Consider the following 115343-nt stretch of genomic DNA (forward strand, 5'->3'; position numbering starts at 1 on the left):
TACCCGGGGGGGGGGGGGGGGGCGGCGGGGGGGGGGGGGGGGGGGGCGCGCCCCCGCCCCCCCCCCCCCCCCCGACGGCCGGTCAGGCCACGGACGGCCGGGCCGACGACGGATCGGGGCCCTCCGACGCGTCCGGGCCCCCCGATGAACGACGAACGGAGTGCCGACGTGTTGCTGCGCGTGCTGGGCTCGGCGGCGGGGGGCGGCTCCCCGCAGTGGAACTGCGGCTGCCCGGTGTGCGCCGCGGTCCGCTCCCGGGCCGGCCCCGCGCGCACCCAGTCGTCGGTCGCGGTCAGCGCCGACCGCCGCCGGTGGTTCCTCGTCAACGCCTCGCCCGACGTCCGCACCCAGATCGAGGACTTCCCCGGCCTGCACCCGCGCGACGACCGGACCACGCCGCTGGAGGCGGTGCTGCTCACCGACGCCGAGCTGGACCACACGCTGGGCCTGCTCCTGCTGCGCGAGGCCCGCGCCCTGCGGCTGTACGCCACACCTGCGGTGCGCAAGACGCTGTCCGACGGATCGGGGATCCTGGGCACGCTCGAACGCTACTGCCCGGTCGAATGGCGGGCGGTGATCCCCGGCACCGGCCTCGCCCTGGCGGACGGGCTGACCTGCCGGGCGTTCGACGTACCCACCACCAAGCGCGACCGGTTCGGAGCCGGGGTGGACCACGGCCGCGTCGTGGGCTACCGGCTGACCGACGAGCGCAGCGGGGGAAGCCTGGTGTACCTGCCGGGGGTGCAGTCGCTCACCGCGGCAGTGCGCGGGGAGATCGAGGGCTGCGCGTGCCTGCTGATCGACGGGACCTGCTGGCGCGACGACGAACTCGTACGGCTCGGCCTGGCCGCCAAGACCTCCCGGGAGATGGGCCACCTGCCCGTCGACGGCCCGGACGGCAGCCTGGCGCAGCTCCCGTCGCTGGGCGTGGGGCGGACGATCTTCGTGCACATGAACAACACCAATCCGATCCTCCTTCAGGACACACCCGAGCGGCGTACCGTGGAGGAGAGCGGCATGGAAGTGGCCGTGGACGGCCTCGAGGTCCAGGTGTAGAGCCGTGACGACGACAACCACCACGACCGGCGCCGACGAGTTCGTCGAGACGCTGCGGGCCCACTCGCGGCGCTATCACGACCAGCACCCGTTCCACGTGCGGATGAACGCCGGCCGGCTGAGCCGCCGGCAGATCCGGGGCTGGGTGGCCAACCGCTTCTACTACCAGGAGAACATCCCCCGCAAGGACGCCGCGATCCTCTCCAACTGCCCCGACATCGAGGTCCGTCGCCGCTGGATCCGGCGGATCGCCGAACACGACGGCACCGCCGCCGGCGAGGGCGGCATCGAGGCGTGGCTGCGCCTCGGCGAGGCGGCCGGGCTGACCCGTGAGGAGATCCGGGACCACCGGCACCTGGTCCCCGGGGTGCGGTTCGCCGTCGACGCCTACGTGAACTTCGCCCGGACCCGCCCGTGGGTGGAGGCGGTGGCGTCCTCGCTCACCGAGTTGTTCGCGCCCGACCTGATGGCGGCGCGGCTCGCCGCGTTCGAGCGGTGGTACCCGTGGATCGCCCCCGAGGGCCTCGCCTACTTCCGCGCCCGCCTGGAGCAGGCCCCCCGCGACTGCGAGCACGCCCTCGAGGTGGTCACCGCGCACTGTCTCACCGCCGAGTCCCGGACGCGCGCCGTCGACGCGCTGTCCTTCAAGTGCGACGTCCTGTGGAGCCTCATGGACGCCATCGACCAGGCCTACCCGGAGTGACCACCATGGACCCGACCCACGCGGCGACGACCCGGACCAGCGGCAGCACCCGGCCCGGCGCCGGGGTGGACGGCTCGGACCGGCCCCGGCTGGCGGCCCACGTACGGCTCACCTTCTGCCGCACCCGGCAGCGCAAGGTCCTGCTGCACCCCGAGACGGTGGTGGTCCTGAACGGCAGCGGCGCGGCCATCCTCGAACTGTGCGACGGGCGGCGCACCGTGGCCGAGATCGTGGCCGAACTGGGAGCGCGCTACGAGACCGTCCCCGACGACGAGGTCCGCCGGTTCCTGGCCCGGCTCGTCGCCCGGCGCTGGGTGGTGCTCAGCGATGGATAGCCCCCTCGGGCTGCTCGCCGAGCTCACCTACCGCTGCCCGCTGGCCTGCCCGTACTGCTCCAACCCGCTGAACCTGGCCGGCTACCGGGACGAGCTGAGCACCGACGACTGGCTGCGGGTGTTCACCGAGGCCGAGGAACTGGGAGTCCTGCAGTGCCACCTGTCCGGCGGGGAACCGCTGCTGCGGCGCGACCTGGTGGAACTCGTGGCGCACGCCCACGACCTGGGCCTCTACACCAACCTCATCACCAGCGCCCTCGGGTTCTCGCGGCCGAGGGCCGAACAGCTGCGGGCCGCCGGACTGGACCACGTGCAGATCAGCATCCAGGCCGACGAACCGGCCGTGTCCGACCGGATCGCCGGTATCCCCTCCTTCCGGCGCAAGATCGAGGCGATGGGCCTGGTCAAGGAACTGGGCTGGCCGCTCACCATGAACGTGGTGCTGCACCGGCACAACATCGACCGCGTCGCCGACGTGCTCGCCCTGGCCGAGGAGGTGGGCGCGGACCGGGTGGAGCTGGCCAACACCCAGTACTACGGCTGGGCCTGGCGAAACCGTGCCGCGCTGCTGCCGAGCCGGGCCCAGCTCGAAGCGGCGGAAAGCGTCGTTCGGGCCGCCGGCGAGCGGTTGCGGGACCGCATGGACATCGTCTACGTCCTCCCCGACTACTACAGCCGCTACCCGAAGCCCTGCATGGGCGGCTGGGCGTCCCGGCAGTTGACCGTGACGCCGAACGGCGACGTCCTGCCCTGCCCGGCCGCCCAGCCCCTGCCGCTGCCGCGGGCCAGCGTGCGGGAGGCCCCGCTGGAGCGGATCTGGGCCGAGGCCCCCGTGATGACCGCGTTCCGCGGGACCGGCTGGATGCCGGAGCCCTGCCGGAGCTGCCCCCGGCGGGAGGTGGACTTCGGCGGGTGCCGCTGCCAGGCGTTCCTGCTCACCGGCGACGCCGCCCGCACCGACCCGGTCTGTCACCTGTCGCCCGACCACGACGTGGTCGCCCGGGCGGTCGAAGCGGCCAACTCCGGTTCGCGGGACGACGATCCTTTGCTGGTTCCCCGCCCGCACCGGCCCGGTCCGGCACCTGTCGCCCGGTCACGATCCGGCCGTCCGGGCTGACTCGGGGGTCAGTCGCCGAACCACAACGGCAGCGCCGCGGCCGCGATGATCAGCGTCACCCCGCTCAGCAGGTCCGGGCGGATCCGGATGAGGCGCGCCGCGGCCCGCCCGAGCCGCAGCCCGGCCAGCGACATCACTGCCGTGATGACGCCGAAGACGCCGGCCGAGAACCACGGCGAGAGCCCGAGAACCCCCAGACTCGCCCCGGCGAACAGGTTGTCCAGGCTCAGCGTCAGCGGGATGCCGAACAACGCCCACGGGTAGTCCAGCTCCTCCGGCTCGGGGTTGCGGAGAGAGGAGATGACGAGGTAGAGACCGTACCCGCCGAGCGCGGCCGCACCCACCACATCGGCGACGTCCCCGACGGACTCCCCGATCTGGTGACCGATCAACAGCCCGACCAGCGGCATGACCGTGTCCCACAGCCCGAAGGTCAGCGCGACCTGCACCGCGCGCTTCCAGCCGAAGGGGACCGTGCCGAGCGCGATCGATACCCGGAAATTGTCCAGACTGAGTACAAAACCCAGGCCCAGTATTTCCCAGATCACAATTCTACAGAATATCTCGGACGGTCCGCGCGATAAACCTGGCAAGCGATTTCCAGCGAATTTTCCGCTGACGAAATGCTCACCGATCGAACCTGGGCGCCTCATTCGGACCGTCCGGGGGGAGCAGGCGGTCCACGGCCGCCGCGACCGCCTCGGGGCTGGAGATCAGCGTCAGGTGCCGGGCGCCCGGGATGAGCGTCGCGGGCGGTGCGCCGATGCGCCGGGCGGTCTCCTGCGGAGTCCGCCGGGTGAACACGTCGTCCTGGGCACCGAACACCACCGACTTGGGCAGGCGCACCCCGGCGAGCCGGGCGACCCGGTCCGCGGGCAGCCCCGGCACGCCCGCGGCCAGCATGCTCCAGAGAGCCTTCTCCGCGCCCGGCACCCGGAGCGGGCGCCGCCACTGATCCAGACCGGCGGCGTCCAGCCGCGGACAGGCGGGGCCGCACTGAGCGTCGTACACCCTGCGGATCACCGCGTCGATGCCGAGCCCGAGCCGCAGCAGGCTGGTCCGGTACGGGTCGATCAGCACGTACCGGACGAACGGCGGCGGCCCGGCACCCGTGTCCAGCGCGTCGCCGTCGAGGAGCATCACACCGCCCAGCCGGCCGGGGGCCCGCAACGCCGCCTCGGTGACCACGGCGGCTCCGCTGGAATGCCCCACCAGCAGCGGGCGCTCGCCCGGACCGCCGAGGCGCATGGCGTCCAGGAAGCCCAGCAACTGCCGGGTGAAATGGTCGACGGTGTACGGGCCGTGGCGCTCGCTGTATCCGTCGCCCGTCAGGTCGAGCGCGTACACGCGGTGGCCGCGGGCGAGCAGCGGGGCGAGGCGCGACCAGGTGTCCACGGATTCGAAGGCGCCGTGCACCAGGACGACCGGCGGGCCCGCCGTGCCCCAGGTCTGGTACCGCGTGCGGATGTCGGCGGCCTGCACGTACCTGAGCCCGCGCGGCGGCGCGGCGCGCCCGGCCGTGACGCCGTTGTAGACGAACGAGGCCGTCGTGACGGTCACCAGTACGACGGCACAGCCCAGCGCGGCGCGCCGCAGCCACCGCCGCAGCCGGGAGCGGCCCGGCCGGTGCGCGCGCCCGGCGGGGAGCGGCGGGGGAGCGGACGCCGTACGGGCGCCCCCGTCGACGTCACCGTCTCCTTCTCCGTCCCCGGGTCCGGCGCCGGCTCGGCGCAGATCACCTCTCACAGCCCACAGCATCGCCCACGCACACCCGCGGTCGACCTGCGGGGGGCCACCGGCACCCGGCCCCGCACCGCCGAGGGCCGGGCTCCGCCACGTCCCGGTCGGCCGGTGAGGGCCGACCGGGACGTCGGACTCAGGCGAGGTCGAACCGGTCGAGGTTCATCACCTTGTCCCACGCCGCCACGAAGTCACGTACGAACTTCTCTCCCGCGTCCCGGGCCGCGTAGACCTCCGACACCGCCCGGAGCTGGGAGTGCGCACCGAAGATCAGGTCGACGGGGGTGGCGGTCCACTTGACCTCGCCGGTGGCGCGATCCCGGCCCTCGAACACGTTCTCGTCCGTGGCCGACGCCTTCCACTCCGTGCCCATGTCGAGCAGATGGACGAAGAAGTCGTTGGTCAGGCTTCCCGGCCGGTGGGTGAGGACGCCGTGGGGGGCTCCCTTGAAGCCGGTGTTCATGGCCCGCATGCCGCCGATCAGCACCGTCATCTCGGGAGCGGTCAGCGTCAGCAGGTTGGCGCGGTCCAGCATGAGGGTCTCCGGCGACAGCTTCTCACCCGCCGGAAGGTAGTTGCGGAAGGCGTCCGCCTTGGGCTCCAGCACGGCGAACGACTCCGCGTCGGTCTGCTCCTGCGAGGCGTCCGTACGCCCGGGGGCGAACGGAACCGTGATGTCGTGCCCGGCGTCCCTCGCGGCCCGCTCGACGGCCGCGCACCCGCCGAGGACGATCAGGTCGGCGAGGGAGACCCGCGTGCCGCCGGTCTGGGAGCGGTTGAAGTCCTGCTGGATCCGCTCGAGCGTGCGCAGGACCTCGGTCACCTCGGGGAGGTCGTTGAGCTCCCAGTCCTTCTGCGGCGCGAGCCGGATGCGTGCCCCGTTCGCCCCGCCGCGCTTGTCCGTGCCGCGGAAGCTCGCCGCCGACGCCCAGGCGGTGGTGACCAGCTGGGAGCCGGTAAGGCCCGAGGCGAGGATCTGCTCCTTGAGGGCGGCGATGTCCTCGTCCCCGACCAGGTCGTGATCGACGGCGGGAACGGGGTCCTGCCACAGCTGCGGCTCGGGAATCCACGGGCCGAGGTAACGCGAGACGGGGCCCATGTCGCGGTGCAGCAGCTTGTACCAGGCCTTGGCGAACGCCACCGCCAGTTCGTCCGGGTTCTCGTGGAACCTCTTCGTGATCGGACCGTAGACCGGGTCCACCTTCAGGGCGAGGTCCGTCGTCAGCATCATGGGGGCGTGCCGCTTCGACGGATCATGGGCGTCGCGCACGGTGTCCCTGGCCGCGGGATCCGAGGGAGTCCACTGGTGGGCGCCGGCGGGGCTGCTCGTCAGCTCCCACTCGTACCCGTAGAGATTGTCCAGGTACCCGTTGTCCCACCGGGTCGGCTCTGTGGTCCATGCGCCCTCCAGACCGCTGGTGAGCGCGTGGGGGCCGACGCCGCTGCCGTAGGTGTTCCGCCAGCCGAGGCCCTGCTGCTCGATGGCGGCGGCCTCGGGTTCCGGGCCGATGTAACTGGCGTCGACCGCACCGTGGCACTTGCCGAAGGTGTGACCGCCGACGATGAGTGCGACCGTCTCCTCGTCGTTCATCGCCATGCGTCCGAACGTCTCCCGGACGTCCCGGGCGGCGGCCAACGGGTCAGGGTTTCCGTTGGGCCCCTCCGGATTGACGTAGATCAGTCCCATCTGTACGGCGGCGAAGGGACCGGTGAGTTCCCTGTCGCCGCTGTAGCGCTCGTCTCCGAGCCAGGTGTCCTCGGGTCCCCAGAAGATCTCCTCGGGTTCCCAGATGTCCTGTCGCCCGAAACCGAACCCGAACGTCTTGAACCCCATGGATTCCATGGCGCAATTTCCCGCGAATACCAGGAGATCGGCCCAGGAGATCTTCCGGCCGTACTTCTGTTTGACCGGCCAGAGCAGCCGGCGCGCCTTGTCCAGGCTCGCGTTGTCCGGCCAGCTGTTGAGAGGGGCGAAGCGCTGTGCGCCGCTGCCGCCACCGCCGCGGCCGTCCTCGATGCGGTACGTTCCCGCGGCGTGCCAGCTCATCCGGATGAAGAGCGGCCCGTAGTGACCGTAGTCGGCAGGCCACCACTCCTGGGACGTCGTCATCACCTCGAAGACGTCACGCTTCAGCGCGTCGACGTCGAGGGTCGCGAATTCCCGCGCGTAGTCGTAGTCCTCGTCCATCGGGTTGGATCGGGGAGAATGCTGGTGGAGAACCTGAAGGTCCAGCTGATTCGGCCACCAGTCACGGTTCGTCCTGGGCCGCCGAGTCGGTGTGGGCGTCGGTGAAGGGATTGCCGGATTCTCGCTTTCACTGCCGGACATGCCCGTCCTTCTTCCTGTCTCGGTGTTCCTTTCCCGTATGGTCGCGCACCGCAGGCCACACCTCCATGAAACACGCAGAGCACCCCGTACGACAGACGTGAGAGAAAGGACGTCCTTTCCGCTCCCGTGCCGATTTCCTCGGCCGGGCGAAGGAGGCCGGTGGCTGCAGGACTCAGGAAGGGCCCCTGGGAACCGGCTCCGCGTCGGAGCCGGGTCGACGGCGGCCTTCGAGGGGGCGAGCCGGGGTGTGCGGCCGGTGGAGGTGGTGGGCGCCGTAGCGTTCGAGGGCCAGGAGAGCGGCGTCGTCTCCGGGGTCGTGGCCGACGTGGTCCAGCAGGTCGTGGTGGAGGTGCCGGATCAGGGCCTCGGGCCCGGACCTGGGGGCGGAGGCGGCGCGCTCGGCGAGGGGATAGAAGGCTCCCTTGGGCGAGCGGGCTTCGATGACACCGTCGGTGTAGAGCAGCAGCATGTCGCCGTCCTCGAAGGTGAAAGGGTCGGCGCGGTGGCTGGGGGCGGGCAGTTCGCACATGCCCAGCGGGGGCACGGGGCGGCGTGCGTGCAGGACGGTGACCTGGCCGTCATGCAGCAGCAGGGGCGGGGGGTGGCCCAGGTTGACCATCTCGACCTGTGTGCCGTGGTCGGGCACGTCGAGCAGCAGGGCGGTGATGAAGTGCTCGCCCACATCGTGCTCGGTGTCCGCGACGTCCTCCAGGCCTCTGCAGACGCTCACCTCCAGGCCCGCGGCAAGATCGGGCAGGGTGTCGTAGCGGTGCGCGCCCTCACGGAACGCGCCCAGCACCATGGACGCCTCACCGATGGCGGCCAGTCCCTTGCCCCGGACGTCGCCGATGATCAACCGGGTGCCGCGGTCGGAGCGGGCGAGCGCGAACAGGTCGCCGCCGATGCGGGTCTCGTCCTCGGCCGCCAGGTACAGCCAGGCCACCCGCAGCGGCCCGATCCGGCGCCGTGGTGGCCGCAGCAGTACGAGCTGAGCCGTCTCGGCCACCGACCGTGCCCGCTTCAGTTCCCTGCTGCGCCGCTCGCGCACGTGGCAGACGAAGACGACCAGAGCGGACAACACGGTCAGGGCGGCGATCTGCGAGAGGTGGTTGGGCGTGGTCAGTCCGCCGTGGAACACGGCGATGAGCACCTGCGCGGCCACAGCCAGTGCCCCGACCAGGGCGGTCAGCCGCGGCCCGGCCAGGGACGCGGTGAGGGCCGGCGCGATCACCAGCAAGGGGCCCAGATGGACGTCCGGCGGGGAATGGATGTCCACCAGGGTGATCACGACGATCAGCGCAAGAGGGATCGCCACCAGCCTGCGGCCCAACTGCTGCTCCGGGAGGCGGTCCACCGGCACACGCCCCGCACCCATACATGCAGGTATACACGAGGCATGCCCACGGTGCCGAGCGTTCAGCGGCTGCTGAGAGCTGCGATCCCCGCCAGTGGGCTCGCCCGGCGCTCCCGCTCCCGCTGCCGCTGCCGGGAGCGCGGCTCGGTTGAGCGTGTTCCCTCCCGGTGGCGCGCCGCGGTCGGTCCAGTGGAGCCAGTCGCGGCTCAGGCGGTCGCCTCGTCGAGGAGTTCCAGCACGTGCCGGTAGGGGCGGCCGGTGGCGCGGGTCATGCCCATCTCGCAGGTCCGGTTGCAGGAGGCGTACACGTCGTAGGTGCCCGCGGTGATCTCGGCGGCCTGGGCGGCGGTGGCGCTCGCGGTGATCTCCGGGTGCAGCAGGCCGCGGTCGCCGGCGAACGCGCAGCAGCCCCAGCTGTCGGGCACGGTGACCTCGTCGCTCACCGCCGCGGCCACGGTGCGCAGGGCGCCGTCGAGGCCCAGGTGCACGGTGGAGCAGGTGGGGTGCAGGGCGAGGCTGCCCAGGCGGCGTGGCTCGGGCAGCGCGGGAAGCAGGTGCTCGGCCGTGAAGGCGACGCTGTCGACGAAGCGCAGGGCGGCGAAGCGGGCACGGTCGGACTCCGGCAGGGCGCCGGGCAGTTGCCCCAGACCGTGGGTGCAGGAGGACGCGTCGCAGACCACGGGCAGCCGGCCGTGGTCGCTCGCCTCCCACAGCGCCTGAAGCGTGCGGGCGGCCATGGTGCGGTGCCCGGCGGTGTAGCCCTTGGACTGCCAGGGGGTGCCGCAGCACAGGCCGGACAGCCCCTCCGGCACCACGACGGGTACGCCCGCGCGGTCGCACAGCCTCAGGAAGGCCGCCGCCGCCCCGTCGGAGGCGCCCTCCGCGGCGAAGACGCTGCCGATGCAGGCGGCGAAGAACACCGCCCGTGCCCCGGCGGGCCGCCGCGGGCCGGGCCGGGCCGGGCCGCCGCGCGGGATGTCGTCGGCCCAGGCGGGCACCAGTTCCCCAGCTCCCAGCCGGCGCAGGGCGCCGGTCGCGGCGCGTACGGCCGGGGCGGGCGCGGCGTGCGCCGTGCCGAGCGCGACGCGCACACCCTTGACCGCGGCCTGCCAGTGCCGGGCCGTCGCGCTGCCGGCGCGCTGTGCGGTGGCGCCGTGGCGTTCGGCGCGCAGGCGCTTCATCACCGCGCCTGTGTCGATGGTGACCGGGCACGCGGTCACGCAGAGGCTGTCGGCGGCGCAGCTGTCGACGGCCGCGTAGGCGTAGTCGGCTTCCAGGGCACGGCGGCGTTCGTCGTCGCCGGCGGCGGTGGCGAGCGCGATCTCGCGCTGGAGGGCGATGCGCTGACGCGGTGTGGTGGTGGCGTCCGCCGTGGGGCAGACGGGCTCGCAGTAGCCGCACTCGACGCACGCGTCGACGGCGGGGTCGATCTCGGGCACGCTCTTGAGGCTGCGCAGGTGCGCGGCCGGGTCGTCCTCCAGGAGGACACCCGGGTTGAGCACGCCGTGAGGGTCGCACAGCCGCTTCAACTCCCGCATGACGTCGTACAGTTCGTCGCCGTACTGGCGGCGGACGAAGGGGGCCATCGCCCGGCCGGTGCCGTGTTCGGCCTTCAGCGTGCCGCCGGCGTCCAGGACGAGGCCGACCATGGCGTCGGTGAACCGGGCGTAGCGCTCGATCTCCGGGGCGGAGTCGAAGTCCTGGGTGAGCATGAAGTGCAGGTTGCCGTCGCGGGCGTGGCCGAAGATCACCGCGTCCTGGTAGCCGTGCCGGCCGAAGAGGCCGATCAGGCCCTCGCAGGTGCGGGTGAGCCGCTCCATGGGCACCGCGATGTCCTCGAGGAGCGCGGTGGTGCCGGGCCGGCGTGCTCCCGCGACCGCCGTGTACAGGCCCTTGCGCAGGTGCCAGAGGCGGGCCCGGACGCGCGGGTCGCGGACGAGCGCGGTCCCGGTGACGGCGGGCAGGCGGTCCAGGGCCGGCCGGGCCGCGGCCACCGTCGCCTCCAGCTCCTCGGCGCTGTCCTCGGCGAACTCCACCAGCAGGGCCGCGTGTCGCTCGACACGCAGACCTCGAAGTTCGTCCACGGGGTCCGGGGACCGCTGCGCCACCCGCAGCGAGGCCGCGTCGAGGAGTTCGGCGGTGCGGGCGCCGGCCGCCAGCAGCGCGGGCAGGGCGTCGGTGGCCTCGGCGAGGCCGGGCAGCACCAGCAGACCGGTGGCGGTGTGCGGCAGGACGGGCACGGTGCGGAACACGGCCTCGCCGACGAAGCCGAGGGTGCCCTCACTGCCGATCATGAGGTGGGCGAGGATGTCGGCGGGCTCGGTGTGGTCCAGGAACGAGTTGAGGCCGTAGCCCATGGTGTTCTTCATCGAGAACAGCCGCTCGACGGTGGCCCGGGAGCCGGCCGAGGCGCGGACGCGATCGCGCAACGCGAGGAGCCCCGCGTGCAGTTCGGGCTCACGGGCACGCAGCGCCTCGTCCGCGTCGGGTGCCGCGGTGTCGACCACGGTGCCCGACGGCAGCACGAACTGCAGGGACTCCATGGTCCGGTAGGCGTTGTCCCGCGTGCCGCAGTTCATGCCGCTGGAGTTGTTGGCGACCAGACCGCCGATGGTGCACGCGGACTCGCTGGCCGGGTCGGGGCCGAGCCTGCGCCCGTACCGGGCAAGCCGCGCGTTGGCCTGACGTACCGTCAGTCCGGGCTGGAGGCGGATGCGCAGTCCGTCGTCGAGGACCTCGGCGGCGCGCCAGTGGCTGCGGACGTCCACGAGGATGCCGTCGCCGCCCGCCTGCCCGGACAGGCTGGTGCCGCCCGACCGCAGCGTGAGCGGCACCCCGGCCGCACGGGCCCCGGCCATCAGCGCGCCCACCTCGGCGGCGGACGCGGCGCGCACGACGGCCCGCGGCGTGAAGAGGTACGGCGACGCGTCGTGCGCGGCGGCGACCCTGCGGGGCACGTCGGTGGTCACCCGGGCCGGGTCGCCGACGCACGAGGACAGCAGCTCGCCCAGGTCGGCGGCCCGCTCGGCGGTGGCCGGTGCCGGTGCGGCGGGAGGGGTGGCGGCGGTGGGGGTCATGGATCCTCGCTGCTGGACTGGTTCAGTGGGGGTGGCGGTCGACGCGCAGCAGGCGGGGCGCCTGCGCGGCGGGTTCGGGCAGGCGCAGCGGCGCCGAACCGGGGGTGATGCTGCCGAGCAGCGTGGCCCGTCGGGCGCCGGTGCCCGACGGCAGGGTGCCGGGCAGCCCGTGCACCGTGAGGAAGCCGAGGACGGCGAAGGCCAGGGCCTCCTTGGCGTCGGAGGGCAGGCCCAGGTCGTCACTGGGGCGCAGCCGCACGCCGGGCAGTTCCTCCGCGATCATGCGCATGAGCACCGGGTTGCGGGTGCCGCCACCGGAGACGACCAGTTCGGTGACCCCGTGCCCGCGGCAGGCGTCCGCGACGGTGACGGCGGTGAGCCGGGTGAGCGTGGCCACGACGTCGTCGGGGTCCGGGGTGGGTTCGGCCTCCAGCGCCCGTTGCAGGTAGGGCAGGTGGAAGTGCTCCTTGCCGGTGGTCTTCGGCGCGGGCCTGCGGTAGTAGGGGTCGTCCAGGAGGGCGCGCAGCAGGCGGGGGCTGGTCCGGCCGGCGGCGGCCCTGCGTCCGTCCTCGTCGTAGCCGGCGGTGCCGCCGGTGAAGTGCCGTACGGCCGCGTCCAGCAGGGCGTTGGCGGGGCCCGTGTCGAAGGCCAGCGGTTCGGCGCCGGGGGCGAGGACGGTGACGTTGGCGATGCCGCCGAGGTTCAGCGCGGCGGGCGTGCCGGGCAGGGCGCGCAGCAGCAGGGTGTCGGTCATGCCGACCAGCGGGGCGCCCTGCCCGCCCGCCGCCACGTCCCGGCTGCGCAGGTCGGACACGACCGGGAGCCCGGTGGCCTCGGCGATCCAGGCCGGCTGGCCGAGCTGGAGCGTGCCGCGGACGGTGCCGTCCTCGACCCAGTGGTGCATGGTCTGCCCGTGCGAGACCACGAGGTCGGCGGCGCCGTCGCACACCTCGCGCAGCGCGCGTCCGGCGGCGTCGGCGAAGGCCCGGCCGACGCCGGTGTCCAGGGCGCAGACGGCCTGTGTGGTGGTGGCGGCCGGCGGCAGGGTGGCGCCGATCAGGTCCCTCAGATCGTCCGGATAGGGGACGGACAGGTGTCCGAGGGGCCGCAGGAGCAGGGTGTCGCCGTCCAGGGCGAGGTCCGCGGCGGCCGCCTCGATGGCGTCGTAGGAGGTGCCCGACATCAGGCCGATCACGCGCACGGAGCCCCCCGGTGCCTCTTGCGCCGGGCGGGCGGGGCCGGTCGATGCTGCGGCATGGCTTCTCCCTGGGAGTGTCGGGGCGGGCGGGGCGGGGGCCGGGGGGGGGGGGGGGCGCCGGGGGCGCCCCCCCCCCAGGGGGGGGGGGCGGGGGGCGGGGGGGCGCCCGCGGGGGGGGGGGGGGGGGGGGGCGGCGCCCCCCCCCCCGGGTGCGGCGCCGCCGAGGCGACTCCGCACCCGAATGGGGCTGTGCGCCGTCAGTCGAGGCCCGCGGCCGTGGCGACGGGCTCGGAGCCGGAGCCCTTCTCGTCGTCGGCGACGGGGATCACGGCGGTCTCGGGGGCGCGGTGGAACAGGCTCATCAGGCCGCCGACGGCCAGGGTGATCACGACACCGATCGGGACGAGCCACTGCGCGGCGATGGCGGTCGGCACGGTGGCACCGGCCACGGTGACGTCGATCTTGACGGAGCGCACGATGTACGTCATCACGCCGACCGTCACCAGGAACGCCACGACGGAGTCGATCTCGCCTGCGCGCCGCACGATGCGCCCGAGCAGGAACGCGCCGAGCAGGGCGCCGTAGGTGTAGCCCGCGATCGTCAGACCCGTCAGATACACGTTGCCGGTGCTCGTGCTGAAGGCGCAGGCGAAGACCGCCATCAGCACCGCCCACACCAGCGTCATCACCCGGGCGAGCTTCAGCAGCGACTCCTCGGACGGCGTGCTGCGGAAGAAGCTGTGGATGATGTCGGAGACCGCCGAGTTCGACATGGAGTTCAGCGCCGAGGACAGGGAGCCCATCGCGGCGCCCAGGATGCCCGCGACGAGCAGACCGGAGATCACCACCGGCAGTCCGTGCAGGATGAAGTCCGGGTAGAGGTTGTCGGAGCTGCTCAGGCCCAGTGCCTTGAAGTCCTTGCCCTGGTTGTACGACCACAGCAGGGCGCCGACGAGGGAGAACGCGGCGAACTGGAGGATGACGAAGACGCCGGAGGCGATGATGGCCTTCTGGCCGTCGCGCAGCGAGCGGGTGGCCAGGACCCGCTGGACGATCAGCTGGTCGGAGCCGTGGCTGGCCATGGCGAAGATGGCGCCGCCGACGATCGCGGTGGGCAGGGCGAACGGGCTGGTCAGTACGTGCGCCAGGGAGAAGTCGGTGTCGAACAGCTTGAAGTGACCGCTGTGCAGCGCCTGCGAGAAGCCGGAGCCGCCGACGTGGCCGGACAGCACGGCGATGGCGAGGATCGCGCCGCCCAGGTACAGGCCCATCTGGATGGCGTCGGTCCAGATGACGGCCTTGATGCCGCCGAGGTAGGTGTAGACGACGGTGATCAGGGTGAGCACGATGATGATGGCGCGGTAGCTCGCGTGCACACCGAACTCGTCGAGCAGCAGTTTGATCGGGATGGCGGAGGCGAACAGCCGGACGCCCTCCGCGAGGAGCCGGGTGAAGACGAACGTCACCGAGGCGAGCCCCTGCAGCTTCCGCCCGAATCGGCTGCCCAGGTACTGGTAGGCGCTGACGAAGCCACCGCGCTTGTACAGGGGGATCAGCACGGTGGCCACGACGACGCGGCCGATGACGTAGCCGAGGGCCAGTTCGACGTTCCCGAAGCCCTGCCCGCTGTACGCGCCGCCGGGCACGCTGATGACGGTGAGCACGCTGGTCTCGGTGGCCACCACGGAGAACGAGACCGTCCACCACGGCATGCTGCCTTCGCCGACGAAGTAGTCCTTCGAGGTGCTCTGCCGGCCGGCCAGACGTAGTCCGATCACGGCGATCGCCACCAGATAGGCGACGATCACCACGAGGTCGAGTTGACGCACGGTCACTCCTAGGCAAGGGCCGGCGGGGGAACCGGCGAGGTGGGGACAGGGGAGAAGGGTGCCGCCCGTCGCACGCGGACGACGTGGGGCTCGTGCGGCGCGCGGGCCTGAAGCGCCAGCAGGCGCGCACCGTCCAGCGGTTGACCGAGCGGGGAGCGCAGACGGAGCGGACGCGGGGAGCGGGCCAGTGCCGAGCGCAACGGCCCGAGGAGCGGCTCGCCCAGGCCCGTGAGCCCGCCCGTGACGGTGACGGACGGGGCGTCGCCGCCGATCCGCCGGGCGGCGGCGAGCACGGCCTCGCCGAGAGCGGCTGCGGCGTCCCGGACGATCGCCGACGCGGCGGTGTCGCCCGCGGCGGCCAGGCGCGCGACGTCCGGCGCGAAGGACGCGGCGGCGCGGGCCGGGTTGCCGCCCTGGCCGACGGCCACAGGCAGCTGGTCCGGGTCGCCGAAGCGTTCGACGGCGGCGGCCAGGAGCGCGGTGTCCGGCCCGCGACCGTCGTGGGCCCGCAGTGCGGCCCGCAGCCCGGCCGCGCCGATCCAGGCGCCACTGCCCTCGTCGCCGAGCCAGGGCCCCCACCCGTCGACGCGGGCGTACGACCCGTCGTCCCCGATGCCGATCGCGACGGACCCGGTGCCGATCGCGAGCACCACGCCGGTGCGGCCGCCGAGGGCGCCCGCGTGGGCGGTGACGGCGTCGCTGGTGACGGCCACCTCGTCCGCGGGCAGGTCCGCGAGGAGCAGGCCGGCCAGCGCGCGGGCCGCCTCGGGTGCGGCCGCCGCTCCCGCGGCGCCGACACAGACCGCGGCAGGCCGTGGCTCCCGTTCGAGGAGGGGGCATACGGCGGCGAGGACGGCGGCGCGGGCGGCCGCCACTCCGTTCTCCGCGGCGAGCCCGGGGGCGCCGGGCACTTCGTGAACCTGCGGGGGAGGGCCGTCACCGCCGTTCCACAACGCGGCACGGCAGCCGGTCTTGCCCAGGTCCACCGCGACTACTGCTGTCATACGGCACGCCTTCGTGTCATCGGGGATGTGTCGCGCGGGCCCGCCACGGGGACGGCCCGAAGCCGGAGACCGGCACGGAGCACGATTCAGCGAGTATCAGAACGACGGACTCCGGATGTCAATAAGTAACGTTGCATGATTCGGGCCGTAACTTTTTGACGCACGGCCGAGGGCGTGGTTACGGTGGCACCACCCACTCAGGAGGAACGGCCCATGGCCCGCACCGAAACACCTCGCATACCGGACCGCCCCATGGAGGACACCTCCGCCACCGGGACCCTGGCGCGCATCCGGACGGCCCTGCCGTCCCTGGCGCCGTCGGAGCGGCGGGTGGCCGAGGCCGTCCTGGCCGACCCGGCGCAGGCGGCGGAACTGTCCATCGGCGCACTCGCCAAGCGGGCCGAGACCTCGGGGGCGACGGTGATGCGCTTCTGTCGGGCCATCGAGATCACCAACTACCCGCAACTGCGCCTCGCGTTGGCCGCCGCGGCCGCCCGCGAGCACGCTCTCAGCGGCGATCGCCCGGCACCGGGCACCGACATCAGTGCCACCGACACCCTGGGCGAGATCATCAGCAAGATCATCTACAACGAGGTGCGCGCCCTGGAGGACACCGGGGCGGGGGTGGACGTCGAGGTGCTGGACCGGGCCGTGGAGGCCGTGTCCGGAGCGTGCAGGATCGACATCTTCGGCGTCGGCGCCAGCGCGTTCGTCGGCCAGGACCTGCACCAGAAGCTCCACCGCATCGGCCGCATGGCGTTCATCTGGACCGACCGGCACGCCGCGCTCACCGCCGCCGCCCTCCTCGGCCCCGGCGACGTGGCCCTCGCGATCTCCCACTCCGGAGAGACCGAGGACACCGTCGAGCCCCTGCAGGCCGCCGCCGAACGCGGCGCCACCACGATCGCCCTCACCAACGTCCCGCGCTCCGCCCTCGCGCAGAGCGCGGACCTCGTGCTGACGACCAGCGCACGGGAGACGCCGTTCCGCTCCGGCGCGACGGTCAGCCGTATCGCCCAACTCGCGCTCATCGACTGCCTGTTCGTCGGCGTCGCGCAGCGGTCCTACGAGGTCACGACCGCGGCGCTGGAGAAGACCTACGGCGCGGTCCAGCGCCGCAGGCGCCAGCCGTCGCAGCGCCGCACACCGACCGGCGACTGACCGCCGGCCCCGCGCTCACCCTCCGGCACCACCCTTGAGCACCACCCCCGAAAGGACGGCCTCGCCGTGGACCTCAGCACACTCGGCACCGAGACCCGCAACGAGCGGACCGCTGATCTGGACCGCATGCCGGTCACCGAGCTGCTCTCGGTCATGAACGACGAGGACCGCACCGCCGTCGACGCGGTACGTGACGCCCTCCCTCGGATCGGGGCCGCCGTCGAGGCGATCACCGGGTCCCTGCGGCGGGGCGGGCGGCTGATCTACCTCGGCGCCGGCACCAGCGGCCGCATCGGCCTGCTCGACGCCGTCGAGTGCCCGCCGACCTTCGGCACCTCCCCCGAACAGGTCGTGGGGTTGCTCTCCGGCGGCCCGGGCGCCTTCGTCGTCGCGGTGGAGGGGGCGGAGGACGAGCCGATGAGGGCGGTCGCCGACCTCGACGAGATCGGGGTGAACGACCGGGACACGGTCGTCGGGCTCGCCGCCAGCGGCCGCACCCCCTACGTCGTCGGCGGTCTGCGGCACGCTGCGGGCAAGGGTGCCGTCACGGTGTCGGTCGCCTGCAACCGCGACGCGGTCGTCAGCCGGTACGCCGACATCCCGATCGAGGTCCCCACCGGCCCCGAGGTCCTCACGGGGTCGACCCGGCTCAAGGCCGGCACCGCCGAGAAGATGGTCTGCAACATGCTCTCCACCGCCTCGATGGTGCGTCTGGGCAAGGCGTACGGAAACCTCATGGTCGACGTCAAGGCCAGCAACGAGAAACTGGTCGACCGGGCCCGCCGCATCGTCGTCCAGGCGACCGGCGCCGACCCCGACACCGCCGCCGACGCGCTGCGGGCCGCCGACGGCCACGCCAAGACCGCCATCGTCATGCTCCTCGCCCACTGCACGGCCGAGGAGGCGGCCCTGCGCCTCGAGAAGGCCCACGGCGACACACGGACCGCCGTCGGCCGCCCCTGAGAGGCTTGTCGCCGCGCAGCCGGCGCGAAGCCCGCCTCTCGGTGGCCCGGACACCCGGCACCGGTGCGGGCCGGCCGCCCCGGCGCCGGAGACTTCGGTTCGAGAGCGGCGACCCGGTCGAGGGCCTTGAGCGCAACGGATCGGTACGACCGCTGCGCTCACGCGGAGTGTGCGAGCGCGGCAGTGGTGCTACGCGGCAGGTGTGTTCCGCAGGAGATGGTCGAAGCCCAGGGGTGGGCGTCCGAGGAGTTCGGGGATGTCGTTCGTGGTCCGGTCGTAGCGGTTGTCGCGGTGCAGCCGTGCCATGGTGGCGATGTGCTCGAAGGTGTGGGGCGGCAGGTTCTGCCTCTTCAGGTCGTCCTCCAGCCACTCCTGGTACGGCACGTCGACGTAGGTCACGGGACGGCCGAGGGCTGCCGAGAATTCGGCGGCGACGGCTGCCATGTCGCGCGAGCGCGCCCCGGTCAGTTCGTAGACCCGGCGGGGCGGCGAGGACGGGGCGAGCAGGAGATGGGCGATCACCTCTGCCACGTCGGCCGCGGCGACCGGGGAGGTCCGGGCGGAGCCGAACGGGAGGCGGATGGTGCCGTCCCGCCGGGCCGAGGCGGCGGCGACCAGGGCGAAGAGCGGATTCTCCATGAACACCGTGGGCCGCACGTGCACGACCGGTACCTCCGACCAGTCGAGGACGTGCTCGGACAGCCAGTGCAGCCGCTGCTGGCGGGATTCGGCAGCGCTGGTGAGGCTCATCTGAGACACCGTCATCTGCGAGATGCTCACCAGCAGATCGAGGTCGCCACTGTCCCGGGCGGCCGCCGCGACCGTCGTGGCGGCCTCCAGGTACGCCGGTGACACACCCATCCCGAAGTAGGCCCGGCGGCAGCCCGCGAGTGCCTCCACCACGTCGGCGCCACGCGTGAGATCGCCGACCACCACCTCCACCCCGCCCAGGGCCCGCAGCGCCGTGGCCCGCTCGTCGTCGTGATGCGCCAGAGCCCGCACCGGCACACCCCGCGCCCGTACATGGTCCAAGACCATGCGTCCGACTCCGCCGACGGTGCCACCCACGCCGGTGACAAGGATGGGCCGTACGTCCATGTCGATCACCTCCTGTCTCTCGGACCGGGTCAGCGAGCCGACCGCCCTCCTGGATCTCAAGCCAGAAGCCCGCCGGTGCATGGATCGGGTCAGGTGCCCGGATCGGCCAGCCAGCGGAGTGCGCTGAGGCTGGGGAGGAAGAAGTATTCGCCGCCCCGCGTCGTGACGAAGCGCTCGACACCGTGCAGGCGGCGCCGTACGGGGTGCTGCGGGATCGTGAAGACGCCCGAGCCGTCGTTGTCGCCGGTGAGCAGATCCTTCTCCACGTCGAGACCGGTGAAGTTGCCGTCGTTGAACCATTGCGACTTCACGAACTCGAACTGGCGGTCGAGGTGCGCGTTGACGGCGATGAACACGATGCCGCGGTCGGCACCGTCGTCGTCCACGGTGCCGGCGGGCAGCGGCGGCCCGTAACTGGTGCTCCGCCGGATCAGCCGGTGGAGGTCGACGTCCCCGATGATCTCCGAATCGCGCGGATTGGCACGCCTGGCGTGGGCACCGTGCGGGCAGACCGCCCCACGCGGATCGGACGCGTAGTCGAAGTCGTTGTTGCGCTGCTCGTCCGCGCCCAGGTCCGGATCGTCCGACTCGGGCGCGAGGATCAAGGGGGCTCCGCTCGGCCAGCGCCCTACGATCTTCGCGGCGAGCAGCGACTCCTCTTCCGGGCTCTCGGCGTTGTCGCGGAGGTACCGGCGGAAGGCGGCGACGCGCGTGTGCAGCTTCCGCCACACGACGAACGTACCGTTGCGTCCCAGCACATCCGGCTCCGGCATCGGCGGCAGGTTCCCCGTCTCGTCGGGATAGCCCAGCACGAACTCACCCGCCTTGAGGGTGGGACCGCCACCCGGCGGGTTGTCCGCGCCGCTGCCTTCCACCGCGGGATTGCTGATGCCGTCCTTGTAGCCGAAGCTGGTACGCCCCGAGGACAGCTGGTACAGCTCCTGCCGGTACACCACCTGCACGCCCGGGAGCTGCACGCGCGCCTGCCGGGCCCGTTCGAGGACGACCGCCAGCGACTCCTGGTCGGCGGCGACGAGGGACAGCATGATGTGCACCTGACCGGTGCCGAAGGGCGGTTCCCAGTGCGCGGGCGCGCTCTCGCCGGTGTCGCCCAGGAACTCGGCCCGTGCCGCCATGCCCTGCCGGAACTCCTCCGGGAAGCTGTTCAGGGAGGTGGGCGGCACCTGGAGCGCTTCGAGCCCCCGGTGGGTCACCGCGACGTTGAGGAGCGCCGGCAGGGGCGGCTGCCACCAGTTGGCGGCGGAGTCGACCAGTCCGGCCAGGCGGCCCATCAGCTCACGGCCGGCGCGGGGGTCGTCCACCCGCAGCAGGATGTAGGTGCCGACGTACGGGGACGGCCGGGTGCGCAGCACGATGCCTTGGATGTCGTCGAGTTGCAGAGGTGGGCCGTCAACCGTCGTCATGTCATCCCCTCGGCGAAGCGTCGGCCGATTTGTACCAATCGCTGGTTCTCTTGCTGCTCTCCGACACGGCGTCTCGCCCGTTCGACGAGGGCGCGGGCACGCGGAGTGGGCCGAAGCGCGAGGTTCCACAGCGCCAGCCGAAGGGCCCGCCGAGGGTCGCCGCCCACCGTGAGCCAGAACTCCGCCGCGTGATCGGCATACGCTTCGGGGTGGCGCGCCAGCAAGCTCTCGTAGTGAGCGGCGGCCCGGGCACGCCAGAACCGCGCCTCGCCCCACTCCCCTCTCTCGCCCAGGACGCCGGCGAGCTGAGCCTCGTAGTACGGATCGTCACTGTCGAGCGCGATCCGGCGCAGCTCCCCGACCGCCACGGCGGCGTCGCCCTGGCCGGCGTCGATTCCGGCCAGACGGGCCTGCGCCGGCACGTAGGACGGCAGCCGGCGGGTCGCCGACTCCAGCCAGGGGCGCGCATGTGCCGGACTGTCCCTGTACAGCCACGCCTGCCCACACTGGAATTCGAGCACCGCGAGCGGCAAGGGACTCACTCCGCGGTAACCATGCCTCGCCGCCATGAACCAGCTTTCGGCATCGGCCGCCTCCCCGCGCTCGGCGTGACAGCGGGCGAGGGCGCCCAGGGTGCTGAAGTCGTGCCGCCGCGACAGCGCGTGCCGGTGCAGGGCGAGCGCCGCGTCGTACCGTCCGGCCGACTGGTGAACGGCAGCCCGCTCCTCGTCCAGGCTTCGCCGATCGAGTCCCAGCGCCGCCGCCGCGTCGAGATCGGCCAGCGCGGCCGGGAAGCGGTGAAAGCAGGCGGCCAGCCTGGCGCGGGCCACACGGGACCGAGGATCGCGCGGCATCCGGTCGACGAAGGCATCGGCCAGCGACGCGGCGTGCTCGGCCTCGTCGATACGGCCCCGCACATGCCCGCGCAGAGCGGTCAGCTCCACCAACTCGCCCCATCCGGCGCCGGTCAGGCTCTCCCGCGACGCCTGATCTGTCAGGCCCTCGATACGCGCGTCGAGATTGCGCATCGCGATCACGCCGGTCGTCGTCACCGGCCCCGCGGAAAGGCCGGGCTTGATCCCGGTGCTCACACGGTCGGCCGCCGTGGAGCCGCCTGTCATCGGCCTGCGGAGGCCGTCGGCACGGACACCGGTGCGGGCGGGTGGAGGTTGGGCGGTGCCAGGTACGGGAACTCACGGGCGGCCGGAGCGGTCGCCCGGTCGACACCGTCGCTGACCCGCGGGCCGCGGAAAGCGTTGACGATCAGTGTGTACAGCGTGTCGATGACGTCGTCGTCGAGCGAGCGGCCGCCACAGGACGCGTACGGCCGCCCCTCCAGCACAGCGCGCTCGATCTCGAAGTAACTGTCCTCGGCATAGGGCCTCGCCACGTCCACGACCAGGAAGTCGGCGAGCAGCAGGTCGGTCAGCGGGTGCGTCCCGTCCGGGCCCGTCTGCCAGTCGGTCTTGTCGTCGAGACCGTCGAAGAACGCCAGGTTGGCGTTCAGCCGCGAGCGGTAGGCGGCCAGGTGGCGCGGCCCCGGCCCGAAGGGATCCTCTTCGTTGTAGAGATCGCGCAGATCCACGACCGTGTTCGCGGTGTCGACCCCGTTCTCCGACAGGAGAACGTTCTTCACCTCCGGGCGGCCGAGCCGCTCGAGGCGCAGCGGATAGGGACCGGCCGTGACGGTCTCCGCGGCGACGGCGAACACCGTCCCCGAGGCCGGCCCGAGCTGGGAGGCGACGTCGAACTCGACGACGATGCTCAGCACATCGAGATCTTGAGCTGTGTTGGTTCCCTTCGGGAGGAAGGCGAGCCGCCGCTCCGCGCGCGTCGCCACCTCCTTGCCGACGTCCATGAAGAAGGGGTCCAGCCGCAGCCCGGCGTAGACGCGTACGCCCTGGCCCTCGCCACCCCGTTCGTCGTCCACCTGGAACGCCACCGATTCGCCCTCCGGGACCACGCACGTTCCCCACTGCGGCAGCTCTCCCTCGGTATCCGACTCGACCGGGCCTGAGAACGTGCAGGTGAACGCGTACTCATCGGCGCCGAGTTCGAATGGCGAACCGGGACGATCCACCGTGACGGCCACCGGGCGGAGAAGGAACCGGTAGCTCGCGGCGTCGGAGAACAGAGCCCCTGGGCGGGCATTGGGGAAGACGTCCATGACGAGGACGAGCCGGCCGGTCCGCGACGGGCTGGGAAAGGCGTAGAGATCGGCGAGGTCGATGGCTGGATCGGCCTCGGCTCGCATGCCGGAGAAGTGGTCGGACATGACGGTGCGACCTTCGCTGAAGAGGCCCGGCCCGGCACCCGGGCGCCGTTGCCGGGCCGCCTGATGGGTACTCCAGGCGTCAGGGGCACAGCCGCGGCACCTGGGAGGGGACACGACTGCCGGGGACGCGTCGCCTTCCGACGGACGGGCCGCGGGGGCGGCGACGACCGAGGGGAGCCATGCCGCTAGCCGGCCGCCGCGTCCAGCAGCGAGTTGAACGCCTCCGAGACCTTCTGGGCCTTGGCGGTGTCCTTGACGGTCATGCTCGGATTGGAGGCGTACCACATGTCGGCCTCCACGATCTTCGGCGTCAACCAGTCGACGATGCCGGGATTGCTCGCCCCGGGGTAGCCCTTGAGCACACCCTCGAACATCTCGTCGAACCACGGCGCCGCGTTGGCGAAGATGTCTGCTATGTACGGCTTGAAGTCACCGTCATAGGTGACCGCGCCTATGGCCTGGGTGTCGTTGTTGATGAACGTGACGCGGAAGTCGTGGACAGTGCCGACGAGCTTCTCGTAGTGAAAGGCATCGTCCTGGATCTGGTCGGCGTGCCGGCGGAACCGCTCCGCCCCGCCTGGCTCGACGTCCCAGAGGACGGTGATCTCCGCTATCTCCCCGACCCGCTTCCCGACACCGTCGGGCTGCCTGGACACGGTCGGCGCGGCATCCATCGGAGTCGCCGACGTCTCGGAACTCTGCGTCGCCATGACTCCCTCTCCCTTTGATCCTTTACCGGCGGGCTGTGGGTTCCTCCTGATCCGAGGTTGTTCGATTTCTTCTCAAAGCCAGCTTTGTCGCCCTGCAGAGCGACGGCAAGACGATCAGCGAGGACCGACGGGCGAATCAAGCCCAAGGACTGACGGCTGGGCGTTTCCGTAGTCCAGAGTGATCGGCGCGGGGCATTGAACCGGGGTGAGCCCCTGCGCACCCTCATCGGATGATCACCGGCACCGGAGTTCCGAGAGGTTCCTCTGCCACGCTCTGTGCGGGAGGGGATGGATGGGGTACGGCTCGGGGCGGCCGCACCGGTTGTCGCCGGGCAGTCCCGCGACGACAACCGGGCCGGCGGGCCGTACCGGGGCCTCGTTGGGCCGTGCGGCTCATTGCCGAACCGTCGTGGCCTGCGGGACGCGGTTGGCGCCTCCGGCCCGCCACCAGCCGGGTGCCACATCCTTCGGTGTTCCAACCCGCGAACGACGATTCACCTGCCGTCGATCTCGGAATCGTTCACCAGCCGAGCGCGTCGTCGTCCGCCCGCGCCTCCCAGCTCGGCGCGAGCGGGCGCCCGTCGTGGCAGGTGAAGCCGAGTCGGGTCAGCGCCCGGCGCATCTCGGCCACCGTGAAGTCACGGCGGTTCTGCCTGGTGATCACTTCCCCGACCTGCATCACGGGGTAGACACGGCGGTCGATGGTGACAGACACGCCGCTGACGGGTTCGGGCGGGACGCCGGTCATGGACCGTTCGATCTCGATCTTGGTCAGGTCGAAGGGGTACCGGGCGATGACACAGCGCATGGCTGCCTCCACGAAGTGGGGAGAGTGCCGGGGGACGGTGACCGGGTGACGGCTGGTCGGGCGGAGTCGGTACGACGGTCAGGGCGTGAGAGCGAGCACGCCCAGGGCGTAGCCGTGTTCGTCGATCACGGGGGACACGTCCAGTGTCCGGATCCGCATGGCGGCCTCCGCCTCACCGAGTATCGATGTGGACGAGGTGAACGGCCCGCGGTCGAGTGGGATGTCCCGCAGCCGTGTCCCGTCGCTGTACCACGAGCCGCCGCGGTGTGCGGCGAGCTGGGCCCGGGTGACCAGTCCCGCGCATCGACCGTCCTCGTCCCGGAGGAGCAGGTGCGGGACACGCGCACCGATGAGTACGGACAGGGCCACGTCGACCGCCATGTGGTCGTCGACCTGCGGCCCGGGAGCATCCATGGCGTCGCGGGCGGTCGGACCGGCGCCGTCGGCGCTGTCGAGCAACTCCGTTCGGGGCGGAAACGTCGTCAAGGGCTTCACCTCTTCGTCGGGGCGGGCAGCACGGGCGACGGCCCGTCCCGACCGCAGGGAGCGCTTCCTCAGGCTTGAGCTAGGGGTTGTTCCTCGGTGCAGGCCGACGGCCCCGGGCGGCGGCCCGGCTCCTGTGATGCCGGCCGACGGATCCCTTGCCCTCGGATCGTCGTCCTTCGACCGGTGCGGCGAGGACGACGGGAACGCCGGAGGGGATCCGGGCGCCGGTGATGCGCCGAAGCTCCGCCTCGCCCGGGCGGATCCGGGCGGTGCGCGGAGCGATGCCGGCGTCGGCCATCAGACGGTCCACTGCGCGCCGCTGGTGCGGCAGCACGAGGGTGACGACGGTGCCGGACTCGCCGGCGCGTGCGGTACGGCCGCCGCGGTGGAGGTAGTCCTTGTGGTCGCCGGGAGGGTCGACGTTCACGACGAGGTCGAGGCCCGTGACGTGGATTCCGCGGGCGGCGACGTTGGTCGCCACCAGGACCGTGACATGGCCGTCCTTGAACTGGGCGAGCGTCCGGTTGCGCTGCGACTGGGACTTGCCGCCGTGCAGGGCCGAGGCTCGTACCCCGACGGACAGCAGGTGCTCGGTGAGCCGGTCCACCGCGTGCTTGGTGTCCAGGAACATGAGCACGCGTCCGTCGCGGGCGGCGATCTCGGTCGCGGCGTCGTCCTTGTCGGCGTCGCGTACGTGCAGCAGGTGGTGCTCCATGGTGGTGACGGCTCCCCCGGACGGGTCGACCGAGTGCACCACGGGGTCGTGCAGGTAGCGGCGTACCAGGAGGTCGATGTTACGGTCCAGCGTGGCCGAGAACAGCAACCGCTGGCCGCTCGCGGGAACTTGGTCGAGCAGCGCGGTCACCTGCGGCATGAAACCCATGTCGGCCATCTGGTCGGCCTCGTCCAGCACGGTGACGGCGACCCGGTCCAGCCGGCAGGCCCCCCGCTCGATGAGGTCCTTGAGGCGGCCGGGCGTCGCCACGACGACCTCGGCGCCGGCGCGCAGCGCACCCGCCTGGCGGCCTATCGACATGCCGCCCACCACGGTGGCGAGCCGCAGCCCCAGGGCGCGGGCGTAGGGGGTGAGCGCGTCGGTGACCTGCTGGGCCAGTTCCCGGGTGGGGACGAGTACGAGGGCCAGCGGCTGCCGGGGCTCGGCCCGCTGCCCGTCCAGACGGGCCAGTACCGGCAGGCCGAAGGCGAGCGTCTTGCCCGAGCCCGTCCGACCCCGGCCCAGGACGTCCCGGCCGGCCAGTGCGTTCGGCAGTGTGGCCGCCTGGATCGGGAAGGGCACGGACACGCCCTCGGTGCGGAGTGCGCTCAACAGCCTTGCGGGCATGTCCAGTTCGGCGAACGTCTCGACCGCCGGCAGCGGCTCGGTGAGGGTGACCGGCAGGGCGAACTCCTGTCGGCGCGGGGCGGAGCGTGCGCCCTGGCCGGTCTTTCGTCCGGTACCCGGACGGGGACCTGGGCGGCCCGTCCCCTGCGTACGAAAGCGGCTTCCGGAAGCGATGGGGGTGTGGCGGGGGGTGCGGTTCATGACAGAACCTTCCTCGATGCGGCGTATCGAGGAATTCCGTCCAGCGGGGATGGCCGCACGAGGATTCGCAAGAATGAGCCGAACAAAAAAGAAGAGCCGGGACTGCCTCGTGGTATTGGAGCGGGGGCAGCCGGCGGTCCGGGAAATCCGGAAAACGGGAAAATGACCGGGGCCCGCACCCCAAGAGCACGGGCCCCAGCCACATGATGCGCGAGCCGGTGGCTCGCGACGGTTCGCGTCGGCCTCAGGCGTCAGGCGGGAACGATGTTCTCGGCCTGCGGGCCCTTCTGGCCCTGCGTGACGTCGAAGCTGACCTTCTGGCCTTCCTGAAGCTCGCGGAAGCCACCGTTGCTGATGATGTTCGAGTAGTGGGCGAACACGTCAGCGCCGCCGCCCTCCTGCTCGATGAAGCCGAAGCCCTTTTCCGCGTTGAACCACTTCACGGTGCCAGATGCCATATTGAATCTCCCTTGAGGGGCAGTACCGGTCTCCGCACTTTGCGGAGCCGAGTCGCCGCGATGATCACCCCTCCGGAAGGATCCGGAAAGCTCTGCAAAGAAAAAATCTCTGGTAACCAAAACTGCAACTGCTCTCACGTTAACACAGGCCGGATGGAGACGGTGACGCGTTTTTCGGAGCGTCCGGTAATTATCCTCGCGCCGGGGTGTATTTCTGTAGTGGCGGGACTAGGTATCTGCGCCGTGCTCGTCCAGCTTCCGGCGTGTTTCCCGGTTCAGACGGAGGGCGTCGTCGAGCTGGTCCTCAAGTGAGACGATGCGGCACGCGGCCTCGATGGGGGTGCCCTGGTCGACAAGCTCACGGGCGCGGGCGGCGATGCGCAACTGGCGGCGGGAGTAACGGCGGTGGCCGCCTTCCGAACGCAGAGGAGCGATCAGCCCGATTTCACCGACGGCCCGGAGGAAGGCGGGGGTGGTGCCGAGAACGTCCGCCGCCCGCCCCATGGTGTAGGCGGGATAGTCGTCATCGTCGAGGTTCTTGGCGACGGAGGCGTTCTCAGCGGGCATAGCACCTTCGTTTCGGGGACGCGGCGAGGGACCCGGTCGTGCCTGGCACTGGTCTCCGGAGGATCCGGCACCATCCGCGTCGTGCGAGAACCCTAACTCCGGCAGGCACGGAGATGTGTGCTCGCCGTGACAGATTTCCCCCTCCGCTCGCTCGCCTCCGGTGCCACGACCAGAAGGTCCCTGCGTCCATGTCCGGGTGCCATCGGAACGACGGTGCCCGACGCGTGCGCCTGGTGGTCCCGCGGATCCCGACACCCCGAGCCAACCGATGCACCCCGACCTCGCCGGAGGAGGCACGGGGGCGAACCGGAGGAAGAAGGAGCAGCAACCGCTGCCGGACTGTGGCTCAGGCGTCGATGATGACGGGGATGATGAGGGGCTTGCGGCGGTGGGTGCGGAAGGCCCAGTTCGCCACGGCGCGGGCGAGGAGCTGTTCGAGTTGGCGCGCGTCCCCGACGCCTTCCTCGGCCGCGGTGGCCAGGGTCTTCTCGATGACGGGGACGACCGACTCGAAGGTGGCGTCGTCGTGGACGAAGCCCCGGGCCAGAAAATCGGGGGCCTCGGCGAGGGCGCCGGTGTCCGCGTCGACGATCGCCACCACCGTGACCACGCCTTCGGCGGCGAGGGTGAGGCGGTCCTTGAGGGACGCTTCGGTGGCGCCGCCGACTTCCATGCCGTCCACATAGACGTTGCCGGCGGGGACCTTGCCGGTGATGGACGGGCGTCCGTCGATCAGGTCGACGACGACGCCGTCCTCGGCGATGACGACCCGGTCGGGGTCCACACCGGTACGGATGGCGAGGTCGGCGTTGGCCCGCAGGTGGCGCCATTCGCCGTGCACGGGCATGACGTTGCGGGGCTTGACGATGTTGTAGCAGTAGACGAGTTCGCCGGCGCTGGCGTGCCCGGAGACGTGCACCTTGGCGTTGCCCTTGTGGACCACGTGGGCGCCCCACCGGGTGAGTCCGTTGATCACCCGGTAGATGGCGTTCTCGTTACCGGGGATGAGGGAGCTGGCGAGCAGGACGGTGTCGCCCTTGCCGATGCGGATCAGGTGGTCGCGGTTGGCCATGCGTGACAGCGCGGCCATCGGTTCGCCCTGGGAGCCGGTGCAGACCAGCGTGACCTTGTGGTCCGGGAGCTTCTCCAGCTCCTTGGTGCTCACGACCAGACCGGAGGGGACCTTCAAATAGCCCAGGTCACGGGCGATGCCCATGTTGCGGACCATCGATCGGCCGACGAAGGCGACCTTGCGGCCGTGTTGGTGGGCGGCGTCCAGGACCTGCTGGATGCGGTGCACATGGCTGGCGAAGCTGGAGACGATGACCCGGCGTGGCGCGGTGCGCATCACCTGCTCGATCGCCGGGTTCAGCTCTCGCTCGGAGGTGGTGAAGCCGGGTACTTCGGCGTTGGTGGAGTCGGTGAGGAACAGGTCCACGCCCTCCTCGCCGAGGCGGGCGAAGGCGCGCAGATCGGTGATGCGGTCGTCGAGAGGGAACTGGTCCATCTTGAAGTCGCCGGTGTGCAGGACCATCCCGGCCCGGGTGCGGATCGCGACCGCGAGGCTGTCGGGGATGGAGTGGTTGACCGCCACGAACTCGCAGTCGAAGGGCCCGAAGCCACGCCGGTCGCCCTCCCGCACCCGGACCGTGCGCGGCCGGATGCCGTGTTCCTTGAGCTTGGCCTCCAGGAAGGCCAGCGTCAGCTTGGAGCCGACGACGGGGATGTCGGACCGCTCGCGCAGCAGGTACGGCACGCCGCCGATGTGGTCCTCGTGGCCGTGGGTGAGTACCACCGCCACGATGTCGTCCAGCCGGTCCCGGATCGAGGTGAAGTCCGGCAGGATCACGTCCACGCCGGGCTGGGTCTCCTCGGGGAACAGCACGCCGCAGTCGACGATGAGCAGCTTGCCCGCGTGCTCGAAGACGGTCATGTTGCGGCCGATCTCACCCAGGCCGCCCAGGGCGATGACCCGCAGCCCTCCTTCGGGAAGGGGCGGAGCGGCTTTCAACTCGGGGTGCGGATGACTCATACCCTGACGGTACCCGGAGAGCGGGACAGGGTGATCCACTGGGATTGGGTTGCAGCACATCAGCGAGATGACAGGCGGTGTGCAGGTCGAGATGACCCGTGACGGTCGCAAGACGGCGGTCGGGGGCCGCGGTATGCACCCGTACGTGCACAGGGACTGCCCACGGCAGGCCCCGTCACGTCGCCGGCAGGATCCGATCGAAGTGATGGCCATGGGCACTGCGCCGGACGTCGCATTGCCGAGTCCTTTCCGGCCCTCGTGCAGCAGTGACCATTTACGAAGCACCGGCCTCGTCGCCCGCGGGTGTGTGAAGCCGGTCTGTCGGGCAACCCGGACGCACACACGACTCCGACAGACCTCACAACGGGGGGATGCCATGTCGGCCAGGGCTCGAAGCGCCTTCACCATCGCCGCAGCTGCGCTCGTCGGCAGCTGTATGAGCGCATGCGCCGTCGGCTTGTGGGGCCGCCGTACATCCAACCGGTCGCCGGCCTGGCCCCTGCCGCCTCGGCAGGCCCCCGAGCCGGCCGAGCCCCGGGAGATCCTGCACAGCTACTGGAGCACCCTGCAGCCTCTGGACCTGACCTCCTAAGCTTGCCCGGCGGGATCAGGCGCCAGAACGGTGCCGGCCACCATGCCCGGCCCAGACCCGGAAATCAGGCCGCCGCCCATGGATGATTCCGTGGATCGGATCGACGCGCGGGTCCTCCGGCGGCGCCGGGTGACCGCGGCGCAGGACTCCGCGCGGTCCACGGAACGTCTTGGACTGCTCACAGGCCGCTCCGGTGGGGGAGGCGTGCTGTGAAGGCGCTGTGCTGCCGCTCGACCGGGCTCCCGGGGCGTACCCGAGGCCCGGAGTGAAGTCCGCAGGCGCGCGGGTACTCACCTGGGTGTCGCCGGACCACCCCACGGCGAAGCTGTGCACGCCCGGCTCCTCGATTTCCGCCGCTCGCACGTCGGAACCCCCGCAACCAAGGGAGGCCGCAGATGAACGCCCCTGCGCATCCCGGCGCGCTCCCGCGCCGCTCCACCGGAGACGGTGTCGACCTGAAGTTCCTCGGCATCTATCTCAACGACCACCTCGCGGGTGCCACGGCCGGCGCGGAACGCGCCGCCCGTCTGGCGCGTACCGCCCGTGGTTCCGCGCTCGGCCGAGCGCTCGAACCTGTTGCCGCGGAGATCGCCCAGGACCGGACCGCGCTGATCGGCATCATGCGGGACCTCGGCGTTCCTGTTCGCCGTTACAAAGTGTGCGCAGGCTGGACGGGCGAGAAGCTGGGACGGCTGAAGCTCAACGGCTGCCTGGTACGGCGCTCCCCGCTGGGCACGGTGTGGGATCTGGAAGGGCTGCGGCTGGGCGTCGAGGGTAAAACGGCCGGATGGCAGACCCTGCGTCGGCTCAGTGCGACGGCCCAGGGCTTGGACCCTGCCCAGCTGGACACACTGCTCGAACGGGCCCGGAAGCAGCAGGAAACCGTCGAGGAGTGGCGCGTCCGCCAGGCCGAGGAAGCGCTACGCACGACAACCGGCTGAGCCGCCGCTGCCAGATGGTGGTCCTCCGGGCAGATGGTCGTCCTCCGGGGCTCACCGACCACAGTGGTGGAACCCCGCTGCGAGGACGTACCGTCACCCGCCGTGGCGGAAGAGGTCACGCGGTCGGTCAGGGCATGCTGCTCACGCTCGTGATCATGTCGGTGACGGCGGTGACACCGCCCCGGGCCAGCGCCTGCCGCTGCCGATCCGCTCCGGTACCTTCCTGGAGCAGCCGGTGCACCAGTGCCCGGACCTCTCGCGCGTCTCCCGCGTGCTCCAGTGCCGGGCCGACGTGGTGCATCAGTCCGCACACCACATCTCCGGCACGATGCGGCTGCCCGGCGGGGTCGATCAGGTCCGCGGACAGGCCGTGGCGGGCGGCCTGCCACATCGACGCTTCCAGCAGCTCCTGCTCCGGCTCGGGTCTCGGCTCGCCGGCGGCGGCGTCCCACATCGCGCGCTGCACCAGGGCTCGCACGAGGCCGGCGAACATCACGGCCTCATCGGTGCGCAGCTGGACATCGAAGCAGCGCACCTCGATGGTGGGATAGCGCTCGGACAGTCTGACCTGCCAGTAGACCTGCCCTGTGTCGGCGATGATGCCGGTGGTCAGCAGGCGGCGCAGGCGCTGGTCGTAGTCGGTGTCGTCGGCGAAGTACGGGGGGATGCCGCTGACCGGCCAGCGGTCGAAGATCAGCGTGCGCCACGTGGCGAAACCGGTGTCCTCGCCTTCCCACAGGGGTGAGTTCGCCGCCATGGCGGTCAGCACGGGCAGCCAGGGCCGGATGCGGTCGAGTACCTCCACGCCGGTGCGCCGATCGGGTACGGCAGCGTGGATGTGCATGCCGTTGACCAGTTGCTCGGCCACCAGCTGCGGAGCCTGCCGCTGCATGGCCCGGTACCGGGGGCGGGCCGTGACCGGAACGGACTCCGCGCACAGCGGTGGCGTTCCGCTGGCCAGGATGCGGCAGCCGAGTGCTGCTGCCGCCGCCGTGACGGCGTGCCGCAGTCGCAGCAGATGGCCACCGACTTCGTCGAGCGTGCCGCAGATCGGAGTGACCACTTCGACCTGAGCTTGCAGCAGCTCCGTCTGGATCTCCTCCGCGGCGACGAAGGGCTCCAGGCCCGCCGCCGTGCGTACCTTGTCCCCTTGCGCGGCCAGTCGGCCGGTGGCCGCGTCGATCAACAGGTATTCCTCTTCGACACCGACAGTGATCACTGGCTTTGGCGCCTTCCCTCAATCCGCGGTACCCGCCGCCCGAGCTGGTGGGAGTGCCATCCGGCCGTGCGGAACGCACCGAAGCGGCCGTCCCGTCTTCCAGGGGTCCGCCGACCAAGTGGCCGCGAACGTCCGTGCGTAAACGTTGCCCGTCCAGGGCCGCTCCCCGTGCGGCCCCGGGCCCTGGAGAGCCTCGGCGACCTCACCACCGTCTTCGAGTCGTCCCCGTCACGCGCTACGCCGTTCCCCAGCAGTTGAGGGGACTGGAGAGCGATCGCCCGGCAATGAGCAAGGGGTGACACGCATCGCAATCGTCGTCCTGACTCTTGTCGCAGGCGTACTGGCGTCCCTGGCGGCGGCCTGGATCTCCCCCTGGTGGCTGCTCGCCGCCGTACCGTTGGTGCTCCCGGCCCTGCTGGGCGCGTGGGATCTGCTGCAACGCCGGCATTCGGTGTTGCGCAACTATCCGGTCCTCGGCCATGCCCGCTTCCTCATGGAGCGCATACGCCCGGAGCTCCAGCAGTATTTCATCGAGCGCAACTACGACGGCCGCCCCTTCGACCGGGACGTGCGCAGCATCGTCTACGAGCGGGCCAAGGGCACCGACGCGGAGGAGCCGTACGGCACCGAACGGGACGTGTATCAGCCGGGACACGAGTTCCTGGTGCCGTCGATGGCGCCGTGCCCGGTGCCGAAGGACCCGCCGCGCGTGCGGATCGGCGGTCCGCACTGCGGCCGTCCGTACGACATGGCGCTGCTGAACGTCTCGGCGATGAGCTTCGGCTCCTTGTCCGCCAACGCGGTCCTCGCGCTCAACGGGGGCGCGGCGGGAGGGCGGTTCGCGCAGGACACCGGTGAGGGCGGGCTGTCCGAGTACCACCTCCGCCCGGGCGGTGACCTCGTGTGGGAGATCGGCACCGGGTACTTCGGCTGCCGCACGCGCGACGGCGACTTCGACCCCGCAGAGTTCGCCGACAAGGCGGCACACGATCACGTCAAGTGCGTGTCCCTCAAGCTGTCGCAGGGCGCCAAGCCCGGCATCGGAGGTGTCCTGCCGGGAGCCAAGGTGAACGCCGAGATAGCCCGGGTCCGCGATGTGCCCGCAGGGCGGACGGTCGTCTCACCGCCGTACCACCGGGTGTTCTCCACCCCGCGCGAACTCGTGCGCTTCGTCGCCCGCATGCGGGAGTTGTCCGGTGGCAAGCCGGCCGGGTTCAAGCTGTGCGTGGGCTCGCGCCGGCAGTTCCTGGCCGTGTGCAAGGCCATGCTGGAGGAAGGCACGGCACCCGACTTCATCGTGGTCGACGGCGCCGAGGGCGGGACCGGCGCGGCGCCGCTGGAGTTCGCGGACCACGTGGGCACCCCGCTCACCGAGGGGCTGCTCACCGTGCACAACGCCCTCGTCGGCACGGGCCTGCGCGACCGGATCAAGGTGGGCGCGAGCGGCAAGATCGCCACCGGGACCGACCTGGTCAAACGCATGGTGCAGGGCGCCGATTACGGCAACGCCGCGCGGGCGATGATGTTCGCCGTCGGCTGCATCCAGGCGCAGCGGTGCCACACGAACACCTGCCCCACCGGTGTCACGACCCAGGACCCCCGCCGAGCCCGCGCCCTCCACGTCCCCGACAAGACGGCGCGCGTGCAGCGCTTCCAGGAGGCGACCGTGGCCAGCGCCCTGCAGATCATGGCCTCCATGGGCGTCACCGATCCCGCCCAACTGCGTCCGCACATGCTCCGCAGGCGCGTCGATCCGGTCACCGAACGCTCCTACGAGGAGCTGTACGAGTGGCTCGCGCCAGGGCAGTTGCTCGCCGAGCCACCGGCCTCCTGGGCCGCCGACTGGAACGCAGCCGACCCCGACCACTTCACCGTCTGAACCGGAGGACTCACGTGGCCCGTACTGTTGCCCGCGTCATCGTGGACGCGCTGAGCGAACTCGGCGTGCGCCAGGTGTTCGGCGTCGTGGGAGACGCGCTCAATCCCCTGACCGACGCCATCCGCACCACCGAGAGCCTCGAATGGGTGGGCTGCCGGCACGAGGAGGCGGCGGCCTTCGCCGCGAGCGCCCAGTCACAGCTCACCGGCACCCTCGGCGTGTGCATGGGCACCGTCGGGCCGGGATCCGTCCACCTCCTCAACGGACTGTACGACGCGGCCAAGAGCCACGCCCCGGTCCTGGCCATCGCCGGCCAGGTACCCCTCGCCGAACTCGGCAGCGACTACTTCCAGGAGGTCGACAACGACGCCCTCTTCAGCGACGTGGCCGTCTTCCGCGCCACGGTCACCTCGCCCGACCAACTGCCGCAGTTGCTGGAGACGGCCGTCCGCCACGCTCTGGGCCGCAAGGGCGTCGCCGTCCTCACCGTGCCGGGCGACCTGGGGGAGCGGGAACTGACCGCCGACCGGCCGCCCCGGTTCTCCCTGAATCCTCCGGTGAGCCGGCCGGAGGAGTCGGCGGTCCGTCGGGCCGCGGAAATCCTCGACCGCTCCGAGCGGGTCACGCTGCTCGTCGGGGAGGGTGCGCGCGCCGCCCGTGAGGACGTGCTCACCCTCGCCGACCGCCTGGCCGCACCGATGGTGCTCACGCTGAAGGCCAAGGCCGGTTTCGAGGGTGACACCAACCCGTTCCAGGTCGGTCAGACGGGACTGATCGGCAACCCCGCCGCCGCATCGGCCCTGCAGGACGCGGACACGATCCTCCTGCTCGGCACCGACTTCCCCTACCGCGACTGGTATCCCGAGGGCCGGACCGTCATCCAGGTCGACACCGAGGCCACCCACATCGGACGCCGGGTACCGGTCGAGGTCGGGCTGGTGGGGGACACCGGCGCCACCGTGCGCGACCTCCTGGGCCACCTCGCGGCCGGGCCTGGCGGCGGGCGCGACCGCTCGCACGTGGAGAAGGCGCGGGAACGCTTCGACCAGTGGCGCGCCGGTCAGGCACGGCTCGCCGACCCGGCGCACGACAAGGGACTCATCGGCCGAGTCCGCTCCGCGCTGGACAACCGCGGGCACGACATCCGCCCGGAGGCGCTGGCCGCGGCCGTCGACCGGGTGGCGGCCGAGGACGCCGTCTTCACCTCCGACACGGGCATGGCCACGGTGTGGCTCTCGCGCTTCGTCGAGATGCGTGGTGGCCGCCGGCTCATCGGCTCCTACAACCTGGGCTCCATGGCCAACGCCATGCCCCAGGCGCTGGGCGCCCAGTGCCTGGACCGCGAGCGGCAGGTCGTCGCCTTCTGCGGTGACGGCGGGCTGAGCATGCTCCTCGGCGACCTCATGACCCTGAAGACGTACCGCCTTCCCGTCAAGCTCGTCGTCTTCGACAACCGTCGCCTGGGCATGGTGAAACTCGAACAGGAGCAGGCCGGCCTCCCCGAGTTCGGCACCGTGCTCGACAACCCCGACTTCGCCGCCGTGGCCGAGGCCATGGGTATCGCCGGCATCCGCGTGACCGACCCGGCCGATGTGGAGTCCGCCGTGCGACGCGCCTTCCGCAGTCCGGGCCCGGTCCTGCTCGACGTCCTCACCAACCCCGACGAGATCGCCGTTCCGGCCAAGCCGACGGTCGAGCAGGGCTGGGGGTTCGCGGTGGCCAAGGTGAAGGAAGTCGTGCGCAGCCACGGAGAGCCGAGCGGGAACTGACGACATGCAGCCCGTGCTCTTCTCAGCCTGTCCTTCGGCGGCCATGCGGTCATTCCCGATGGCGCTTCCAGCGGCCTCTTCGAGCAGTCCAAGCGGTGGCGTCTTTGCCCCCGCACTCCGTGCTTCCATGGCACGTCCCGCTGGGGCAGCCTGCGGCGAGCGGGACGTTGATCCCGCTCGAGTCCATGAACGTCGCGTGCCGCATGTCGTGCCGCATGTCGACGACGACGTGGGGCCCGCCGTCGAGACCGGGCTTGTCCGGCCCGATCACGGGTACCTGCGCATGGAGGCATGACGTAGTAGAGGCGGTGCGGATGGCACGGGCATTGGTGGGCGAGGGCAGCATGACGCCCCGATCAGATCACGCTTTCCTGAGTGTGGCGGTGGCTCTGGACGGGGAGGGCCCCTGTATCGCCGAGGCGCGCCACACGGCTGCCGGCTTCCTGACCCGGATGCGCGCCGAGCACGGTGTTGCGGTCTCCCAGCGGGCCGTGGAGGTGACGCAGCTGGTGGTGAGCGAGCTGGTCACCAATGCGCAGAAGTACGCCGTCGGCCCAGTCCTGCTGGATCTGCGGATCGTCGGTGCACTGGTGGAGGTCCAGGTGTGGGACTCCGATCCGGTGCTGCCGGTGGCTCGGGCCGCCGATGTGGGCCGGGTGGGGCAGCACGGCCTGGAGATCGTCATGGCCGTCTGCCAGGGCTTCGAAGCCGTGCGAGAGCCGGTCGGCAAGCGCATCACCGCCCGTCTGGCCCTGACGGACGATCCGTGCGGCGTCAGCTCCTGGGCCAGCGGGTGAGCGACCGCCAGGCTCGACCGACGCTCACCCGCACGCCGGAGCCGGCCGCCTCGCCGTGACCGGCCTGTCCTGGCCGCCCGCCTGCTCGACCGGCGCACACCTACGACCCCTCGACGGCCGACGGCACGGACGCGGCCGACTCCGGTGAGCCCCTGTCGCTCGACCCGGCGGGGACGGCGAAAGCGCTCGCACCGGTCACCTTCACGACGTGCGCTTCGCCTGCGCGGCGACGAAAGGCCCGCAGGACCGTTGGTCCCCACTCTGACACGCCGGTGCACTCGTACCCGAAGGCCCTGGCGGGTGCCGTCACCACTACTGGCAGGCCGCATCGGACGCCACCCGACCGGAGGCGCAAACCGTGCAGCCCCGACGCCCCTCGCAGCCGTGGCCGGCTCTCTGGTCTGTGCCGCCGCGGCGTTGGCCCGGTTCCGGTCGCAGCCCTTCAACGATCCGCAGCACGAGGGCCGCCGGGCCGGCCCCGGAACGCCGGCCGGGCTCGTCGGCCGGACCGGGCGGGTGACCTCCCCGCCGGGAGGCGTCCCAGCTCACGGCCCTGCCTCTCGAGCGCGTGGTGGCAGGCATGGTTGGAAAATGGAGGGGTAGCCGAGGCATCGTCGGACGCTTCGCAGCGGACCGCGGCACGAGTTCGAATTCGGGAGGGGACCTTCATGGCGCTCATGAGCATGCTGGACACGCAGACCACCGAGCTGCCCGAAGTCGCCGACCCTTCCCGGGTGGCGCCCAAGGATGCGCGCGAACTCTCCCGGTTGTTCTTCGAGCAGCTGGCGGTGCTGGAGGAGGGCACGCCCGAGTACAGCTACGCGCGGAACACGCTGATCGAGATGAACATGTCCCTGGTCCGCTACGCGGCCGGCCGGTTCCGCAGCCGGGGGCCGGAGGAGATGGAGGACATCGTCCAGGTCGGCATGATCGGCCTGATCAAGGCGATCGACCGGTTCGAACTCTCCCGCGAGGTGGAGTTCACCTCCTTCGCCATCCCCTACGTCGTCGGTGAGATCAAGCGGTTCTTCCGTGACACCACCTGGGCCGTGCACGTACCCCGGCGGCTCCAGGAGGCCCGCGTCCAGCTCGCCCGTGCCACGGAGGAGCTGCGGAGCCGGTTGGGTCGTACGCCGACGGTCAAGGAGCTGTCGGAGCTGATGAGCCTGCCTGAGGACGAGGTGATGGAGGCCCGTCTGGCCGCGAACGGCTACAACTCTTCCTCCCTGGACGCCGCCATAGGCGGCAGCGAGGACGGCGAGAGCGCCCTGCAGGACTTCATCGGCGTGGAAGACACCGCGCTGGAGTTGGTGGAGGACTTCCACTCCCTGGCCCCGCTGATCGCCGACCTGGACGAGCGGGACCGGCAGATCATCCACATGCGGTTCGTGGAGGAACTCACCCAGGCCCAGATCGGCGAGCGTCTGGGCGTCTCCCAGATGCATGTCTCCCGGCTGCTCTCCCGCTGCCTCGCCCGCCTGCGTGAGGGCCTGCTCACCACCGGCTGACCAGCCGGCTGTCCGTACCCACCCGATGCCCGCCCACAGATGTGGCGGGCATCAGGAGTATCTGGCTGGGCGGCAAGGGGGACCGCCATACGAGCTCACAGTCTTCCTGGGATGCCTGAGGCAGAAGCTTGCGCACACTCCATGGAGAAAAACTGTCATGGCGACAGTAGACATTCCTCCGTCGCAGGGGTAGCGTGGTCTGCGTTCCCAGAAGTCCAAGTGGGCGCAGCAGGCACGGACTGCTGCGCAGGTAGGCCAGAAGGACACGGCCCTGTGGGGCTGTGAGCAGCATCTGCGGAATCCGCGTAATCGAAAGGTAAGGAGCAGAGCGCCATCAGGATCGCCCGGGCGAGGAAGCAGTCCGCCCGGGTATCGCAAGGCCCCGGATTGGAAGGTGGTCCCCGGTCACGCATTCGCGATCCCCGCAACCCCGCCCTCCCAGGCGGTACCTGCGGAAAAAGAAGGCCGGCGCAGCGCGCCGGTAGATGGTGTTGAAAGCTCGGGGCCCGGGTGCCGTACTGGCACCCGGGCCCCCCGACGCGTCCCCGAAAGAAGAGGTCTATGCCGCCTGCCGGTTCCCGTCCCGTCGGCCCTCTCGATGATGACGACTACCCCGCCTACACCATGGGCCGGGCCGCCGAGATGCTCGGCACCACCCCTGCCTTCCTCCGTACCCTCGGTGAACACCGCCTGATCACCCCCCTGCGCTCCGATGGCGGCCATCGCCGCTACTCCCGATATCAGCTGCGCATCGCCGCCCGTGCCCGCGAACTCGTCGACCAGGGCACCGCCATAGAGGCCGCCTGCCGCATCGTCATCCTCGAAGATCAACTCGAAGAGGCGCAGCGCATCAACGAGCAACTGCGCGCCGAGAGCGGCAAGCCTCAGCCGAACACATCAGCCTGATCAGAACGCCCGAAGTCGACGCGTCAACCCGACCCCGCCGGAAGAGACACGCGCGTGCGGGCGTGATGGAGGTACGGGGTGACGAGGGGCGAACCGGGGGAAGAAGGAGCAGCAACCGACAGGAGGTTGCCATGGGTGGCGGGGATCTGGAACTGGGGCAGCTTCTGGCCGCCGCTGAGGCGGCACCGCCCGGGGAGTCCGTCGAGGTACTCGCGCATGACCTGCGCAAGCGCTTCGGGGCGGAGCGTGTGTCGTTCCTGTTCGCCGACCTCGTGGGCCGGCGGTTGCTGCGCCTGACCACACGGGCCGAGGACGACGTGGAGGCTGCCGCCGAGCGGATCGACCTGGAGGGCAGTGTCTACGACGCGGTCCTGCGCAGCCAGCGCCAGCGCGTGGAACCGGACGGCCAGGGCGGGCGGCGCGTGATCTCGCCGGTGACCAACCGCGGCGACTGCATCGGTCTGTTGGAGGCGACGCTGCAGAACGCCGACGACACCGTGCTTGCGCAGATCGAAGACGCGGCGCACGCACTGGCCTACATCATCGTCACGGACCGCCGTTTCACCGATCTGTACCACGCGGGCCGGCGCACCACCCGGACCAGCCTGGCCGCCGAGATCCAGCACCAGTTGCTTCCCTCGGCCTCCTGCTGCGAGGCCCCCCAGTTCACCCTCGCGGCAGGGCTGGTGCCGGCCGACGACATCGGCGGGGACACCTACGACTACACACTCGATCGAGACACACTGCACCTGTCCATCACCGACGCCATGGGACACGACACCAACTCCGCGCTGCTCGCCACACTCCTCGTAGGCGCCATGCGCGGCGCCCGCCGTGGTGGCTGTGACGCGCTCCAGCAGGCGCAACGCGCCCACGACGCCCTGTTGACCCACAGCCGCGGCCTGGCCACTGGCCAATTGCTGTGCATCGGCCTCGCAACGGGCACCTGCGAACTGGTCAACGCGGGGCATCCCCGGCCCCTGCGCCTACGCAAAGGCGCCACCGAGGTCGAAGAGGTCCCTCTCGCAGTCAACCTCCCCTTCGGCGTGGCGGCCCCCGACCCCTACCGTGTCCAAGAACTCCAGCTTCGCCCCGGCGACCGTCTGATCCTGCTCACCGACGGCATGCAGGAACGCGGCGCCGGAGCCGTCGACCTGGCATCCCTCGTGTGGGACACCCGAACCTCACATCCCAGGGAAGCCGTGCGCCGCCTGACCACCGCGGTATTCGATGCATGCCGGGGAAATCTCAGGGACGACGCCACTGTCCTCATCCTGGACTGGCACGGTCCGCGGCGCGAAGACCGGTAGGCCGCCATCTGGGCCGCAGGCCCCACTGGAGCTGCGGCTCATCAGCGAAGTCGGCATGCGGCCCCCGGCTCGGCAGGTCCTGGAGCTGACGGCCACCGAAAGTCGATTGGGCCGATCCCGGTCTGTGCCGTACAGTTCACCGTACCGACGCGGGGTGGAGCAGCTCGGTAGCTCGCTGGGCTCATAACCCAGAGGTCGCAGGTTCAAATCCTGTCCCCGCTACTCAGATGTGAAGGCCCGGTGTCCACCGGGCCTTCACTGCGTGTGGGCCGGTTCGGAGTCCGATTCGCCCGGCGGCTGATCATGATCACTGCCCGAGGCGGGGGTCGATTGCCGAGGCGGCACAGTTCGCGTGCCACCCGGGCGTGCACCGGGGAGCCCTGCCGGCCGTGCTCAGCTCTGTGGTCCGGCTGACCGGGCAGCGAATCGTGCTGCAACCGTCCTCCGGCACGGCTGCCGCGCATCCTCGAACCTGTCCGGCCCGGGATCGCCGCGATCGCGGTGGCTGTGTTTCGGACGTGGGCCGGATGGCCGGGTCACGCCGGGAGAACTCCGTCGGTGAAGACGCTGCGCAGGCTGGTACACGCATCCGTGACGGCTTCGGTGGCCTTCGTGAAGGCGCCGATCTCGGTGAAGAACCCGTGGTACACGCCTGGATACCGGCGGTGCCGCACCGGGACGCCCGCTGCCTGGAGCCGTCGCGCATACGCCTCGGCGTCGTCGCGCAGGCAGTCCACTTCTGCGGTGATGACGTGGGCGGGGGCGAGACCGGCGAGGGTCGCGGCCCTGAAGGGCACCGCGAGTGAGCTGAGGGCAACGCCGCCCGCACCCACGTACTGACGCCAGAACCATTGCGCGTCGGCGGCTCCCATCAAGGGGGCGTTCGCGAACTCGGTCCAGGACGGGCGTGCGAAGGAGTCGTCCACCGCCGGGTAGACGAGGACCTGGAGCGCGGGCTGGGGCAGCCCGCGGCTGCGCAGGTCGAGGCAGAGCGACGCCGCCAGGCCGCCGCCGGCCGAGTCGCCGCCGACCGCGATGCGGCGGCTGTCGATGCCGAGGCGGTCCGCGTTCTCGACGAGCCAGGCATGGGCGGTCCTGGTGTCGTCGACGGCGGCGGGGAACGGATGCTCGGGGGCCAGCCGGTAGTCGACCGAGACCACGACGCACTCGGCGTGGCGGCTGAAGAGACGGCAGACTTCGTCGACGCCGTCCAGGCTGCCGACCGTGAAGCCCCCGCCGTGGAGATAGAGCAGGCAGGGCAGGCCGGCCGTATCCGTGCCCGGCGCATGCGGCCGATAGATCCGAGCCGGCGCGGAGCGGACCACCCCGAACGGGTCGGTCCAGGCCGCGTCCTCTTCCGTCACGGACGCGACCTGGGTCCATCGGGGCGGAGGTTGCGGGGCCGCGAACCGCCGCACTCCCTCCAGGCCGAGGGTGTGCAGAGGCTGCGGGAGCACCTCGGCCAGAAAGTCGGCTGCCAGGAGTGACTCGCGATCCAGGAGTTCGCGCCACGCGGGCGGAGGTTCCGCCCCGGCGGCGGGGACCGGCCGGGCCGGCCTGCCGTCAGGGCCGGGAGCCGGTGTGGGTCGCTCGATGGGAGGGATGGGGGGATTGGTCACAGGGGTGCTCCGCACGCAGGGATCTTGACAAGATCCAGCCGATTGGACAAGGTCAATCGACTAGATCATACGATCAACATGTGGAAATGGGCTAGGTGCGGGATCCGGCGATACATTGGACAGGCCACGGCTCCGTACTTCGGGACAGTCGGAACGGCCATGACTGAGCGCAGCAGCCCCCAGAACGCGGGATTTTCGCGAGGTGGTCCTTCTGCGGGTGCGTCCGCGGCCGATGACGCGATCATGGTGCTGGACGACGAGCTGCGGCTCGTGGGGTGGAGCCGAGAGGCCGAGGCGTTGTTCGGGTATCGCCCGGACGAGGTGTTGGGCCGCCCCGCCGACGCGATCCTGGCTGACGCGGACACCGGCACCGGTGTTTTCGCCGGCAGGGGGCGTCGTGGGCGGACGCCGGACATCCGACCAGTGCGTCACCGTGACGGGCATCGCGTCGACGTGGCCGTGAGCTGCCGCCGCTTGCCCCACGGCACATCCGGCGTCACCTGGCTCGTCCAGGCGATGCCCGCGAGAGAATCGGACGAGCAGGCCGTCGATCGGGCCGTGCTGGCCGGGCTCTACCGCCAGTCACCCGTCCTGCTGACCATCTATGAGACGGACGGCCGGATTCGCTGGTTCAACCATGCGGTCGAGGCTCAGTTCGGCGTCCGCGTGGAGGAATGCGCCGGGAAGTTCCAGTCGAGCCTCCTCTCGGTGGGGATGCTCCTGTATGACGAAGGCCGTGAGGTGCGGGACGTCGAGGACATCATCCGCGGCGTCGCGCGGACCGGCGAACCAGTGATCGACATGCGCTACCGGATTGTCAGCCCACTCGAGCCACTGCGTGAACGCGTCTGGACCGCCTCGTACTTCGTGCTCAACGACGAGGACGGCGTGCCCGTCGGGGTCTGCGAGACCGGCGTGGACATCAGTGAGCGTTACGTGGCGCGGCAGCGCCTGACCTTGCTGAGCAGGGCCGGGAGCAGTATCGGTGCGACTCTGGACATGCGGCGCACGGCGGGTGAGCTGGGTGACCTGGTGGTTCCCCAGTTCGCGGACGCGGTCGTGGTCGACCTGTTCGCCTCGGTGCTGAGCGGGCAGGAACCTCCGGTGCCGGTGAACGGCGGCAAGGCCGGTTCCGAGCTGTGCGAGGTGGCGCGGAACGCTCGTGCCGAGGCGGTCGGTGACATCGCGGCTGCGGCTCTGGACGCGGCAGGTCCGAGATGTCTCGCGGACTCCGCGCCCGTCTTCGACCCGACGTCCGGTGCTCTGGTGGTGCCGTTGGAGTCCCGGGACGTGGCGATGGGGGTGGTGGCCTTCGTGCGATCCGCGCCGCGTGATCCCTTCGATGCCGAGGAGGTCGCGCTGGCCGAGGAACTGGCGTCCCGTACCGCGGTGTGTGTGGACAACGCCCGCCGGTACGCCCGGGAGCACGCGACCGCGCTGATGTTGCAGCAAGACCTGCTGCCCCGCGCGCTGCCCCGGCCGGCCGGGGTGGAGTTCGCCCACCGCTACCTGCCGGCAGTGGGGCCGGTGGGTGTCGGTGGGGACTGGTACGACGTCATCCCGCTGTCCGGGGCACGTGTCGGGTTCGTGGTCGGGGACGTGGCGGGCCGTGGAATGAATGCGGCTGCCACGATGGGGCGTCTGCGTACCACCGTAGCCGCTCTGGCAGCCCTTGATCTTGCGCCCGAAGAACTTCTCGCTCGCCTGGACGACCTGGTGGTCCAGTCCGGTGCCATCCGGACCGCGGACGAGGCGGAGGACCAGGCGTTCGGTGTCACCTGCCTGTACGCGATCTACGATCCGGTCTCGCGGCGCTGCGTCATGGCGCGCGCGGGTCACCCCCCTCCCGTTCTGGTCGCGCCCGGCGGACGGGCCGAACTCCTCGACCTTCCCGCCGGGCCTCCGCTGGGTCTGGGCGGCCTTCCCTTCGAGAGTGCGGAAGTCGAGGTTCCGGAAGGCGCGGTGCTCGCGCTGTACACCGACGGGCTGGTGGAAGGCCGGGACCGGGACATCGGCGTGGGGATTCGCGCCCTGTGCGAGACGGTTTCCCGCCCTGGGCACGACCGCCTGGAACACCTCTGTGACTCCGTCACCGCCACGCTGCTGCCACGGCCGCCGGACGACGACGCCGCCTTGCTCCTGGTCCGGATGCACGCCCTCGCCGAGGATCAGGTGTCCACGTGGGACATACCCGCCGACCCCGGCGAGGTGGCCCGCGCGCGGTCGCTGGTCCGGGAACGGCTCGAACGGTGGGAAGTCGACGAGGGCGCTTCCTTCACGGTGGAACTCGCCGTCAGCGAACTGGTCACCAACGCGATCCGCTACGGCCGCCCGCCGGTCCGCCTGAGGCTGATCCGGGAAAGCGGACTCATCGTCGAAGTCTCCGACGGCGGTCACACCTCCCCGCATCTGCGGCGAGCCGCGATGGAGGACGAGGGGGGCCGCGGCCTCTTCCTCGTCGCACAGATGACGCAACGCTGGGGAACCCGCTACACGCCGACCGGCAAGACGATCTGGACCGAACTGTCGCTGGATCCCCACGACCTCACGCCCCTGGCCTTCGGACTGTGACCGGCTGGTACTCCACGCACCGCCGTGGCCGAGCCATGGATTTTCTTAGTCATACGTCTTGAACGGATGACCAACTTGGTCTTAGCGTACGGGGCGGCGCCGCTCCCGTGCACCGCCCCAGCGGGCGGAGCGGTCCTGTCATGGCAAGAACAAACTTGCCCTGCCTCCCTGCCGACGCCCTCGTGGGCGCCGCGATCGAGGTGATCACGAGGGGCCGTGACGTGATCACCGAAGGGCTCTCGACGGGCGACGACCTCGCTTTCCTGTGCCCCGGGGAAACCCCCTTCCGCCCATGACCTGCTCGGCCATGAAGGCGGCATCGCCATCGCCATCGCCATCGCCATCGCCATCGCCGTCGGCGCCGGGCTCCCGGGCCACATCTGATCAGGAACCGGAGAAACCCATGACAGAAATCCATCGGTCTGACGCACTCGCCCGTGAGGTGCCTTCTCGCCCTGCGCCGAACAAGGGGGTGCTCATCGGCGTAGCCGCGCTGCTGGTCGTCCTGACCAACGCGGTCGTCTTCGTCCTGCCGCCCCTCCTGCCGATCATCCAGGCGCAGTACCACCTCGCCACAGTGGCCGACACGACGTGGGTCTACTCGGTGCTGACCCTGGGCGGCGGAGCCGGCTTCATCCTGTTGCCGCGTCTCGCCGACGTGTACGGAGACCGGAACGCCTCCGTGGCGGCCTCCGCGTTCCTCACGGTCGGCGCGCTCATTCCGGCCGTCGGTGACTCGTATCCGACCCTTCTGGTCGGCTGTACCCTGATGGGCTTCGGTGGCGCGGCACAGCTGCTGCCGCTCGGTTTCCTGCGCCGCAATCTCGGCGAGAGCGGCATCTCGGTCGGAGTCGCGGTCCTGGTCATCGCCACCGGCGTCGGCATCGTCGCCGGCATGATCGGTGGCGGCTTCATCGTCGAGAACCTGTCGCTGCGAAGCTTCTTCGTCATCCTCACCGCTGCGTGCGCGGCCACGACCGCTGCGTCCTACGCCACGATCCCGCACGCCCCGCCTGCCGAGCGCGCCCGCCGTATCGGAGTGCTCGGAACGGTGTGGATGATCGCTTGGGTGGCGGCCATCCTGCTCACTCTGACCCAGGGCCTCGTGTGGGGCAGCGGCGCGCTCATTCCGCTGGCGGCCGGCGTCATCGGCGGCATCGCCTGGGTGCGCGTGGAGCGCAGGTCGTCCTCGGCGGTGTTCGACGTGGCACTGATGAAGGCGCCCCTGGTCACCGCTTCGTGCCTGTGCATCGCGTTGTTCGCGGCGGTGAACTCGGCCTTCCTGCTCCTGCTCAGCACGTACGCCCAGATCACTCCCGGGGCTCTTCGGCCCGCGGATGCCTACGGCCTCGGGCTCAGTGCGCTGGACACCGCCTGGCTCATGGCGCCCTTCGCGGCTGCGTTCCTGCTCCGCGGTTCGGTGCTCGACCGCGCATTGTTCAACGGGCGCGGTGTGCCCGTCTTCGTCCTCGGAGCGCTCATCAGCGCAGCGGGACTGGTCTGGCTCGCCGTGGCGCACGACCGTCCGTGGCACTACCTCGTGGGCGCCGCCGTGATGGGTCTCGGATGCAGGATCGGCTACACCGCAAGCTTCACCCTGGTGCAGATGGCGGTTCCCGAGGAGAAGGCCGGCATGGCCGCCGGTGCCGCCGGCACCTTCATGGCCGTGGGTTTCGCTCTCGGCACGGCGCTGGTCAGCGGCGACCTCAGTGCCTCCGTGGTCCCGGTGCCCGGAACCGGACTCGAGGTCGCCGCAAAGGGGCTCTACGGCATCGGCTACGGGATCTCCGGCGTCCTCGCCCTGCTCGTCGTGGTGACCGTGCTGACCTCACGTGCCCGGTCCGGCCGGCGGGCCGAAGCCGCCGCGTCCTGAACCAGCCTCCTCGCTCGGAGAGGGCCTGACCAAAGGAACCGCAAGCCATGAAAGAACTGCTGCTCATGCTGGCAGACATCTGGATGATCTTCGCCGGCTTCTTCTACGGATGGAAACTCATCCGACGGTACGGAAACCACCTGCTCGGTCTGGAGTGGTTCATCGTCGCCACATCCGGCTCGAACTTCCTCGTCTGGTCCGCCCTCGGAGGTGACGAGGCCAGCCCGATGTACGCCATCGCGTACTTCTTCGACGCTTTCTCGCGATCGGTGGGCGTCTCCCTGATTCTCATCATGGGCCTGATGCGCGTGACGCACCGGTACAAGCCCACGCCGGCGGTCGACATCGGCGTGTTCGCGCTGGGCATCGTCGCCGGCCTGTATCTGCGGCAGTTCCACGGCCATGGGTTCCACGTCGTGCCGGCGACGTTCTACGTCGTCGTCAACGCGATCTCCACCGTGTTCCTCGCCTACCTCTCGTGGCGCCTGTGGAAGATCCGTGCCAGGGGCCTGGCCATCGGTGCTGCGCTGACCACTGCCGCGGCAACCGCGATCGCCGTCACCTACGACTTCTTCCCGATTCCCGGCGACGACGCGTACGGCACCACCTTCTACATCTTCGCTCTCACCACCTGGGGAACCCAGGCCTTCGTGTACTTCCTCTCCTACCGCGCTCTGCACGACCACAACGCGGCGACGGGTACGGAGCCGACCTCGGACCGCAGGAGCGTCGCCCAGGCCTGAGCGACGCACCGAGGGCCCGGCACTCGTGACGGGCCCTCCACCGGAACAAGGCGGTCGGCCGCAGGCGCGCGGCGCCGGCCGTCTTCTTCGCCCTGAGGAGATGTCTGGACCATGATACGTTGAAGTGGTTCAAATGACTGAGTCAGTTCCTCTGGGAGTGTGGGATGGCATACGTGTCGGCGGAGGCGCGGCGGGAGCAGCTGATCGAGGCGGCTGTGCGGGTGATCGCTCGCGAGGGCGCCGACGGAGCCACGACCCGGAAGATCGCTGATGAGGCGAAGGCGCCTCTCGCCTCCCTCCATTACTGCTTCCAGAACAAGGAGAACCTCCTGCTCGCCGTCTTCGCGCAGCTCTCCGAGGAGTTGCCCGTCGAGGTCGATCTGCCAGAGGGTGAGGATGCGAGTCTGGGACTCGTCATCGAGCAGTGCTTGACGCGCACCATGCAGTGGAGTGTGCAGAACCCCGTCCGGATACGGGCCATGATCGAGGTCACGCTGTGGGCCGAGCGCTACGACCCCGAGCTCTCCGTCGGCTTCTACGACGCCTTTCTCAAGTCGTCGGAGGCCGTCCTGCGTCAGGTCGACGTACCGCTCTCGGACGAGGAGCTCAACTCTGTACTGAGGGTCGCGATGTCTCTGGTCGACGGGCTCTCGCTGCAGATGTTCACGGATGGCGACACGGAGCGCACGCTGCGCGATACGGCGACCGCCTGCGCGATGCTGAAGGCCTTCCTGAACCAGAGCGCGCGAAACGCCGGCGGGGTGGGCGATTCCGCGATCGCGTGACCATCGGCGCGGGTGGGAGTGGCTCGTCGAGCCGGGCTCTCGCCCTGGCCCTGGTCCGCTCCGGGAAGCGCCGGCGGGCCGTGGCTCCCGAGGGCCCACCGACGCGGCCGACTTCTAGTCCAGGCGGATGAAGGCGAGTCGGCGATCGGCGTACTCGCGACGGAGGACCTTCTTGTCGAACTTCCCCACGCTGGTCTTGGGGATCTCGGCGACGAAGGCCCAGCGTTCCGGGAGTTGCCACTTGGCCCAGCTCTCGGCCAGGTGTTCCCTCAGTACCACGGCGTCGGCCGGTTCACCCGCGCCCTTCCTCAGGACGACGGCCACGCAGGGCCGTTCGTCCCAGCGCTCGTCGGGGACGCCGAAGACGGCCGCCTCGGCGACGGCGGGATGCGCCATGATGTCGTTCTCCATGTCGATGGAGGAGATCCACTCGCCGCCGGACTTGATGACGTCCTTCGCCCGGTCGACGAGAGTGAGGAATCCGTCGGCGCTGATCCGGCCGACGTCGCCGGTCCGCAGCCATCCGTCGTCGAAGGCGCCGGCTTCGTCCGGCCCGTCGTCCGGGCTGTAGTAAGAGCCCGTGATCCAGGGCCCTCTGACCTCCAACTCGCCCAGCGACTCACCGTCGTGGGGCACCGGGGTGCCGTCGTCGCCCTTGAGCCTGAACTCGACCAGCGGCGCGAACCGTCCTTGGCTCATCCTGTAGCGCCACCGGGCTTCACCGGTCGCACGGGCCGGCGGGTGGGCCACCGTGCCCACGGACGAGGTCTCCGTCATCCCCCAACCGTGGACGACCTTGACCCCGTGACGCTCCTCGAAGGTCTTCATCAGCGTGGGCGGCATGGCCGAGCCTCCCACGACCACTTCGCGAAGGTGGCTGATGTCCTGCGGGTGGGTCGCGAGCCTCGCGGCGAGTCCCGTCCAGATGGCCGGTACGGCAGCGGCGGAGGTCGGTCGCTCCGCCGCCATCATGGCCAGCAGCGGCTCGGGCTGCAGGAAGCGGTCGGGCATGAGGAGTGACGCGCCGGAGAGCATCGACGCGAACGGCAGGCTCCAGGCGTTGACGTGGAACATCGGCACGATCGCCAGACACGTGTCGCTCGTCGCCAGCCCCATCGCGGCCGGAGTGGTCACGTGCATCGCGTGCAGGAAGAGCGAACGGTGGGAGTACACCACGCCCTTGGGATCGCCCGTGGTGCCCGAGGTGTAGCACATCGCCGCGGCCGAGCGTTCGTCCAGCACGGGGAAGTCGTACACGGCGGGCTGCGCCTCCAGGAGGGGCTCGTAGTCGAGGACCTCGACCCCCCGAGGCGCGCGGAAGCCGGCCGCGTCACCGTTCACGACGATCACATGACGCACGGTGTGGAGCCGGGGGAGTACCTCTTCGAAAGCGGGGGCGAGCGACCCGTCCACGAACACCACGCGGTCCTCTGCGTGGTTGGCCGTGAACACGATCTGCTCGGGGAAGAGGCGGATGTTCAGGGCGTGGAGAACCGCGCCCATGGCGGGGACCGTGGCGTAGACCTCCATGTGCTCGGTGTTGTTCCACATGAACGTCGCCACGCGATCGGAAGGCCCGACGCCCAGGCCGCGCAGGGCGTTCGCCAGCCGGGCGGCCCGCGTGCCCAGTTCACCGAACGTGCGTCGGCGTGCCGCCCGGCCCGTCCAGGTGGTGACGGTGGCGTCGGCGTGCACGGAGGTCGCGTAGCGCAGCAGATTGGCGAGCGACAGTGGCCCGTCCTGCATCGTGCTCAGCAATTCATTGCTCCTTGGATCGGGCGGTCGCCGTGTCGGCGTGCGGGTGCGCGGCAGTGGTGATGCCTGGCCGCGGAGGACGCGATCGACTTCGCCGGGGGTTGACGCCGGGCCGGAGGGCCTGGCTACCATCAAGTGGGACGAATGATCTAGACGTCCGATCTAGTCAGATGACTCTACTCAACTCCGCGAGGCCGTCGCAATGCCCTGTCGAGGGGCGACCGGGAACGCCGTGCACGTGGTGCCGGGCCGGTCCGACGTGCCGAACGCATCGTGCGGACAAGGCGGGAAGTGACCTTTATGGACCAAACCATTGAGCGCGTCGACGTGGTGATCGTCGGCGCCGGCCTCTCGGGCATCGCGGCGGCGGTCGAACTGACGGCGACGCACCCCGGGCGGTCGTTCGTCATGCTCGAGGCGCGCGACGACGTCGGGGGAACGTGGGACCTGTTCCGGTACCCCGGGATCCGGTCCGACAGCGACATGTTCACGCTGGGGTACGGCTTCAAGCCGTGGACCGCCGAGAAGTCGATCGCCTCGGGCGAGGCCATCCTCGACTACCTGAAGGAGACCGTCGACGAGTACGACCTGGGGCGGCGCATCCGCCTCGGGCGCCGGGTTCTCGGCGCCGACTGGTCGCAGGACGACCGCTCCTGGATCCTGGAGGTCGCGGGCCCCGCCGGCCGCGAGCGCATCGCCTGCTCCTACCTCTACATGGCCGCGGGCTACTACGACCACGACAGCGGCCACAAGCCGGAGTTCCGCGGCCGGACGGCGTTCCGCGGATCGATCGTCCATCCCCAGCAGTGGCCGGCCGACCTCGACTGCACCGGGAAGCGGGTCGTGGTCATCGGATCCGGTGCCACCGCGATCACCCTGGTCCCGGCTCTCGCCCGGAACGCGTCGAAGGTCACGATGGTGCAGCGGTCGCCTTCCTACGTGGCCATCGACTCCGATGTCGACGATGAGGCCAACCGGCTGCGCGCCGAGGTGGGGGAGCAGGAGGCGTTCACACGGATCCGGCTGCGCAACGTCCGCGACCAGCAGGCGAGGTACCACTTCGCCCGCACCGATCCCCAGGCGTTCAAGAAGCCGCTCTTCGACGAGATCGAGAAGATCGTCGGCCGCGACTGCCGGGAGAGGCACTTCACTCCGGCTTACGAACCCTGGGACCAGCGCCTGTGTCTGGTGCCCAACGGGGATCTCTTCCACGCCATCCGGGACGGCAAGGCCGAAGTGGTGACGGGGCACATCGAGACGTTCACCGAGAACGGCCTCCGTATGACGTCCGGCGAGGAGGTTCCGGCCGACGTGATCGTGACCGCGACCGGCCTGCAGCTCGTCACGCTGGGGAAGGTCCGGTTCAGCGTGGGCGGTGAGCCGATCGACTTCTCGAAGACCGTCACCTACAAGGGGGTTGCCTTCAGTGGGGTCCCGAACCTGCTGATGGCCTTCGGCTACCTCAACTCCTCCTGGACGCTCCGCCTCGAACTGGTCAACCGCTTCTGGAGTTCGCTGCTCACCAGGATGGACGAACTGGGCGCGACGGTCGTGACGCCTGTTCTGCGCGAAGAGGACCAGGACATGTCGCGGGGGCCCTGGATCAAGGACGTCTCCTCGGGCTACCTCGTGCGCCACATGGACGACATGCCGGCCCAGGGCGACCGCGAGCCGTGGATCAATCCCCAGGTCCACGAGCAGATGAGGGCCCTCCTGAGCGCACCTGTCGAAGACGGCGTCCTGCGCTTCGCATAGCGCCTGACCATGGCCGAGTTCTTTGCCGCCATGTGATTGACACCCGCCCTTCACCGGGACTACGTTCAAGTCAAACGACTCAGTCAAATGAGCAAGTCATTTGATCGAGTTTCTGAGAACGGCGCCGGCACCCCGTGTACGGCCGCGAATGATTGAGGTGAGTGCCCATGAATGGCGCTGTGAGAATCGAGGTCGAGCCGGACCCGACTCCGCTCGTGCTCTCGCTGGCGAGGGCCATGCGCGAGAGCGCGGCGGTTCCCGAACTCCGTGATCTCCTCACGGGGCTGACCGGCACCGTGGCGCTGCGATCGCAGCTGGACGCCCAGACCGCGACCCTGCTCTTCGCCGAGGGCGGCGTGGACATCCACCACGGCGTGGACGAGGGCGCCGAAGCGATTCCCCTCGTGCCCTATTCCGATTACGCGCTCGCCGAGACGCCCGATGCGCTCGCCTCGGCGGTCGAGACGCTGCTGAACCCGCCGCTGCCCGACTGGCGTGATGCCGCATCGTCCTTCTGGGCGGCGAACCAGGGTTCGATCGGATTCCCCGAGGGGCTCCGCGTGGTCTGCCAGACCGAGGAGCAGGAGGTCCTCTTCGGGGAGGGCGCACCGGCGTACGAGGTGCACGGCCCCGCAGACGCGCTGGCGGCGGCCTTCAGCGGCCGCGGTGATTCCTTTCTGTTCGCGCTCGCGACCGGCGTCACCGTCGTCGGCAGTGTGGCGCACCTGTCGGCAATGTGTGGCGCGCACTGGAAGGCGAGATTCAGTGGCTGAGATGACCATCAATGAGCTTGACCGCTGGCTGGATGAGCACGGCATCACCTCCGTCGAGATCCAGGCCACCAACCTCGACGGCACGTTCATCGGAAAGACCCTGTCGCGGGGGAAGTTCCTGGGCGGCGTCGAGCAGGGATTCGCCTTTGCGGATGTCGTGTTCGGCAACGACCTGGGCAACACCCCGATCCTCGGCATCCCCTTCCCTTCCTGGCGCGGCGAACTCGCGGACATCTTCCTTCGCCCCGACCTCAGCACGCTGGTCGTGTGGAAGCCGGGTAAGGCGGCCGTCATCGGCGACTTCTGGACCAAGGACGGCACCCCGGTCTCCGTCTGTCCGCGCAACCTGCTGCGCCGCGTCGATGCCGACGCCCGGCAGCTCGGTTTCACGGTGAACACCGCCATCGAGATCGAAGCGACCGTTTTCGAGGAGTCGGTGCGCGAAGCCCGCGCCAGGGGCTACGAGAATCTCACTCCGCTCGGCGGCACCGGCGGAGGTGCCTATGTGCTCGCCAAGGACGCCGACTGGCGCGCGTACCTGGAGCGGGTGGAGGAACGGCTGCGGGGCGTCGGCGTCGACTGGGAGGCCTGGAACGACGAGGCCGCCGCAGGCCAGATCGAAGTGAACGTCGCGATGGGCGGTGCCGTCGAGGTCGCCGACCGGTGGGCCCGGGCCCGCCAGGTGATGCGCGAGGTGGGCCACGAGCTCGGCCGGACCGTGACATTCATGGCGAAGTGGTCGGACGCCTGGGGCCAGGCGTCGCATCTGAACCTCTCGCTGGCAACGCCGGACGGGAACGCCTTCTACAGCCCCGACGGTCCGTCTGCGGCGATGAGCCGGTTCATCGGCGGCGTGATGCCGGCGATGGCGGGTACGACGTCGATCGCCCTTCCCTTCATCACCTCCTATCGCCGGCTCATCCCCGCCGAGGGTCCGCCTACGACCATCAGTTGGGGAGTCGGCAACAAGACGACGGCGGTGCGCGCCGTCGTGGACCACCCGAAGCAGTCCCGCATCGAGTACCGCGTGCCCGGTTCGGACGCGAACATGTACCTGGTCACTGCGGCTGTCCTCGGCGCAGGCCTCTTCGGAATCCGCAACGAACTCGAGCCACCCATCCCCCTGACCGGCATGGCCTGGTTCCGCCCCGACGGGGAGCCGATTCCAGCGAGCATCAGCCAGGCGGCCTCGGCACTGGAGGCGGACAAGATCCTGCCCGAGGTGCTCGGAGGTGAGTTCGTCGGCTACTGGATCGGCACGCGCCTGTCGGAGTGGCTGTCGTTCCACACCGGCGGGGGCGATCCCGACTGCGGGATCACCCCGTGGGAGCGCAGCCGATACTTCGAGCTGGCATGAGCGCCCGGATAGCAGCCGCCGTCCTGAACACGGCGCCGGGCTCCCTCGAGCTGGAGGAGCTCGTGATCGACGACCCGGGACCGGACGAGGTCCTGGTGAAGGTGGCATACGCCGGTCTGTGCCACTCCGACCTCCACGAGATCGACGGCACCTTCGAGACCCAGCCGCCGATCGTCCTCGGCCACGAGGCGGTCGGCCGGGTCGTGGCCGCCGGTACAAGCGTGTCCGAGTTCGCGTCGGGGGACACGGTCGTGACGTGTCTGTCCGTGTACTGCGGCACCTGCGAGTACTGCGTGACCGGCAGGCAGACCCTGTGCCTGCACCGCTCACGACTGCAGCAGGAGCGATCCCGTCCGCGGCTGACCAAGAGCGACGGCCGGCCGGTGCGGCCGACCGCCGGCATCGGCGCCTTCGCGGAGATGATCCTCGTCCACAAGAACAGCCTCGTCACCATCCCGGACGACGTCCGTCCGGAGACGGCGAGCGTGCTGGGCTGCGCCGTCACGACAGGCATGGGCGCGGTCCTGCACGGCGCCCCGGTGCAACCCGGGCACAGCGTCGCCGTCGTCGGACTGGGCGGGGTCGGATTCGCCGCCCTTCAAGCCGCACAACTGGCCGGCGCAGCGCAGATCATCGGAATCGACGTCGTGCCGGGCAAGCTGGAGCGGGCCGTCCGATTCGGTGCGACGCACGTCGTCAACGCAAGGGAGGCCGACCCGGTCGCGGCGGTGCGGGCGATCACCGGCACCGGCGTGCACCATGCGTTCGAGGCGGTCGGCTCGGCCACCACGGCCGGACAGGCGTTCGCCATGCTCCGGCCGGGCGGGACCGCCACCGTGATGGGCATGATCCCGGACTCGCAGCCGATTCCGGTCCGAGGGGCGGAGCTCTTCCTGGAGGAGAAGCGCATCCAGGGCTCGTTCATGGGCTCCAACCACTTCAAGGTCGATGTCCCGCTGTACGTGCACTTCAACCGTATGGGCCTGCTCCGGCTCGACGACCTCGTGACCGCCCGGTGCGACCTGGCCACCATCAACGACGGATTCAAGGCCCTGGCGTCCGGACGGGAGATTCGCGTCGTCGCCCGGGTGGGGGAGGTGTGAGCATGAAGCCGTTGATCGGAATCACGGGCCGCCGGCTGAGTCTGGGCATGGTGGCAAGGACGTCCCGCCCCTTCCAATTCCAGTTCATCGACTCGTACTTCAGTGCGTTCGGCGACAGCGTGGCGGCTGCGGGCGGAATCCCGGTCAACCTGCCGTTCCATGCCGACGCGGAAGGCGTCATCGACCGCCTCGACGGACTCGTCGTCACCGGCGGGCAGGACATCCACCCTTCCCGATGGGGCGGCAGCGCTCGGGTCGACCCCACGGTCGACCCGAGGTGGGACTTCGATGTGCCGGACCCCGAACGAGACGAGTACGAGGCGGCCCTGATCGTGGCCGCACTCCAGGCGAACATTCCGCTCCTGGGCGTATGCCGCGGTCACCACCTGCTCAACGTCGTGCTCGGCGGCAGTCTCGTCGAACACATCGAAGAGGGCCCGATCGTCCACGTGTCCCCGAACTTCGCGCCTGACGACGGCGATGACGCACACACCGTCAGCTTCGCGCCGGGAAGCCTCGCCCACACGCTCTACGGGCCCCGGCGCGTCGTCAACTCCTGGCACCACCAGGCGGTCGACCGCCTCGGCCGAGGGCTCGCCGTCATGGGCACCACCGCCGACGGCGTCGTCGAAGCCATCAGGCTGGCCGACAGCCCGGTGGTGGGGGTGCAGTGGCATCCCGAGTGGATGGCCTCCCCCGACCCCGTCTTCGAGTGGCTCGTCGACCAATCGGCGGCGAACGCCCTCGGACCCGCCATGACAGGAGGCGCGACGTGGTGAACACGGAACGAACGGGCACCGCGCGTTCACTGGACGACTGGCTCGCTCTCAAGAGCCGGCTGAGTCTGTCCCACGGAATGTGGATCAACGGCGAATGGGCCGAAGCGAGGACCGGCCGGACGGCCACCCTCGTCAGCCCGCGCGACCAACTGCCCTTCGCGGACGTACCCAGCGCGGACCGCGACGACGTGGACCGGGCCGTCCAAGGCGCCGGGCAGGCGTTCTCGTCCCGAGTCTGGGCGGGCCTGGAGCCACGTGAGCGCGGGGCCGTGCTGATCCGCTGGGCGGACCTGCTCGACCGGCACCGCGACGAACTGGCCCTGCTGGTCGCGCTCGAGATGGGCAAGCCCGTCACGGTGGCATGGTCCGTCGAACTGCGCACCGCCATCAACACGATCCGGTGGTACGGCGAGGTCGCGGACAAACTGATGGACGAGTCGCCACGCGGCCGCAACAACTCCGTCGCCCTGGTGACGCGGGAGCCGCTGGGGGTCGTGGGCGCGATCACGCCGTGGAACTTCCCGATGACACTGTCGATGTTCAAGATTCCCGCGGCTCTCGTGTCGGGAAACAGCGTCGTCGTCAAGCCCGCCACGCAAACACCTCTCTCCCTCCTGCGCGCGGCGGAACTCTCCGCCGAGGCAGGCCTGCCGGCCGGGGTGCTCCAGGTGCTCACCGGCAGCGGTGCGACAGTCGGCTCGGCCCTGGCGCTGCACAACGACGTCGCCACGGTGACCTTCACCGGCTCCACGGAGGTCGGCAAGCAACTGCTGACCTACGCCGGACAGTCCAACGCGAAGCCGGTCTGGCTGGAACTGGGAGGCAAGTCCCCCAACATCGTCTTCCCCGACGCGCCGGACCTCGACGAGGCCGCGCGGATGGCCGCCTGGGCGATCTCCTTCAACAGCGGGCAGATGTGCACGGCGGGTTCGAGACTTCTCGTGCACGAGGACATCCGCGACGACCTGCTCGACAAGGTCGTGGACCATCTCGGCCGTCACCGGATCGGCGATCCGCTGGACCCGGAGACCACGATGGGGCCGCTGGCGTACGAGCAGCATCGCGACGACGTGCTGGACGAGGTGCGCAAGGGGATCGCGGAGGGAGCCCGGCTCGTCCTCGGATCGGACCGGAAGAGGGCCGACGGCCTGTACGTGGATCCGGTGGTCTTCGTGGACGTGGACCAGCACAGCCGCCTCGCCCAGCACGAGATCTTCGGCCCCGTCCTGTCCGTCACGACGTTCCGCGACGAAGCCGAGGCGATCGCCGTCGCCAACAACTCCGACTACGGACTCGGGTCCGCCATCTGGACCGGCGACCTCGCCCGGGCCCACCGCCTGTCGCGGGAGATCCAGGCCGGCCTGGTCTGGGTCAACTGTTACGAGGAGGGCGACACCTCGGTGCCCTTCGGCGGTCAGAAGCTCTCCGGTCACGGGTCGGACCGGAGCCTCCACGGCCTCGACAAGTTCACGACATTGAAGACGACCTGGATCGAACTGGCCTGATCCGTCGCGAAGACGATCGGCAGTCGACCGGGGAGGCCAGGATGCCCGCGGTTGATCGAGCAGTCGAACAACCTTTATTCCGATTGAGGGAGAGGATTCACATGACAGCACAGGAGAAGGCCCAGGCGGCCCTGACGTCGGTGGCGAACGACACGCCGGCGGAAGAGATTCTCAAGATCGTGAGCCGTGACGGCGGCGTCATCGTCAAGGACTTCCTGACGACGGACCAGATCGAGCGCTTCAACGCGGAGATCGCCCCGGCGATGCAGGCGCTCGACCCGGGTTCGACCCACGAGAACGAAATCGTGGCCGCGTTCCACGGCCACAACACCAAGCGACTCACGAACCTGGTGACGCACAGCGCCACGTTCCGCAGTGAGGTCATCGAGCACCCTCTGGTCCACGAGATCAGCGACCTGGTCTTCCTCCAGGAGTCGGGCACGTACTGGATGACCACCGCGCAGGTGATCGAGATCGGCCCCGACAGCCAGGCGCAGATGCTGCACCGTGACCTGGAGAACTGGTTCCCGTTCATCGGGATGGGGCCCAGCGGCCCGGAAGTCACCATCAACTTCCTCATCGCCCTGACCGACTTCACGGAGGAGAACGGCGCCACCCGGGTCATCCCCGGGAGCAACCACTGGAGCGACTTCGAGGACCGCGGGACTCCCGAGCAGACGATTCCCGCGGTCATGAACGCCGGAGACGTCCTTCTGATCAGCGGCAAGACCGCGCACGGCGGTGGGGCGAACAAGACCGGCGACGAGTACCGGCGGGGCCTGGCCTTCACCTTCAACGCGGGCTTCCTCACCGGCGAGGAGGCGTACCCCTTCCTGATCGACAAGGAGCTCGCCAAGACGCTCTCGCCGCGTGTCCAGCGCGTGCTCGGCTTCCGCTCCCAGTACCCGACGGGCTCTCCCGGCCTGTGGCAGGTCGACTACGCCGATCTGGGCGACTACCTCAACCTCTGAAGCCGGCCTGATCAGCTCACTGGGCGTCCCACCGACGCCCCATGAGCGAGACGTCCCGCAGATGACCGTCCAGCGGCGTTCTGCGGGACGTCGGCGAGGTTCGGCCCTAGTTTCCGCTCGTTGACCTGCGGGACGCGGGAGTTGGTGCCGTCGTCTCGCGTGTGCTGAAGGAGGCACGTGAACATGACCAAGGCGACCGGTGTCGTTCTCGTCGGACTCGGCGCCACGGGTATCGCCATCGCGGAGTCGCTGGTGAGCCGACGCGACTGCGAACTGCTGGGTGCGCTGGACATCGGGGTGGACAAGGCCGGAGTGCCCCTCGCCGACTTCGTCGCCGGTGCGCCGCGTGTTCCCGTGGTCTCTTCCGTCGTAGAGCTGCCGCCTGCCGACGTGGCCGTCGTCGCCACGTCGTCCTGGGTGGACGCGATAGAACCGACGCTCGTCGCCCTCGTGGAGCGTGGGACGAACGTCGTGTCGATCTGCGAGGAGCTGCGGGATCCGACCCGGAGCCACGCCCAGGCCGTGGCTCGCCTGGATCGGCTCGCGCGCGAGCACGGCGTCTCCGTACTCGGCACCGGCTGCAATCCGGGGATGCTGATGGACACGCTTCCGCTGGTGCTGAGCGGCCTCACGCTCGGGGTGGACCGTGTGTCCGTGCGGCGCACGGCGGACATGAGGCGCTACGGCGCGATCCTGAAGAAGTTCGGGCTGGGTCTCACGCCGGCCGAGTTCGACGCCGAGCGCGACGCGGGCCGCGTCATGGGGCACGTCGGCTTCGCGCAGAGCATCAGCGCCCTGGCCCGTGGACTGGAGTGGGATCTCGATGCGATCGAGGTCGACACCGTCGAGCGGGACATGATCGCGGAGACGGAACGCAAGGGGCGGCACGCCGTCATCCCCGCGGGAACCGTGACGAGCGTCCTGCACCGGGCCCGTGGACTGATGCGGGGGAAGGCCGTCATCGAACTGGCCACCCGTTTCGGCATCTTCGACCCGGAGGACGCCGTCGAACGCGGCGACGGACTCCTCCTCGTCGGTCGCGAGCAGACGATCGAAGTCGTCGTGCCCGGCGGGTTCGAGAGCTTCCTTTCCACCGTGGCCATGGCATCGAACGCCGTGACCGCGGTCGTCGAGGCGGAGCCGGGTTTCCGCACCGTCGAGGACCTGGCGGTGGGCGCCCTGGCCAGCAAGGGTGCCCGCGCCGCCCGCTGAGGCTCCCGAACGCCCCCTCGCCCGGCGGTACCGGGCGCGAACAGACACCGGGGCACCGACCGCCATCCTGCGCGGACCGTTCCGGTGACCGAGAAAGGAAGGAACATCGCATGGGTCTGGAGTCATCGCGCATCGCCTTCGAGCGAGCCCGGCGCAGTGTGGGAGCAGGGGTCGGCTCCGGCCTCCGCGCAGCCATGCAGCCCCATCCGCTCTTCGTGAGCGAGGCGCGAGGAGCCCATGTCTGGGACCTGGACGGCGACCGGTACATCGACTACGTCATGGCGTGGGGCCCCCTCGTCCTCGGACACGGCGACCCCCGCATCGTGGACGCCGTGCGCGACGTCGTCTCGCGGATGCAGGTCGTCGGCACCGGCCACGTCCTCGAATACGCGGCGGCGGAGTCGGTTCTTCAATCGGTGCCGCACGGCGAACGCCTGCTGTGGAGCAACACCGGGACCGAGGCGGTTCAGGTCGCACTGCGCCTGGCGCGGGCGGCCACGGGGCGCCGGCGGGTGGTGAAGTTCGCCAAGAGTTACCACGGATGGCACGACACCGTGTACGCAGGCTTGACCGACACGGGCCCCGACGCCGACAAGGGCGAGGTCGCCGAGCCGGCGAGCCGAGGCCAGAGCCCGAGCGTGCTCGACGACCTCGTGGTGGCCCGCTTCAACGACGTGGGGATGATGGAACGCATCCTCGCCGACGCCGTCGAGCGGGACATCGCCGCCGTACTCGTCGACCCGATCATGAGCAACGCCGGCGTCGAAGCACCTGCGCAGGACTTCCTGCAGACCTTGCGATCCCGTTGCGACCAGCACGGGGTGGTGCTCATCTACGACGAGGTGATCGCCGGATTCCGGATCGCCCGGGGCGGCGCCGCCGAGCGCTTCGGGGTGCACCCCGATCTGTCCGTCTTCGGCAAGGCCATGGCCGGCGGCTTCACCCAGAGCGCCGTCGTCGGTCGAGCGGACCTGATCGACCAGGTGAGCGACGGCGTGGTCCACGCCGGGACGTTCAACGGAAATCCCGTCGCGCTGGCAGCGGTACAGGCGACCATGGGAGTCCTCGCGGACCCCTCGGTGTACGAGACGCTCGAGAGCGTCTCCGCTCGGTTCGAGCTCGTGATCGGGGACCTGCTGGCCTCCGCGGCCCAACCCGCCCGTCTCAACCGCGTCGGCTCTCTGCTCCAGTTCGTCCCGGACCTCGATGTCACCGGCCTGCATGGGACCGGCGGTCCCTGGCCGCGGATTCTGGGTGGGATGCTCGCCCACGGCGTGGCGTTCATGCCTTCGGGCAAGATCTTCCTCAGCACTGCCCACCGTGGGACGGACATCGACGCCACCGCCGACGCCCTCGAGGCGGTTCTGCGTCAGCTGCGGGGGCCCGCAGAAGGCTGACCGCCGCGCGCTGCCCGAAGTCGTCGACGTCCTGATCGATCCCGGACGCCGGCAAGGACCGGTGCGTGAAGAGAGGCGACGGCGGTGTCCCTGTACCGGGACACCGCCGGCTGTCAGCGGCGACCGGGCGCCGTCAGGTTGGCGTATTGCCCGGCCCGCTCCAGCAGACGGGGGACACCCGTCTCGAGCGACGGCCCGAAGGACGTGTCATGGGGACGCTCACCACGCTGCCAGCGGGTGTAGATGGCCTCGCAGAAGATCGCTGCCTTCCACAGCGCGAGGGTCTGATACCAGGGCAGCGACGTCAGATCGAGGCCCGTGCGGCGCTGGTAGCGCTCTGCCAGCTGGCGCTGGGTGAGGTAACCGGGCGACCGGGTCACCCGGGTGAGCTCCAGCGGGGTGGTGGGGCGGCCTGCCTCGGAATAGGTGGCGGTGAGGTACCCCAGATCCGCCAGCGGGTCACCGAGCGTCGCCATCTCCCAGTCCAGGATCGCGAGGACCCTGGCAGGCGCCTGCTGAGCGAACATGAGATTGCCCATGCGGTAGTCGCCGTGCACCACCGAGGCCGCCTGACTCGCCGGCAGGTTGCGTGCGAGCCAGTCCGAGATACGCTCCACCGCGAGCAGGCTGCGTGTGGTGTTGACCTCCCAGAGCCCGCGGAACCTGTCGACCTGGCGGCGCAGATACCCCTCGGGGGAGCCCAGGGCGGCGAGCTCCCCTCCGCTCACGTCGATGCCGTGCAGAGCCACGAGGGTGTCGACGACCGCCTCGCTGGTGGCCCGACGCTGTTCGGCGGGGGAGAGGTGGGCCGGGACGGTATCGGTGACGACCGTCCCGTCGAGCCGGGACATGAGATAGAACGGCACACCCAGAAGCGACTCGTCCGCACAGACGGCGAGGATCTCCGGCACCGGCACCCCGTGTCCGCCGAGGATCTTCTGGATGCGGGCCTCGCGCACCATGTCGTGCGTCGACTTCGGCAGCGGCGGCCGCGGGCCACGGCGCAGGACGACGCGCTCACCACCCCGCTCGATCAGATAGGTGATGTTGGAGTGGCCGTCGCCGATGCGCTGCCACGCGAGCGGGCCGCTGCCGATGCCGTGGGCGTCGAGGAAGCCGGTGACCGCGTCGAGGACCAGGAGCGGAGGGCTGCCGAGGTGACGGGCCTTCTCCCAACCGGCGACGACCTCCACGCCATCAGGGACGGTGTCCATCACGCGCCCCCGTCCCGGCCGACGACGGCGTCGCCCCGGTATCGCTCACCGGCGCGGACCGCGGCGCCGCGGCCGGCCGAGGCCCGGCGGGCGATGGCCCACCGGTGGGTCTCGTTGGAGCCGTCGTAGATGCGGAACGGGCGGACCTCGTTCAAGTACTGCGCCAGCGGGAGCCCGTCGGAGACTCCGTCCCCGCCACAGATCTGGATGGCGCGGTCGACCACCCGGAAGATCGCCTCGGAGCAGTGGACCTTCGCGATCGACGACATCGCGGACCCCGCCTTCGGGTCGCTGTGCAGCAGCGCCGCCGTCTTGGTGATGATCGCGTCGGAGGTCTCGATGTCGATCACGGATTCGGAGATCAGGTGCTGTGCCAGTCCGAGCGAGTCGATCGGACCGCCGAACAGCTCCCTCTTCCCGGCCCGGTCCAGCGCGATGTCAAGTGCGCGCCGTGCCAGCCCCAGCCATCGCATGCAGTGGGTGAGACGGGCCGGCCCGAGCCGCACCTGGGCGTAGCGGAAGCCGAGTCCGACCTCACCGAGTACCGCCTCGTCGGGGACGAAGCAGTCGTCGATGTACAGATGCGGGTGGCCGCCGTCGATGGAGCGGTCGACAGTGTGGATCGCCTCGCCGATCCGGATGCCGGGGTTGGCCATGTCGACGAGGAACATGGTGGCCCCTTCGGGCGCGCCGTCCAGTGCCGGGGTCCGTGCCATCACGATGCAGAACGCCGCGCCCACAGCCCCGCTGGTGAACCGCTTGTGACCGTCGATGATCCAGCCGCCCGCGGTGCGCACGGCGTTGGTCCGCAGCGCCGCCGGGTCGGATCCGGCTCCCGGGTGAGGTTCGGTCATGCCGAAGCACGACCGTACGTCCCCCGCGGCCAGAGGCGCGAGATAGCGCTTCTTCTGCTCCTCGGTCGCGATCAGGTTGAGCATGTGCATGTTCCCCTCGTCGGGGGCCATGCAGTTGAGCACGCTGGGGCCGATCGGCGAGTACCCGGCTTCCTGAAGGATCGGCGACCAGTGCTCGATGGGCAGACCCTGCCCGCCGTACTCCTTCGGCACGTGGGGCGCGAAGACGCCGGCATCCTTCGCCGCCGCCTGCAGCCGGTCGCGGGTGACCTGGTCGAGACGTCCGCCCGGTGCGGGTTCGGAGTCGATGACGACCTCGCGTATGAATCGGCGGGTGCGCTCACGCAGCCCCGCGACTTCGGGAGGAAGGTGGGTGAAAGTCATGGCAGTCCTTTCGGGGGTTGGCGCGGTCGTTACGCGGTGCCGCCGGCGACCGTGAGGCCGCCGTCGACGGTGAGAACGTGGCCAGTGACCCAGGAGGAGTCCGCCGAGGCCAGATAGGCGACGGCGGAGGCGATGTCCGAGGGCACGCCCAGGCGCCGCAGGGGATAGTCCTCGGCCACCTCGGCCTCCTTGCCCTCGTACAGGGCTTCGGCGAACCGCGTCTTCACCACGGCGGGAGCCACGGCGTTGACCCGGATCTCCGGGCCGAGTTCGACGGCCAGGGTCCTGGTCAGGTGGGACACCGCCGCCTTGCTCACTCCGTACAGTCCGATGCCGGGTGCGGGGGTGTCGCCGGTCACCGAGGAGAGGTTGACGACGGTGCCGTGGCGCCCGGCGAAACACAGCTTCGGGTGCGCCACCGCGTCCTGGACCCAGGCGAGGGTGGCGAGAACGTTGACCTCCAGCACCTTGCGGGCGACATCGAGGTCCAGGCCGACGACGGGGCCGTACGCCGGGTTGATGCCCGCGTTGTTCACGAGGACATCCAGCCCGCCGAACTCGCGCGCGACGGTGTCGAAGACCTCACGGCGGTGTTCGGCGTCGTCGGCCTTCCCGGCGACGGTGATGACACTGCCTCGGGGCAGTGCGGCCGCGGCCTCCTCGAGGGGTCCGGCCTTGCGCGCGGTGAGGCACACGCGCGCGCCTTCGGCGACGAGCCGCTCGGCGACGGCGAGACCGATACCCCGGCTCGCGCCGGTCACGATGGCGGTGCGGCCCGAGAAACGGCCCTGGTCGGTGTGGTTGTCACTCATGGATCAGTCCTTCGAGGGGAAGCCGGACCGGTGCCGTCGGTGCCGCGAATTTCGGCGCGCCGGAACTTGCCGTTCTGGGTCCTGGGCAGGTCGTCGTTGAAGTGGACCTTGCGGGGCTTTTCGCGGCCGGCGCGTCCGACGCCGCGTCCACGTCCCGTGCGCAAAGGGCGCCGTCGAAGAAGCGGAGCGCCATGGCCTCCGGGTTCTTCGCCACGCGTGCCTTCCCCCGATCCTCGTCCGCTGCCATCTGCCCTCCCTCCCGCGCGTACCGAGCGGTCGCTCGGTTACCGAGCGGCCGTTCGGTAAGGTAGCGGGAAGCGCCGGGAGTATGTCAAGAGGGCTGCTGTCGAACGGGAGGAGCCGGCGCTGCATACTGTGCCGACGCGATCAGGAAGCGGGGGAAGGAGAGCGCTGTGATGGACGCCGACGCCGGAGCGGACTGGAGGGCGTACCCGGGCAGCGGACTGCCGCCGGTCCTCATGAGCGCCCTGGCGTGCTTCAAGGAGCACGGCTACCACGGGACCACGGTCCGGGAAGTGGCCGCGCGCGCGGAGCTCTCGGTGCCGGGGCTGTACCACCACTACCCGGCGAAGCAGGACCTGCTCGTCGCGATCGTCTCGTACGCCATGGACGACCTGTGGGACCGCAGCACCGCGGCCCTGGAGGAAGCCGGTGCCGACGTTCAGCGACGGCTCGACCTGCTCGTGGAATGCCTCGTGCTGTTCCACGCCTACCGGCGGGATCTCGCGTTCATCGCCTACAGCGAGATCCGCAGCCTCACCGGAGAGGTGCGCGCCACCTACATCGGCGCCCGTGACCGTCAACAGCGCCTGATGGACCAGGTGCTCAAGGACGGCGTTGCGCGGAAAGCATTCACGACTGACTATCCGCGTGAGGTCAGCAGGGCGATCGTGACCATGTGCACCGGCGTTTCCCAGTGGTATCGGCCCGAAGGCGAGTACACCCCGCAGCAACTGGCGGAGCGTTACTGCGTCATGACGCGCATGATGGTGGGCGCGGTCTGACCGGCGCCCGCCCGGGGCCCGGCATCCGTTCCGCCCGAATCGTCGAACGGTTGATGCCGGGCGAGTTGTGGGACATGTTCCGGCGGGTGATGCCTGAGGCGTCCTTGCGGTCAGGTCTTCGGCTACGGCCTCGCGTCGGCCGGCATCGACCCGACTACCGAGCCCTCGCAGTCGGCATCCGGCATGGGGGCGCGGAACCGGTCTTCGCTGTTTCGTCGAGGTTCGGCTCGGCGCCCCCTGACCGCACGGGTCTTTCGCAAGGTTACTGACACTTCCGTGCGAGCATGCGGGGTGTCCTTGCGACCCGTCGCTGGGGTATTTTCCTACCGCTTCTGGCCATGCAGGCCATTGAGGATTCGGCGGCGGGTACGCTCAGCGGGAGGACCAGGCCGACTTCAGCTTCCATACCTTGAGCCTGGACAGGGTCGCGGTGCCGCCCTCGGCGAACGCCCGGATCCCGGTGGCGGACGGGTCGGGGAAGATCTGGTCGGTGAGCACGGCCCGGCCGTCGGCCGTGTAGACCTCGACGGAGGAGGCGTCGACCACGATGTGCAGGTCGACCGTGCCGTGGTCGAGAGAGACGGGGGCGCGGTGGACGGCGGCGAAGCCGTCGGCGAAGGAGACGTCCCCGGAGGCGGTGCGGTCGAGGTACAGCTCGCCGGTGGCGGCGTCGTAGCCGATGCGGGTGCGCTGCCCCGCACCGACGCGGACCTCGATCCCGGACTGCCGGGCGGTGCCGGGCTTGAACCGCGCCTCGATCTCGACAGGGCTGCCGGAGGCGGGCAGCGGGCGGATGCCGTCGGTGATGGTGGTGCCCAAGACGCTTACCGGGGCGCCGTCGCGCAGCGTCCGCAGTCGGCTGACGGGCTGTTGGACGAGCTCCACCCCGTGGCCGGGGGACGAGGTGAGGGTCAGTTCGCGGGGGAAGGCGTCGGCGCTGCGCCAGGGATTGGTGGGGATGTTGTTGGCGTAGGCCCAGTTGTTCATCCAGCCGATCATGACGCGTCTGCCGCCGGGGGTGTCGTTGTACGTGGCGGCGGCGTAGAAGTCGGCGCCGTGATCGAGCCAGTGGGCTCGCTGCAGGGCGTTGTGGGCGGGAGCGTCGGCGAGGGTGAAGCGGTCGGCCAGGAGGTGACCCCAGCCGCCGGTGGCGTGGTCGACGACCTGGATCCGCGCCTGCTTGCCTCGGAGGTCCTTCAGGTCCCAGGAGTTCCAGTCCAGCGCCTCGCTGTCGCCGCCGGTGGCGGTGCGGACGACCTTGCCGTCGACGACGAGGTTGACGGCGGTCTGCCGGTCGATGGGCGGGGCGGCGTGGTCGGAGACGACCACGTTGTCCACCATGACGTGGCCCCAGCCGCCGGTGTTGCGGTCGGTGGCCTGCAGGACGGCCTTCTTCCCGATCAGGTCGCCGACGTCCCACGACGTCCAGTCCATGGTGCCGGAGTCCTTGCCGGTGGCGGTGCGCACCACCTTGCCGTCGACGAGCAGGTCGAAGGCGGTGGGGGCGTCGCCGTTCTGCGGGTGGTTGCCGCCGGCGATGAGGAAGTCGATGTACTTGCGGGTTATGGTGAATTCGGGGGAAGTGACGGTGCCGGTGCCCTGATCGCCGGTGTCATCGGCGGTCTCGAAGGTGTCGAGCACGCCGTCGCCGAGACTGCCGTCGAGCTTCTCGCGGCGCGGGCGGGTGCCGGCGAAGTCGCCGGTGGTGGTCCATCCGGCGCCGAAGGTGGGGCCCTCGAAGTCGGCGAGGGTCTCGCCGGCCGGGGCGGAGCCGTCGCCGGCGCCGTCGATGTGCGGGTGGTTGCCGCCGCCCACCTCGAAGTTGAGGTAGGGCCGGTCGACGGTGAAGGCGGGGGAGGTCAGGATGCCGGTGGTGGCGTCACCGCCGAGGAAGCTGTTGACCAGTCCCTGGCCGGTGAAGCCGGAGACGTTCTGCTGTCCGGGCAGGGTGCCGGTAGCGGGGGCGCTGCCGAAGGCGGTGCCGGTGGCGGTCCAGTCGCCGTAGGTACCGCTCTCGAAGTCCTGCAGCACGCTGCCGGGTGGCGGTGTGTAGGGGCCGTCGTCGGGGGCGAAGGTGGTGCCGTCGAAGGCACCGGTGAAGTATTGGGCGCCGGAGCCGCCCGCCGGGCCGCCGGGGTTGAGGTTGACGACCATGACCCATCGGGTGCGGTGCGGGTCGCCGTCGACGGGCAGCTCGAACAGGTCGGGGCACTCCCACACACCGCCGGTGGCGCCGGCCGGTCCGAAGTCGCTGAGGTGGGTCCAGCTCTTGAGGTCGGGCGAGGAGTAGATGGCGACCTTGTGCTCGGTGGCCTTGACCGCGACCATGCGCCAGCTGCGCGTGGGGGCGTACCAGAAGACCTTGGGGTCGCGGAACTCCGCGGAGCCGATGTCCAGGACCGGATTGCCGCTGTACTTGGTCCAGGTCAGGCCGCCGTCGGTGCTGTAGGCCAGTGACTGGGCCTGCTTGGCGACGTGCTGGTAGGCGCTGGTGTAGACGGCGACGAGGGCGGGGTTCTTCCGAGTGCCGAAGCCAGTGGTGTTGTCCTTGTCCAGGACGACACTGCCGGAGAAGACCATCTCCTGATCGTCCTCGGGCAGCGCCAGCGGCAGCTGCTTCCAGTGCACGAGGTCGGTGCTGACGGCATGGCCCCAGGACATGTGGCCCCAGGTGTTTCCCTGCGGGTTGTACTGGTAGAAGAGGTGGTATTGCCCCTTGTGCCAGATCAGCCCGTTGGGGTCGTTCATCCAGTTCTTCGCCGGGGTGAAGTGCACCTGGGGGCGGTAGGTCTCGTGGTACGGGGCGGTGCCGGCGACAGCGGGCGAGGCCGCGGTCAGGCCGAGGCAGACCGCAGCGGCGAGGGCGGTGAGGGCCGTGCGTCGGATGCGGGCGGGCACAGGCACGAGGGACTCCTTCGCGAAGGCGCGGGGCAGGCAGTCGCTTGGGTGGACCGACTCGGTGGCAGGCGGTGCGTCGGGCCAGGAGATCGGAACCGCAAGTGCTTCGGAAACGTTTCCTGGAAACGTTTCCGGTGAGATTATGGGCCCGTTACCGCCGTGTCCAGACGCGCGGCACAGGTAGTCCGGCCGCTGCGGCCGGACCCGTACCGCCGGAGGCGCACGGTGGGAGTCGGAGACGGCGGGACGCGGCTGCGAACCGTCACCATGCGAGACGTCGCCACCGCCGCGGGGGTCGGACTGGCCACCGTGTCCCGGGTCTTCAGCGGCGCGCCGGGGGTGCGTCCGGAGGTGGCCGAGCGGGTCACGGCGGCCGCTCTCCGTCTGGGCTACCGCCGCGACGCCGCCGCGAGCAGCCTGCGGCGGGCCGACCGGCGCAGCGGTACCGTCGGCCTGTTGCTGGCGGACGTCGCCAACCCGTTCGCCGCGGCGCTGCATCGAGCGGTGGAGGACGCCGCGGTGACGCGGGGAGTCCTCGTGCTGGCCGGCAGCAGTGACGAGTCGGCCGAGCGCGAACTGGCCGTGATCGAGACGTTCCGCAGCCGGCGAGTGGACGCGCTGATCGTGATGCCCTCAGGCGGTACGGATCTGGCGCTGGCCGAGATGTGCGCTCAGGGCACCCCCGTGGTCTCAGTCGACCGGCCGCTGGAGATACCCGCTGCCCGCAGCGTGGTCGCGGACAACCGGGGAGGCGCGCGTGACGCCGTGAGCCGGCTGCGTGCACTGGGGCACCGGCGGATCGCTTTCTTCGGCGACCGCTGCGATCTGTGGACGGCCCAGGAGCGGCTGGCCGGCTACGCCGAGGCCATGGCCGGGGAGATGGACCGGGCGTTGGTGTGCCGCGGCCTCGCCGGTGCGGAGCAGGCGGAGCAAGCCACGGCCCGCCTGCTCGCACTGCCGCATCCGCCCACCGCGCTGTTCACCGCCCAGAACCTGCTCACCATCGGTGCGCGCCGCGCCCTGCAGGTCCGCGGGGAGCAACGGCTCATCGCCCACGTCGGGTTCGACGACCTTCCCCTCGGGGACCTGCTCGACCCCCCGATGTCGGTGGTCGCCCAGGATCCTGCGCGGATGGGTGCCGTTGCGGCCCAGGCGGCGTTCGCGTTGCTCGACGGGGACAGTGGCCTGCCGCCATGCACCGTGTTGAGGACCCGGTACCTGGCCCGCGGCTCCGGAGAGATCCCTCCGGGGCTCCGGGCCGGTTGACGCTCCGGGCCGGGGCTTCGGCGTGGCAGGAAAGTAGGGCCGCGTCCCGCCCGCGCACCCCCGTGTGGCCGGCGGCACGCCGCCGGAGCGCGGCAGCTGGTCGCCACCCTGGGCGGCCGCGCTGCCGGACCAGGGGCATCGCCGCGTGGCCTTCCTGCACCCCTCACCCCCTCACCGGCCCGCGTAGGGCGGCTCCGCGGATACCGGCAGGCCCTCACGGAGTGGGGCGTGGAGTTCGACCCTCGGCTGGTCTTCGACGTGCAGCCCGACCAGGGGGGAGGATTCGCGGCGGTGCGTGAGATCCTCCGGTCGGAAGCGACGGCCGTGTTCCGCCACAACGACCGTGTGGCGATGGGACCTTACGACGGTCTGCGCGACCGCGGGCCGCGGGTTCCCGAGGACCTTTCCGTCGTTGGCTTCGACAGCCAGGAGGTCATCGCCGCGCACCTGCGCCCGCCCGCCCCTGTCGACGGTGGCCCTGCCGCATGAGGAACTCGGGCGTCGCGGAGTACGGGTCCTGCTCGGACCGGAGGCCGCCGAGGCGGGCCCGATCACGGTGAACTGCCCGTCGGCGTCCCGCCGTTCCATCGGCGCCGCTTCCCCTCGTCGACACCCCTGTCTCCCGAGCGCACCGGCAGGCGGCGCAGGACGGCGTCGAAGTCCTGTGCCTCCAGCGCGGCACGCAGCCGGTCGGCCGTCACGCCGTCCTTGACACCGCACAGGGCGGTCGCGCCGGGTGCCGCATCAAGAATGGGCCCTGCTTCCGTCGTGCCGTTGTGCTGCGCCTCAAGGTGCTTGGCGGTCTCGTCGTCCGCGTGCAGAGGGACGGGCAGGGAACCGGCGCCGTCGATGAACTTCGTCAGCACCACGAAGTGCTGGCCGGACCACCCTGTGCCCATCAGCGCTTCGGGATGGTCGACGACCACCTGGTGCAAGGACCGGCCGGCCAGGGGGCCACTGGCCACCACACTGCCGGCGCCCACGGCACGCATCCGCCCGCAGGGCTGGACGTTGATCGCCGGCCCGGGAGGCGGGCCGGCCACGGTCAGGCCACCGGATCGAGGAACGTCAGCACGGAGGCGTCCTCCTCGATCAGCGGGGCCAGGGCGGTGTTGAAGGGGGCACCGTACGCGGCCTTCAGGTGCTGCTGGAAGGCGTCCTCGTCCCGGTACACCTCGAAGATCCAGTAGGCGCGCGGATCGGATGCCTTGGTATAGACCTCGAAGGCGAGGTTGCCGTCTTCCTCCCGCACCTTCCGGCCGTAGCCCAGCACCAAGCGGGCGACCTCGCTCTCCGCTCCCTCGCGCGCGGTGAACTCGGCGAGCAAAGTCTTCCTCATGGTGACTTCATCCTTCGTGATCGGGGGTCAGCCGCGGTAGGAGCCGAAACGCACCGGAGAGTGACACTGGCCGGCTGCGTCGTCCACACCACGACGAGTGAGTCATCGTTGACTTGTGTCATCGATGACATCGAGTGTCCGATGATGGGCGCAATCCGGCCGGCACGTCAACGGCTCGCGCGTGATTGCCCCGGCGCGGCTCGACTGCCCGTCATGCCCCGTTGACGGCCGCGAACCGAGCCAACTCGCTCTGCCACGGCGGATTGGGGCCGGCGACCGAGCAGGTCAGGGCAGCGACGTGGGTGGCGAACCGGCATGCCTCCGCGACCTCGTCGAGACCGACACCGGTCAGCCGGCCGCCGAGAAGTCCCCTGTCCCCGAGGTGGTGCAGCAGACCGGCGGTGAAGGAGTCACCCGCGCCGACGGTGTCGACCACCCGTGTGGTCACCCCGGGCACCCGCAGTCGTTCGCCGTCGAGTGAAGCCAGGGCGCCGTCAGCGCCGAGCGTGATCACCACGAGCCGCGCCCCCGCGGCGTGCCAGGTGTCGCACGCCTGCTCGGGCGAGGTGCCCGGCAGGAGCACCTCCAGATCGTCCTCACTCAGCCGCAACACGTCCGCGAGACCGCACCAGTGCCGCAATCTGGCGCGATAGACGTCGGGGCGCACCAGCAGCGGCCGGACATTGGGGTCGATGCTGATGGTCGTCTGCGGGGCGGCGGCCGCCAGGAACTCCTCGACCACCGTCCCTCCAGGCTCATGGACCAGCGCAAGCGACCCGGTGTGCACGCAGGCCGATTCCGACGGATTCACCCTTGCCAGTTCCTCCGGGGTCCACTGCCAGTCGGCCGTGTTCTGCGCGTGGAACCAGAACGTGGCTTGCCCCGTGGTGTCCAGCTCTGCCACGGCCAGGGTGCTGGGCTCAGCGGCGGTGACGGCGTACGACAGGTCCACACCGGATGCCTCCAGGTGGGCTCGGAACAGGCGGCCGAACACGTCGCCGGACAGCCGCGCGAGGAAGCGGGCCGGGGTACCCAGCCGGGCCAGGGCCACTGCAGTGTTCGCGGGTCCGCCGCCGGGCAGCACCCGCAGGGCGAGTTCGTTCGAAGGGCCGGCGGGTTCGGTGAAGGCGTCCGCGACGCATTCGCCCAGAACGGTGATCTGACGCGGGCTCATGGGCTGCTCTCTCTCGGAAGGGCTCGGAAGAGTCGGACAACGGGACCCCGCGGCGACGCGGGCACTGACCAGCTGCGCAGCGGCTGACGATCATGGATGTTGCCGATTTGTGACGAGTGAAAGGCATTGACGTTGCCGGGAGACGGAGTCCATCATCCTCGCCATTGGGTGTCAACGATGACATGAGTCAACGATGACATCTCGAAGGCGCCCTGTTCGATGCCGGCCGCCCTACTCGCTATGCACAGGAGTCACCATGCCTCGCACCACTCGCCTGTCCTCCTCCCTCCTGCGGGCCGCCGCGGTCACGGGCGTCGCGGCTCTCACCCTGACGGCCTGCGGTTCCGGCTCCGGAACGGGCTCCGCGGGCTCCAGTTCCGGAAGTGTGAAGGTCGGTCTGATCACCAAGACCGACACCAACCCGTTCTTCGTCAAGATGAAGGAGGGCGCCGAGAGGGCCGCCAAGGAGAACGGCGCCCAACTGCTCACCGCCGCCGGTAAGTTCGATGGTGACAACGCCGGTCAGGTCACGGCTGTCGAGAACATGGTGGCCTCCGGGGTGAAGGGAATCCTGATCACCCCGAGCGACTCCAAGGCGATCGTGCCCGCGCTCGCCAAGGCCCGCGCCAAGGGCGTCCTGGTCGTCGCGCTGGACACCCCGACCGACCCGGAGAGCGCGGCGGACGCGCTCTTCGCCACCGACAATCTCAAGGCCGGCGAGCTGATCGGCGCATACGCCAAGGCCGCGATGAAGGGCAAGACGGCCAAGATAGCCACCCTTGACCTCGCGCCGGGCGTCTCGGTCGGTGTCCAGCGGCACAACGGTTTCCTGAAGGGCTTCGGCGTCAAGGAGGGCGACCCGTCCATCGTCTGTTCCCAGGACACCGGTGGCGACCAGGCCAAGGGCCAGACCGCCATGGAGAACTGCCTGCAGAAGGACCCCGACGTCAACCTCGTCTACACCATCAACGAACCCGCCGCACTGGGCGCGTACACCGCGCTCAAGGCCAAGGGCCGGGAGAAGGACGTGCTGATCGTCTCCGTCGACGGCGGCTGCACCGGGACCCGGGGCGTCAAGGACGGCAAGATCGCTGCGACGTCTCAGCAGTACCCGCTGAACATGGCCGCAGGGGGCGTCAAGGCCGTCGTGGCGTACGCCAAGGACGGCAAGAAGGCGTCCGGTTACACCGACACCGGCGTCACGCTGATCACCGACAAGGCGCAGGACGGGATCACGTCGAAGGACACCGCCTACGGCCTGGAGAAGTGCTGGGGCTGAGCCGCTCCCGAGGACCGTACGACAACACCACTCCGCTCAGCGGGGCGGCCGACCCCAGCGCCTCTCCAACGCGCAGGGACGTTCGCCCCCCTTGTCCTGGCGGCAGGGTTTCCGCCCTGCGCCGGCAAGGGCTTCTGTCTTCCCGACAAGGACTTCGCATGACAGCCATGACCACGCCGTACTCGGAGCTCAAAGCACCGACCACGGCCCGCAGACTGCTCACGGCACCAACTACCGGCCCTCTGGTCGCTCTCCTTCTCGCCTGCGCCTTCTTCGCCTTCTCGACCGATCAGTTCCTCAGCGGCGGGAACTTCTCCCTGATCGTGCAGCAGGTGATGGTCGTCGGCACGCTCGCGATCGGGCAGACCTTGATCATTCTCACGGCGGGCATCGACCTGTCGTGCGGAGCCGTGATGGCGTTCGGCAGCATCGTGATGGCCAAGATGGCGGCCGAGGGCTCCTTGCCACCGCTCGTTGCCATCGCTCTGGGTCTGGTTGTCTGCGGCGGCTTCGGCCTGCTCAACGGAGCGCTGGTGCAGAAGATCCCGCTGCCGCCGTTCATCGTCACCCTCGGCATGCTCAACGTGGCTTTCGCGCTGACCCACATCTACTCCGAGGAGCAGACCGTCACCACCCTGCCCGGGCCGCTGACCGCCCTCGGGCAGACCTTCCCGCTCGGCAACACCGACATCACCTACGGCTCCCTGGTCACCATCGCCCTGTTCCTCCTGCTGGCCTACGCCCTGAGCAGCACCAGTTGGGGCCGGCACGTCTACGCCCTGGGCAACAGCACGGAGTCGGCACGGCTGAACGGCATCCGCACCTCCCGTCTGACCATCGGCATCTACACCGTGGCCGGACTCCTCTACGGCATCGCCGCCCTGCTGCTCATCTCCCGCACCGGCGTCGGCGACCCGCAGGCCGGGCAGACCGACAATCTCGACAGCATCACCGCCGTCGTTCTGGGCGGCACCAGCCTCTTCGGTGGACGCGGATCGGTTCTGGGCACGTTCATCGGCGTCCTCATCGTCGGTGTCTTCCGCAACGGCCTCCAGCTGATGGGCGTCGCCTCCATCTACCAGACCCTGATCACCGGTGTTCTGGTGATTCTCGCGGTGACCGTCGACCAGATCTCCCGGAAGAAGGCCCGATGACCGCCACCACCTCTCCCACGCCCGTTCTGCAGGCCCGTGGTCTGGTCAAGCGGTACGGTCATGTCACCGCCATCGACGGCGCCGACTTCGACCTGCTGCCCGGCGAGGTCCTCGCCGTCATCGGGGACAACGGCGCCGGCAAGACCAGTCTCATCAAGGCGCTCACCGGCGCGGTGGCCCCCGACGCGGGCGAGATACGCCTGAACGGCGAGCCCATCCAGTTCACCGGACCGCAGAGCGCACGCGCCCACGGCATCGAGACGGTGTACCAGGACCTCGCCGTGGCGGCCTCCATGGACATCGCGTCCAACATGTTCCTCGGCCGCGAACTGCGCCGTCCCGGCATCCTCGGCAGCGCCTTCCGCATGCTCGACAAGAAGCGGATGCGTCAGGAGGCCGCCGAGCACATGGCCGACCTGAAGATCGGCCTGCGGTCGCTCACCCAGGCGGTCGAGACCCTCTCAGGGGGCCAGCGGCAGGCCGTGGCCGTCGCCCGCGCCGTCGCCTGGGCGCGCAGCGTCGTCGTCATGGACGAGCCCACCGCAGCCCTCGGCGTCAAGGAGTCCGGCCAGGTCCTGGACCTCATCCGCCGGGTCCGCGACAAGGGCATGCCGGTCGTCCTGATCAGCCACAACATGCCCCATGTCTTCGAGATCGCCGACCGGATCCACGTCCACCGGCTGGGTCGGCGCGCTGCCCTGATCAAACCCTCCGACCACTCCATGGCCGAGGTCGTCGCCATCATGACCGGCGCGCTCAGCATCGATGAGGCCGGAGATACTGTCGTAGCGGACTCCGAGGCCGTGAAGGCTGCGGGAGTCCAGGCCACCTGATCAGACAACTGAAACACTCACAGGTTCCGGCCGGGGCCGCGGCCGGAACCGACGAGTACAGGAGACGGAATCCCATGGCAGCGAGCCGCCGCCCCACCCTGGCTGACGTCGCCCGAGAGGTCGGTGTCAGCGCCAAGACGGTCTCCCGTGTGCTCAACGAGGACGGACCCGTCTCGGCGCAGACCAAGGAACAGGTGCTCGCCGCGGTGGCCGAGCTCGGCTTCCAGCCGAACCTCATGGCACGCAACATCCGCGTCGGCGGCCCGGACACGACCATCGGCCTGATCATCCCCGACCTGGCCAACCCCTTCTTCGGAGCCGTGGCCCGCGCCATCGAGGACACCCTCCGTGAACGCGGACTGACCCTGCTCATGGGCTCCTCCGCGGACGACCCCGACCGCGAACGCGCCCTCACGGACAAGTTCCTCGCCCGACGTGTCAGCATCCTGATCGTCGTGCCGTCCGTCGGCGCCGACCATTCCCACCTCAAGTCCCACCGCGCGGTGGGGCTGCCCGTGGTCTTCCTCGATCGGCCCGGAGTCGGCCTCACCACGGACAGCATCGTCAGCTCCAACCGTGCGGGCGCCCATGACGGCGTCGCCCACCTCATCGCCCACGGACACCGGCGCATCGGATTCATCGGTGACCTGCCCCTGAAGCTGTACACCCGCCGCGAACGTCTGGCCGGCTACCGTTCGGCCCTGCAGGAAGCCGACATCCCCTATGACCGCTCCCTGGTCACCAATGCCCACGACCAGCAGGGCGCCGAGGTCGCGACCTCCCAGCTTCTCGACCTGGCCGAGCCCCCCACGGCGCTGTTCGCCGGCAACAACATCGTCGCTCTGGGCATTGTCGCCGAACTGGCCCGCAGCAAGCGCAAGCACGTGGCCGTCGTCGCCTTCGACGACGTGGCGCTGGCCGGTGTACTCGAGCCGGCACTGACCGTAGTCGCCCAAGATCCTGAGGAGATCGGCAGAACAGCGGCGACCACCGCCCTGGCACGGCTCGACGGCGACCGCTCCCGCGCCCGCACCCTCACCGTGCCCACCCGACTGATCGTCCGCGGATCGGGCGAGCAACCGGCGCCCGGCACGCGGGAGACCTGACCGAGGCGCCGCTGTCCGATCCCAGCGCGAGTCGCAGGTCGCCCGGGCCACGTCGCCGAAGCCCGCCGGTTGCTCGGTGCTCGCCCAGCGGGCAGCGGCGACCCGTCCTTCGCCGCGCAGGGCGAGCAGTTCGCGGGCCGGTCGCTGGACCAGCTTGCCGTCCGCGTCTGGTGACGGTTCGTTCCAGAGCATGCCGGCCCCGTCGGCGTCGTCGGACCACGCGCTGGGGCCCGACGCGCTCCTCGTCCCGGGCTTTCCGGATCCAGGCCCACATCAGCCAACGTTGGGGAGCGGCGTACGGGGCGCACTCCCGGTGCAGGACGTCAGGCGGCGGCCGCGCACGGCGTCGGCTTCCGCCGGGGTCCGGGTCCACGGGCCGTGGACTGGTCAGCGATGATCTTCCATGATCCGGAGTCACACCGAACGATCTGCAGTCCCGCTGGATCCGTGTTCGGTGAGCAGCAGGGCGATGTCGTCGGCCCGGTACGGGGAGCCGCGGGCGTGGTGCAGGAGCCGGTCGGCGAGTTCGTCCAGGGAGTCCGCGCGGGCGTGGGCCAGTGATTCGCGCAGGCGGTCCATGCCCATGCCGATGTCGGTTCCCGGTTTCTCCACCAGGCCGTCGGTGTAGAGGGCGAGGACGGATCCCGGTGGGAGATCGATACGGGTGGGAGTGTAGGTGCCGGCGGCGTGGTCCACGCCGAGGACCGTTCCGACGTCGAGGTCGAGGGCGGTTGTCGTGCCGTCGGGGAGGCGGAGCAGGGGGGCGGGGTGGCCGGCGGTGACTGCGTGGGCGAGGTCGCGGTGGGTTTCAAGGTGGATGTAGCAGCAGCTGGCCAGCAGGTCGCTGTCGAGGTCGATGAGGGTGCGGTTGACTCCTGACATCACGTCGCCGGGTGCGTGGCCGGCTGCCGCGAACGCGCGTACCGCACTGCGCAGCTGGGCCATGGTGGCCGCGGCCGCGATGCTGTGCCCCTCTACGTCACCGATGACGAGGCAGACCCCGCCGCTGCCGGCGGGGATGACGTCGTACCAGTCGCCACCGATGTCCATACCGCTGGTGGCGGGCAGGTACCGGGCGACGGTCCGGATGCCCGGGACCTTCGGCAGGCGGTGTGGCAGGAGCGCCTGTTGCAAGCCGTGCGCGACGGCGAACTCCGAGTCGTACAGCCGTGCTCGTTCCAGCGCCTGGGCGATCAGCCCGGCGAGTGCGGTCAGGACGCCGCGGTCCTTTTCCGTGAAGTGATGGGACTCGTCGAAACCGAGGACGCAGGTGCCGACCGGCCGGCCGGAGGCGAGCAGGGGCAGATACACCCAGGAGCTCACCTGTCCTGTGGGGATCCCTGGGTAGCCCCGGGCGAGATCCTTCTGGGACTCGATGAAGAGGGGAGCACCGGAGGTGAGCGTTTCCGTGCCCGGCAGACGGGCGTGCAGGGGAACGCCCTGGAGCCAGTCGAGGAATGTCTCGTGGTGGCCGGTGTGGTGGAGAAGGTGCATCGCTTTGTTGCGGACCACATAGATCGCCATCTGCTGGCCCCCGAAGGCCGGCAGGAGCTGGTCGGAGACGACCTCGCAGACCTGGCGTGTGGTGACGGCCTCGGTCAGCGCGCTGCTCAGCTGCAGGACGTGGTACATCGCCCCCAGGCGCGCTGGTGCCGTGGCGGGTGCAGACGTCGGTGGGGGCGCGGCGGCTGCCCCGGCCGAGGAGGGACGGTTGGTCGGGACCACCCGTCCGGTCACCCCGTCGGGCCGCGGGTGGAGGGAGAAGGCGAGCCACTGGTCGGGCGGTCGGCTCACCAGAAAGGAGGACCGCGCCTGCGAGATCATTGCGGAGCGGTGCCGGTACTCGACACTCGGGTCGGACAGCCACGGCAGCACGTCCCACAGGCACTGGCCCAGAACCTCGTCGGCGGAGACGTCCAGCAGGCGCAGGGCAGAGCGGTTGGCGTAGGTGACCCGCCCGTCGGGGGCGAGGGAGAAGAGCCCGTCCTGCAGCCGTTCGACTGCTGCGACGGCCGCGAGCCCCGCCCGGGCATCCACGGCTGCGCCCACCAGATGCGTGACCGCGTGCGCGTTGTCGGCTTCCGGTACACGGCCCCACAGCTCGACCGTGCGAAATGTTTCACCGCCTTCCCCGCGCTCCTGTACGCGCAGGCGCCGTGCGGTGATCCGGCCCTCGGCCGCCTCGCGCGCGCAGGCCCGGAAGGCGGCACGATCACCGGGGTGCAGGCACGAAGCGAGTGTTCCGGGACGTCCGTCGAAAGCGCCGGGATCGAGACCGAAGATAGAGCAGAACGCGTCATCGGCGCTGAGGATGCCGGAGCCGAGGTTCCAGTCGAAAAAGCCCACCTGCACGGCCGCCGCCGAGTGAGCCGGGGTCTCGATGGCAGCCGTCCCCAGTTCGCACTCCACCGGATCACCGGTACGGGCGCGGAGTTCGGCCAGGGAATCACCGAGCCGGCCGGCGACGCTCCGCAGGTGGCGACGCTGGGCCTTGGACAGCCCCTCGCTGCCCGGTGAAGCCGGCCACACGATCGCCAGCGATCCGAAGAGCTCGCCACCCGCGCGCACCGGCACCGAGCAGGAGCCGAAGGCATACGGCAGGGCCACCGCGAGCTGTGGAAAGCGCCGCACCGTCTCCTCGGCGTTCGCCAGGTGGACCGTGCGCCCGGACGTGTACGCCACGGCGACCGGGATGGGACTGCCCGCCGCGATGAGGCGCCAGCCACCCAGCAGCGAGGGCGGCACGCCGCACGTCGCGGCGAGAACGATCGACCGGTGGTCGCGGGAGCGCAGGAAGATGCTCCCCGCGTACGCGCTCGTTCCCTGGACGGCCTCCACGACGGCGGCCGCCAGCACGTCCTCACGCTCCGCCGCCTCGCCGGCGGTCAACCCGCGCATACATCCAGTGTGCGCAGGTCAGCGCACGGCGGCCCGGCGGAGCGCAGGTGTCCGGGGCAGACAGAGACCGGGGAACCACATGGCTGATCCCGACCGGAGATCTCAAAGGTGTGGGTTACGTCGGGGCGCCAACGCGGTCCGCGCCAGATCGCGTAGCCAGACGTGTGCGGGGTCGGTGTCATAGCGCTGATGCCATGACAGGTACACCACGGCCGGAGGCAGTTCGAACGGCAGTGGGAGCAGGGTCAGACCGAGAACCGTGGCCGCTGAACGCGTCGTCGATTCGGGGGCTGTGACGAGGAGGTCGGAGCCGCGCACGAACTCGAACGCGGCCCCTTCGGTGGGCGCGGTCGCCACCACCCGTCGGGTGAGGCCGAGTCGCGCGAGAGCGTCGTCGAGGGCGTTGCCGAGCCTTCCGCGCCGCGAGACGGTGATGTGCTCGGCCTCGGCGTACCGCGCGGCGGTGACAGCCTTGAGCCGGGTGAGCGGGTGCCCTCGCCGCACGACGATGACGTGCGGGGTCTCAGCCACCCGATCGGCGCGAATGTCGGGTGCGGTCGGGCGGTTCGCGTTCGCCTCCAGGTCGACCTCGCCGCGACGCAGCTCGGGGGTGTCGATGCTCGATTCCGCGAGGAAGCGCAGACGCACGCCCGGCGCCTGCTTGCGTACGGCCGCGAGAAGCGCGGGGCCACCGAGGGCGACGAGTGAATCGTGCCAGCGGAGTGTGAAGGTGCGCTCGAGCGTCGTGAGGTCGAGTTCGCGGCTCGGTGCCAGCACGCCCTGGACCTGCTGCAGCAGCTCGTGCACCTGTTCCCGGACGGCGATCGCGTACGGCGTCGGGGTCATCGTGCGCCCGGTACGCACCAGGATCTGATCCCCCGTCGTGCGCCGGATCCGGCCGAGGCTTCGACTCATCGCGGGGGCGGTGACGTGCAGGCGCTCAGCAGCTCCGGCCACGCTGCCTTCCTCCAGGAGCGCATCGAGCGCGGCGAGCAGGTTCAAATCCAATTGCATGAGAATCATCCTAGCCGTGCTTTACATGCACTTGCAGTTAATGATGGGCCCTCCTACCTTCGAGATGCGGGCGCGAAAGAAAAACGGCTTTCGCCTGGTCCGCCTCATCACCCCCCTGCTCAGACGGGAGCACCGCCATGCCCGAGTCGATTCAGACCACCGGAATCGCCGCGACCGCCGGCTCCGCGTCCGACGCCGACCTGCTCGCGCGGACCGCGGTCGCCGTGCGCGCGGCGGCTTCGGCGCTGCGGGAGCGGTTCGGCGACGTGGTCCGCTACCAGACCCGCGAAGAGCTGATGCGCGCACTCGCCGCCAACGACGACGCGGTCCTCGACGTCCTGCGCCCCCGCCTCACCCTCCTGCGCCCGGGCGCCCGCGTGGTGGAGGACGAGCTCGCGGGCGGGGCCCTGCCCCCCGGCGAATGGTGGGTCCTGGATCCGGCCGAAGGCAACGTCAACCACCTGCACGCCCTGCCGGAGTGGGCGGTGACCGCCACTCTCGTGCGCGACAATCGGCCGGTGCTCACCGCAGTTCACCTGCCGTTGACCGGTGAGACCTACACCGCACTCGCCGGCGGCGGCGCCCACCTGGACGGCCGCCCGCTGCACGTGTCCCGGACCACGGAACTCGGCCTGAGCCTCGTGGCCACGAGCCAGGCCAGGCCGGACGAGGACGAGAAGGTCGTGCGGCGCATCGGCTCCTCGATCACCGCGATGCTCTTCGACGCGCTCGTGGTGCGGACATCCGTGCCCGCCACCCTGCACCTGGTGAACGTGGCCGCCGGCCGGATCGACGTCTTCTGGCAGTTCGCCGGGGCCCGCGCGGACCTGCTCCCCGGGGCGCTGCTCGTCGCCGAGGCCGGCGGGCGGATATCCGACGCCGAGGGCCGCCCCTGGACCCCGGAGAGCGAGACCTTCCTGGCCGCCGCGCCCGGCGTGCACACCGAGGCCGTCGCCACGCTCTCACGCTGACCGCGCACCTCAACCTGCACGCACGGAAGGACCAGCTCATCATGACCACGATCGCAGTTCTCGGAAACGGCCGCGTCGGCGGCAGCCTGGCCACCGCCCTCATCCGGGCAGGGCGTGAGGTGACCGTGGCGGACCGCGCGCCGGGCGCCGCCGCCGACGCTGCCCGGACAGCCCGGATCGTCATCAACGCCACCCCGGGCGCCGGCTCGCTGGACCGGCTCGTCGCCCTGCGCGAGGAATTGCGGGGCAAGATCCTCGTCGACGTCTCCAACGCCACCGTCGACGGACCGGACGGACTGCCCGCCGACCTGATCTACCCCGGCTCCAGCCTCGCCGAGCAACTCCAGGAAGCTCTCCCTGACACGCGCGTCGTCAAGACGCTCAACACGATGCTCTACCCGGTGATGACCGCGCCGGCCGCGCTCACCCAGACACCGACCGCCTTCCTCTCCGGCAAGGACCCGGAGGCCAAGCAGGTCGTACGCGGGCTTCTCGCCGACCTCGGCTGGCAGCAGGAGTGGATCACGGACCTCGGGGGGATCGAGACCGCGCGGGCCGCCGAGGCCGCGATCCTGTTCGTACCTCACGTGATCCGATCCAGCGGATTCGCGCCCTTCGCAATCTCGATCACCCGCTGAAAGCCCGACGCGACTCTTCCTGATGACCGTAAGACGGGTGTCGCTGGGGCCTTTGGAAGGCCCCGGCCTCGCTCAGGTCAGCGGCTGCGAGCCGGACTTGCTCGGCGCCGAGCCCGTTCCTCGGCCGTCAATCCACCGCTATCGGGATACCTCATTCAATGCCGGCCGGCTCTATTTGCCGTTCCAGGAGGTGTCGCGCTCTCTGTCGCCGGCGCCGTCACCCACCTCGGTGCGCGGCCCTGATCCGTTACCTTCCGCAGCCAGGGTCGCCCGCACCCGCTGCTCCTCGCGAGCAGAGCCGACGTCCCGTTCCAGGGGGGTGCGGCTCACGGCTGTCGCGAGGTCTTCCAAGGCCCGTTTCTGCAGTTCCGCCTCGCGCCGCACGACCGGGCTCCCGTTGCCGGCGGCGGCGTCCTGCCACGCGTGGAGCGCCTCCTCCACGCGTCCCCAGTCCGGATTCCTGTGCTCGCGCACGGCGACTGCTGCCTTCGCGGTGTCCGTCTCCAGGGCCTCGGCGAATCGCTCCGCCTCGGGGACGACACGGCTGTCGGCCCGCGGGACGTGGCTCTCCATGAGCATCGCCGCGCGGCCGAACCCCTTGAGCGCCTCCTGCGCCTCCTGCGCCTCGCGCGACGTCAGACCTCTGGGGCGGACCGGTTCCTGCCTTGCCCGGTCGTACGCCTCCTGCCAGGCGGCACGTGCCTCCCTGCTCTCCAGCAGTGCCCTGCGCATGTCGGCGTGATGCTCGCGGGTCGGTTCGGCGTAGTCGCGGAGCACCGCGGCCGCATAGCGGCCGTTGGCGGCGAGCCAGTCCGCAAGCCGACTCGGCAGTCGGGGTGTCTCCCATGCGGGGAACACCACGTACGCCAGCATGGCCAGGGCCCCGCCGAGCAGGGTGAGCACCACCCGCTCCGGGACCGTCTGCTCCCATGCCTGGCCGCCCATGCCGAGCAGGAAGACGACGTACGCGGCGGTGAAGCACTGGGAGTAGGCGTAGCCGGTACGGTTCAGCGTGTACGACAGGCCCGCCGAGACCACCGCCAGCGCGCCGGACACATGGGGGTCCGTGCCCAGGGCCCGCACCATGCCGGTGGCGAGTGCGACCCCCGCCAGGGTCCCGGCGAGACGGGCCACCGCACGCGCGTACGTCCGGTGGAAGTCCGGCCGCATCACCATCACCGAGGCGATGGGCGCCCAGTAGCCGTGGCCCAGGGGTAGCCGGGCGGCGATCAGATAACCGAGCGTGGCCACCGCCGCCAGGCGGACGGCGTGCCGGAACACGGGCGAGTCCCGGCGGAGCTCACGGCGGACCGCCCGTACGACGACCGGGACCAGCCGGAGCATGGTCGGGCGCACCAGGAACTGGGCGCCGGCGGGGCCGGGCGGCGTAGGCATCCTCCCGGGCGGGCAGCCGCACCCGGCGATCTCCAACGCCTCACCCAGCAGTTCCACGAGCCGCTCGGCGGTCTGCCGCGCGGGGCCCTCCAGCACCTCGTGCTCCTCGTCGACGCGCAGGACGTCCATGCTCTCGGGCCGCACCTCGGCGGGAGTGCCGCGGCGGATCGAACGGGCGGCCGCGTCCAGGACGTCGGCGGCCGCGTCGAGCAACTCCCGCGCGCGGTCCCGCCCGGGTCCCTCCGCCGGGGCGCCCACGTCCGGGTCGGCGAGCGCCGCGACCACCGGCCGAATGCGCTCGGCGAGTCCCCGGGGGCCGTGCAGGACGGGGGGACGGGTGCGGGCCTGTGACGGCGTCACGGCGGCCGCGTCCCGGGCCGTCATCAACGGCTCCGGGTCGAACGGGGCGGTCGGGTCGTGCCGCAACCGGCGGGCGTAGTCCGCCACGGCGGCCAGGGCGTCGGCGAGCGCGTCACGATGCGCCCCCCAACGCCGGATCGGGAACAGCAGGATCAGCACGGCCTGCGTCACGCCCCCGAGCGCGATGACCCCGGCGTGCTCCAGGGCCCGCCCGACGCTCGTGGGCAGGGTGATGGTCACGAGCATGCTGCCCACGGTCGTCGCTGCGACGATCCCAGCGGTCGAGCCGACGGCCCACGCCATCCCCGCGGCGAAGGCCCATACGGCCAGCAGCGGCAGGAAGGTCACGAGTCGCCCCGCCGCCAGATAGCCCACGAAGGTGCTGAGCGCCAGACCCGCGCCCGTCCCGAGCGCGACCACCTTGCGTGGACGCCAGCTGCGCTGGAAGGTGGCCCCACCCGCGGAGTAGGCGCCGAGGGCGGCGGACGCGGCATACGCGGGGGAGACCAGCCACAGCGCCGGCCCGATGACGATCGCCACCCCAACGGCCGCGCGCAGCGCGAGCAAGGGCTCCAGCCGCGTCTCCTCGATCGTGAGCCCGGATCGTACGACCTCCCCGAAGGTCCGCAGCCACGTCACGGGTGTCCGCCTGGCCGGAACGCGGCGCCGGGGCGCGTCGGCCTGGTTGAGGTGCGGCAACCGTCGGGCAAGGAAGCCTCCCGCACGGCCCGCGAACCGGCCGGCGGCCGCAACCTCTGGACGGGATGCTGCCACTGCGGACACCGCTGGACGTCCGCCGTCCGTCCTCCGGGCCGGAGCGCGGGCCATCGCTGTTGGTTCAGGTCCGGCCGGGGCGCGGCGATCGCCCCCGGACCCGTCCGGGGGACGGGCAGATCGGCACCCGTCCCCCGGACCGGTCCGAGGGAAACAGGGGGCACGGCGGCCCCGAGTCTCTTACCGCTTATGGCCGTTCCCGTGTCCGTTGGGATGCAGGACCACCTTGGTCCAGCCCTCGTCACGGGCGTCGAAGTGCTCGTAGGCGGTGGGGGCCTCGTCCAGGCTGAGCTCGTGGGAGACGACGAAACTCGGCTTCGCCTTCCCGCCGGCGATCAGGTCCCGCAGGGCCCGGTTGTACCTCTTCACCGGCGCCTGCCCGGTTCCCATGCGCTGGCCCTTGAACCACATCATGCCGAAGTCGATCGGGACCTTGCCCTGAGCTTCCAGCTCCCCCTGGGCCTCAGCGCCGCCGGGGTCCTGGGGCAGGAACACGCCCACCACACCGATGTCGCCCGTGAACCTGACCGAGTCGATCAGACCGTTGAGCGTGAGGCTGGCGTCCTCGTGTCCCTGGGGGTCGTGTGCCTGGTAGCCGACGCATTCGCAGCCGTTGTCGGCGCCCAGACCGAGGGTGGCCTCCTTGACGACCTCCGCCGGGTTCTGCTCGGCGGTGTTGATCGGGATGGCCCCGATCTCCTCCGCCTTGCGCAGCCGGTCGGGCTGGTGGTCGGCCGTCCAGACGCGCCCGGCGCCCTTGAGGAGGGCGGAGTAGGTCGCCATCAGCCCGACGGGACCGGCCCCGAAGACGATGGTCTGGTCGCCCGGCTTGACGTTGGCCATCTCGGTGGCGTGATAGCCGGTCGGGAAGATGTCGGCGAGCATCACGTAGTCGGTCTGCCGCTCTGCTGCGTCCTCGCCCAGACGCAGGGCGTTGAAGTCGCCGTAGGGCACGCGCAGCAGCTCCGCCTGCCCGCCCTGGTAGGGGCCCATGTCGGCGAACCCGTAGGCGGCTCCCGCGAGGGCCGGTTCCGGCTGCATGGTCAGGCAGTAGTTGGTCAGACCCTGCTCGCACTGCTTGCAGAAGCCGCAGGCGATGTTGAAGGGCAGGACCACGTACTCGCCGACCTGGACCTTGCGGACGGCCGAGCCGACCTCCACGACCTGGCCCATGTTCTCGTGTCCCAGGGTGCGGCCGGACTCGAACGAGGTGCGGCCCTCGTACATGTGCAGGTCCGAACCGCAGATGTTGGTGGTGGTGATCTTGACGATGATGTCGCAGGGGTGTTCGATCTTCGCGTCCGGTACGTCCTTCACTGTGACCGTTCGCGGGCCTTCGTATACCGCTGCTTTCATGGTGGCTTCCCTTGATGTCGCAATACGGCGGTGAGGGGGAAGGCGCAGAGAGCCTGACTCTCGGAAGTGCTGCGACGGAGTGCGGGGCTCCGGCACGCCTCTGTGGGCCGTTCACCTGGATCAGGTGGGACGGTCGGTTTGCCGCCGGCCCCGCCAGGCGGAGCTTCGGCGCTCCGGCGGCGCGCAGTGCGGGTCCCCGTCGGCCCCCGAGGCGAAACACCACGCACCGACCGGTCAGCGGAATCTCCGGAGCCGGACGACCACCAACCGACGGCACATCTGCGACTGCGGTCACCCGCTAGTCACCGCGGTCGTCCTGCAGCATGCTGCGACGCTCCTGTTCACGCTTGGAGTAGGCGGCTGCCCGGATCGCCTCGTCGCTCTCCAGGCCCGATCCCAGCGCGCCGCCCACCGTGGCGACGGAAGCGACGAACCAGGACAGCGTCCAGTACTCCGTGGCGTGCAGCGGGGTTCGTGTCGTGGAAGCGAACAGCCGGTCGTTGAGGATGAACAGCGCCCACACCAGGTTGATGACCACCAAACCCGCGTAGCAGACGATCACCCCGATACCCACGGTCACGACCGTCGAGGTGTTGTAGAGAGCCGCCCTCTTCCTCGCCTCCGGTGAAACCTCATCCGTTCGATGCCACAGGTTGGCGTCCACGATCAGCCAGCCGATCATGAGCGCGACAGACCCGACCGTGGCGATCACCAGGCGTGGCGTGCTCAGGGACGTGGCCAGGTTCCAGATGGTGGAGTTCACGGTGGCGACCGCTCCCGTGGCGAGTGCGGCCGCCAGGGCTTTCGACAAGCCCGGCACCAAACGCCACGGCCGGTTGGCGCGGACCATACCGAGGAGCACCCTCAGGTAACCGCGCGGCCCACTGACGACGTACCGCAGATCGGCGATCTCCTCCTCGCCGACCTGGCCCGGACGGATGGGCGCGAGACGACCGATGAAGGGCCCCCGCAGCGGCTGACTTCCCAAAGGCCCCTCAGGCCCAGTGGTCTTCGGGCCCGCCAGGCTGAGCACGGCTTCTTCCACGGCCTGCCGGGCCCTGGTCTGCAGCCGGAAGCCCCCCAGCGTGGGAAGAGACAGCAGCGCCAAGCCGTGTTCGTGACTCAGATCCACCACGAGCTTGCGCCCGTGTGAGTGCAGCGGAAGGTCGGTGAGGGCCACGACGATGTCCCAGTTCTCCTCACGTCCGCGGTCCATGATCCGGCGCGTCAACGTGGACAGGTCCTCGGTCCCCGCGGTGAAGGGCTCACTGACCACCTCGACGTCGAACCGTCGTCCCTGGCCTGACCTGTCGGCGAGCCGATCAGGAAGCATCTGGGCCATGCGCTGCGCGATCTCCGTGGGCGCGTCCGGATCCGCCAGAAGAGCCACGACCGTAACGTCCTCGGACGACACCCGCATGACTCCTCTCGTCGGCTACCCCGCGACCGCGAGTGCCCACAGGATGCCCCCGAGGTAACGCCGACGCCGCGTGACACGCTGGCCCCTGCCGGCAGGTGCAGGCGGCGGGGCCCGGTGACGGCGCCTGTCGCGCGGTTCGCGGCGCGATCAGGTAATCAGGAACGGTGGACAAGGACGCGACCGATCCCTTCGTACATGTCCGGGGCGCCGGTGAGAACAACCTGCGGAACGTCGATGTCGACGTTCCGCGGGACGCGATGGTCGCCTTCACCGGCGTCTCCGGTTCGGGCAAGTCCTCGCTCGCGTTCGGCACGCTCTACGCGGAGGCCCAGCGGCGCTACTTCGAGTCCGTGGCACCGTACGCCCGAAGGCTGTTGCAACAGGTCGGCGCACCGCACGTGCAGGAAATCACCGGGCTGCCACCGGCCGTGGCCCTGCAGCAGCGACGCGGGTCGCCCAGCTCGCGCTCGACGGTCGGCACCCTCACCACGCTGTCCAACCTGCTGCGCATGCTGTACTCCCGCGCCGGCACCTATCCGCCCCGGGCCGCACGGCTGGAAGCCGAGTCGTTCTCACCCAACACCGCGGCCGGCGCCTGCCCGGAGTGCCACGGACTGGGCGTCGTGCACGACGTCGCCGAGGACCTGCTCGTCCCGGACCCCTCGCTGAGCATCCGCGAGGGGGCGATCGCCGCCTGGCCGGGCGCCTGGCAGGGCGCCAACCTGCGCAGTGTCGTCAGCGGCCTGGGGATCGACATCGACCGGCCGTGGCGCAGGCTCAGGAAGAAGGACCGGGACTGGCTGCTGTACACGGACGAGCAGCCCTTGGTGTACATCGAGCCGGAGGAGGACCGCGTCGACTGGGGCTACCAGGGCAAGTTCTGGAGCGCCCGCAAGCACGTCATGCACGTCCTCGCCGACTCCAAGAGCGAGAAGATGCGAGAACGGGCGCTCCGCTTCGTCAGGAGTGTGCCCTGCCCCGCCTGTCACGGCAGCGGACTGCGGCCCGAGGCGCTCGCGGTGACCTTCGCCGGACGTTCCATCGCCGAGATCAACGCGATGCCTCTCACCGAGGTCGTGGCGCTGCTGCGGCCCGTCGCGGGGCTCTCCGAGGCCGACGCCACCACGTCGACCGCCCGATCCGGGGAGACGACCGAGGTCGCGGTCCGGATCTGCGGCGATCTGGTCGCGCGGATCGACGTACTGCTCGACCTGGGCCTGGGATATCTCAGCCTCGGGCGCCGCTCGACGACCCTGTCACCCGGCGAGGCGCAGCGCCTGCGGATCGCCACCCAGCTGCGCTCGGGGCTGTTCGGCGTCGTCTACGTCCTCGACGAACCCTCCGCGGGCCTGCACCCGGCTGACGCGGAACCACTGCTGGAGGTGCTGGACCGCCTCAAGGCGGCGGGCAACTCGCTGTTCGTCGTGGAGCACGACATGGACGTCGTACGGCGGGCGGACTGGGTGGTCGACATCGGCCCCGGCGCGGGCGAGGGCGGCGGACGCGTGCTGTACAGCGGCCCGGTCGCCGGTCTTGAGCGGGTCGGGGAGTCGGCCACGAGCCAGTACCTGTTCGGGCGCGCAGCCGCTCGCTCACCGCCCGCGCACACCGCACGGCTGGCTGCACCTGCGCGGCGTCTCCCGCCACAATCTGCACGACGTGTCCGTCGACGTACCGCTCTGCGTACTGACGGCGGTGACGGGCGTGTCCGGTTCCGGAAAGTCGACGCTGGTGACGCAGGTGCTCGCCGAGGTCGTCCGCGGCCACCTCGGTCTCGTACCCGAGGAGCCCGACGAGGCGCAGCTGGAGGTCGACGTCCAGGACGCGTCGGGGGTCGAGTCGTTCGACCGGCTGGTCCTGGTCGACCAACGGCCCATCGGCCGGACTCCCCGGTCCAACCTGGCCACGTACACCGGGATGTTCGACGCGGTGCGCAAGCTGTACGCGGCGACGGACGAAGCCAGGCAGCGCGGCTACTCGGCCGGGCGGTTCTCCTTCAACGTGCCCGAAGGGCGGTGCGAGACCTGCCAGGGCGAGGGATTCGTCGCGGTGGAACTGCTGTTCCTGCCCGGCACCTACGCGCCGTGCCCGACCTGCGAAGGCGCCCGGTACAACGCCGAAACGCTGGAAGTCACCTACCGCGGCAAGAACATCGCGGACGTACTGGGGCTGTCCGTCGACGCCGCCGCGAAGTTCCTGTCCGCCGTCCCGGCGGCCTCCCGCAGTCTGGAGACGTTGCGCGAGGTGGGGCTGGGGTACCTGCGGCTGGGCCAGCCCGCGACGGAACTCAGCGGCGGCGAGGCACAGCGCATCAAACTGGCCACCGAACTGCAGCGAGCCCGCCGCGGGCACGCGCTCTACCTGCTCGACGAGCCGACGGCGGGGCTGCACCCCTCGGACATCGCGCTGCTGCTGCGACAGCTGCACCGGCTCGTCGACGCCGGCAACACGGTCGTCCTCGTCGAGCACGACCTGGACACGATCGCCACCGCCGACTGGGTCATCGACCTCGGTCCGGGCGGCGGCGACGCGGGCGGGCGGGTGGTCGCGGCGGGCCCGCCGGCCAAGGTGGCGAGAGCCCGCCGCAGCGCCACCGCGCCCTATCTCGCGGCCCGGCTGGCGCGCTCGTGACGACAGAATCGCGATCGCGAATCCCCAGACCCTGCGGCGCGACCCGGGGGCCGGTGGTGGCCGATGGTCTCGCGCACCAGCGCGGTGCGCGAGTGCGCCGACTTTGCGGCATCCGCGGGACCCGACCTGCCGCGGCAGTCCCGCAGCCCGGCCTGAGCGGTCGCGTGTGGAAAGAATGACCCCATGCACATGGTGATCGCGGGTGGACACGGAAAGATCGCGCGCCGGCTGACCCGGCTGCTCTCGGCGCGCGGCGACAACGTCACAGGGCTGATCCGCAACCCGGACCACGCCGACGACCTGCGCGCGGACGGTGCGGAACCGGTGGTGTGCGATCTGGAGCACGCCTCGGTGGACGAGGTGGCCGGCCACCTCGGCGGCGCCGACGCGGCACTGTTCGCCGCGGGCGCCGGACCGGGCAGCGGCGCGGCCCGCAAGCAGACGGTGGACCGGAACGCGGCCATCCTCCTCGCCGACGCGGCCGAGCGCGCCGGGATGCGCCGCTTCCTGGTGATCTCCGCGATGGGCGTGGACAGCCCGCCGCCGCCCGGCACCGACCCGGTGTTCGCCGCCTACCTGAAGGCCAAGGGCGAGGCGGACGCCGACATCGCCTCCCGTCCGGGACTGGACTGGACGATTCTGCGCCCGGGGATGCTGACCGACGACCCCGGTAGCGGCCGCGTCACGCTCGCCGAGCACACCGGCCGCGGCGAAGTGCCGCGCGATGACGTGGCTGCGGTGCTCGCCGCCCTGCTCCACGAGCCCAGGACCGCCGGGCGCATCCTCGAGCTGATCAGCGGGTCCACCCCGGTCGAGGAGGCGGTGCGCGCCGTGGCCGGCGGCTGACGCCGCACTCCGCCCTCGCCCGGGTGCGGTAATGACTCACACCCGGGCGCTTTCAAAGGCGCTGCAGCGAGACCGACACGGTGTTCCGCAGGCTGAGGGACATCGCCGCGCGGGGGGATGTCCCTGGCGTGACCTCCAGGAACGCGCCCCCCTTGTGAGCGAAGGTGCCGGGGCCGTCGTAGTCGTGTTGCGCGGCTCTCCGGCAGTCACGGCGGTCAGCCCCCACCATCGGCCGTCGCCAGGTCGTCGGCGCCGAGGCTGTCCGGCGCTGGTCCCTCGCACAGGGAAAGCGGGAACGCATCAACACCCTAGAATTCGTCGCCCCGCTCGCCCTCCGCCTGGGATGGCTCGCTCCGGGGGACGTCCGGGTGCTGTTCCGTTGCGGTTCGCTCGCCACTCTCGTCCCGCTCGCCCTCGGCCTGCGAGGGTGTGCGCGAGTACCAGGCGTCGTAGTCAGGGGCTCCGGATTTCATGACGGGCCTCCTTCGTGGCTCACGTCCATCCTCCCCTCTCAGGCCGTGGTGGTCACCTGCGGCTTCACCGTGCGAACGGTTCTCGCCGGGGGTGGCCGGAACGACAGTGTTCTGCGCTTCCATCGCTTGCTCGACCCACGAACGCAGGCCTTGCCGGCGAGCGTCTCGCCCTGGTCCACACGACGAGGAGGGTCGGCACCGCCTGCAACTCGAAGCCGCCGACCGACCAAGGGTGACGAACCGGGTGGCTGCACGCCTGCGTCTGGCGAGTCAGGAATGCACAGGTCCGGTCGCCCCACAAGCAGGGGAGAAAGGATCCACACACCTTGGGTGAGCCGCCCCCGAGCGGGTACGCGACATGCCGCTCGGTTCTCTAAAGGCTTCGAGGGACGGAGCGATGCCATGGTCGGTAGCCGGGTGCACAGCCTGCACCACCGCCACTCCCTCCGAAAGGGCAGCCTCGCGCGCGGCGGGCCCCGCCGGCCCGCTCGCGTTCCGGCCGACCATGCCCTCCACGAACTGGTCGCGCTCTGCCGCGCCCTGTTCGGCACCGTGAACGAAGTCGAGATCCTGCGCCTGGCCATGGACCACATAGCCGCCGCGGGGCCCTACAGCGCCGAGGCCGGATACCTTACGGTGGGCGGCGACCTGGTCCCCAGTCCGCGGGGCGGGCAGATGCCTGCCTTGGCCGTGAGCCGGAGGGTGCGGGAGCTGGCCGGGCAGGACGGCAACGTGACCGTACCCGGGAGGCCCTGGGGCCGGGCCCTGGGGCTGCGCGGACTTGACGGACTCCACGGCTACCTCGTGGTGACGTCCCGCTCCCGGCCCACCGAGGCCGAGCGATCTCTGCTCGCCGCGCTCGTCCGGCACACCGCTGCTGCGTTGTCAGTCGCGTTCACATATCGTCGCCGACGCGAGGACGCGCTGGAGCTGCACCGACTGAGGGGAGAACGCACAGTCCTCCAGCGGCAGCTGATCTCAGTGGTGGCTGAGCTGAGCTACGAGCGAGCCGTTGACGCGTTCATGGCCGGCGTCGCTGCCTCGGGTGGCGGCGAGGAAGCTGTCACCCGCGCACTGCACGGGCTCACCGGACTTCCCGCGCTGGTCGAGGACCGCTTCGGTCGGCTGCGGTCCTGGACCGGCCCCTGCCGCCCCGTCCCCTATCCCGAACCGGACCCGGTGCGCCAGGACGAAATGCTGTACGCCGTCGCTCGTCAGGCCGGGCCGGTGCGGATAAGGGACCGGCTGATCACCCTGATCCGCCCGCACGGCGAGATCCTGGGCGTGCTGGCCCTGGTCGATGCCCGGGACAAGGCCGACGAGCACACCGTGCTCGCGCTGGAACGCGCTGCCGCGTCACTCGCCCCGGAGCTGACGCACCTGCGCAATCTGGCGGAAGTGGAGCTGAGGCTGCACCGCGAGCTGGTGGACGACCTCCTGGCAGGGACCGACGAGGGGAGCGCCTACGCCCGGTCCGAGGCAGTCGGATACGACCTGCACCGCAGCCACTACGTCGTCGTGGTGCAGTGGTCGGACCGGACCACCGACGATTCCTTCGCACGGACCGTGGGGCGGGCGGCCTCCGCCGTGGGCATGCGCTCGCTACTGAGCCTACGCTCCGAGCACGTCGTCCTGGTCGTCGACGACAGGCCGCACGCCCACGCGCTGTACGAGGCGCTCGCCCGGGAGACCGGAACACGGTCCGGGACGATCGGGGTGAGCGCCCCTTCCGACTCCCTGAACGACATCCCCCACCACTACGAGGAGGCACAGCGCGCCCTGGACGTGCGCCGCCACTCCCGCGACCGCTACGGCACGACGTTCTTCGACGAGCTCGGCCTCTACCGCATTCTGGGACCCGGCAACGATTACCGGGAACTGGAGACGTTCGTACAGGAGTGGCTCGGGCAGCTCATCGACTACGACTCCCGGCACCACGCGACCTTGGTGGAGACGCTGTCCCGGTACTTCGACTGCGGCGGCAACTACGACGAGACGGCAGAATCCCTCGCCATCCACCGCAGCACGCTGCGCTATCGGCTTCAGCGCATCCGCGACATCAGCGGCAACGACCTCGCGAACGTCGAGGACCGGCTGAACCTCCAGGTGGCGACCCGAGTGTGGAAGATCGTGCTGGGCGGACCCGGCTGACACCTCGCTGGAACTCCTGTGGGAGTTCGGCGGAAGTGCTCGCCCTGTCCGCTGACCGACGCCGACTGGATGGCCCTGGAGAAGGAACCGGCGAAACCGCAGCCCGCTGGGGCGGGCGTGCCGCGGAACGGCCGTTTACCATCGAGCGCGAAAGGCAAGGCATCCTCGGAATTCCCCCGTCATCATCCCCCCGTCGTCGATCGACCTGGCCGCTCAGGGGGACCTTTCTTCAGGCCCGTCCGCAGTGCCGAAAGGTAAAGGCCGTGAACTATTCGAATGACACGGACGGGATCCTTGGAAAGGTGGCGGAGAACGCGGGGAAACGCGGCCCGCAGCCGACTCGAAGCGCCTCGCGGCATGCCGCGGCCGGATGGGAGGCCGCCCGCGGCAACCTCTTCCCCGCCCCCGGCACCGTGTGCACCTTCCAGGCGCACCGCGACAACCACGATCCGGCGGAGCCGCGTCCCGCCGGGCTTCCGCGACCCGGGGCCCGACCGCGCGCTCGCCTGCGCAGTCCCGCCTGTCGCGCCGGGTCCACCTCCGTGCTTCGCACCCGTCGGAGCCAGACAGAGAATTCATGGTGCTGTCTGCCCTGCTAACAGCCGCCGAGCCGCCACAACTCCTTCCCGCGCGTGAGCAGATGGCGTTCACACTGGGCTTCCACATCATCCTGGTGCCCTTCGGCCTCGCATTCACCTTCATGATGTTGGTCTGTCACTATCGGGCGCTGCGCCGCGGCGATCAGCAGGCGCTGGTCCTGGCGCAGCGATGGTCCAAGGTGGCCGCCGTGCTGTTCGCGGTGGGGGCCGTGTCCGGCACCGTGCTGACGTTCGAGCTGGGGCTGCTCTGGCCCGGGCTCATGGGCAGGTACGGGCCGGCCTTCGGGCTTCCGTTCGCCGTCGAGGGTCTCTTCTTCTTCCTCGAAGCGATCTTCGTGGCCATCTACATCTACGGCTGGAACAGTACTGCGTGCGGACTCCCCGCGCCTGTTCCACCGGCTGAGCGCGGTGGGTGCACCGCTCCTGGTCGTCTCGGGCCTGTGCGGCCTGGCAGCGCTGCTCCTGCTGCGCAAGGGCAGCCCCCCTGTCGTGCGCACCCTGGCGGCCGTCGCGATCACCACCGTCGTCGGGGGATGGGGAGTGGCTCAGTACCCGTACCTCCTGGGCACCCACCTCACGATCCAGCAGGCGGCGGCTCCGGCGGCCACCTTGTGGGTGCTGACCGCGGTGGCCTTCGTCGCGGTCGTCCTGATCGCACCCTCGCTCCTTCTGCTCTACAGCCTCCAACTGCGACGTAAGCTCGGCTGACCGGGAACTCCCGCCACCGCAACGCCGCGCGCGGCCGCGCGGCGTCATCGGCCGACCGGCTCGCAGGTCAGCCCAGCACTTCTGCGATCGGGGCGTCGGCGTCCACGTAGCGCACGAGCTTGCGGTTCGCGAATTCGACGATGCCCACGTCGCCGAGTTCGCGCCCGTAGCCGGAGCGCTTGATGCCGCCGAAGGGCAGCTCCGGTCGGGACGCGGTGGGGTGGTTGATCCATACCATGCCCGCCTCCAGCCGGTCCGCGACTGCGCGAGCACGTTCCGGCTCGGCTGCGAAGACCGCGCCTCCCAGGCCGTAGGGCGAGGTGTTGGCCAGTGCGACGGCCTCGTCCTCGTCGGCGGCCCGGTAGACCGTGGCGACGGGGCCGAACAGCTCTTCCCGGTAAGCCCGCATGTCCGGTGTGACGTCGGTGAGAAGGGTCGGCTCGACGAAGGCGCCCGGCAGGTCGGGCCGCCCGCCGCCCAGCACCACCGTGGCTCCCTTGTCCACCGCGTCACGAACCTGTTCCACCAGGAGTTCGGCCGCGGACTCGGAGGACAGCGGGCCGAGCGTGGTGGCGGGGTCGGCCGGATCTCCCGGTTGCACCTCGCTCATCCGGTCACGCAGCCCGCTCACGAAGGCGTCGTAGACGTCGGCAAGGGCGATGAAGCGCTTGGCCGCCACGCAGCACTGCCCGGTGTTGCCCATCCGGCCGAGGAACGCGGCGTACACGGTGCGTTCGAGGTTGTGACCGTCCAGCACGACGAAGGGATCACTGCCCCCCAGCTCGAGGACGGACTTCTTGACATTGCGGCCGGCGATCTCGCCCAGGCTCACGCCCGCCCGCTCGCTTCCGGTCAGTGACGCCCCCTGCACTCGGAAGTCCTCGATGATCTTCCCGACGTCTTTGCCCCGCACGAAGAGATTGGTGTACACCCCGGTCGGCGCACCCGCGTCCGTGAACAGCTGCTCCAGTGCCAAAGCGGACTGAGGGCAGTTACTCGCGTGCTTGAGCAGGATCGTGTTGCCGAGCACGAGGTTCGGACCCGCGAACCGGACGACCTGATACAGCGGGAAGTTCCACGGCATCACACCGAGAAGGACGCCGAGCGGCTCGTTCACCAGCACGGCCGTGCCCTCGGGCACCGGCAGGGGTCGTTCTTCCAGCAGCTCGGGGCCGTGCTCGCCGTAGTAGGTGAGGATGTCGGACGCGAGGTCGACCTCCGCACGACTCGAGTTGATCAGCTTGCCGACCTCGAGGGTCAGGAGGTGCGCCAGTTCCTCCTTGCGCTCCCTCATGAGCCGGCCGGCGCGTTGCACGAGAGCCCCCCGGTCGGCGGCCGACCGGGCACGCCAGTCCGGAAAGCCGGAGTGCGCCGCGTCGATCGCGCGCCCCACGTCCTCCTCGCTGAACGCCGGGAACTCACGAACTCTTTCACCGGTGTACGGGTTGACCGTGGCGATGGGGCTTCCCTGGGCAGTGACCTGGGCGTCCATGACGCCTCCCTGGGTCGGGGTCCCTCGGGTTTCCACGCCCGGACGCGCTCACACATGCTGATCCGGTCCCATGTCACCGCAGGCTGTGGTCAGTCGTGGTCATCGCCGTCCGTGGGCGGGCGCGGGCCGGGCCGGCGTGGCAGGCTTGCAGGGGTCCGCGCCGTTCGTCGCAACACAGCAGCGAAGGAGGACGACCCATGGATGAGCAGGAGTTCGTCCGTACCGTCGCCGAACGCACCGGACTGGGCCGGGAGGAGGCGGGGGACCTGACCTGGGCCACACTCGAGACGCTCGCTCACAGGCTGAGCCCGGGGGAGGCCAGGGACCTGGTCACCGAGCTTCCCGAGGGCCTCGCGGAGGCGGTACGCCGGGGAAGCACGGATCGCATCGAGCGCTTCGGCCACAAAGACAGCGTGCGGCGCGTGGCCGAACGCACCATGCTCAAGGAGGAGGAAGCCGACCGGGGTGTGCGAACCGTACTGGCCGTGCTCCGCGAGGCGATCAGCGAGAAGGAGTTCAACGACCTGATGTCGCAGCTCGGAACGGACTTCTCCCAGGCCATGAAATCCGCCGGGTGACACCTGCGGATCGCCGGTCCCTCGCGGCCGTCATGGCGCGAGGCGCACCCGAAGGCCCGGGCCGCGGCCCGGACGTCACAGGGCGATGACATGAAGGTCCACCAGATCGAGCAGCGCCTTCAGGGCAGAGGTGGGCCGCCGGGTCGACGACGTGCCGAGATGCATGCTCCAGCGGAGCAAGGTGTCGTGGACGTCCAGGACGTGCAGGCCGGGGGTGCGGGCAACGGCGAACTCGGGCAGGAAGGCGATGCCCAGACCGTGCCGGACCAGTGCCGCCCCCATGTCGATGTCGGGCACTTCCAGTGCCACCCGGCGTACGACGCCCGCCGTCGCGAACGCCCGGTCGACCACCTCTCGGTTGCCGTAGCCCGGCGGGAAGTCCACGAAGGGCTCCCCGGCGAGGTCCGCGAGTGCCACCTTCTCCCGCTGCGCGAGCGGATGGCCGGCGCTGACCACAAGGACGAGCGGCACAGTGGTCAGCTCCCGTGCGTCGATCCCGGCGAGCTTGCGTTCGGGCAGCGACAGGAAGGCCACGTCCAGGTCCCCGCTGAGCAGCGCATGCGCCAGTCCCGCCGAGCCGGTCGTCGCCAGCCGCAGCCGGACGTCGATCGCCGGATGCCGTGCGTGCAGCTGCCCCAGGAGCGCAGGCAGGTCCACCACCTCGACCGAGGCCATGGCGCCCACGTTCACCGTCCCGTGCAGCGTGTCCTGTGCGGCGCGCACGGCGTCCTGGGCCCCCTGGGCGGCGTGCAGGGTGGCCCGGGCCTCCGGCAGCAGCGCCGCGCCGGCCCCGGTGAGCCGGACCTGCTGCGACGTGCGCTCGAACAGCGCGCAGCCGAGCTCCCGCTCCAGTGAGCGGATCGCGGCGGACACCCCTGACTGCACCACGTGCAGCCGGCGGGCAGCACGCGTGAAACTCAGCTCCTCGGCGACCGCGATGAAGTGCTCCAGCTGACGCAGTTCCACACGAGAAGTATCACTCACATTGCTGGAACCCAGCAAAAACATTCGTTGGCACTGATTCTGGCTGATGAGGAGGATGGAAAGCGCCATCCACTTCCGCCCGAGGAGGGGTACCCCTGCCTGCCGTACCGACGCCGCTGAGCCATCCCGCAGCCGACGCCCCCGACGACCCGGCCCACCGGATCCCAGCACCCGCTCCCGCCGACCTGCCGCCCCGCGCCCCCGCCCGGCGCCGTGCCACGCACACGACCGGCTTCTGGTTCGTGGCGGTGGCCTTCACCGTGCTGATGGCCTTCGGCACCGCGCCGACCCCGCTGTGGCCGCTGTACGAGGCCCGGGACCACTTCGGCGCGACCACGGTCACGGTGGCGTACGCCTCGATGGTCGTGGGCGCAGCGGCCGCCTTCCTCGGGCTGGGACACCTGTCGGACCGGCTCGGCCGGCGGCGCATCATCGTCCCGGCGCTGCTGGTCGGCATCGTTGCGTCGGTCGTACTGATCGTGTGGCGGGACCTGCCGGGGCTGATCGCGGGCAGGATCCTGAACGGTGTCGGACTGGGGCTGATGGCCTCGACCGCGACGACCTACCTGCACGACCTCCACCACGAGGTCCGTCCGGAACGGACGGGTTCCGCGCTGCCCGGCATCGTGGCCACCGCTGCCAACCTCGGCGGCCTGGCCTCAGGGCCCCTGATCGCCGGAGCCGCCGCCGAGTGGCTTCCCACGCCCCTGATCACCGCCCAGGCGATCTTCACGCTCGCCATGGCAGTGTGCCTGGCGCTGGTGCTGTGCACCCCGGAGACCGTGGACCTGGAGTTGCCCGCGGCCCAACCGCCCAGCAGGTTCGTCCTGCGCCCCGGCGGCGGGCGGGCGTTCGGCGCGGCCGGCGCGCTGGGCGCCTTCGCCTTCGCGATCCTCGGCCTGATCTCCTCCCTCGGCGCGAGCGTGCTCCACGGCACCCTGCACACCGACTCGCACCTCGTGGTCGGCCTGGCGGCCTTCCTCATGTTCGGTTCCGCGGCGGCCGCCCAGCTGGTGCTGGGACGCCTCCCGATGCCCCGGGTCCTGACGGTGGGGGCAGTGGTCTTCCCGGTCGGCCTGGTCCTGTGCGCCGTCGCCCTCTACCATCCGGCGCTCTGGCTCTACCTGGTCGCCGTGTCCCTCTCGGGAGCCGGCTCCGGGCTGCTGTTCAAGGGAGGCGTCGAACGTGCCGGTTCAGTGGCTGAGCCCGCCTCACGCGCGGGGGTCCTCGCCGTGTTCTTCGTCGTCGCGTACCTCGGAATGGGCCTGCCCTCCGTCCTGTTCAGCATCGCCCTGCGGCACTTCGCCGTGCAGACCGCGATGATCGGCTTCGCGACGGTCCTCTCCTGCGGCGCCGTTGTGTCGGTGGCCGTCGCGTTGCGGGATCGCGCACCCGGTCCCGGCGAGCTCTCGGCGCAGTCCGCTCGCCCCTCCTGACCTCACTGCGGCGCATGCGACACGGCTGTCTGGGAGACGCGGACCTGGGCACCCGGTGCGGGTGCGCGTGACAAGGATCCGCGGCGGACGGGAGGCCCGAGATGTCTGCGCAATCGGCCGGAACGGTCGCGCTCCCCTCCGGTGAGGAGATCGCGGCGCTCGGGCAGGGCACCTGGTACCTGGGCGAGGATCCGGCCCGGCGTGAACAGGAGATCGCCGCGCTGCGGCTGGGCGTGGACCTGGGCATGACCGTCGTCGACACGGCGGAGATGTACGGCGACGGCGCAGCCGAGGAACTCGTCGGGGAGGCCCTCCGGGGACGCCGGGAAGAGGTCTTCCTCGTCAGCAAGGTGCTGCCCGGACACGCCGACCGGAAAGGCACCGTCGCCGCCTGCGAGGGCAGCCTGCGGCGGCTCCGTGCGGAACGGCTGGACCTCTACCTGCTGCACTGGCGGGGACGGTGGCCACTCGAGGAGACCCTTGCGGGATTCACCGACCTGATGGAGGCGGAGAAGATCCGTTACTGGGGCGTGAGCAATCTGGACGTCGCCGACATGGTCGAGCTGAGCGCCCTCCCCGGTGGCGACGCCGCGGCCGTCGACCAGGTGCTGTACAACCTCTCCCGGCGCGGCGTCGAGTGGGATCTTCTCCCGTGGTGCCGCGAGGCCGGGGTGACGGTCATGGCCTACTCCCCGATCGAACAGGGGCGGCTGCTGAAGGCCGAGGCTCTGGGTGCCGTGGCCCGGGCCCTTGGAGCCACGCCGGCCCGGGTGGCACTCGCCTGGGTGCTGGAAAAGGGGGTGGCCGCGATCCCGCGTTCCGGATCACCCGAGCACGTTCGGGAGAACCGTGGCGCGCTGGACCTCCACCTCCCCGCCGAGGCGCTCGACGCCCTCGGCGAGGCGTTCCCGCCGCCCAGCGGGCCCACGCCCCTGGAGATGCTCTGAAGGAGTTGACAGGATGGCGCGCCGCCCGCTCGTCGTCGGAATGGGGGGTTCGCTGCGCAGCCCGTCGACCAGCCTCACCGCACTGTGTGTCGCGGTCGAGGGGGCGGCCGAGGCGGGCGCCGACACAGAGGTGATCGACCTCAAGCAGCTGAGTCTTCCGTTCTACACGTCCGAGCACGGGATCCCTCCGTCCGCCCGCCGGCTCGCGGACACCGTGCAGGCCGCCGACGCCCTGTTGTGGAGCAGCCCGACGTACCACGGGTCGGTCAGCGGCGCGTTCAAGAACGCGGTGGACTGGCTCGCCCTCCTGGCCGACCACGACCCGCCCTACCTCAGCAACAAACCCGTGGGGATGCTGACGACCGCCGGGGGAGTGCAGGGCCTGCAGGCGATCAACGCGATGGAGTTCATCGTGCGGTCGCTGCGCGGCTGGGCCGTGCCGCTGGTGTTCGCGGTCCCGCGGTCCTCCCGGGTCTTCGACCGCGACGGACGCCTCACCGACCAGGCGGTCGCGGACCAATTGCGCGGCCTCGGCGCGGAGGTGACCAGGGCGGCCCTGCAGTTCCGGGCGGAGGGCACGTGCGACTACGCACAGGAGCGGTCGTCCGGGGCCGTCCGGGACTGAGCCCGGCCCTGCCACGCAGGGGGCGCCGGGGTCGTGTTTCCTCAGGGCCCGGTCCGCTCCACGGGCCGCCGGTGCTCGCCGCGCGTCCTGGAGCGCCCGGGTGGGAAGTGCGGCAGCACGTGCTCGGCCAGTTCGTCGATCACTTCGGCGACCGGACGGCGGCTGTGCTTGAAGTTGATCATCAGCTGATCGATGCCGATGTCCTGCCAGGCCCGCATCATCGCCAGGAACGACACCCGGCCCACCGAGAAGCCCTGGTGGATGCGCCGGGGCAGGGCCAGCGGGTCCTCGGTCAGATCCAGATAGGTGGCCTGCGCGTACGGCTTGAACCCACCGCCATCGCCCCGGGTCAGCTCCCGCCACCGCTCGATGTTCTCGGCCTGCTGCTGGAGCGGCGGGGTGTAGTACAGCCAGCCGTCCGTGTTGTCGGCGATCCACCGGATGTCCTGCCTGCCGCGTCCCGTCATCAGTACGGGGATCCGCCGGTACACCGGCTTGGGCAGCAGATCGGTGCCGCGCATCCGGCCGAGCGGCGACTCCACGTGCGGGAAACGGTGCTCGAGGACGACACGGAAGTACTCCAGCGACTGCCGGAACCTCTCGGCCCGGCCGTCCAGGTCCTGACCGAAGGCCGGGAACTCCACGGGCCGGTCGCCGGTGGCCACCCCGAGCAGGAGCCGTCCGCCTGACAACTGGTCCACCGAGGCGGCCGCCTTGGCGGTGTGCAGTGGATGCCGCAGCGGCATGACGATGCTGGCGGTCCCCAGTGTGATCGAGGTGGTGCGGGCACTGAGCTGCCCCAGGTACACCCACGGGTCGAAGACCTGCCCGGCGTCCCCGAAGCTCGGGTCCAGCAGCGGCACGTCACGGACCCACACCGAGGCGAAGCCGGCCCGCTCGGCCTGCTGGATCCGTTCGATGTGCCCGGCCAGGGACGGCACGGGCCCCTCGAAGCCCTCCAGGGGCGTGATGGCGCCAACGGTCATCCTGCCGCCGGGATACGCCCTGGCCATGGCCGCGTGCTCGGAGAACGGCCGATGCGCCCCGCCTTCGACGTCCACGGGGCCGCCGGCTGAAGGAACTGTCGATTGTGTCATGCGATCCTCCGGCGATTTATGCCGAGTCCGGGCGCGTCCGACGCGTGCTGACGTTGCGCAACCGGAGGTCCTCGCGCATCCCCTCGCCGAAGGTGGTGCGCCGGTGGCCGTCCACCAGTACGGCCGGTTCCGTCTCCTCGATGATGGCGCCGACTCCGCTCCTTTCAGCCCGGGGCGCCGACGAGGGCCTCGAAGTCCCGGGGCAGCTGGGATATCACGTGGCGGAACTCGCCATCACTGACCGCGTCCCTCAGGGTGGTCAGCTCCGCCCGTACACCCTCGCGGGCCTCGTCCGGGCTCACCCCTGCTCGCCTGCTCACCCGATCGATGAACTCGTCGAGTCCGAAGGGCTCGGCCTCCGGAGTGGGAGAGACCAGCGGTTCCTTCAGCGGCTTGGGCAGTTCGGACGCGAGGTCCTCCGCCTCACCCCTGGTGAGCCGCTCGGCCAGGGTTTCCAGGGTGGCACGGGTGAGGGGCTCCGCCTTCTCCGGGGGGACAGGGGCGCGCCGGGTGATGGTGTCGAGGAAGGTGTTGTAGTCCATGAGCCGTCCTGTTCTGAAGCTCTGCAACTGCCTGGCTTGGGACCTGAGACAGCCACCGAAGGGTGTGTGTGGGGGTGGCGGGCTGATGCGCGTCATGGTGCATGCGCCTCAGCAGAGGCCATATCCATGCTCCGGATGTGGGCCACACCCTGCCTGCTCCCGGCGGGCGGAAAAGCGGCGGGCTCCCTAGACCTCCGAGCACAGGTGCAGGCGGCCACGGCAGAGGGGACAACGGCGCCGGTCTGCCGGATGTGCGTCAGGGCCGTGCCTGTGGCGCGCGGTCGGCTTTCCCGCCGTCGCGCTTCCGTCCGGCCCGTCCGGCCCGTCCGGCCCGTTCGGCCCGGCGAGCTGTCGGGCCATCAGCCACACGGCCAGGGCGGTTCAGAGGCTCTCATATTGCTCTGCCAGGGTAGGAGCGGGTGTTCTTTTTCGGCCTGGGGTGCGGAGGCGCCCAGCAGGCGGGCTCTGCGAATCTCGACCGGTAACAGCCGATGGCGGCGCCGGCTGGAGCGAACGACGCCGTCCGGTTCCCGGTAAGGAGGCGAGAGGCATGACCGTGATGGCTGTGTCGAAGTTCGAGAGGTTCTTCCGCGCCGCCGCAGGCCTCGACGTGGACAAGAACGACCTCAAGCGGTACGGCGACTTCGTCGACGCCAAGCTCTACGACCTCCTGGTCGTCGGCCAGGCTTCGGCCAAGGCCAATGGCCGGGACACCGTCGAACCGTGGGACCTACCGATCACCAGGGGCCTCCAGGAAAGCATCCACCGGTTCCGGCGGCTCGACGAGGAGGTCGATCTGAAGCCGAACCTGGAACAGCTCGCCGCGCACCCTCCGCTTGACAGGACACCCACCCCGGAGACCGAAGAGCGCTACCCCGAGATCATCGGCGGTCTCAGCGTCGCCCTCGCCGAGACGTTCAAAATCCTGTACCCGGATGTCAAAAACCCGCAGACCAGCCACTGGGACGGCGTGACCGCGGTGTTCGACCGGCTGCTGTAGCCGTCGCGCCCTGGTGCATGTCACCGATCTGAGCCTGAAGGGAGCCGTACCGTGACACAGGAACTGCAGGGGATGCGGGTGGCGATTCTGGCCACCGACGGCGTCGAGCGCGTGGAACTCGACCAGCCGCGCGGTGCGCTGCAGGGCGCAGGGGCGAAGACCGACATCGTCTCGCTCCATCCCGGCGAGATCCAGGCCCGCCAGTTCGACCTCAACGCGGCAGGAACCTTCCCCGTGGACCGCCTGGTCGCCGACGCCTCGGTCGACGACTACCACGCGCTGCTCCTGCCCGGCGGCACCATGAACCCCGACCAGCTGCGCATGGACCGCGACGCGGTGCAGTTCGTCAGGGACTTCGTGGCCAGCGGGAAACCGGTCGCATCGATCTGCCACGGCCCGTGGACGCTGGCGGAAGCCGACGCCGTGCGCGGCCGCCGCCTGACGTCATGGCCGAGCATCCGCACCGATCTGCGCAACGCCGGCGCGGAGGTCGTCGCCGACCAGGAAGTGGTCGTCGACGGGCAACTGGTCACCAGCCGCGGCCCGTCCGACCTGCCCGCCTTCTGTGCCGCCGTCGTGGAGCAGTGCGCCCAGGCGCACCATCCCATGCCCGGCTGAACCAACGTCCAGGTCGCCGCGGAGAGCGCAGGCCGTGCACGGTGGCCGTGGGCTCGCTCTCCACCCACGGGCCGGTCATCCGTGGCGGTCGCCTCCGTACCGCCTCCGGTCCGTAGCGTCGCGCGGCAGCGTCGAACGCTGGATCTCGCGCTCGTCCGCGCCGTCGAAGGCAACTCGTCCGCAGGCACGGTGTGTCCCGGGTGCCTCGTGCCGGGCCGAACTCTGAGGTACCCGCTGCCCGCCGCGAGCCGCGAGCCGCGAGCCCGAATCGCCGTCCTGCCTCCTGTCCTCGCAGACCGACCGGTGGTGCCAGTTTTCGACCCGCTGGGCGCAGGCGGGGTGACCGGGCGAACAGTCACGCTGGGGGCTGTCGGGACCGCTCGGCGGTCCGCCGGCGGAAGGAGTGGCCATGAGCGCGCAGGCCCGTAGGGCCGTTGCCTCGTACTCGACGTACCAGGAAGCCGAACGTGCCGTCGATCACCTCGCCGACCAGGGCTTTCCCGTCCAGAAGGTGGCGATCATCGGTCGGGACATGCGCCTTGTCGAACAGGTTGTCGGTCGACTGGGGTACGGCGGGGCCGCCCTCCACGGCGCAGCCACCGGAGCGCTGCCCGGCGCACTCGTCGGCTGGATCTTCGGGCTGCTGAACTGGCTGAATCCGGTCGTCTCCGGTCTGCTCCTCGCCCTCTACGGGCTGATCTTCGGAGCGGTCGTCGGTGCGCTGTTCGGCGTGCTGTTGCACGCGGCGCAGGGCGGCCGCCGGAACTTCGCCTCGGTCCGCTCGATGGAGCCCAGCCGGTACGACGTCGTGGTGGACGAGGACGTCGCCGATGAGGCCCTCCGGCTGGTCGCCGGGATGGACAGCGGGGCCGGCGCGAACACGGAGAGCGCCTCCTCCAGGGGCGGCCGCCCGCGCAGCGACCCCGCCCCCAGCTGAACGAGTTTCGAAGCCGGGCGGACAGGGCCCGGAGGATGAGCGGTCGCCGACGGACGTCGACCGCCGCGGAAGGAGTTCCTCATGGCCAAGGCAGTGGGCATCGACCTGGGCACCACCAACTCGGTGATCGCCGTGTGGGAGGGCGGCGAGCCGTCCGTCGTACCCAACAGCGAGGGCAACCGGACGACACCGTCCGTGGTGGCCTTCACCGACACCGGCGAGCGCCTGGTGGGCCAGCTGGCCCGCCGCCAGGCGATCCTCAACCCCAAGGGCACCATCTACTCGGCCAAGCGGTTCATCGGCCGGCACTTCGACGAGATCCCCGACGAGGCCAAGGCCGTCGCCTACGACGTCGTCCCGGGAGAGAACGGCGAGGCCCGCTTCAAGGTGCGTGACAAGCTGTACGCGCCTGAGGAGATCAGCGCCCTGGTGCTGCGCAAACTCGCCGACGACGCCTCCAAGCAGATGGGGGAACGGGTCACGGAGGCGGTCATCACCGTGCCCGCCTACTTCAACGACGCCCAGCGCACCGCGACCCGTGATGCCGGACGGATCGCGGGACTGGAAGTGCTGCGGATCATCAACGAGCCGACGGCGGCCGCCCTCGCGTACGGCATGGACAAGAAGCAGCACGAGACCGTTCTCGTCTTCGACCTGGGCGGCGGCACCTTCGACGTGAGCATCCTCGATGTCGGCGACGGCGTGGTCGAGGTGCGTTCCACGGCGGGTGACAGCCATCTGGGCGGCGACGACTTCGACCGGCGTCTGGTCGACTACCTCGCGGACGACTTCCAGAAGGAGAACGGCATCGACCTGCGCAAGGACTCGCAGGCGCTGCAACGCCTGTTCGAGGCGGCGGAGAAGGCCAAGACCGAACTCAGTTCCGTCACCCAGACGCAGGTCAGCCTGCCGTTCATCACCGCCGACGCCTCCGGGCCCAAGCATCTCACCGACTCGATCATGCGGTCCACGTTCGAGCAGATCACCGGCGACCTGGTGGAGCGCTGCCTCGGTCCGGTGCAGCAGGCCATGGCCGACGCCAAGGTCGGCGAGAGCGACATCGACGAGGTCATCCTCGTCGGCGGTTCCACCCGCATCCCCGCCGTCCAGGCCCTGGTGCGTCGGCTGACCGGCGGCAAGGACCCCAACATGAGCGTGAACCCCGATGAGGTCGTGGCCCTGGGTGCCGCGATCCAGGCCGGGGTGCTCAAGGGCGAGGTCAAGGACGTCCTGCTGCTCGACGTCACCCCCCTCTCGCTGGGCGTGGAGACGCGCGGCGGAGTGATGACGAAGATCATCGAGCGGAACACCACCATCCCGGTGCGCCGCAGCGAGACCTTCTCCACCGCCGAGGACAACCAGCCGGCCGTCGACATCGTCGTCCTCCAGGGCGAGCGCGAGCGGGCCGCCGACAACCGGGTCCTCGGCCGGTTCCAGCTCACCGACATCCGGCCGGCACCGCGGGGCGAACCGCAGATCGAGGTCACCTTCGACATCGACGCCAACGGCATCCTCAACGTCAGCGCGCGCGACAAGGACACCGGCAAGGAACAGGGCATCACCATCAGCGAGAGCTCCAACCTGGACCGGAGCGAGGTCGAACGCATGGTCCAGGAGGCCGAGAGCAACCGGGGTCAGGACCAGGCACTCCGCGAGGCCGTCGACGCCCGCAACGAACTCGACGCGATCGCCTACCAGGTCGAAAAGCGGCTGAACGAACTGGCCGACGCCGCGCCCGCGCACGAAAAGGCGCGAGCCGAGATGCTGGTGGCAGAGGCCCGCGACGCGGTCAAGAACGAGGCCGGAGTGGACAAGGTCAGGCCGCTGACCTCCGAACTCCAGCAGGTCTACGCCGGGCTCGCCGCCCACCAGGCCGAAGCCGCGGCGGCGAGTGGCCCGTCGGACACCACTGGGCCGGACGGCTCCGGGCAGGGCGGTGCCGGCGCCGACGAAGACGTGATCGACGCCGAGTTCGACAAGGGCTGAGGTAGCCGCCATGCCGATCCCTCCCCAGGACCGATCGTCCGACCTACCGCCCGAGGGCGCCGCACAACCGCCGCAGGGCCACCTGCCCGAGCCCGCGCCGTCGACCACGGAGGCGGAACCGGGGCCCGACGCGGCCACCGGTCCGGCCGGGGCCGAGGACGAGTACGCGGCCGCGCTGAAAGAGGTCGAGGACCGCTGGCGGCGTGCTCTCGCCGATCTGGACAACCTGCGCAAGCGACACGCCAGGGAACTGGACCGGGAGCGCGCGGTCGAACGCGCCCGCACGGCCGCGGCCTTCCTTCCCGTCGTCGACAACCTCGAACTGGCCCTGAACCACGCCGGCTCCGACCCCGGGGCGATCGTCGAGGGGGTTCGCGCCGTGCGCGACCAGGCCGTGTCCATCCTTGAACGCCTTGGTTACGAGCGTCACGCCGAGACCGGCGTCCCGTTCGACCCCTCCCGGCACGAGGTCGTCGGCGTGGTCCAGGACCCCGACGCCGAACCGAACACCGTGGCGCAGGTGCTGCGCCCCGGCTACGGCGAGGCCGAGCGGCAGCTGAGGCCGGCCGCCGTGACCGTCGCCAAGCGGGAGTGAGCGGCCATGGCACGCGACTTCTACGAGGTTCTCGGGGTCCCGCGAGACGCCGACAAGGACGAGATCCAGCGGGCGTTTCGCAAGCTGGCCCGCAGGTACCACCCGGACGTCAACAAGGACCCCGAGGCGGAGGAGCGGTTCAAGGAGATCAACGAGGCCTTCAGTGTCCTGTCCGACCCCGACCAGCGGGCCCGTTACGACCGCTTCGGCGAGGACTTCCGGAAGGTCCCCGAGGACTGGGAGGAGCGGGTCGGTGCCGGCGCGGGACCCGGCGGCGGCTTCCGCTGGTCCACCGGGGGCGGCCCCCGGGTCCGGTACGCCACCAGCGGCTTCGGCGCGGAGGACGTCGACGTCGAGGACCTGTTCGGCTCGTTCTTCGGGGGCGCCGGACGCGTGCGTGTCCCCGGAGCCGACCAGGAGGCCGAACTGCCGCTCACCGTCGAGGAGGCCTACCGGGGAGGCCGTCGCACCGTCACGCTCGCCGGTCCCACAGGGCAGCCGCGGCGGTACGAGGTCGACGTGCCGCCGGGTGTCACCGACGGGCAGCGTATCCGGCTGGCGGGCGAGGGCGGCCGGGGCAACGGTGACGCCCCCGCGGGAGACCTGTACCTGCGGGTGCGGATCCAGCCGCACCCCCAGTTCCGCCTCGACGGCCGGGACGTGTACGTGCAGCTTCCGGTCACCCCCTGGGAGGCCGCGCTGGGTGCGACGGTTCCGGTGCCCACGCCGAGCGGGGAGACGGCGAAGGTGAACGTGCCCCCGGGCTCGTCCAGCGGCCGGCGGCTGCGGCTGCGCGGTGAGGGCATGCCGAACCCGCGCGGCTCGAACGGCAACCTCTACGCCGAGCTCCGGATCATGGTGCCGCCCAGGCTCAGCGACCGGGAGCGCGCACTCTTCGAGGAGCTCGCCGCCGTCTCCTCGTTCGAACCCAGGAGGACACGATGAGTGACCCACGCGCCGAGGCGCGCCAGGCGTCTCGGCCGACGGCTCCCGCGCCGGCACGCGTCCGGTACGCGATCGTGCCGGTGCCCAGGCTCTCCCTGCAGACCGTGGCCCGCCGCTCCGGGGTCCATCCCGACCTCATACGCCGGTTCGTCGCTCTGGGCCTGATCGAGGCCGAGCGTGACGCCTCCGGAGGGCTGGTGTTCGAAGCCACGGCCCCGGCGGCTCTCGCCCGTATCCAGCGGCTGCGCACCGGACTCTGCCTCAACTACGCATCCATCGGCCTGGTGCTCGACCTGCTCGACCGCATCAGCCTGCTCGAAGCCGCCCTGCGCGGCCGCGGCACGAGGAGTGAAACACCCCCATGGACATGAACCGTCTCACCCAGAAGTCGCAGGAAGCCCTCCAGGAGGCCCAGAGCGCGGCCGTCGGCTTGGGGCACACCGAGGTCGACGGGGAACACCTGCTGCTCGCGCTTCTCGATCAGGAGGACGGTCTGATCCCGCGGTTGCTGCAACAGGCCGGCACCGAGCCGAAGGAGCTGCGTGCGGCCGTGCGCGAGGAACTTTCCCGCCGCCCGAAGGTCACCGGTCCCGGCGCGGCACCCGGCCAGGTCTTCGTCACTCAGCGCCTGTCCCGGCTGCTCGATGCCGCCGAGCGGGAGGCCAAACGCCTCAAGGACGAGTACGTGTCCGTGGAGCACCTCCTGCTCGCCCTGGCCGAGGAGGGCTCGGCGACCGCCGCCGGGCGCCTGCTCAAGGAGCACGGCGTGACCCGGGATTCGTTCCTGAGCGCCCTCACCCAGGTCCGCGGCAACCAGCGGGTCACCTCCGCCAACCCCGAAGTGGCCTATGAGGCTCTGGAGAAGTACGGCCGGGACCTTGTCCTGGAGGCTCGGTCCGGGCGGCTGGACCCGGTCATCGGCCGTGATGGGGAGATCCGCCGCGTCACCCAGATCCTCAGCCGCAAGACGAAGAACAACCCGGTCCTCATCGGCGATCCCGGCGTCGGCAAGACCGCCATCGTCGAGGGCCTGGCCCAGCGCATCGTCCGCGGCGACGTCCCCGAGGGGCTGCGCGACAAGACGGTGTTCGCTCTCGACATGGGCTCCCTGGTCGCCGGCGCCAAGTACCGCGGCGAGTTCGAGGAACGCCTCAAGGCCGTCCTGGCCGAGGTGAAGGCCGCCCAGGGCCGCATCCTGCTCTTCGTCGACGAACTCCACACCGTGGTCGGCGCGGGCGCCGCCGAAGGGGCCATGGACGCGGGCAACATGCTCAAGCCGATGCTCGCCCGCGGCGAACTCCACATGATCGGCGCCACCACCCTCGACGAGTTCCGCAAGCACATCGAGAAGGACGCCGCTCTCGAACGCCGTTTCCAGCAGGTGCTGGTCGACGAGCCGAGCGTGGAGGACACCATCTCCATCCTGCGCGGACTGCGCGAACGTCTGGAGGTCTTCCACGGCGTGAAGATCCAGGACACCGCACTGGTCTCCGCGGCCACCCTCAGCCACCGCTACATCACCGACCGGTTCCTGCCCGACAAGGCCATCGACCTCGTCGACGAGGCGTGCGCCCGGCTGCGTACCGAGATCGACTCGATGCCCGCCGAACTCGACGAGATCACCCGCCGCGTCACCCGCCTGGAGATCGAGGAGGCGGCCCTGTCCAAGGAGACCGACGCCGCCAGCAAAGCCCGCCTGGAGGAACTGCGCAGGGAACTGGCCGACCTGCGCGGCGAGGCCGACGCCAAACACGCCCAGTGGGAGGCCGAACGGCAGGCCATCCGCCGCGTGCAGGAGCTGCGCCAGGAACTGGAGCAGGTCCGTCACGAGGCCGAGGAGGCCGAACGCGCCTACGACCTCAACCGCGCCGCCGAACTCCGCTACGGCCGCCTCCAGGACCTGGAGCGCCGGCTGAAGGCCGAGGAGGAGCAACTGGCCGCCAAGCAGGGGCAGAACCGGCTGCTGCGCGAGGTGGTCACCGAGGAGGAGATCGCCGATATCGTCGCAGCCTGGACCGGCATCCCCGTCGCCCGTCTCCAGGAGGGCGAACGGGAGAAACTGCTGCGCCTCGACGAGATCCTGCGCGAGCGCGTCATCGGCCAGGACGAGGCCGTCAAACTCGTCGCCGACGCCATCATCCGCGCCCGCTCCGGCATCCGCGACCCGCGCCGCCCCATCGGCTCGTTCATCTTCCTCGGCCCCACCGGCGTCGGGAAGACCGAGCTGGCCAAGACCCTCGCGGCGGCCCTGTTCGACTCCGAGGAGAACATGGTCCGCCTCGACATGAGTGAGTACCAGGAGCGGCACACCGTCAGCCGGCTCATGGGCGCACCACCCGGATACGTCGGTTACGAGGAAGGCGGCCAGCTCACCGAGGCCGTACGCCGCAAGCCGTACTCGGTGGTGCTGTTCGACGAGATCGAGAAGGCGCACACCGATGTCTTCAACACCCTGCTGCAGGTCCTCGACGACGGCCGCATCACCGACTCCCAGGGCCGCACCGTCGACTTCCGCAACACCGTGATCATCATGACGTCGAACATCGGCTCCGAGCACCTCCTCGACGGCGCCACCGCCGAGGGCGAGATCAAGCCGGACGCCCGCGCCCTGGTGATGGGCGAGCTGCGCGGGCACTTCCGCCCGGAGTTCCTCAACCGCGTCGACGACATCGTGCTGTTCAGGCCGCTCGGTGAGCGGCAGATCGAGCGGATCGTGGAGCTGCAGTTCGACGAGCTGCGCCGCCGACTCGCCGAACGCCGCATCACCGTCGAACTCACCGAAGCGGCCCGGGAGTTGATCGCCCACCAGGGCTACGACCCGGTGTACGGGGCCCGGCCGCTGCGCCGCTACATCTCCCACGAGGTCGAGACGATGGTCGGGCGCGCCCTTCTGCGCGGTGACGTCCAGGACGGCGCGACGGTCCGCGTCGACGCCGAACACGGAGAGCTGGTGGTCACCTACGACCAGCCCGAGAAGGTGGAAGGAGCGCGGGCGGCATGAGCGCGACGCAGGCGACGACCGTCAGGTGTCCCCACTGCGGGCGAACCAACCGGGTGCCCGTGGCCGCGGAGGGCCGCCCCACGTGCGGCCACTGCAAGCGGCCCCTGCCGTGGATGGTGGACGCGGGCGACGACGACTTCACCGAGGTCGCCGAGCGGGCCGACGTCCCCGTCGTGGTCGACCTGTGGGCCACCTGGTGCGGCCCCTGCCGCATGGTCAGCCCCGCACTGGAGAAGGTCGCCACCGAACTCGCCGGCCGAATCAAACTCGTCAAGGTCGACGTCGACAAGAACCCGCGACTGTCGCAGCGTTTCGAGGTCCAGGCCGTACCGACACTGCTGATCCTCGACCAGGGCGAGACGGTCGCCCGGCAGGCGGGGGCGGCGCCCGCCCCCGTTCTGCGCCAATGGGTGGAACAGTCGCTCACCGCCCGGAAAGGGTGATCCGGATGACCCTGCACGCAGACCCCCACCTCGCGCTCGTCCGGCCGGTCCGGCCGCTGACCCCAGAAGGGTGTCAGGAGTGTCTGAGGCTCGGCTCCCCCTGGGTCCACCTGAGGCTCTGCCTGACCTGCGGGCACGTCGGCTGCTGCGACTCCTCGCCGAACAAGCACGCGCGCAAGCACGCAGCCGCCGTCGCCCATCCGATCGTGCAGTCGTTCCAGCCCGGCGAGGAATGGCGCTGGTGCTTCGTTCACGAGGCGTTCGTCTGATGTCCGGCGACCGGTCGCTGCCGCGCGAAGACCCGGTGCCGGAGAAAGCGGACGAGGCCGCCTTCTGGGAGACCCCGGACATCTACGGCGCGTATCCGCGCCTCACGGAGGACCAGATAGCGCGTCTGGCGGAGCACGGGCAACGCCGGGACATCGCTCCGGACGACGTGCTGATCCGGGAGGGGGAGCGCTGCGAGACGTTCTTCGTCGTGCTCAGCGGTTCCGTCGCCGTCGTCGAGGACTACGGCACTCCCGAGGAGCACGTGCTGCGCGTGCACGGCCCCGGTCGCTTCATCGGCGAACTCGGCCTGCTGTACGGACAGGTGGCCTTCTACACCGCTGTCGCCAGGGAGCCGGGCGAGGTGCTCGTCGTCTCCTTGGACCAGTTGCGCCACCTGGTGTCCCGGGACTCCACCATCGGGGACGTCGTGCTGCGCGCCTGTCTGGGCCGTCGCGCGCTGCTCGTCGGACAGGGCGCCGGCTTCCGCATCATCGGTTCGCGCTACTCGCCCGACACCAGACGGCTGCGCGAGTTCGCCGTCCGCAACCGGCTGCCGCACCGCTGGATCGACCTGGAGACCGACGAGGAGGCCGAGGAGCTGCTGCGCCGATTCGGCGTCGGCCCGGAGGAGACACCACTCGTCATCTGGCGGGACACCACCCTGTTGCGCAACCCCAGCAACGCGGAACTGGCCCGGCTCATCGGCCTGCCGTCACTACCCGCCGGAAACCGTCACGGCGACGTCCTCATCGTAGGCTCCGGGCCCGCCGGCCTCGCCGCCGCGGTGTACGCCGCCTCCGAGGGCCTGAGCACCACGGTGGTGGAGGCAATGGCCACCGGCGGCCAGGCCGGCACGTCGTCCCGCATCGAGAATCTGCTCGGCTTCCCGTCCGGCATCTCCGGCGCCGAACTCACCGAACGCGCCGTGCTCCAGGCCGACAAGTTCGGCGCAAGCATCAGCCTTCCGCTGGAGGCGACCGGTCTCCATCCCAAGGACGAGGACCACTACGTCGTGGCGTTCGCCGACGGTAGCGAGATCGCCGCCCGCGCCGTCGTCCTGGCCATGGGTGCCCGCTACCGCCGGCTCCAGGTGCCCGGCATCGAACGCCTGGAGGGCACGAGCGTGCACTACTCGGCGACCGTCTACGAGGCCCAGCAGTGCCGCACCGACCCGGTGGCCGTCGTCGGCGGAGGCAACTCGGCGGGCCAGGCGGTGCTGTTCCTCGCCGGGTACGCGCCGAAGGTGCACCTGCTGGTCCGAGGAGCCGCCCTTGAGGCCAACATGTCCCGCTACCTGATCGACCAGGTCGAGCGCCATCCGCGGGTGGAGGTCATGCTGCACACCGAGGTCACCGAGGTCATCGGCCGGGAAGTGCTGGAGGAGCTCGACGTGGTCGACAACCGCACGGGCGGGCACCGCCGGCTCGCGGTACGGAGCCTGTTCGTCTTCACCGGGGCCGACCCTCACACCGAGTGGCTCGCCGGCAGCATCGCCCTCGACTCCCGCGGCTTCGTCCTCACCGGGCCGGATGCCCAGGAAGCCTGCGCCTGCCCCGAGGTGTGGCACGGCCGCGGGCGCTCGAGCATGACCCTGGAGGCCAGCCTGCCCGGGGTCTTCGCGGTAGGGGACGTGCGCAGCGGCTCGGTGAAGCGGGTGGCCTCCGCGGCCGGTGAGGGCGCGATGGCCATCCACTTCGTGCACCGGCACCTGGGGCACTCCGCCGTACCCGGCACCACGGGCACGTCCGCTGTCGCGGGCCACTCCGACGTCTCCCCACGCATACGTCACAAGGAGTCCGCATGGCTCGCATGACGAATGGCGGACGATGAGATCACGAGAAGGAAGAAGGAGGTGATGGCGATGGCCATGCCCGTCCGGCGCCACCGCGGTGGCGGCCTGCGGGAAGGCCCGTCTGGGCACCCAACCCCGTCAATCCCCTGGTCTGGTTCGACGACGCCTCTCGCGGACGTGCCGGAGTGCAGCGGCTGAGACGCGAGCGCGACGGCTTGGGGGACCCATCCGGCACTGCAGCCGGGCCGGCGAGGCTCGACATCCCTCACGGCGGCCGAGACGCGCTACGTGGCTCCCCACCGTCGGTGGTTTTTCCTGCCTTTCTCGCTGACCTGGCGGCAGCTACGCGCCGGCGGACGGACCCGGCCGCGGCCCGACGGCGCACCGGGCGATGCCCATGACCAGCGGTGACCGAGGCAGAAGGAAGTCGGCCATGAAATACGACGGATTCCTCGCCCGTGTGCGCGAGCGAGGCGAATACAACGACCAGGACGAAGCCGCGGACGTCACCAACGCCGTGCTGGAAGTGCTGGCCCAACGGATCAGCCCGGGAGAGGTCAAGGACCTCGCATCCCAGCTGCCCGGCCCGCTGGGACAAGTCCTGGACCATGCCGCGCCGCAGCAGGCGCGAGGCTTCGGGATCGAAGAGTTCTACCGCCTGGTCGCCGAGCGCACGCATGCCCGGCCGCGTACGGCGCAGTGGGACGCCAGCGCGGTGCTGACCACCGTCGCCGACGCGGTCACCGGCGGAGAGCTGAACCAGATCATCAGCCAGCTCCCGTCCGGTTACGCGGTCCTGTTCGGCAAGGCCGACCTCGCGGACTGAGCCCGTGAGGCACGGTGTTGTCGAGGGTGTTGATCGTCTGCGCCGGCGCCACGGCTGTGTCCTCCGGCTCTTGCGGTGACGGAGGACCCGGAGCATCCCACGGCCGTGTGGCGCTTCCGGCTGGCTCGCCACGCAGGGAAGGGCGATGGAGCTGGTCCGTGAGGCGGGTGGTGGGTCATGAGTCCTGCGCGTCCCTCGTTCGCGAACTGGCCGTGCTCCATCGCGCGGACCGTGGACGTACTCGGCGACGCATGGAGCATCCTGCTCCTGCGGGAGGAAGTCGTCGTTCGCTGGTGTGACTTCTGCTGCTGCGCCTGTTCCTCGTCCGGGTCCGGCACTGGAGCCGTCAATTGGGCTACGGGCGCTGCGGGTCGCCCGGGGGTGTGGAGTCTTCGTGCCCCGTCCGGGCCGGTGGCTGCCCCCGGCGCGGCGTCAGCCCAGCGGGTTGGTCGTGTCGCGGAGCGCGGTGAGGACCGGGGCGTACATGCGCGCCTTGATGGTTCCGAGGCTGTCGCCGGCCTTGCCCGCGTGAGCCTGGGCAAGGTCGAGGGCGGCGGCGCGCAGGGTGGCCTCGTCCGCGGCCTGATCGACGATTCCGGCGGCGGCTGCTTCCTGGCCGCCGAAACGACGGGCGGAGACCATGGCATGGTGAGCCGTCTGCGGGCTCAGCCGGGACTGGATGAGGGCGGACATGCCCGGGGTGAAGGGGATGTTGATGTCTGCCTCGGGCAGGCACCAGAAGCCTCGGTCGGCGCGCATGAGGCGGAAGTCGTGGGCCAGGGAGAACATGGCTCCGGCGGCGAACGTGTGTCCCTGCAGCGCGGCGACGGTGATCAGTGGGAGGGACAGGAGCCGTGCGAACAGGGCGTGGACGGACGTGACGTAGTCGTGGTGCTCGTCGCTGTGCGCGGCGAGCCAGTCGAGGTCGAGTCCGTTGGAGTAGAACTTGCCGGTCGCGGCGGTCACCAGGGCGCGGGGGCCTTCCGGCTTCTCCACCTCGTCGAGGGCCGCGTCGACCGAGGCGATCCAGTCGGGGTGGAAGCGGTTCTCCCCGTCACCGAGGTCGAGAACGAAGACGGCGTCATGGCGGTCGAGCGTGGGCATGGTGGCTCCTCTGGAGACGGTTCGGTGGGGAAGGGGCACGTAGGCCGCGGTGGAGTCGGGATCTGCTGGGCCGCGGACCGGGGCTGCTGGGCGTCTGGGATGTGTCTCTCCGCCGCAGTAGCGGAAGTCAGCTGGGACGTGCTCTCCGAGCCCGGTGGTGCAGGGTG

General features: G+C 70.5%; 95 protein-coding genes, 1 tRNA gene and 2 pseudogenes (1 of these 98 cut by a window edge). 57 read left to right on the forward strand and 41 right to left on the reverse strand.

The features are described 5' to 3' along the window. Positions 1-144: 144 nt before the first annotated feature. Genes pqqB through pqqE form a run of 4 tightly spaced genes read left to right on the forward strand, consistent with a single transcriptional unit; the run spans position 145 to position 3211 of the window. Positions 145-1056 (forward strand): pyrroloquinoline quinone biosynthesis protein PqqB, encoded by a 912-nt coding sequence (gene pqqB, locus AB0N17_RS00850; RefSeq protein WP_366008889.1) that lies wholly within the window; start codon positions 145-147, stop codon positions 1054-1056. 4 nt (positions 1057-1060) lie between these two features. Beyond that, positions 1061-1759, forward strand: a complete 699-nt coding sequence (pqqC, locus tag AB0N17_RS00855; RefSeq protein WP_366008890.1) for a pyrroloquinoline-quinone synthase PqqC — start codon at positions 1061-1063, stop codon at positions 1757-1759. Between the two features lie 5 nt (positions 1760-1764). Then, positions 1765-2094, forward strand: coding sequence for a pyrroloquinoline quinone biosynthesis peptide chaperone PqqD (gene pqqD / locus AB0N17_RS00860; protein ID WP_366008891.1), 330 nt, complete (start codon positions 1765-1767; stop codon positions 2092-2094). Further along, the gene (gene pqqE / locus AB0N17_RS00865) at positions 2087-3211 is read left to right on the forward strand and encodes a pyrroloquinoline quinone biosynthesis protein PqqE (protein ID WP_366008892.1); all 1125 of its coding nucleotides are present in this window, start codon (positions 2087-2089) and stop codon (positions 3209-3211) included. The genes pqqD and pqqE overlap by 8 nt, the downstream gene beginning before the upstream one ends. Positions 3212-3219: 8 nt before the next feature. On the opposite strand, the gene AB0N17_RS00870 is transcribed toward pqqE, so the two are convergent. The 8 genes from AB0N17_RS00870 to AB0N17_RS00905 all read right to left on the reverse strand — a co-directional run bounded on the left by AB0N17_RS00870 (position 3220) and on the right by AB0N17_RS00905 (position 15742). Further along, on the reverse strand, positions 3220-3759 hold the full coding sequence (locus AB0N17_RS00870) for a manganese efflux pump (protein WP_366008893.1): 540 nt from the start codon (positions 3757-3759) through the stop codon (positions 3220-3222). 79 nt (positions 3760-3838) lie between these two features. Next, the gene (locus AB0N17_RS00875) at positions 3839-4957 is read right to left on the reverse strand and encodes an alpha/beta hydrolase (RefSeq protein ID WP_366008894.1); all 1119 of its coding nucleotides are present in this window, start codon (positions 4955-4957) and stop codon (positions 3839-3841) included. Positions 4958-5087: 130 nt separating this feature from the next. Beyond that, complete coding sequence (gene katG, locus AB0N17_RS00880; RefSeq protein ID WP_366008895.1) at positions 5088-7280, reverse strand: catalase/peroxidase HPI; 2193 nt, start codon at positions 7278-7280, stop codon at positions 5088-5090. Positions 7281-7452: 172 nt separating this feature from the next. Continuing rightward, positions 7453-8655, reverse strand: coding sequence for a PP2C family protein-serine/threonine phosphatase (locus AB0N17_RS00885; RefSeq protein ID WP_366008896.1), 1203 nt, complete (start codon positions 8653-8655; stop codon positions 7453-7455). A 185-nt stretch (positions 8656-8840) separates the two neighbouring features. Continuing rightward, positions 8841-11711 carry an FAD-binding and (Fe-S)-binding domain-containing protein gene (locus tag AB0N17_RS00890; protein WP_366008897.1) on the reverse strand — a complete coding sequence of 957 codons (2871 nt, stop codon included), beginning with the start codon at positions 11709-11711 and terminating at the stop codon, positions 8841-8843. A 22-nt stretch (positions 11712-11733) separates the two neighbouring features. Next, positions 11734-12912 carry an anhydro-N-acetylmuramic acid kinase gene (locus AB0N17_RS00895; protein WP_366008898.1) on the reverse strand — a complete coding sequence of 393 codons (1179 nt, stop codon included), beginning with the start codon at positions 12910-12912 and terminating at the stop codon, positions 11734-11736. 254 nt (positions 12913-13166) lie between these two features. Next, positions 13167-14738 carry a sodium:solute symporter gene (locus AB0N17_RS00900; RefSeq protein WP_366008899.1) on the reverse strand — a complete coding sequence of 524 codons (1572 nt, stop codon included), beginning with the start codon at positions 14736-14738 and terminating at the stop codon, positions 13167-13169. A gap of 8 nt (positions 14739-14746) precedes the next feature. Continuing rightward, entirely contained in the window at positions 14747-15742 is a 996-nt protein-coding gene (locus AB0N17_RS00905; protein ID WP_366008900.1) for a BadF/BadG/BcrA/BcrD ATPase family protein, read from the reverse strand. Positions 15743-15994: 252 nt separating this feature from the next. On the opposite strand from AB0N17_RS00905, the gene AB0N17_RS00910 reads away from it, so the two are divergent. Then, complete coding sequence (locus AB0N17_RS00910; protein ID WP_366009144.1) at positions 15995-16903, forward strand: MurR/RpiR family transcriptional regulator; 909 nt, start codon at positions 15995-15997, stop codon at positions 16901-16903. A gap of 66 nt (positions 16904-16969) precedes the next feature. Continuing rightward, positions 16970-17866, forward strand: a complete 897-nt coding sequence (gene murQ, locus AB0N17_RS00915) for an N-acetylmuramic acid 6-phosphate etherase (RefSeq protein WP_366008901.1) — start codon at positions 16970-16972, stop codon at positions 17864-17866. Between the two features lie 189 nt (positions 17867-18055). On the opposite strand, the gene AB0N17_RS00920 is transcribed toward murQ, so the two are convergent. From AB0N17_RS00920 to AB0N17_RS00970, 11 genes are all read right to left on the reverse strand, one after another. Continuing rightward, on the reverse strand, positions 18056-18964 hold the full coding sequence (locus tag AB0N17_RS00920; protein ID WP_366008902.1) for an NAD(P)H-binding protein: 909 nt from the start codon (positions 18962-18964) through the stop codon (positions 18056-18058). Positions 18965-19053: 89 nt separating this feature from the next. Further along, complete coding sequence (locus AB0N17_RS00925) at positions 19054-20388, reverse strand: Dyp-type peroxidase (RefSeq protein ID WP_366008903.1); 1335 nt, start codon at positions 20386-20388, stop codon at positions 19054-19056. Beyond that, positions 20385-21479 (reverse strand): hypothetical protein, encoded by a 1095-nt coding sequence (locus AB0N17_RS00930; RefSeq protein WP_366008904.1) that lies wholly within the window; start codon positions 21477-21479, stop codon positions 20385-20387. The genes AB0N17_RS00925 and AB0N17_RS00930 overlap by 4 nt, the downstream gene beginning before the upstream one ends. Positions 21480-21505: 26 nt before the next feature. Further along, a complete protein-coding gene (locus AB0N17_RS00935) occupies positions 21506-22663 on the reverse strand; it encodes a DUF4331 family protein (RefSeq protein WP_366008905.1) in 1158 nt (385 codons plus the stop codon). 185 nt (positions 22664-22848) lie between these two features. Further along, entirely contained in the window at positions 22849-23373 is a 525-nt protein-coding gene (locus tag AB0N17_RS00940) for a hypothetical protein (protein WP_366008906.1), read from the reverse strand. A 520-nt stretch (positions 23374-23893) separates the two neighbouring features. Further along, on the reverse strand, positions 23894-24181 hold the full coding sequence (locus tag AB0N17_RS00945) for an SCO5918 family protein (protein WP_366008907.1): 288 nt from the start codon (positions 24179-24181) through the stop codon (positions 23894-23896). A 78-nt stretch (positions 24182-24259) separates the two neighbouring features. Then, positions 24260-24595, reverse strand: coding sequence for a hypothetical protein (locus AB0N17_RS00950; protein WP_366009145.1), 336 nt, complete (start codon positions 24593-24595; stop codon positions 24260-24262). Positions 24596-24746: 151 nt separating this feature from the next. Continuing rightward, positions 24747-26210, reverse strand: coding sequence for a DEAD/DEAH box helicase (locus AB0N17_RS00955; RefSeq protein ID WP_366008908.1), 1464 nt, complete (start codon positions 26208-26210; stop codon positions 24747-24749). A 251-nt stretch (positions 26211-26461) separates the two neighbouring features. Beyond that, positions 26462-26668: a cold-shock protein gene (locus tag AB0N17_RS00960; RefSeq protein ID WP_020943091.1), complete on the reverse strand. Its 207-nt coding sequence runs from the start codon at positions 26666-26668 to the stop codon at positions 26462-26464. Between the two features lie 228 nt (positions 26669-26896). Next, complete coding sequence (locus tag AB0N17_RS00965; RefSeq protein ID WP_366008909.1) at positions 26897-27235, reverse strand: helix-turn-helix domain-containing protein; 339 nt, start codon at positions 27233-27235, stop codon at positions 26897-26899. 346 nt (positions 27236-27581) lie between these two features. Then, positions 27582-29267 carry a ribonuclease J gene (locus AB0N17_RS00970; protein WP_366008910.1) on the reverse strand — a complete coding sequence of 562 codons (1686 nt, stop codon included), beginning with the start codon at positions 29265-29267 and terminating at the stop codon, positions 27582-27584. A 987-nt stretch (positions 29268-30254) separates the two neighbouring features. On the opposite strand from AB0N17_RS00970, the gene AB0N17_RS00975 reads away from it, so the two are divergent. Beyond that, on the forward strand, positions 30255-30800 hold the full coding sequence (locus tag AB0N17_RS00975; RefSeq protein ID WP_366008911.1) for a hypothetical protein: 546 nt from the start codon (positions 30255-30257) through the stop codon (positions 30798-30800). Positions 30801-30927: 127 nt separating this feature from the next. Here AB0N17_RS00975 and AB0N17_RS00980 read toward each other — a convergent pair whose 3' ends face one another. Further along, positions 30928-32019, reverse strand: coding sequence for a glutamate--cysteine ligase (locus AB0N17_RS00980; protein WP_366008912.1), 1092 nt, complete (start codon positions 32017-32019; stop codon positions 30928-30930). A 295-nt stretch (positions 32020-32314) separates the two neighbouring features. Here AB0N17_RS00980 and AB0N17_RS00985 point away from each other — a divergent pair, with 295 nt between their 5' ends. The 7 genes from AB0N17_RS00985 to AB0N17_RS01015 all read left to right on the forward strand — a co-directional run bounded on the left by AB0N17_RS00985 (position 32315) and on the right by AB0N17_RS01015 (position 40410). Beyond that, on the forward strand, positions 32315-33898 hold the full coding sequence (locus AB0N17_RS00985) for an FMN-binding glutamate synthase family protein (RefSeq protein ID WP_366008913.1): 1584 nt from the start codon (positions 32315-32317) through the stop codon (positions 33896-33898). Positions 33899-33912: 14 nt separating this feature from the next. Then, complete coding sequence (locus AB0N17_RS00990; protein ID WP_366008914.1) at positions 33913-35667, forward strand: thiamine pyrophosphate-dependent enzyme; 1755 nt, start codon at positions 33913-33915, stop codon at positions 35665-35667. A gap of 344 nt (positions 35668-36011) precedes the next feature. Further along, complete coding sequence (locus tag AB0N17_RS00995) at positions 36012-36464, forward strand: ATP-binding protein (RefSeq protein ID WP_366009146.1); 453 nt, start codon at positions 36012-36014, stop codon at positions 36462-36464. 668 nt (positions 36465-37132) lie between these two features. Further along, positions 37133-37972 carry an RNA polymerase sigma factor SigF gene (locus AB0N17_RS01000; RefSeq protein WP_366008915.1) on the forward strand — a complete coding sequence of 280 codons (840 nt, stop codon included), beginning with the start codon at positions 37133-37135 and terminating at the stop codon, positions 37970-37972. Positions 37973-38533: 561 nt separating this feature from the next. Next, positions 38534-38878, forward strand: coding sequence for a MerR family transcriptional regulator (locus AB0N17_RS01005; RefSeq protein ID WP_366008916.1), 345 nt, complete (start codon positions 38534-38536; stop codon positions 38876-38878). 131 nt (positions 38879-39009) lie between these two features. Continuing rightward, entirely contained in the window at positions 39010-40188 is a 1179-nt protein-coding gene (locus AB0N17_RS01010) for a PP2C family protein-serine/threonine phosphatase (protein WP_366008917.1), read from the forward strand. A 148-nt stretch (positions 40189-40336) separates the two neighbouring features. Continuing rightward, positions 40337-40410: transfer RNA gene (locus AB0N17_RS01015), tRNA-Met, on the forward strand. A 314-nt stretch (positions 40411-40724) separates the two neighbouring features. Here the strand turns inward: AB0N17_RS01015 and AB0N17_RS01020 are convergent. Then, a complete protein-coding gene (locus tag AB0N17_RS01020; RefSeq protein WP_366009147.1) occupies positions 40725-41687 on the reverse strand; it encodes an alpha/beta hydrolase in 963 nt (320 codons plus the stop codon). Positions 41688-41849: 162 nt separating this feature from the next. Between AB0N17_RS01020 and AB0N17_RS01025 the strand changes: the two genes are divergently transcribed. From AB0N17_RS01025 to AB0N17_RS01040, 4 genes are all read left to right on the forward strand, one after another. Beyond that, on the forward strand, positions 41850-44378 hold the full coding sequence (locus AB0N17_RS01025; protein ID WP_366008918.1) for a SpoIIE family protein phosphatase: 2529 nt from the start codon (positions 41850-41852) through the stop codon (positions 44376-44378). 442 nt (positions 44379-44820) lie between these two features. Continuing rightward, complete coding sequence (locus AB0N17_RS01030; RefSeq protein WP_366008919.1) at positions 44821-46251, forward strand: MFS transporter; 1431 nt, start codon at positions 44821-44823, stop codon at positions 46249-46251. A 47-nt stretch (positions 46252-46298) separates the two neighbouring features. Beyond that, complete coding sequence (locus AB0N17_RS01035) at positions 46299-46994, forward strand: transporter (RefSeq protein ID WP_366008920.1); 696 nt, start codon at positions 46299-46301, stop codon at positions 46992-46994. Positions 46995-47167: 173 nt separating this feature from the next. Then, on the forward strand, positions 47168-47779 hold the full coding sequence (locus AB0N17_RS01040; protein ID WP_366008921.1) for a TetR family transcriptional regulator: 612 nt from the start codon (positions 47168-47170) through the stop codon (positions 47777-47779). A 114-nt stretch (positions 47780-47893) separates the two neighbouring features. On the opposite strand, the gene AB0N17_RS01045 is transcribed toward AB0N17_RS01040, so the two are convergent. After that, positions 47894-49537 carry a long-chain fatty acid--CoA ligase gene (locus AB0N17_RS01045; RefSeq protein WP_366008922.1) on the reverse strand — a complete coding sequence of 548 codons (1644 nt, stop codon included), beginning with the start codon at positions 49535-49537 and terminating at the stop codon, positions 47894-47896. Between the two features lie 297 nt (positions 49538-49834). Between AB0N17_RS01045 and AB0N17_RS01050 the strand changes: the two genes are divergently transcribed. The 9 genes from AB0N17_RS01050 (at position 49835) to AB0N17_RS01090 (ending at position 60386) form a co-directional block, all read left to right on the forward strand. Beyond that, entirely contained in the window at positions 49835-51289 is a 1455-nt protein-coding gene (locus AB0N17_RS01050) for an NAD(P)/FAD-dependent oxidoreductase (RefSeq protein WP_366008923.1), read from the forward strand. A 167-nt stretch (positions 51290-51456) separates the two neighbouring features. Continuing rightward, positions 51457-52062, forward strand: coding sequence for a hypothetical protein (locus AB0N17_RS01055; RefSeq protein ID WP_366008924.1), 606 nt, complete (start codon positions 51457-51459; stop codon positions 52060-52062). 1 nt (position 52063) lies between these two features. Then, positions 52064-53419, forward strand: coding sequence for a glutamine synthetase (locus AB0N17_RS01060; protein WP_366008925.1), 1356 nt, complete (start codon positions 52064-52066; stop codon positions 53417-53419). Next, a complete protein-coding gene (locus AB0N17_RS01065; protein ID WP_366008926.1) occupies positions 53416-54522 on the forward strand; it encodes a zinc-binding dehydrogenase in 1107 nt (368 codons plus the stop codon). The genes AB0N17_RS01060 and AB0N17_RS01065 overlap by 4 nt, the downstream gene beginning before the upstream one ends. 2 nt (positions 54523-54524) lie before the next feature. Beyond that, complete coding sequence (locus AB0N17_RS01070; RefSeq protein ID WP_366008928.1) at positions 54525-55301, forward strand: gamma-glutamyl-gamma-aminobutyrate hydrolase family protein; 777 nt, start codon at positions 54525-54527, stop codon at positions 55299-55301. Further along, positions 55298-56806: an aldehyde dehydrogenase family protein gene (locus tag AB0N17_RS01075; protein WP_366008929.1), complete on the forward strand. Its 1509-nt coding sequence runs from the start codon at positions 55298-55300 to the stop codon at positions 56804-56806. Before AB0N17_RS01070 ends, AB0N17_RS01075 begins: the two co-directional genes overlap by 4 nt. 101 nt (positions 56807-56907) lie before the next feature. After that, positions 56908-57777, forward strand: a complete 870-nt coding sequence (locus AB0N17_RS01080; protein ID WP_366008930.1) for a phytanoyl-CoA dioxygenase family protein — start codon at positions 56908-56910, stop codon at positions 57775-57777. A 183-nt stretch (positions 57778-57960) separates the two neighbouring features. After that, on the forward strand, positions 57961-58989 hold the full coding sequence (locus tag AB0N17_RS01085) for a dihydrodipicolinate reductase (RefSeq protein ID WP_366008931.1): 1029 nt from the start codon (positions 57961-57963) through the stop codon (positions 58987-58989). A gap of 110 nt (positions 58990-59099) precedes the next feature. After that, positions 59100-60386, forward strand: a complete 1287-nt coding sequence (locus tag AB0N17_RS01090; protein ID WP_366008932.1) for an aminotransferase class III-fold pyridoxal phosphate-dependent enzyme — start codon at positions 59100-59102, stop codon at positions 60384-60386. A 113-nt stretch (positions 60387-60499) separates the two neighbouring features. Here the strand turns inward: AB0N17_RS01090 and AB0N17_RS01095 are convergent, their stop codons facing one another. Genes AB0N17_RS01095 through AB0N17_RS01105 form a run of 3 tightly spaced genes read right to left on the reverse strand, consistent with a single transcriptional unit; the run spans position 60500 to position 63650 of the window. Next, the gene (locus AB0N17_RS01095) at positions 60500-61600 is read right to left on the reverse strand and encodes a phosphotransferase family protein (RefSeq protein WP_366009148.1); all 1101 of its coding nucleotides are present in this window, start codon (positions 61598-61600) and stop codon (positions 60500-60502) included. After that, positions 61600-62838, reverse strand: a complete 1239-nt coding sequence (locus AB0N17_RS01100) for an acyl-CoA dehydrogenase family protein (RefSeq protein ID WP_366008933.1) — start codon at positions 62836-62838, stop codon at positions 61600-61602. The genes AB0N17_RS01095 and AB0N17_RS01100 overlap by 1 nt, the downstream gene beginning before the upstream one ends. Positions 62839-62867: 29 nt before the next feature. After that, positions 62868-63650, reverse strand: a complete 783-nt coding sequence (locus tag AB0N17_RS01105; RefSeq protein ID WP_366008934.1) for an SDR family oxidoreductase — start codon at positions 63648-63650, stop codon at positions 62868-62870. A gap of 416 nt (positions 63651-64066) precedes the next feature. Between AB0N17_RS01105 and AB0N17_RS01110 the strand changes: the two genes are divergently transcribed. Next, complete coding sequence (locus tag AB0N17_RS01110; RefSeq protein ID WP_366008935.1) at positions 64067-64675, forward strand: TetR/AcrR family transcriptional regulator; 609 nt, start codon at positions 64067-64069, stop codon at positions 64673-64675. Between the two features lie 372 nt (positions 64676-65047). Here AB0N17_RS01110 and AB0N17_RS01115 read toward each other — a convergent pair whose 3' ends face one another. After that, positions 65048-67579, reverse strand: a complete 2532-nt coding sequence (locus tag AB0N17_RS01115) for a GH32 C-terminal domain-containing protein (protein WP_366008936.1) — start codon at positions 67577-67579, stop codon at positions 65048-65050. Positions 67580-67840: 261 nt separating this feature from the next. Between AB0N17_RS01115 and AB0N17_RS01120 the strand changes: the two genes are divergently transcribed. Together AB0N17_RS01120 and AB0N17_RS01125 are read left to right on the forward strand one after the other, a co-directional pair. Further along, positions 67841-68839 (forward strand): LacI family DNA-binding transcriptional regulator, encoded by a 999-nt coding sequence (locus AB0N17_RS01120; protein ID WP_366008937.1) that lies wholly within the window; start codon positions 67841-67843, stop codon positions 68837-68839. Positions 68840-68947: 108 nt separating this feature from the next. Further along, positions 68948-69328: a substrate-binding domain-containing protein gene (locus AB0N17_RS01125; protein ID WP_366009149.1), complete on the forward strand. Its 381-nt coding sequence runs from the start codon at positions 68948-68950 to the stop codon at positions 69326-69328. 62 nt (positions 69329-69390) lie between these two features. Here the strand turns inward: AB0N17_RS01125 and AB0N17_RS01130 are convergent, their stop codons facing one another. From AB0N17_RS01130 to AB0N17_RS01140, 3 genes are all read right to left on the reverse strand, one after another. Next, a complete protein-coding gene (locus AB0N17_RS01130; RefSeq protein ID WP_366008938.1) occupies positions 69391-69882 on the reverse strand; it encodes a hypothetical protein in 492 nt (163 codons plus the stop codon). A 2-nt stretch (positions 69883-69884) separates the two neighbouring features. Continuing rightward, positions 69885-70178, reverse strand: a complete 294-nt coding sequence (locus AB0N17_RS01135) for an antibiotic biosynthesis monooxygenase family protein (protein ID WP_366008939.1) — start codon at positions 70176-70178, stop codon at positions 69885-69887. Positions 70179-70389: 211 nt separating this feature from the next. After that, positions 70390-71352 (reverse strand): carbohydrate kinase, encoded by a 963-nt coding sequence (locus AB0N17_RS01140; protein ID WP_366008940.1) that lies wholly within the window; start codon positions 71350-71352, stop codon positions 70390-70392. 256 nt (positions 71353-71608) lie between these two features. Here AB0N17_RS01140 and AB0N17_RS01145 point away from each other — a divergent pair, with 256 nt between their 5' ends. The 4 genes from AB0N17_RS01145 to AB0N17_RS01160 all read left to right on the forward strand — a co-directional run bounded on the left by AB0N17_RS01145 (position 71609) and on the right by AB0N17_RS01160 (position 75724). Continuing rightward, entirely contained in the window at positions 71609-72631 is a 1023-nt protein-coding gene (locus AB0N17_RS01145) for a sugar ABC transporter substrate-binding protein (RefSeq protein WP_366008941.1), read from the forward strand. Positions 72632-72789: 158 nt separating this feature from the next. Next, a complete protein-coding gene (locus AB0N17_RS01150; protein WP_366008942.1) occupies positions 72790-73785 on the forward strand; it encodes an ABC transporter permease in 996 nt (331 codons plus the stop codon). After that, entirely contained in the window at positions 73782-74618 is an 837-nt protein-coding gene (locus AB0N17_RS01155) for an ATP-binding cassette domain-containing protein (protein WP_366008943.1), read from the forward strand. Before AB0N17_RS01150 ends, AB0N17_RS01155 begins: the two co-directional genes overlap by 4 nt. A 74-nt stretch (positions 74619-74692) precedes the next feature. Then, positions 74693-75724 (forward strand): LacI family DNA-binding transcriptional regulator, encoded by a 1032-nt coding sequence (locus AB0N17_RS01160; RefSeq protein ID WP_366008944.1) that lies wholly within the window; start codon positions 74693-74695, stop codon positions 75722-75724. Positions 75725-76138: 414 nt separating this feature from the next. On the opposite strand, the gene AB0N17_RS01165 is transcribed toward AB0N17_RS01160, so the two are convergent. Both AB0N17_RS01165 and AB0N17_RS01170 read right to left on the reverse strand, forming a co-directional pair. Further along, entirely contained in the window at positions 76139-78622 is a 2484-nt protein-coding gene (locus AB0N17_RS01165) for a SpoIIE family protein phosphatase (protein ID WP_366008945.1), read from the reverse strand. A gap of 102 nt (positions 78623-78724) precedes the next feature. After that, on the reverse strand, positions 78725-79636 hold the full coding sequence (locus tag AB0N17_RS01170; protein WP_366008946.1) for a LysR family transcriptional regulator: 912 nt from the start codon (positions 79634-79636) through the stop codon (positions 78725-78727). Between the two features lie 137 nt (positions 79637-79773). Here AB0N17_RS01170 and AB0N17_RS01175 point away from each other — a divergent pair, with 137 nt between their 5' ends. Beyond that, positions 79774-80607 (forward strand): inositol monophosphatase family protein, encoded by an 834-nt coding sequence (locus AB0N17_RS01175; protein ID WP_366008947.1) that lies wholly within the window; start codon positions 79774-79776, stop codon positions 80605-80607. A gap of 41 nt (positions 80608-80648) precedes the next feature. Then, positions 80649-81245 carry an NAD(P)-binding domain-containing protein gene (locus tag AB0N17_RS01180; RefSeq protein WP_366008948.1) on the forward strand — a complete coding sequence of 199 codons (597 nt, stop codon included), beginning with the start codon at positions 80649-80651 and terminating at the stop codon, positions 81243-81245. Positions 81246-81416: 171 nt separating this feature from the next. Here the strand turns inward: AB0N17_RS01180 and AB0N17_RS01185 are convergent, their stop codons facing one another. The 3 genes from AB0N17_RS01185 to AB0N17_RS01195 form a co-directional block, all read right to left on the reverse strand. Then, a complete protein-coding gene (locus AB0N17_RS01185; protein ID WP_366008949.1) occupies positions 81417-83639 on the reverse strand; it encodes an FUSC family protein in 2223 nt (740 codons plus the stop codon). A gap of 315 nt (positions 83640-83954) precedes the next feature. Next, positions 83955-85130: a glutathione-independent formaldehyde dehydrogenase gene (locus AB0N17_RS01190; RefSeq protein WP_366008950.1), complete on the reverse strand. Its 1176-nt coding sequence runs from the start codon at positions 85128-85130 to the stop codon at positions 83955-83957. 298 nt (positions 85131-85428) lie between these two features. Beyond that, positions 85429-86550 (reverse strand): hypothetical protein, encoded by a 1122-nt coding sequence (locus tag AB0N17_RS01195; protein ID WP_366008951.1) that lies wholly within the window; start codon positions 86548-86550, stop codon positions 85429-85431. 164 nt (positions 86551-86714) lie between these two features. Here AB0N17_RS01195 and uvrA point away from each other — a divergent pair. Together uvrA and AB0N17_RS01205 are read left to right on the forward strand one after the other, a co-directional pair. Then, a pseudogene (gene uvrA, locus AB0N17_RS01200) lies at positions 86715-89181 on the forward strand (excinuclease ABC subunit UvrA). 183 nt (positions 89182-89364) lie between these two features. Next, entirely contained in the window at positions 89365-90027 is a 663-nt protein-coding gene (locus tag AB0N17_RS01205) for an SDR family oxidoreductase (RefSeq protein ID WP_366008952.1), read from the forward strand. Positions 90028-90335: 308 nt separating this feature from the next. Here the strand turns inward: AB0N17_RS01205 and AB0N17_RS01210 are convergent, their stop codons facing one another. Beyond that, positions 90336-90500 (reverse strand): hypothetical protein, encoded by a 165-nt coding sequence (locus AB0N17_RS01210; RefSeq protein WP_366008954.1) that lies wholly within the window; start codon positions 90498-90500, stop codon positions 90336-90338. 402 nt (positions 90501-90902) lie between these two features. Here AB0N17_RS01210 and AB0N17_RS01215 point away from each other — a divergent pair, with 402 nt between their 5' ends. From AB0N17_RS01215 to AB0N17_RS01225, 3 genes and pseudogenes are all read left to right on the forward strand, one after another. Further along, positions 90903-92651: a helix-turn-helix domain-containing protein gene (locus AB0N17_RS01215; RefSeq protein WP_366008955.1), complete on the forward strand. Its 1749-nt coding sequence runs from the start codon at positions 90903-90905 to the stop codon at positions 92649-92651. Between the two features lie 577 nt (positions 92652-93228). Next, positions 93229-93609, forward strand: a pseudogene (locus AB0N17_RS01220) (cytochrome ubiquinol oxidase subunit I); the annotation flags it as partial. Positions 93610-93658: 49 nt separating this feature from the next. Further along, positions 93659-93958, forward strand: coding sequence for a cytochrome d ubiquinol oxidase subunit II (locus AB0N17_RS01225; protein WP_366008956.1), 300 nt, complete (start codon positions 93659-93661; stop codon positions 93956-93958). A gap of 67 nt (positions 93959-94025) precedes the next feature. On the opposite strand, the gene AB0N17_RS01230 is transcribed toward AB0N17_RS01225, so the two are convergent. After that, a complete protein-coding gene (locus AB0N17_RS01230; RefSeq protein WP_366008957.1) occupies positions 94026-95450 on the reverse strand; it encodes an NAD-dependent succinate-semialdehyde dehydrogenase in 1425 nt (474 codons plus the stop codon). 197 nt (positions 95451-95647) lie between these two features. Between AB0N17_RS01230 and AB0N17_RS01235 the strand changes: the two genes are divergently transcribed. Further along, on the forward strand, positions 95648-96028 hold the full coding sequence (locus tag AB0N17_RS01235) for a DUF2267 domain-containing protein (protein WP_366008958.1): 381 nt from the start codon (positions 95648-95650) through the stop codon (positions 96026-96028). A 75-nt stretch (positions 96029-96103) separates the two neighbouring features. On the opposite strand, the gene AB0N17_RS01240 is transcribed toward AB0N17_RS01235, so the two are convergent. Further along, the gene (locus AB0N17_RS01240; RefSeq protein ID WP_366008959.1) at positions 96104-96994 is read right to left on the reverse strand and encodes a LysR family transcriptional regulator; all 891 of its coding nucleotides are present in this window, start codon (positions 96992-96994) and stop codon (positions 96104-96106) included. Between the two features lie 260 nt (positions 96995-97254). Here AB0N17_RS01240 and AB0N17_RS01245 point away from each other — a divergent pair, with 260 nt between their 5' ends. The 3 genes from AB0N17_RS01245 (at position 97255) to AB0N17_RS01255 (ending at position 100020) form a co-directional block, all read left to right on the forward strand. Next, entirely contained in the window at positions 97255-98448 is a 1194-nt protein-coding gene (locus AB0N17_RS01245; protein ID WP_366008960.1) for an MFS transporter, read from the forward strand. A 101-nt stretch (positions 98449-98549) separates the two neighbouring features. Beyond that, a complete protein-coding gene (locus AB0N17_RS01250) occupies positions 98550-99395 on the forward strand; it encodes an aldo/keto reductase (protein WP_366008961.1) in 846 nt (281 codons plus the stop codon). Between the two features lie 13 nt (positions 99396-99408). Then, positions 99409-100020 (forward strand): NAD(P)H-dependent oxidoreductase, encoded by a 612-nt coding sequence (locus AB0N17_RS01255; RefSeq protein ID WP_366008962.1) that lies wholly within the window; start codon positions 99409-99411, stop codon positions 100018-100020. Between the two features lie 41 nt (positions 100021-100061). On the opposite strand, the gene AB0N17_RS01260 is transcribed toward AB0N17_RS01255, so the two are convergent. Together AB0N17_RS01260 and AB0N17_RS01265 are read right to left on the reverse strand one after the other, a co-directional pair. Continuing rightward, entirely contained in the window at positions 100062-101117 is a 1056-nt protein-coding gene (locus AB0N17_RS01260) for an LLM class oxidoreductase (RefSeq protein WP_366008963.1), read from the reverse strand. 164 nt (positions 101118-101281) lie between these two features. Next, positions 101282-101659: a DUF2267 domain-containing protein gene (locus tag AB0N17_RS01265; RefSeq protein ID WP_366008964.1), complete on the reverse strand. Its 378-nt coding sequence runs from the start codon at positions 101657-101659 to the stop codon at positions 101282-101284. Between the two features lie 550 nt (positions 101660-102209). Between AB0N17_RS01265 and AB0N17_RS01270 the strand changes: the two genes are divergently transcribed. The 12 genes from AB0N17_RS01270 (at position 102210) to AB0N17_RS01325 (ending at position 114072) form a co-directional block, all read left to right on the forward strand. Beyond that, on the forward strand, positions 102210-102659 hold the full coding sequence (locus tag AB0N17_RS01270; RefSeq protein ID WP_366008965.1) for a DUF1931 family protein: 450 nt from the start codon (positions 102210-102212) through the stop codon (positions 102657-102659). 51 nt (positions 102660-102710) lie between these two features. Beyond that, the gene (locus AB0N17_RS01275) at positions 102711-103277 is read left to right on the forward strand and encodes a type 1 glutamine amidotransferase domain-containing protein (protein ID WP_366008966.1); all 567 of its coding nucleotides are present in this window, start codon (positions 102711-102713) and stop codon (positions 103275-103277) included. 409 nt (positions 103278-103686) lie between these two features. Next, positions 103687-104214, forward strand: coding sequence for a general stress protein (locus AB0N17_RS01280; RefSeq protein WP_366008967.1), 528 nt, complete (start codon positions 103687-103689; stop codon positions 104212-104214). A gap of 81 nt (positions 104215-104295) precedes the next feature. Continuing rightward, positions 104296-106200: a molecular chaperone DnaK gene (dnaK, locus tag AB0N17_RS01285; protein WP_366008968.1), complete on the forward strand. Its 1905-nt coding sequence runs from the start codon at positions 104296-104298 to the stop codon at positions 106198-106200. Positions 106201-106210: 10 nt separating this feature from the next. Then, complete coding sequence (locus tag AB0N17_RS01290) at positions 106211-106795, forward strand: nucleotide exchange factor GrpE (protein ID WP_366008969.1); 585 nt, start codon at positions 106211-106213, stop codon at positions 106793-106795. Between the two features lie 6 nt (positions 106796-106801). Continuing rightward, the gene (locus AB0N17_RS01295) at positions 106802-107740 is read left to right on the forward strand and encodes a J domain-containing protein (protein ID WP_366008970.1); all 939 of its coding nucleotides are present in this window, start codon (positions 106802-106804) and stop codon (positions 107738-107740) included. Next, entirely contained in the window at positions 107737-108111 is a 375-nt protein-coding gene (locus AB0N17_RS01300; RefSeq protein WP_366008971.1) for a chaperone modulator CbpM, read from the forward strand. The genes AB0N17_RS01295 and AB0N17_RS01300 overlap by 4 nt, the downstream gene beginning before the upstream one ends. Then, positions 108102-110741 (forward strand): ATP-dependent chaperone ClpB, encoded by a 2640-nt coding sequence (clpB, locus tag AB0N17_RS01305; RefSeq protein WP_366008972.1) that lies wholly within the window; start codon positions 108102-108104, stop codon positions 110739-110741. The genes AB0N17_RS01300 and clpB overlap by 10 nt, the downstream gene beginning before the upstream one ends. Further along, positions 110738-111184: a thioredoxin gene (trxA, locus tag AB0N17_RS01310; protein ID WP_366008973.1), complete on the forward strand. Its 447-nt coding sequence runs from the start codon at positions 110738-110740 to the stop codon at positions 111182-111184. The genes clpB and trxA overlap by 4 nt, the downstream gene beginning before the upstream one ends. Before the next feature lie 5 nt (positions 111185-111189). Then, a complete protein-coding gene (locus tag AB0N17_RS01315; RefSeq protein ID WP_366008974.1) occupies positions 111190-111453 on the forward strand; it encodes a UBP-type zinc finger domain-containing protein in 264 nt (87 codons plus the stop codon). Next, positions 111453-113267, forward strand: coding sequence for an FAD-dependent oxidoreductase (locus tag AB0N17_RS01320; protein WP_366008975.1), 1815 nt, complete (start codon positions 111453-111455; stop codon positions 113265-113267). The genes AB0N17_RS01315 and AB0N17_RS01320 overlap by 1 nt, the downstream gene beginning before the upstream one ends. Before the next feature lie 412 nt (positions 113268-113679). Then, on the forward strand, positions 113680-114072 hold the full coding sequence (locus tag AB0N17_RS01325; RefSeq protein ID WP_366008976.1) for a DUF2267 domain-containing protein: 393 nt from the start codon (positions 113680-113682) through the stop codon (positions 114070-114072). Between the two features lie 432 nt (positions 114073-114504). Here AB0N17_RS01325 and AB0N17_RS01330 read toward each other — a convergent pair whose 3' ends face one another. Together AB0N17_RS01330 and AB0N17_RS01335 are read right to left on the reverse strand one after the other, a co-directional pair. After that, on the reverse strand, positions 114505-115176 hold the full coding sequence (locus AB0N17_RS01330) for an enoyl-CoA hydratase-related protein (RefSeq protein WP_366008977.1): 672 nt from the start codon (positions 115174-115176) through the stop codon (positions 114505-114507). A gap of 127 nt (positions 115177-115303) precedes the next feature. After that, positions 115304-115343: the 3' portion of a hypothetical protein gene (locus tag AB0N17_RS01335; protein ID WP_366008978.1), read on the reverse strand. Its footprint extends 1004 nt past the window's final position; the window shows 40 of its 1044 coding nt (coding positions 1005-1044); its start codon lies beyond the right edge, outside the window; the stop codon is at positions 115304-115306.

Source organism: Streptomyces sp. NPDC051133, assembly GCF_040682635.1.
Classification (GTDB): domain Bacteria; phylum Actinomycetota; class Actinomycetes; order Streptomycetales; family Streptomycetaceae; genus Streptomyces.

What these genes read in the sequence shown, in the direction of transcription:
- pqqB (WP_366008889.1), top strand. Translation starts at nt 145, where the DNA reads ATGAACGACGAACGGAGTGCCGACGTGTTGCTGCGCGTGCTGGGCTCG.
- pqqD (WP_366008891.1), top strand. Translation starts at nt 1,765, where the DNA reads ATGGACCCGACCCACGCGGCGACGACCCGGACCAGCGGCAGCACCCGG.
- pqqE (WP_366008892.1), top strand. Translation starts at nt 2,087, where the DNA reads ATGGATAGCCCCCTCGGGCTGCTCGCCGAGCTCACCTACCGCTGCCCG.
- katG (WP_366008895.1), bottom strand. Translation starts at nt 7,280, where the DNA reads ATGTCCGGCAGTGAAAGCGAGAATCCGGCAATCCCTTCACCGACGCCC.
- AB0N17_RS00885 (WP_366008896.1), bottom strand. Translation starts at nt 8,655, where the DNA reads ATGGGTGCGGGGCGTGTGCCGGTGGACCGCCTCCCGGAGCAGCAGTTG.
- AB0N17_RS00890 (WP_366008897.1), bottom strand. Translation starts at nt 11,711, where the DNA reads ATGACCCCCACCGCCGCCACCCCTCCCGCCGCACCGGCACCGGCCACC.
- AB0N17_RS00905 (WP_366008900.1), bottom strand. Translation starts at nt 15,742, where the DNA reads ATGACAGCAGTAGTCGCGGTGGACCTGGGCAAGACCGGCTGCCGTGCC.
- AB0N17_RS00910 (WP_366009144.1), top strand. Translation starts at nt 15,995, where the DNA reads ATGGAGGACACCTCCGCCACCGGGACCCTGGCGCGCATCCGGACGGCC.
- AB0N17_RS00920 (WP_366008902.1), bottom strand. Translation starts at nt 18,964, where the DNA reads ATGGACGTACGGCCCATCCTTGTCACCGGCGTGGGTGGCACCGTCGGC.
- AB0N17_RS00925 (WP_366008903.1), bottom strand. Translation starts at nt 20,388, where the DNA reads ATGACGACGGTTGACGGCCCACCTCTGCAACTCGACGACATCCAAGGC.
- AB0N17_RS00935 (WP_366008905.1), bottom strand. Translation starts at nt 22,663, where the DNA reads ATGTCCGACCACTTCTCCGGCATGCGAGCCGAGGCCGATCCAGCCATC.
- AB0N17_RS00940 (WP_366008906.1), bottom strand. Translation starts at nt 23,373, where the DNA reads ATGGCGACGCAGAGTTCCGAGACGTCGGCGACTCCGATGGATGCCGCG.
- AB0N17_RS00945 (WP_366008907.1), bottom strand. Translation starts at nt 24,181, where the DNA reads ATGCGCTGTGTCATCGCCCGGTACCCCTTCGACCTGACCAAGATCGAG.
- AB0N17_RS00950 (WP_366009145.1), bottom strand. Translation starts at nt 24,595, where the DNA reads ATGGATGCTCCCGGGCCGCAGGTCGACGACCACATGGCGGTCGACGTG.
- AB0N17_RS00955 (WP_366008908.1), bottom strand. Translation starts at nt 26,210, where the DNA reads ATGAACCGCACCCCCCGCCACACCCCCATCGCTTCCGGAAGCCGCTTT.
- AB0N17_RS00960 (WP_020943091.1), bottom strand. Translation starts at nt 26,668, where the DNA reads ATGGCATCTGGCACCGTGAAGTGGTTCAACGCGGAAAAGGGCTTCGGC.
- AB0N17_RS00965 (WP_366008909.1), bottom strand. Translation starts at nt 27,235, where the DNA reads ATGCCCGCTGAGAACGCCTCCGTCGCCAAGAACCTCGACGATGACGAC.
- AB0N17_RS00970 (WP_366008910.1), bottom strand. Translation starts at nt 29,267, where the DNA reads ATGAGTCATCCGCACCCCGAGTTGAAAGCCGCTCCGCCCCTTCCCGAA.
- AB0N17_RS00975 (WP_366008911.1), top strand. Translation starts at nt 30,255, where the DNA reads ATGAACGCCCCTGCGCATCCCGGCGCGCTCCCGCGCCGCTCCACCGGA.
- AB0N17_RS00995 (WP_366009146.1), top strand. Translation starts at nt 36,012, where the DNA reads ATGACGCCCCGATCAGATCACGCTTTCCTGAGTGTGGCGGTGGCTCTG.
- AB0N17_RS01000 (WP_366008915.1), top strand. Translation starts at nt 37,133, where the DNA reads ATGGCGCTCATGAGCATGCTGGACACGCAGACCACCGAGCTGCCCGAA.
- AB0N17_RS01005 (WP_366008916.1), top strand. Translation starts at nt 38,534, where the DNA reads ATGCCGCCTGCCGGTTCCCGTCCCGTCGGCCCTCTCGATGATGACGAC.
- AB0N17_RS01010 (WP_366008917.1), top strand. Translation starts at nt 39,010, where the DNA reads ATGGGTGGCGGGGATCTGGAACTGGGGCAGCTTCTGGCCGCCGCTGAG.
- AB0N17_RS01035 (WP_366008920.1), top strand. Translation starts at nt 46,299, where the DNA reads ATGAAAGAACTGCTGCTCATGCTGGCAGACATCTGGATGATCTTCGCC.
- AB0N17_RS01050 (WP_366008923.1), top strand. Translation starts at nt 49,835, where the DNA reads ATGGACCAAACCATTGAGCGCGTCGACGTGGTGATCGTCGGCGCCGGC.
- AB0N17_RS01055 (WP_366008924.1), top strand. Translation starts at nt 51,457, where the DNA reads ATGAATGGCGCTGTGAGAATCGAGGTCGAGCCGGACCCGACTCCGCTC.
- AB0N17_RS01060 (WP_366008925.1), top strand. Translation starts at nt 52,064, where the DNA reads ATGACCATCAATGAGCTTGACCGCTGGCTGGATGAGCACGGCATCACC.
- AB0N17_RS01065 (WP_366008926.1), top strand. Translation starts at nt 53,416, where the DNA reads ATGAGCGCCCGGATAGCAGCCGCCGTCCTGAACACGGCGCCGGGCTCC.
- AB0N17_RS01070 (WP_366008928.1), top strand. Translation starts at nt 54,525, where the DNA reads ATGAAGCCGTTGATCGGAATCACGGGCCGCCGGCTGAGTCTGGGCATG.
- AB0N17_RS01080 (WP_366008930.1), top strand. Translation starts at nt 56,908, where the DNA reads ATGACAGCACAGGAGAAGGCCCAGGCGGCCCTGACGTCGGTGGCGAAC.
- AB0N17_RS01085 (WP_366008931.1), top strand. Translation starts at nt 57,961, where the DNA reads ATGACCAAGGCGACCGGTGTCGTTCTCGTCGGACTCGGCGCCACGGGT.
- AB0N17_RS01090 (WP_366008932.1), top strand. Translation starts at nt 59,100, where the DNA reads ATGGGTCTGGAGTCATCGCGCATCGCCTTCGAGCGAGCCCGGCGCAGT.
- AB0N17_RS01095 (WP_366009148.1), bottom strand. Translation starts at nt 61,600, where the DNA reads ATGGACACCGTCCCTGATGGCGTGGAGGTCGTCGCCGGTTGGGAGAAG.
- AB0N17_RS01100 (WP_366008933.1), bottom strand. Translation starts at nt 62,838, where the DNA reads ATGACTTTCACCCACCTTCCTCCCGAAGTCGCGGGGCTGCGTGAGCGC.
- AB0N17_RS01105 (WP_366008934.1), bottom strand. Translation starts at nt 63,650, where the DNA reads ATGAGTGACAACCACACCGACCAGGGCCGTTTCTCGGGCCGCACCGCC.
- AB0N17_RS01110 (WP_366008935.1), top strand. Translation starts at nt 64,067, where the DNA reads ATGGACGCCGACGCCGGAGCGGACTGGAGGGCGTACCCGGGCAGCGGA.
- AB0N17_RS01120 (WP_366008937.1), top strand. Translation starts at nt 67,841, where the DNA reads ATGCGAGACGTCGCCACCGCCGCGGGGGTCGGACTGGCCACCGTGTCC.
- AB0N17_RS01135 (WP_366008939.1), bottom strand. Translation starts at nt 70,178, where the DNA reads ATGAGGAAGACTTTGCTCGCCGAGTTCACCGCGCGCGAGGGAGCGGAG.
- AB0N17_RS01140 (WP_366008940.1), bottom strand. Translation starts at nt 71,352, where the DNA reads ATGAGCCCGCGTCAGATCACCGTTCTGGGCGAATGCGTCGCGGACGCC.
- AB0N17_RS01145 (WP_366008941.1), top strand. Translation starts at nt 71,609, where the DNA reads ATGCCTCGCACCACTCGCCTGTCCTCCTCCCTCCTGCGGGCCGCCGCG.
- AB0N17_RS01150 (WP_366008942.1), top strand. Translation starts at nt 72,790, where the DNA reads ATGACAGCCATGACCACGCCGTACTCGGAGCTCAAAGCACCGACCACG.
- AB0N17_RS01155 (WP_366008943.1), top strand. Translation starts at nt 73,782, where the DNA reads ATGACCGCCACCACCTCTCCCACGCCCGTTCTGCAGGCCCGTGGTCTG.
- AB0N17_RS01160 (WP_366008944.1), top strand. Translation starts at nt 74,693, where the DNA reads ATGGCAGCGAGCCGCCGCCCCACCCTGGCTGACGTCGCCCGAGAGGTC.
- AB0N17_RS01165 (WP_366008945.1), bottom strand. Translation starts at nt 78,622, where the DNA reads ATGCGCGGGTTGACCGCCGGCGAGGCGGCGGAGCGTGAGGACGTGCTG.
- AB0N17_RS01170 (WP_366008946.1), bottom strand. Translation starts at nt 79,636, where the DNA reads ATGCAATTGGATTTGAACCTGCTCGCCGCGCTCGATGCGCTCCTGGAG.
- AB0N17_RS01175 (WP_366008947.1), top strand. Translation starts at nt 79,774, where the DNA reads ATGCCCGAGTCGATTCAGACCACCGGAATCGCCGCGACCGCCGGCTCC.
- AB0N17_RS01180 (WP_366008948.1), top strand. Translation starts at nt 80,649, where the DNA reads ATGACCACGATCGCAGTTCTCGGAAACGGCCGCGTCGGCGGCAGCCTG.
- AB0N17_RS01190 (WP_366008950.1), bottom strand. Translation starts at nt 85,130, where the DNA reads ATGAAAGCAGCGGTATACGAAGGCCCGCGAACGGTCACAGTGAAGGAC.
- AB0N17_RS01195 (WP_366008951.1), bottom strand. Translation starts at nt 86,550, where the DNA reads ATGCGGGTGTCGTCCGAGGACGTTACGGTCGTGGCTCTTCTGGCGGAT.
- AB0N17_RS01205 (WP_366008952.1), top strand. Translation starts at nt 89,365, where the DNA reads ATGCACATGGTGATCGCGGGTGGACACGGAAAGATCGCGCGCCGGCTG.
- AB0N17_RS01210 (WP_366008954.1), bottom strand. Translation starts at nt 90,500, where the DNA reads ATGAAATCCGGAGCCCCTGACTACGACGCCTGGTACTCGCGCACACCC.
- AB0N17_RS01215 (WP_366008955.1), top strand. Translation starts at nt 90,903, where the DNA reads ATGGTCGGTAGCCGGGTGCACAGCCTGCACCACCGCCACTCCCTCCGA.
- AB0N17_RS01230 (WP_366008957.1), bottom strand. Translation starts at nt 95,450, where the DNA reads ATGGACGCCCAGGTCACTGCCCAGGGAAGCCCCATCGCCACGGTCAAC.
- AB0N17_RS01235 (WP_366008958.1), top strand. Translation starts at nt 95,648, where the DNA reads ATGGATGAGCAGGAGTTCGTCCGTACCGTCGCCGAACGCACCGGACTG.
- AB0N17_RS01250 (WP_366008961.1), top strand. Translation starts at nt 98,550, where the DNA reads ATGTCTGCGCAATCGGCCGGAACGGTCGCGCTCCCCTCCGGTGAGGAG.
- AB0N17_RS01255 (WP_366008962.1), top strand. Translation starts at nt 99,409, where the DNA reads ATGGCGCGCCGCCCGCTCGTCGTCGGAATGGGGGGTTCGCTGCGCAGC.
- AB0N17_RS01260 (WP_366008963.1), bottom strand. Translation starts at nt 101,117, where the DNA reads ATGACACAATCGACAGTTCCTTCAGCCGGCGGCCCCGTGGACGTCGAA.
- AB0N17_RS01265 (WP_366008964.1), bottom strand. Translation starts at nt 101,659, where the DNA reads ATGGACTACAACACCTTCCTCGACACCATCACCCGGCGCGCCCCTGTC.
- AB0N17_RS01270 (WP_366008965.1), top strand. Translation starts at nt 102,210, where the DNA reads ATGACCGTGATGGCTGTGTCGAAGTTCGAGAGGTTCTTCCGCGCCGCC.
- AB0N17_RS01280 (WP_366008967.1), top strand. Translation starts at nt 103,687, where the DNA reads ATGAGCGCGCAGGCCCGTAGGGCCGTTGCCTCGTACTCGACGTACCAG.
- dnaK (WP_366008968.1), top strand. Translation starts at nt 104,296, where the DNA reads ATGGCCAAGGCAGTGGGCATCGACCTGGGCACCACCAACTCGGTGATC.
- AB0N17_RS01290 (WP_366008969.1), top strand. Translation starts at nt 106,211, where the DNA reads ATGCCGATCCCTCCCCAGGACCGATCGTCCGACCTACCGCCCGAGGGC.
- AB0N17_RS01295 (WP_366008970.1), top strand. Translation starts at nt 106,802, where the DNA reads ATGGCACGCGACTTCTACGAGGTTCTCGGGGTCCCGCGAGACGCCGAC.
- AB0N17_RS01300 (WP_366008971.1), top strand. Translation starts at nt 107,737, where the DNA reads ATGAGTGACCCACGCGCCGAGGCGCGCCAGGCGTCTCGGCCGACGGCT.
- clpB (WP_366008972.1), top strand. Translation starts at nt 108,102, where the DNA reads ATGGACATGAACCGTCTCACCCAGAAGTCGCAGGAAGCCCTCCAGGAG.
- trxA (WP_366008973.1), top strand. Translation starts at nt 110,738, where the DNA reads ATGAGCGCGACGCAGGCGACGACCGTCAGGTGTCCCCACTGCGGGCGA.
- AB0N17_RS01315 (WP_366008974.1), top strand. Translation starts at nt 111,190, where the DNA reads ATGACCCTGCACGCAGACCCCCACCTCGCGCTCGTCCGGCCGGTCCGG.
- AB0N17_RS01320 (WP_366008975.1), top strand. Translation starts at nt 111,453, where the DNA reads ATGTCCGGCGACCGGTCGCTGCCGCGCGAAGACCCGGTGCCGGAGAAA.
- AB0N17_RS01325 (WP_366008976.1), top strand. Translation starts at nt 113,680, where the DNA reads ATGAAATACGACGGATTCCTCGCCCGTGTGCGCGAGCGAGGCGAATAC.
- AB0N17_RS01330 (WP_366008977.1), bottom strand. Translation starts at nt 115,176, where the DNA reads ATGCCCACGCTCGACCGCCATGACGCCGTCTTCGTTCTCGACCTCGGT.